The organism is Flavobacterium lacus (genome assembly GCF_003268815.1).
GTDB lineage: Bacteria > Bacteroidota > Bacteroidia > Flavobacteriales > Flavobacteriaceae > Flavobacterium > Flavobacterium lacus.
The window spans coordinates 57,672-173,014 of sequence record NZ_QLSV01000005.1 but is presented as its reverse complement, the minus strand read 5'-3'; the positions used below and the strand labels follow the sequence as shown (position 1 = coordinate 173,014).

General features: G+C 34.1%; 112 protein-coding genes (1 of these 112 only partly in view). 47 read left to right on the top strand and 65 right to left on the bottom strand.

The window, feature by feature from the left end:
• Window positions 1–32: 32 nt before the first annotated feature.
• Both B0I10_RS06765 and B0I10_RS06760 read right to left on the bottom strand, forming a co-directional pair.
• A complete protein-coding gene (locus tag B0I10_RS06765) occupies window positions 33–830 on the bottom strand; it encodes an anti-sigma factor (RefSeq protein WP_112085747.1) in 798 nt (265 codons plus the stop codon).
• Window positions 827–1,360 (bottom strand): RNA polymerase sigma factor, encoded by a 534-nt coding sequence (locus B0I10_RS06760; protein ID WP_112085832.1) that lies wholly within the window; start codon window positions 1,358–1,360, stop codon window positions 827–829. The genes B0I10_RS06765 and B0I10_RS06760 overlap by 4 nt, the downstream gene beginning before the upstream one ends.
• Before the next feature lie 56 nt (window positions 1,361–1,416).
• On the opposite strand from B0I10_RS06760, the gene B0I10_RS06755 reads away from it, so the two are divergent.
• Window positions 1,417–2,082 (top strand): TrmH family RNA methyltransferase, encoded by a 666-nt coding sequence (locus tag B0I10_RS06755; RefSeq protein ID WP_112085746.1) that lies wholly within the window; start codon window positions 1,417–1,419, stop codon window positions 2,080–2,082.
• Between the two features lie 273 nt (window positions 2,083–2,355).
• On the opposite strand, the gene B0I10_RS06750 is transcribed toward B0I10_RS06755, so the two are convergent.
• From B0I10_RS06750 to B0I10_RS06740, 3 genes are all read right to left on the bottom strand, one after another.
• Window positions 2,356–3,120 carry a carboxypeptidase-like regulatory domain-containing protein gene (locus B0I10_RS06750; protein ID WP_112085745.1) on the bottom strand — a complete coding sequence of 255 codons (765 nt, stop codon included), beginning with the start codon at window positions 3,118–3,120 and terminating at the stop codon, window positions 2,356–2,358.
• 86 nt (window positions 3,121–3,206) lie between these two features.
• Window positions 3,207–5,078 (bottom strand): DEAD/DEAH box helicase, encoded by a 1,872-nt coding sequence (locus tag B0I10_RS06745; protein ID WP_112085744.1) that lies wholly within the window; start codon window positions 5,076–5,078, stop codon window positions 3,207–3,209.
• Window positions 5,079–5,240: 162 nt separating this feature from the next.
• Window positions 5,241–5,819 (bottom strand): non-canonical purine NTP diphosphatase, encoded by a 579-nt coding sequence (locus B0I10_RS06740; RefSeq protein ID WP_112085743.1) that lies wholly within the window; start codon window positions 5,817–5,819, stop codon window positions 5,241–5,243.
• Between the two features lie 88 nt (window positions 5,820–5,907).
• On the opposite strand from B0I10_RS06740, the gene B0I10_RS06735 reads away from it, so the two are divergent.
• The 3 genes from B0I10_RS06735 to B0I10_RS06725 all read left to right on the top strand — a co-directional run bounded on the left by B0I10_RS06735 (window position 5,908) and on the right by B0I10_RS06725 (window position 9,663).
• Window positions 5,908–6,441, top strand: coding sequence for a GNAT family N-acetyltransferase (locus tag B0I10_RS06735; RefSeq protein ID WP_112085742.1), 534 nt, complete (start codon window positions 5,908–5,910; stop codon window positions 6,439–6,441).
• Between the two features lie 9 nt (window positions 6,442–6,450).
• Entirely contained in the window at window positions 6,451–7,083 is a 633-nt protein-coding gene (trhA, locus tag B0I10_RS06730; protein ID WP_112085741.1) for a PAQR family membrane homeostasis protein TrhA, read from the top strand.
• A 198-nt stretch (window positions 7,084–7,281) separates the two neighbouring features.
• A complete protein-coding gene (locus B0I10_RS06725) occupies window positions 7,282–9,663 on the top strand; it encodes a hybrid sensor histidine kinase/response regulator (RefSeq protein WP_112085740.1) in 2,382 nt (793 codons plus the stop codon).
• Window positions 9,664–9,851: 188 nt separating this feature from the next.
• Here the strand turns inward: B0I10_RS06725 and B0I10_RS06720 are convergent, their stop codons facing one another.
• Window positions 9,852–10,607, bottom strand: a complete 756-nt coding sequence (locus tag B0I10_RS06720; RefSeq protein WP_112085739.1) for an NYN domain-containing protein — start codon at window positions 10,605–10,607, stop codon at window positions 9,852–9,854.
• A 165-nt stretch (window positions 10,608–10,772) separates the two neighbouring features.
• On the opposite strand from B0I10_RS06720, the gene B0I10_RS06715 reads away from it, so the two are divergent.
• Window positions 10,773–12,032 (top strand): aminotransferase class I/II-fold pyridoxal phosphate-dependent enzyme, encoded by a 1,260-nt coding sequence (locus tag B0I10_RS06715; protein ID WP_112085738.1) that lies wholly within the window; start codon window positions 10,773–10,775, stop codon window positions 12,030–12,032.
• Between the two features lie 56 nt (window positions 12,033–12,088).
• Here the strand turns inward: B0I10_RS06715 and B0I10_RS06710 are convergent, their stop codons facing one another.
• Window positions 12,089–13,207, bottom strand: a complete 1,119-nt coding sequence (locus B0I10_RS06710; RefSeq protein ID WP_112085737.1) for a GNAT family N-acetyltransferase — start codon at window positions 13,205–13,207, stop codon at window positions 12,089–12,091.
• A 1-nt stretch (window position 13,208) separates the two neighbouring features.
• Window positions 13,209–14,162: a transporter gene (locus B0I10_RS06705; protein ID WP_112085736.1), complete on the bottom strand. Its 954-nt coding sequence runs from the start codon at window positions 14,160–14,162 to the stop codon at window positions 13,209–13,211.
• Between the two features lie 120 nt (window positions 14,163–14,282).
• Between B0I10_RS06705 and B0I10_RS06700 the strand changes: the two genes are divergently transcribed.
• The 6 genes from B0I10_RS06700 to B0I10_RS06680 are packed head-to-tail and all read left to right on the top strand — an operon-like array spanning window position 14,283 to window position 20,509.
• Window positions 14,283–14,543 carry a DUF4834 domain-containing protein gene (locus B0I10_RS06700; RefSeq protein WP_112085735.1) on the top strand — a complete coding sequence of 87 codons (261 nt, stop codon included), beginning with the start codon at window positions 14,283–14,285 and terminating at the stop codon, window positions 14,541–14,543.
• Between the two features lie 46 nt (window positions 14,544–14,589).
• Window positions 14,590–17,028, top strand: coding sequence for a YfhO family protein (locus B0I10_RS06695; protein ID WP_112085734.1), 2,439 nt, complete (start codon window positions 14,590–14,592; stop codon window positions 17,026–17,028).
• 40 nt (window positions 17,029–17,068) lie between these two features.
• Entirely contained in the window at window positions 17,069–17,233 is a 165-nt protein-coding gene (locus tag B0I10_RS15645; protein WP_181456907.1) for a hypothetical protein, read from the top strand.
• Complete coding sequence (locus B0I10_RS06690) at window positions 17,230–17,688, top strand: nucleotidyltransferase (protein WP_112085733.1); 459 nt, start codon at window positions 17,230–17,232, stop codon at window positions 17,686–17,688. Before B0I10_RS15645 ends, B0I10_RS06690 begins: the two co-directional genes overlap by 4 nt.
• Before the next feature lie 35 nt (window positions 17,689–17,723).
• Complete coding sequence (locus B0I10_RS06685; RefSeq protein WP_112085732.1) at window positions 17,724–19,022, top strand: glycosyltransferase family 4 protein; 1,299 nt, start codon at window positions 17,724–17,726, stop codon at window positions 19,020–19,022.
• A 23-nt stretch (window positions 19,023–19,045) separates the two neighbouring features.
• Window positions 19,046–20,509: an oligosaccharide flippase family protein gene (locus B0I10_RS06680; RefSeq protein ID WP_112085731.1), complete on the top strand. Its 1,464-nt coding sequence runs from the start codon at window positions 19,046–19,048 to the stop codon at window positions 20,507–20,509.
• A gap of 158 nt (window positions 20,510–20,667) precedes the next feature.
• Here B0I10_RS06680 and B0I10_RS06675 read toward each other — a convergent pair whose 3' ends face one another.
• The 4 genes from B0I10_RS06675 to uvrA all read right to left on the bottom strand — a co-directional run bounded on the left by B0I10_RS06675 (window position 20,668) and on the right by uvrA (window position 27,438).
• On the bottom strand, window positions 20,668–21,183 hold the full coding sequence (locus B0I10_RS06675) for a hypothetical protein (RefSeq protein ID WP_112085730.1): 516 nt from the start codon (window positions 21,181–21,183) through the stop codon (window positions 20,668–20,670).
• Between the two features lie 351 nt (window positions 21,184–21,534).
• Window positions 21,535–23,331, bottom strand: coding sequence for an SLC13 family permease (locus tag B0I10_RS06670; RefSeq protein ID WP_112085729.1), 1,797 nt, complete (start codon window positions 23,329–23,331; stop codon window positions 21,535–21,537).
• Window positions 23,332–23,731: 400 nt separating this feature from the next.
• Complete coding sequence (locus B0I10_RS06660; RefSeq protein ID WP_112085727.1) at window positions 23,732–24,349, bottom strand: hypothetical protein; 618 nt, start codon at window positions 24,347–24,349, stop codon at window positions 23,732–23,734.
• 296 nt (window positions 24,350–24,645) lie between these two features.
• The gene (gene uvrA / locus B0I10_RS06655) at window positions 24,646–27,438 is read right to left on the bottom strand and encodes an excinuclease ABC subunit UvrA (protein WP_112085726.1); all 2,793 of its coding nucleotides are present in this window, start codon (window positions 27,436–27,438) and stop codon (window positions 24,646–24,648) included.
• A gap of 349 nt (window positions 27,439–27,787) precedes the next feature.
• On the opposite strand from uvrA, the gene B0I10_RS06650 reads away from it, so the two are divergent.
• Window positions 27,788–28,375 (top strand): RNA polymerase sigma factor, encoded by a 588-nt coding sequence (locus B0I10_RS06650; RefSeq protein ID WP_112085725.1) that lies wholly within the window; start codon window positions 27,788–27,790, stop codon window positions 28,373–28,375.
• Window positions 28,376–28,585: 210 nt separating this feature from the next.
• Here the strand turns inward: B0I10_RS06650 and B0I10_RS06645 are convergent, their stop codons facing one another.
• Window positions 28,586–29,248 (bottom strand): endonuclease III domain-containing protein, encoded by a 663-nt coding sequence (locus B0I10_RS06645; protein ID WP_112085724.1) that lies wholly within the window; start codon window positions 29,246–29,248, stop codon window positions 28,586–28,588.
• Window positions 29,249–29,482: 234 nt separating this feature from the next.
• Here B0I10_RS06645 and bcp point away from each other — a divergent pair, with 234 nt between their 5' ends.
• Window positions 29,483–29,935 (top strand): thioredoxin-dependent thiol peroxidase, encoded by a 453-nt coding sequence (bcp, locus tag B0I10_RS06640; protein ID WP_112085723.1) that lies wholly within the window; start codon window positions 29,483–29,485, stop codon window positions 29,933–29,935.
• An 86-nt stretch (window positions 29,936–30,021) separates the two neighbouring features.
• Here bcp and B0I10_RS06635 read toward each other — a convergent pair whose 3' ends face one another.
• Window positions 30,022–31,485, bottom strand: coding sequence for a TonB-dependent receptor (locus B0I10_RS06635; RefSeq protein ID WP_181456912.1), 1,464 nt, complete (start codon window positions 31,483–31,485; stop codon window positions 30,022–30,024).
• 94 nt (window positions 31,486–31,579) lie between these two features.
• On the opposite strand from B0I10_RS06635, the gene B0I10_RS06630 reads away from it, so the two are divergent.
• Genes B0I10_RS06630 through B0I10_RS06620 form a run of 3 tightly spaced genes read left to right on the top strand, consistent with a single transcriptional unit; the run spans window position 31,580 to window position 33,359 of the window.
• Window positions 31,580–32,344 carry an MBL fold metallo-hydrolase gene (locus tag B0I10_RS06630; RefSeq protein WP_112085721.1) on the top strand — a complete coding sequence of 255 codons (765 nt, stop codon included), beginning with the start codon at window positions 31,580–31,582 and terminating at the stop codon, window positions 32,342–32,344.
• 4 nt (window positions 32,345–32,348) lie between these two features.
• On the top strand, window positions 32,349–32,834 hold the full coding sequence (locus tag B0I10_RS06625) for a hypothetical protein (RefSeq protein ID WP_112085720.1): 486 nt from the start codon (window positions 32,349–32,351) through the stop codon (window positions 32,832–32,834).
• 33 nt (window positions 32,835–32,867) lie between these two features.
• Window positions 32,868–33,359, top strand: coding sequence for a hypothetical protein (locus B0I10_RS06620; protein WP_112085719.1), 492 nt, complete (start codon window positions 32,868–32,870; stop codon window positions 33,357–33,359).
• Between the two features lies 1 nt (window position 33,360).
• Here B0I10_RS06620 and B0I10_RS06615 read toward each other — a convergent pair whose 3' ends face one another.
• From B0I10_RS06615 to B0I10_RS06585, 7 genes are all read right to left on the bottom strand, one after another.
• Window positions 33,361–34,005 (bottom strand): alpha/beta hydrolase, encoded by a 645-nt coding sequence (locus tag B0I10_RS06615; protein WP_112085718.1) that lies wholly within the window; start codon window positions 34,003–34,005, stop codon window positions 33,361–33,363.
• A gap of 2 nt (window positions 34,006–34,007) precedes the next feature.
• Window positions 34,008–34,319: a DUF4870 domain-containing protein gene (locus B0I10_RS06610; protein WP_112085717.1), complete on the bottom strand. Its 312-nt coding sequence runs from the start codon at window positions 34,317–34,319 to the stop codon at window positions 34,008–34,010.
• A complete protein-coding gene (locus B0I10_RS06605; RefSeq protein WP_112085831.1) occupies window positions 34,319–35,572 on the bottom strand; it encodes a dihydroorotase in 1,254 nt (417 codons plus the stop codon). Before B0I10_RS06605 ends, B0I10_RS06610 begins: the two co-directional genes overlap by 1 nt.
• Entirely contained in the window at window positions 35,569–37,506 is a 1,938-nt protein-coding gene (locus B0I10_RS06600; protein WP_112085716.1) for a vWA domain-containing protein, read from the bottom strand. The genes B0I10_RS06605 and B0I10_RS06600 overlap by 4 nt, the downstream gene beginning before the upstream one ends.
• Before the next feature lie 93 nt (window positions 37,507–37,599).
• Window positions 37,600–38,943, bottom strand: coding sequence for a DEAD/DEAH box helicase (locus B0I10_RS06595; RefSeq protein WP_112085715.1), 1,344 nt, complete (start codon window positions 38,941–38,943; stop codon window positions 37,600–37,602).
• A gap of 54 nt (window positions 38,944–38,997) precedes the next feature.
• The gene (locus B0I10_RS06590; protein WP_112085714.1) at window positions 38,998–39,762 is read right to left on the bottom strand and encodes a TIGR02757 family protein; all 765 of its coding nucleotides are present in this window, start codon (window positions 39,760–39,762) and stop codon (window positions 38,998–39,000) included.
• Window positions 39,762–40,469, bottom strand: coding sequence for an ABC transporter ATP-binding protein (locus B0I10_RS06585; protein ID WP_112085713.1), 708 nt, complete (start codon window positions 40,467–40,469; stop codon window positions 39,762–39,764). Before B0I10_RS06585 ends, B0I10_RS06590 begins: the two co-directional genes overlap by 1 nt.
• 144 nt (window positions 40,470–40,613) lie before the next feature.
• On the opposite strand from B0I10_RS06585, the gene msrA reads away from it, so the two are divergent.
• From msrA to B0I10_RS06570, 3 genes are all read left to right on the top strand, one after another.
• The gene (gene msrA, locus B0I10_RS06580) at window positions 40,614–41,261 is read left to right on the top strand and encodes a peptide-methionine (S)-S-oxide reductase MsrA (protein WP_220086192.1); all 648 of its coding nucleotides are present in this window, start codon (window positions 40,614–40,616) and stop codon (window positions 41,259–41,261) included.
• A gap of 65 nt (window positions 41,262–41,326) precedes the next feature.
• Complete coding sequence (gene folE / locus B0I10_RS06575) at window positions 41,327–41,998, top strand: GTP cyclohydrolase I FolE (protein WP_112085712.1); 672 nt, start codon at window positions 41,327–41,329, stop codon at window positions 41,996–41,998.
• 50 nt (window positions 41,999–42,048) lie between these two features.
• Complete coding sequence (locus B0I10_RS06570) at window positions 42,049–42,339, top strand: hypothetical protein (RefSeq protein ID WP_112085711.1); 291 nt, start codon at window positions 42,049–42,051, stop codon at window positions 42,337–42,339.
• A 59-nt stretch (window positions 42,340–42,398) separates the two neighbouring features.
• Here B0I10_RS06570 and B0I10_RS06565 read toward each other — a convergent pair whose 3' ends face one another.
• The 6 genes from B0I10_RS06565 to B0I10_RS06540 all read right to left on the bottom strand — a co-directional run bounded on the left by B0I10_RS06565 (window position 42,399) and on the right by B0I10_RS06540 (window position 46,974).
• Window positions 42,399–42,722 carry a DUF6787 family protein gene (locus tag B0I10_RS06565; RefSeq protein WP_112085710.1) on the bottom strand — a complete coding sequence of 108 codons (324 nt, stop codon included), beginning with the start codon at window positions 42,720–42,722 and terminating at the stop codon, window positions 42,399–42,401.
• A gap of 28 nt (window positions 42,723–42,750) precedes the next feature.
• Window positions 42,751–42,942: a GldL-related protein gene (locus B0I10_RS15900; protein WP_112085709.1), complete on the bottom strand. Its 192-nt coding sequence runs from the start codon at window positions 42,940–42,942 to the stop codon at window positions 42,751–42,753.
• A gap of 9 nt (window positions 42,943–42,951) precedes the next feature.
• On the bottom strand, window positions 42,952–43,386 hold the full coding sequence (locus B0I10_RS06555) for a DUF6146 family protein (protein WP_112085708.1): 435 nt from the start codon (window positions 43,384–43,386) through the stop codon (window positions 42,952–42,954).
• A gap of 269 nt (window positions 43,387–43,655) precedes the next feature.
• The gene (locus B0I10_RS06550) at window positions 43,656–44,615 is read right to left on the bottom strand and encodes a D-2-hydroxyacid dehydrogenase (RefSeq protein ID WP_112085707.1); all 960 of its coding nucleotides are present in this window, start codon (window positions 44,613–44,615) and stop codon (window positions 43,656–43,658) included.
• A 75-nt stretch (window positions 44,616–44,690) separates the two neighbouring features.
• Window positions 44,691–45,761 (bottom strand): 3-phosphoserine/phosphohydroxythreonine transaminase, encoded by a 1,071-nt coding sequence (gene serC / locus B0I10_RS06545; RefSeq protein ID WP_112085706.1) that lies wholly within the window; start codon window positions 45,759–45,761, stop codon window positions 44,691–44,693.
• Between the two features lie 154 nt (window positions 45,762–45,915).
• A complete protein-coding gene (locus tag B0I10_RS06540; RefSeq protein WP_112085705.1) occupies window positions 45,916–46,974 on the bottom strand; it encodes an acyl-CoA reductase in 1,059 nt (352 codons plus the stop codon).
• Window positions 46,975–47,141: 167 nt separating this feature from the next.
• Here B0I10_RS06540 and B0I10_RS06535 point away from each other — a divergent pair, with 167 nt between their 5' ends.
• Window positions 47,142–47,492: a 4Fe-4S dicluster domain-containing protein gene (locus B0I10_RS06535; RefSeq protein WP_112085704.1), complete on the top strand. Its 351-nt coding sequence runs from the start codon at window positions 47,142–47,144 to the stop codon at window positions 47,490–47,492.
• A gap of 41 nt (window positions 47,493–47,533) precedes the next feature.
• Window positions 47,534–48,007: a hypothetical protein gene (locus tag B0I10_RS06530; protein WP_146740319.1), complete on the top strand. Its 474-nt coding sequence runs from the start codon at window positions 47,534–47,536 to the stop codon at window positions 48,005–48,007.
• A 62-nt stretch (window positions 48,008–48,069) separates the two neighbouring features.
• On the opposite strand, the gene B0I10_RS06525 is transcribed toward B0I10_RS06530, so the two are convergent.
• Window positions 48,070–48,606 carry a hypothetical protein gene (locus B0I10_RS06525; RefSeq protein ID WP_112085702.1) on the bottom strand — a complete coding sequence of 179 codons (537 nt, stop codon included), beginning with the start codon at window positions 48,604–48,606 and terminating at the stop codon, window positions 48,070–48,072.
• Window positions 48,607–48,799: 193 nt separating this feature from the next.
• On the opposite strand from B0I10_RS06525, the gene ychF reads away from it, so the two are divergent.
• The 7 genes from ychF (at window position 48,800) to B0I10_RS06490 (ending at window position 59,787) form a co-directional block, all read left to right on the top strand.
• On the top strand, window positions 48,800–49,894 hold the full coding sequence (ychF, locus tag B0I10_RS06520) for a redox-regulated ATPase YchF (RefSeq protein WP_112085701.1): 1,095 nt from the start codon (window positions 48,800–48,802) through the stop codon (window positions 49,892–49,894).
• 534 nt (window positions 49,895–50,428) lie between these two features.
• Complete coding sequence (locus tag B0I10_RS06515) at window positions 50,429–51,397, top strand: transglutaminase domain-containing protein (protein ID WP_112085700.1); 969 nt, start codon at window positions 50,429–50,431, stop codon at window positions 51,395–51,397.
• Window positions 51,398–51,400: 3 nt separating this feature from the next.
• Window positions 51,401–52,084 (top strand): TIGR02117 family protein, encoded by a 684-nt coding sequence (locus B0I10_RS06510; RefSeq protein WP_112085699.1) that lies wholly within the window; start codon window positions 51,401–51,403, stop codon window positions 52,082–52,084.
• A 129-nt stretch (window positions 52,085–52,213) separates the two neighbouring features.
• Window positions 52,214–54,070 carry a DNA topoisomerase IV subunit B gene (locus B0I10_RS06505; protein WP_112085698.1) on the top strand — a complete coding sequence of 619 codons (1,857 nt, stop codon included), beginning with the start codon at window positions 52,214–52,216 and terminating at the stop codon, window positions 54,068–54,070.
• Window positions 54,071–54,151: 81 nt separating this feature from the next.
• Window positions 54,152–55,252 carry a PDDEXK nuclease domain-containing protein gene (locus tag B0I10_RS06500; RefSeq protein WP_112085697.1) on the top strand — a complete coding sequence of 367 codons (1,101 nt, stop codon included), beginning with the start codon at window positions 54,152–54,154 and terminating at the stop codon, window positions 55,250–55,252.
• A gap of 50 nt (window positions 55,253–55,302) precedes the next feature.
• Window positions 55,303–58,002: a DNA gyrase/topoisomerase IV subunit A gene (locus B0I10_RS06495; protein ID WP_112085696.1), complete on the top strand. Its 2,700-nt coding sequence runs from the start codon at window positions 55,303–55,305 to the stop codon at window positions 58,000–58,002.
• 114 nt (window positions 58,003–58,116) lie between these two features.
• Window positions 58,117–59,787 (top strand): formate--tetrahydrofolate ligase, encoded by a 1,671-nt coding sequence (locus B0I10_RS06490; RefSeq protein ID WP_112085695.1) that lies wholly within the window; start codon window positions 58,117–58,119, stop codon window positions 59,785–59,787.
• 42 nt (window positions 59,788–59,829) lie between these two features.
• On the opposite strand, the gene B0I10_RS06485 is transcribed toward B0I10_RS06490, so the two are convergent.
• The 10 genes from B0I10_RS06485 to B0I10_RS06440 form a co-directional block, all read right to left on the bottom strand.
• A complete protein-coding gene (locus tag B0I10_RS06485) occupies window positions 59,830–60,399 on the bottom strand; it encodes a hypothetical protein (protein ID WP_112085694.1) in 570 nt (189 codons plus the stop codon).
• Entirely contained in the window at window positions 60,396–60,881 is a 486-nt protein-coding gene (locus tag B0I10_RS06480; protein WP_112085693.1) for an RNA polymerase sigma factor, read from the bottom strand. The genes B0I10_RS06485 and B0I10_RS06480 overlap by 4 nt, the downstream gene beginning before the upstream one ends.
• A gap of 1 nt (window position 60,882) precedes the next feature.
• The gene (locus B0I10_RS06475) at window positions 60,883–61,719 is read right to left on the bottom strand and encodes an alpha/beta fold hydrolase (protein WP_112085692.1); all 837 of its coding nucleotides are present in this window, start codon (window positions 61,717–61,719) and stop codon (window positions 60,883–60,885) included.
• Window positions 61,720–61,791: 72 nt separating this feature from the next.
• Window positions 61,792–62,571, bottom strand: coding sequence for a TerC family protein (locus B0I10_RS06470; protein ID WP_112085691.1), 780 nt, complete (start codon window positions 62,569–62,571; stop codon window positions 61,792–61,794).
• 37 nt (window positions 62,572–62,608) lie between these two features.
• Window positions 62,609–62,974 (bottom strand): DNA topoisomerase IV, encoded by a 366-nt coding sequence (locus B0I10_RS06465; RefSeq protein WP_112085829.1) that lies wholly within the window; start codon window positions 62,972–62,974, stop codon window positions 62,609–62,611.
• 1 nt (window position 62,975) lies between these two features.
• On the bottom strand, window positions 62,976–63,206 hold the full coding sequence (locus B0I10_RS06460) for a DUF6095 family protein (protein WP_112085690.1): 231 nt from the start codon (window positions 63,204–63,206) through the stop codon (window positions 62,976–62,978).
• Window position 63,207: 1 nt separating this feature from the next.
• The gene (locus tag B0I10_RS06455; protein ID WP_112085689.1) at window positions 63,208–63,672 is read right to left on the bottom strand and encodes a hypothetical protein; all 465 of its coding nucleotides are present in this window, start codon (window positions 63,670–63,672) and stop codon (window positions 63,208–63,210) included.
• A 27-nt stretch (window positions 63,673–63,699) separates the two neighbouring features.
• The gene (murQ, locus tag B0I10_RS06450) at window positions 63,700–64,512 is read right to left on the bottom strand and encodes an N-acetylmuramic acid 6-phosphate etherase (RefSeq protein ID WP_112085688.1); all 813 of its coding nucleotides are present in this window, start codon (window positions 64,510–64,512) and stop codon (window positions 63,700–63,702) included.
• 171 nt (window positions 64,513–64,683) lie between these two features.
• Window positions 64,684–65,415, bottom strand: coding sequence for a ZIP family metal transporter (locus B0I10_RS06445; protein WP_112085687.1), 732 nt, complete (start codon window positions 65,413–65,415; stop codon window positions 64,684–64,686).
• Window positions 65,415–66,179, bottom strand: a complete 765-nt coding sequence (locus B0I10_RS06440; RefSeq protein WP_112085686.1) for an SAM-dependent methyltransferase — start codon at window positions 66,177–66,179, stop codon at window positions 65,415–65,417. Before B0I10_RS06440 ends, B0I10_RS06445 begins: the two co-directional genes overlap by 1 nt.
• Window positions 66,180–66,250: 71 nt before the next feature.
• Here B0I10_RS06440 and B0I10_RS06435 point away from each other — a divergent pair, with 71 nt between their 5' ends.
• On the top strand, window positions 66,251–67,420 hold the full coding sequence (locus B0I10_RS06435; RefSeq protein WP_112085685.1) for a THUMP domain-containing class I SAM-dependent RNA methyltransferase: 1,170 nt from the start codon (window positions 66,251–66,253) through the stop codon (window positions 67,418–67,420).
• A gap of 3 nt (window positions 67,421–67,423) precedes the next feature.
• The gene (locus B0I10_RS06430; protein ID WP_112085684.1) at window positions 67,424–67,777 is read left to right on the top strand and encodes a hypothetical protein; all 354 of its coding nucleotides are present in this window, start codon (window positions 67,424–67,426) and stop codon (window positions 67,775–67,777) included.
• A 59-nt stretch (window positions 67,778–67,836) separates the two neighbouring features.
• Here the strand turns inward: B0I10_RS06430 and B0I10_RS06425 are convergent, their stop codons facing one another.
• The 3 genes from B0I10_RS06425 to gcvT form a co-directional block, all read right to left on the bottom strand.
• Window positions 67,837–69,621: an ABC transporter ATP-binding protein gene (locus tag B0I10_RS06425; RefSeq protein WP_112085683.1), complete on the bottom strand. Its 1,785-nt coding sequence runs from the start codon at window positions 69,619–69,621 to the stop codon at window positions 67,837–67,839.
• A 122-nt stretch (window positions 69,622–69,743) separates the two neighbouring features.
• Complete coding sequence (locus tag B0I10_RS06420; protein WP_112085682.1) at window positions 69,744–70,454, bottom strand: YebC/PmpR family DNA-binding transcriptional regulator; 711 nt, start codon at window positions 70,452–70,454, stop codon at window positions 69,744–69,746.
• An 87-nt stretch (window positions 70,455–70,541) separates the two neighbouring features.
• Complete coding sequence (gcvT, locus tag B0I10_RS06415) at window positions 70,542–71,624, bottom strand: glycine cleavage system aminomethyltransferase GcvT (RefSeq protein WP_112085681.1); 1,083 nt, start codon at window positions 71,622–71,624, stop codon at window positions 70,542–70,544.
• Window positions 71,625–71,840: 216 nt separating this feature from the next.
• On the opposite strand from gcvT, the gene B0I10_RS06410 reads away from it, so the two are divergent.
• The 6 genes from B0I10_RS06410 to B0I10_RS06385 all read left to right on the top strand — a co-directional run bounded on the left by B0I10_RS06410 (window position 71,841) and on the right by B0I10_RS06385 (window position 77,250).
• Window positions 71,841–72,980, top strand: a complete 1,140-nt coding sequence (locus tag B0I10_RS06410; RefSeq protein WP_112085680.1) for an alpha/beta hydrolase — start codon at window positions 71,841–71,843, stop codon at window positions 72,978–72,980.
• A gap of 7 nt (window positions 72,981–72,987) precedes the next feature.
• Window positions 72,988–74,400, top strand: a complete 1,413-nt coding sequence (locus B0I10_RS06405) for a leucyl aminopeptidase family protein (RefSeq protein ID WP_112085679.1) — start codon at window positions 72,988–72,990, stop codon at window positions 74,398–74,400.
• 3 nt (window positions 74,401–74,403) lie between these two features.
• Window positions 74,404–75,621 carry an ATP-grasp domain-containing protein gene (locus B0I10_RS06400; RefSeq protein ID WP_112085678.1) on the top strand — a complete coding sequence of 406 codons (1,218 nt, stop codon included), beginning with the start codon at window positions 74,404–74,406 and terminating at the stop codon, window positions 75,619–75,621.
• Window positions 75,622–75,825: 204 nt separating this feature from the next.
• The gene (locus B0I10_RS06395) at window positions 75,826–76,209 is read left to right on the top strand and encodes a hypothetical protein (RefSeq protein WP_112085677.1); all 384 of its coding nucleotides are present in this window, start codon (window positions 75,826–75,828) and stop codon (window positions 76,207–76,209) included.
• Complete coding sequence (locus B0I10_RS06390) at window positions 76,206–76,748, top strand: hypothetical protein (protein WP_112085676.1); 543 nt, start codon at window positions 76,206–76,208, stop codon at window positions 76,746–76,748. The genes B0I10_RS06395 and B0I10_RS06390 overlap by 4 nt, the downstream gene beginning before the upstream one ends.
• Window positions 76,749–76,842: 94 nt before the next feature.
• A complete protein-coding gene (locus B0I10_RS06385) occupies window positions 76,843–77,250 on the top strand; it encodes a hypothetical protein (RefSeq protein WP_112085675.1) in 408 nt (135 codons plus the stop codon).
• A 1-nt stretch (window position 77,251) separates the two neighbouring features.
• Here the strand turns inward: B0I10_RS06385 and B0I10_RS06380 are convergent, their stop codons facing one another.
• The 5 genes from B0I10_RS06380 to B0I10_RS06360 form a co-directional block, all read right to left on the bottom strand.
• The gene (locus B0I10_RS06380) at window positions 77,252–78,442 is read right to left on the bottom strand and encodes a hypothetical protein (protein WP_112085674.1); all 1,191 of its coding nucleotides are present in this window, start codon (window positions 78,440–78,442) and stop codon (window positions 77,252–77,254) included.
• A 73-nt stretch (window positions 78,443–78,515) separates the two neighbouring features.
• Window positions 78,516–79,343: a type 1 glutamine amidotransferase gene (locus B0I10_RS06375; protein WP_112085673.1), complete on the bottom strand. Its 828-nt coding sequence runs from the start codon at window positions 79,341–79,343 to the stop codon at window positions 78,516–78,518.
• A 180-nt stretch (window positions 79,344–79,523) separates the two neighbouring features.
• Window positions 79,524–80,639, bottom strand: a complete 1,116-nt coding sequence (locus tag B0I10_RS06370) for a carboxylate-amine ligase (protein WP_112085672.1) — start codon at window positions 80,637–80,639, stop codon at window positions 79,524–79,526.
• 30 nt (window positions 80,640–80,669) lie between these two features.
• The gene (locus tag B0I10_RS06365; protein WP_112085671.1) at window positions 80,670–81,626 is read right to left on the bottom strand and encodes an ATP-grasp domain-containing protein; all 957 of its coding nucleotides are present in this window, start codon (window positions 81,624–81,626) and stop codon (window positions 80,670–80,672) included.
• A 19-nt stretch (window positions 81,627–81,645) separates the two neighbouring features.
• Window positions 81,646–82,359 (bottom strand): alpha/beta hydrolase-fold protein, encoded by a 714-nt coding sequence (locus B0I10_RS06360; RefSeq protein ID WP_112085670.1) that lies wholly within the window; start codon window positions 82,357–82,359, stop codon window positions 81,646–81,648.
• A gap of 305 nt (window positions 82,360–82,664) precedes the next feature.
• Between B0I10_RS06360 and B0I10_RS06355 the strand changes: the two genes are divergently transcribed.
• Window positions 82,665–83,435 (top strand): META domain-containing protein, encoded by a 771-nt coding sequence (locus tag B0I10_RS06355; RefSeq protein WP_112085669.1) that lies wholly within the window; start codon window positions 82,665–82,667, stop codon window positions 83,433–83,435.
• Here B0I10_RS06355 and B0I10_RS06350 read toward each other — a convergent pair.
• On the bottom strand, window positions 83,432–83,836 hold the full coding sequence (locus B0I10_RS06350) for a glyoxalase (RefSeq protein WP_112085668.1): 405 nt from the start codon (window positions 83,834–83,836) through the stop codon (window positions 83,432–83,434). The two genes, B0I10_RS06355 and B0I10_RS06350, sit on opposite strands and share 4 nt — an antisense overlap.
• A 79-nt stretch (window positions 83,837–83,915) precedes the next feature.
• Window positions 83,916–85,217, bottom strand: a complete 1,302-nt coding sequence (locus B0I10_RS06345) for an OmpA family protein (RefSeq protein ID WP_112085667.1) — start codon at window positions 85,215–85,217, stop codon at window positions 83,916–83,918.
• Window positions 85,218–85,485: 268 nt separating this feature from the next.
• Between B0I10_RS06345 and B0I10_RS06340 the strand changes: the two genes are divergently transcribed.
• Window positions 85,486–85,875, top strand: coding sequence for an acyl-CoA thioesterase (locus tag B0I10_RS06340; protein WP_112085666.1), 390 nt, complete (start codon window positions 85,486–85,488; stop codon window positions 85,873–85,875).
• Window positions 85,876–85,879: 4 nt separating this feature from the next.
• Here B0I10_RS06340 and B0I10_RS06335 read toward each other — a convergent pair whose 3' ends face one another.
• Genes B0I10_RS06335 through nhaA form a run of 3 tightly spaced genes read right to left on the bottom strand, consistent with a single transcriptional unit; the run spans window position 85,880 to window position 88,132 of the window.
• Window positions 85,880–86,155, bottom strand: a complete 276-nt coding sequence (locus B0I10_RS06335) for a DUF3817 domain-containing protein (RefSeq protein ID WP_112085828.1) — start codon at window positions 86,153–86,155, stop codon at window positions 85,880–85,882.
• A gap of 1 nt (window position 86,156) precedes the next feature.
• Window positions 86,157–86,768 carry a YqaA family protein gene (locus tag B0I10_RS06330; RefSeq protein WP_112085665.1) on the bottom strand — a complete coding sequence of 204 codons (612 nt, stop codon included), beginning with the start codon at window positions 86,766–86,768 and terminating at the stop codon, window positions 86,157–86,159.
• Between the two features lie 2 nt (window positions 86,769–86,770).
• Window positions 86,771–88,132 (bottom strand): Na+/H+ antiporter NhaA, encoded by a 1,362-nt coding sequence (gene nhaA, locus B0I10_RS06325; RefSeq protein ID WP_112085664.1) that lies wholly within the window; start codon window positions 88,130–88,132, stop codon window positions 86,771–86,773.
• 209 nt (window positions 88,133–88,341) lie between these two features.
• Here nhaA and B0I10_RS06320 point away from each other — a divergent pair, with 209 nt between their 5' ends.
• The 6 genes from B0I10_RS06320 (at window position 88,342) to B0I10_RS06295 (ending at window position 100,195) form a co-directional block, all read left to right on the top strand.
• Window positions 88,342–89,880, top strand: a complete 1,539-nt coding sequence (locus tag B0I10_RS06320) for a DEAD/DEAH box helicase (protein ID WP_112085663.1) — start codon at window positions 88,342–88,344, stop codon at window positions 89,878–89,880.
• Window positions 89,881–90,263: 383 nt separating this feature from the next.
• The gene (pelF, locus tag B0I10_RS06315; protein ID WP_112085662.1) at window positions 90,264–91,814 is read left to right on the top strand and encodes a GT4 family glycosyltransferase PelF; all 1,551 of its coding nucleotides are present in this window, start codon (window positions 90,264–90,266) and stop codon (window positions 91,812–91,814) included.
• 72 nt (window positions 91,815–91,886) lie between these two features.
• Window positions 91,887–93,500, top strand: a complete 1,614-nt coding sequence (locus B0I10_RS06310) for a hypothetical protein (RefSeq protein WP_112085661.1) — start codon at window positions 91,887–91,889, stop codon at window positions 93,498–93,500.
• Window positions 93,487–94,296: an endo alpha-1,4 polygalactosaminidase gene (locus B0I10_RS06305; RefSeq protein ID WP_112085660.1), complete on the top strand. Its 810-nt coding sequence runs from the start codon at window positions 93,487–93,489 to the stop codon at window positions 94,294–94,296. The genes B0I10_RS06310 and B0I10_RS06305 overlap by 14 nt, the downstream gene beginning before the upstream one ends.
• A gap of 221 nt (window positions 94,297–94,517) precedes the next feature.
• The gene (locus B0I10_RS06300; RefSeq protein WP_112085659.1) at window positions 94,518–96,269 is read left to right on the top strand and encodes a hypothetical protein; all 1,752 of its coding nucleotides are present in this window, start codon (window positions 94,518–94,520) and stop codon (window positions 96,267–96,269) included.
• Window positions 96,270–96,364: 95 nt separating this feature from the next.
• Window positions 96,365–100,195: a DUF2194 domain-containing protein gene (locus B0I10_RS06295; RefSeq protein WP_181456906.1), complete on the top strand. Its 3,831-nt coding sequence runs from the start codon at window positions 96,365–96,367 to the stop codon at window positions 100,193–100,195.
• 58 nt (window positions 100,196–100,253) lie between these two features.
• Here the strand turns inward: B0I10_RS06295 and B0I10_RS06290 are convergent, their stop codons facing one another.
• Window positions 100,254–101,900 carry a DUF4832 domain-containing protein gene (locus B0I10_RS06290; RefSeq protein WP_112085657.1) on the bottom strand — a complete coding sequence of 549 codons (1,647 nt, stop codon included), beginning with the start codon at window positions 101,898–101,900 and terminating at the stop codon, window positions 100,254–100,256.
• Between the two features lie 551 nt (window positions 101,901–102,451).
• Window positions 102,452–103,054, bottom strand: a complete 603-nt coding sequence (locus tag B0I10_RS06285) for a Pr6Pr family membrane protein (RefSeq protein WP_112085656.1) — start codon at window positions 103,052–103,054, stop codon at window positions 102,452–102,454.
• 94 nt (window positions 103,055–103,148) lie between these two features.
• Here B0I10_RS06285 and B0I10_RS06280 point away from each other — a divergent pair, with 94 nt between their 5' ends.
• Both B0I10_RS06280 and B0I10_RS06275 read left to right on the top strand, forming a co-directional pair.
• Window positions 103,149–105,068 carry a DUF294 nucleotidyltransferase-like domain-containing protein gene (locus B0I10_RS06280; RefSeq protein WP_112085655.1) on the top strand — a complete coding sequence of 640 codons (1,920 nt, stop codon included), beginning with the start codon at window positions 103,149–103,151 and terminating at the stop codon, window positions 105,066–105,068.
• Between the two features lie 27 nt (window positions 105,069–105,095).
• On the top strand, window positions 105,096–105,689 hold the full coding sequence (locus tag B0I10_RS06275) for a 3'-5' exonuclease (RefSeq protein WP_245942956.1): 594 nt from the start codon (window positions 105,096–105,098) through the stop codon (window positions 105,687–105,689).
• On the opposite strand, the gene B0I10_RS06270 is transcribed toward B0I10_RS06275, so the two are convergent.
• From B0I10_RS06270 to B0I10_RS06225, 10 genes are read right to left on the bottom strand one after another with little or no spacing between them, the layout of a single operon-like run.
• Window positions 105,682–106,155, bottom strand: a complete 474-nt coding sequence (locus tag B0I10_RS06270) for a 4'-phosphopantetheinyl transferase family protein (protein ID WP_112085653.1) — start codon at window positions 106,153–106,155, stop codon at window positions 105,682–105,684. The two genes, B0I10_RS06275 and B0I10_RS06270, sit on opposite strands and share 8 nt — an antisense overlap.
• The gene (locus B0I10_RS06265) at window positions 106,152–106,406 is read right to left on the bottom strand and encodes an acyl carrier protein (protein ID WP_112085827.1); all 255 of its coding nucleotides are present in this window, start codon (window positions 106,404–106,406) and stop codon (window positions 106,152–106,154) included. The genes B0I10_RS06270 and B0I10_RS06265 overlap by 4 nt, the downstream gene beginning before the upstream one ends.
• A gap of 28 nt (window positions 106,407–106,434) precedes the next feature.
• A complete protein-coding gene (locus B0I10_RS06260) occupies window positions 106,435–107,706 on the bottom strand; it encodes a beta-ketoacyl-[acyl-carrier-protein] synthase family protein (protein WP_112085652.1) in 1,272 nt (423 codons plus the stop codon).
• A 1-nt stretch (window position 107,707) separates the two neighbouring features.
• On the bottom strand, window positions 107,708–108,136 hold the full coding sequence (locus tag B0I10_RS06255) for a 3-hydroxyacyl-ACP dehydratase FabZ family protein (RefSeq protein WP_112085651.1): 429 nt from the start codon (window positions 108,134–108,136) through the stop codon (window positions 107,708–107,710).
• A gap of 12 nt (window positions 108,137–108,148) precedes the next feature.
• The gene (locus tag B0I10_RS06250) at window positions 108,149–108,928 is read right to left on the bottom strand and encodes an SDR family oxidoreductase (RefSeq protein ID WP_112085650.1); all 780 of its coding nucleotides are present in this window, start codon (window positions 108,926–108,928) and stop codon (window positions 108,149–108,151) included.
• Window positions 108,922–109,974, bottom strand: a complete 1,053-nt coding sequence (locus tag B0I10_RS06245; RefSeq protein WP_112085649.1) for a type III polyketide synthase — start codon at window positions 109,972–109,974, stop codon at window positions 108,922–108,924. The genes B0I10_RS06250 and B0I10_RS06245 overlap by 7 nt, the downstream gene beginning before the upstream one ends.
• A gap of 9 nt (window positions 109,975–109,983) precedes the next feature.
• Window positions 109,984–110,691 carry a methyltransferase domain-containing protein gene (locus tag B0I10_RS06240; RefSeq protein WP_112085826.1) on the bottom strand — a complete coding sequence of 236 codons (708 nt, stop codon included), beginning with the start codon at window positions 110,689–110,691 and terminating at the stop codon, window positions 109,984–109,986.
• The gene (locus B0I10_RS06235; RefSeq protein ID WP_112085648.1) at window positions 110,691–111,812 is read right to left on the bottom strand and encodes an NAD(P)/FAD-dependent oxidoreductase; all 1,122 of its coding nucleotides are present in this window, start codon (window positions 111,810–111,812) and stop codon (window positions 110,691–110,693) included. Before B0I10_RS06235 ends, B0I10_RS06240 begins: the two co-directional genes overlap by 1 nt.
• A gap of 53 nt (window positions 111,813–111,865) precedes the next feature.
• Window positions 111,866–112,405 carry a hypothetical protein gene (locus tag B0I10_RS06230; protein ID WP_112085647.1) on the bottom strand — a complete coding sequence of 180 codons (540 nt, stop codon included), beginning with the start codon at window positions 112,403–112,405 and terminating at the stop codon, window positions 111,866–111,868.
• 1 nt (window position 112,406) lies between these two features.
• Window positions 112,407–113,315: a hypothetical protein gene (locus B0I10_RS06225; protein ID WP_112085646.1), complete on the bottom strand. Its 909-nt coding sequence runs from the start codon at window positions 113,313–113,315 to the stop codon at window positions 112,407–112,409.
• Window positions 113,316–113,473: 158 nt separating this feature from the next.
• On the opposite strand from B0I10_RS06225, the gene B0I10_RS06220 reads away from it, so the two are divergent.
• Window positions 113,474–114,385, top strand: coding sequence for an SIMPL domain-containing protein (locus B0I10_RS06220; protein WP_112085645.1), 912 nt, complete (start codon window positions 113,474–113,476; stop codon window positions 114,383–114,385).
• A gap of 17 nt (window positions 114,386–114,402) precedes the next feature.
• On the opposite strand, the gene B0I10_RS06215 is transcribed toward B0I10_RS06220, so the two are convergent.
• Complete coding sequence (locus B0I10_RS06215; RefSeq protein WP_146740318.1) at window positions 114,403–114,657, bottom strand: hypothetical protein; 255 nt, start codon at window positions 114,655–114,657, stop codon at window positions 114,403–114,405.
• A gap of 71 nt (window positions 114,658–114,728) precedes the next feature.
• A protein-coding gene (gene acs, locus B0I10_RS06210; RefSeq protein ID WP_112085643.1) for an acetate--CoA ligase crosses the window boundary here: on the bottom strand, window positions 114,729–115,343 show its 3' portion. It continues 1,293 nt past the right edge of the window; 615 of the gene's 1,908 nt are visible here — the last part of the coding sequence; the start codon falls outside the window, past its right edge — the gene reads right to left on this strand; it ends in the stop codon at window positions 114,729–114,731.

The following is a 115,343-nucleotide window of genomic DNA, read 5'->3' as shown; positions in this document are numbered from 1 at the left end:
ACCCTCTCAATGTGAAAGGGTTTGAATTATATTTATACCTTTCCTAAGGTGTACAACTGTTCTAAAGTTGGGCTCACACTGCCACCGGCGGGTTCAAGCGTAATTCCGAAAGCTTCGGCCTCTACGACATTATCCACTGGAAATAATCGTTTGTTATCTCCTTTAAAGTCATCCAAAAGACCAATGCTTAACGGAGTTAAAGGGTTTAATTTTAAAGCCCAAACTTGGTAAACATATCCTTCCGGTGGCTCGGGTAATCCAGCTCCATCTACATAAACTGTTTGAGTTTCCTGATTCCAATATACTTTTGCATACGATGTCGGTGAAACTTCCTGGCCGGCTAAAGGAACAATAGTATTTTTTGGATCTCTAACTAAGGCCAGCGCTTCTTCGTTTGCTTTGTTTTTCAATTCCAAATCAACAACGGCTTCTTGTAATTTGCCTTTTTCTTTTTCGATGTTGGAAATAGCTTCTTTTTTACCTTCAACTTGTTGGTATAAATAAACGCCTCCAACAAGGAAAACAATTGCTGCCGCCCATCCAAGGTACTGACTGATGCCGGATTTTGGTTTTGCTTCCGATTTTAATTCCACCACTTTGGTCGTGTCACCAAAAATTTGTTGTTTGATGGCTTCATAATTTTTACCGGATAAACGAGGTGCAACACTTCCTGACAGATAAACCATTGCATTTTCTATCTCAATGATTTCCGTTTTAATTTCCGCATGTTGTTTGGACATTTTTACGACTTCTTCAATTTCGGAGTCGTTTAATTTACCGTAAACATACAATTCCAGAATCCCTGATTCTATGTATTCTTGTGTACTCATGATACTTGTAATAAGTTTCTTAATTCGCTAATACAGTTTCTGTTTTGTGTTTTAACGGTTCCTAACGGAATTTCGAGCTCGTCTGATGCTTCTTGTTGGGTGTAGCCTTTAAAGAATAATAAGTCGATGATCTTAATGCATTTTGGTTTTAATTTTTTGACAAATTCTTGAATTCCGATGGAGTCAATTTTATTGTTCAATCTTGTGTTATCGTCAAGTAGATGTACGAAATTATCTGCTGATAGGTTTTTTTGACTGTTATTAAATCCTTTTGAGCGAAGCTTATCGATAGAGCTGTTTCTAGCAATATTGACAATCCAGGTGTAAAATCTACCTTTGTCCTCACTGTACGTGTCGATATTTTTCCATATTTTTACGAACACATCTTGCAGCACATCTTCGGCTTCTTCGCGATCTTTAATTAGGTTGCTGATAACCCCGAAAAGACTTTTGGAATACATGTCATATAAAAGGGTGAATGCCCTATCATCTTTTTTGTAAATTAGGGGCAATATATCTTCTTGAGTCATACCTTTTTTTTTGATGTAGCCAAGATAACAACTTAAGAGCAAAAAACCAATTTTGTATGAATGAAAAGTTAAAGACAATTGAATACCTTACTTATTTGGAAGGTTTTTTGACCGAAAATAGAAAAACAAAGTTTTTAGATATACTTCAATTTAGAACCAATCATTTTACCGTTGCCATTGAAGATGTTTTTCAAATGCATAATACGAGTGCTGTGATGCGAAGTTGTGATGTTTTTGGAATTCAAGAATTGCATGTGGTTGAACAAAAGTTTGGGAAAAGCATTGATGCTGAAATAGCCATGGGAGCACAAAAATGGGTGAATGTGCATCAGTACCAAACCAATCAACATTGTATTGATAAGTTGAAAAAAAGTGGGTATCAAATTGTGGCCACATCGCCTCACAATAATTCGTGTTTGTTAGACGATTTTGATTTTACTAAAAAAACCGCCTTGTTTTTTGGTACAGAACGTGATGGTTTATCAGAAGAGGTATTGACTCAAGCCGACAGTTTTTTAAAAATTCCGATGGTGGGATTTTCTGAAAGTTTGAATATCTCTGTAGCTGCAGCCATTATTTTGCAAAATCTAACGAATCGACTTCGGAATTCGCAGTTGGATTGGAAATTGAGTGAGGAAGAGATTTTTTTTAAACGAATTGATTGGGCGAGAAAGTCGATTAAAGATATTGATAGGATAGAGGAACGGTTTTTGGAGGGGTGAAAGTAGCGAGTTGCGGGTTGCGGGTTTTCTGTGGATTCTGTGCTTTATGTGAGAAAATTTTTTTAGCCGGTTTTTGTTTCCAAGTAGGCGATTTGTTTCCTTTTTAGCCCCGATTGCAGTGGAAATCCTCGCCTTTTTTGGCGAGATTGCAACGGAAAGCGGGAAAATGGATGGCTGGAAAAGCCCGAACCATTCGCTTCTTCCGGTTATCAGTTATCAGTTATCAGTAAGCGGTTATCGGTTGACAGACAACGGACAACAGCTAACAGAAAACTATTTTCTTTTCAGGATTTTGTATTCTTCGTAACAATCATTAATTGCATCCAAAACCTGCAAATCGTTCGCGGTTTTAATAAATGATTCAGAATAATTACAGCGTTCTAAAATTTCAGGTATTTCTTTTTTGTCGATACCAAGCATGATGGCGATGGTTTCGCGGTCGAACTTTGATTCTAATAGGTTTCGCACCGTGTCATCTTTCTTCATTTCTTTTAGCTTGCGGAGTTCACGCGGCTTGTTTCCGAAGAAATTATAAAGCATATCGGTTGGGTTGAAGATAGAGCCAAGTACTCGATTAAAAGCACTAGGGGAATATTGACCCGCTTCATAACCATAGTTTAATCCGGAAATGCCGTAGCGTTGATTTCTGTTTACCGGAATAAGTTTTGCATCCACTTGCAAGTAACCGGTTAAATTATAGGGTGTTAAAACTACTTCTTCTAAAGCAATTGCTTTTTCAGTAAGTTTTATTTGTGTGTTTTTTGATTTTATCCAGTCGTTTGTAACACGAACACGAATGGATTGAAATCCGATTAACGAAATATGTAGTGTATCGTTGACTTGCACGCTGATTTCAAAAACGCCTTCGTTGTTTGAGATGCTACCGCGAACAGAATTCATGTTGATGATATTCACGTTTGATAGCGGTTTAGAATCACTATCGTTAAGTACAGTTCCGGTTACTTTTTCGGTCCGTTCTTTTTCTTGAGCAGAAAGTTGAAAAGCGATAAACAATAAAAAAACTACAAAATATTTCATATCATGATTTAACGGTTTAAAAGTACTAAATCACAAGAATATATTTTGTAGTTTCTGTATAATTATAAGAAAATTAACAAATGATGTTAGCTTCTTCTTGGTCTTCTGGTTTTTGCAGCTTCAAAAGAACGGCTTGCAGGTCTTTCTCCTTCGGTTCTTCTTGGTCTGTCTGAGGATCCACTTTCAGTTCTTGGTCTAAAACCGCCTTCTCGTCTGTCTGATCTTGGAGCTCCTTCACCTTCTTTTCTTGGCCCAAAACCACCGCTGCGTTGTCCAGAGCTTCTTTCGCCTCTAAACCCACCACCTCCGCCAGAGCTTCTTCCGTTGTGATCACGTCTTCCGCCACCATCATTTTTAGAAATTTCCACGTTGATTCTGCGTCCTTCGATTTCCATCCCGTTCAAAATTCCCATTACTTTATCCGTATGTTCTTCGTCGGTATTAAAGAAAGAGAAACCTTCTTTAACATCTACTTTATAGACGTCTTCACGACCTAATTCTAATGTGTCACGCAAGAAATCTTTCAATTGCATCCAATCAAAATTATCTCTTGATCCGATGTTTACAAAGTAACGTGTTGCTCCGCTTGTGTTTTCTCTTGGTGCTCTATCGTCACGTCTTTCTGAACCGGAAGCTTGTGCAGATAAATCTCTGTTCTTTTTGTAGTAATTAATGAAACGGTTAAATTCAACAGAAACCATTTTTTTAATTAATTCTTCCTTGCTTAAACCTTCTAAAACCTCGTTGATTGCCGGAAGATAGTTGTCAATTTCGTGATCTACTTCGGTATCTTTAATTTTGGTTGCTAAGTGTAATAATTGGATTTCGCAGATTTCGATTCCGGAAGGAATTGTTTTTTCTTCAAATTTTTGTTTGATGATTCGTTCGATAGACGAAATTTTACGCAACTCACTTTTCGTTACAATTACGATGGAAGTTCCTAATTTTCCGGCACGACCCGTACGGCCTGAACGGTGATTATAGGTTTCAATTTCGTCAGGTAATTGATAATTTACCACGTGTGTGATATTATCTACGTCAATTCCTCGAGCGGCAACATCTGTCGCAACCAACATTTGAATTTGACGACCACGGAACGATTTCATTACACCATCACGTTGAGCTTGTGACAAATCGCCGTGCAAAGCAGCAGCGTTATATCCGTCTTCAATTAATTTTTCGGCAACGGCTTGTGTATCTCTTTTGGTTCTACAAAACACAACCGAAAAGATATCCGGATTGGCATCGGCTAAACGTTTTAACGCTTCATAACGGTCACGAGCATTCACTAAATAAAATTCGTGTGAAACGGTGGCAGAACCGGAGTTTTTGGCACCAACGGTAATTTCTACCGGATCATGCATGAATTTTTTTGCAATACGAGAAACTTCTGCGGGCATTGTGGCCGAGAATAACCACGTATTTTTTTCGTCTGGTGTTGTTGATAAAATGCTCACGATATCTTCGTAGAATCCCATGTTCAACATTTCATCTGCTTCGTCAAGAATACAATAATTAATTTGAGTAATGTTTACCAAACCTCTATTAATCATGTCTTGCATTCTACCTGGAGTTGCAACAATAATTTGAGCTCCTCTTTTTACTTCACGTGCTTGTTCCGAGATGCTTGCACCTCCATAAACAGCCACAACGTTGATTCCTTTTTCGTACTTAGAGTACAATTTAATTTCATTTGTAATCTGCAAACAAAGTTCGCGAGTTGGAGATAAAATTAAAGCCTGCGTATTTCTATTGTTCGCATCAATTTTTTGGATTAGCGGGAAACCAAATGCTGCCGTTTTCCCTGTCCCTGTTTGAGCCAACGCAACTAAATCTGTCTCTTGTTCCAATAAGAGGGGAATCGCTTTTTCCTGTACTTCGGTCGGATTTTCAAATCCTAGATCGATAATCGCACGTTGTAGCGACTCACTCAATCCTAATTGTTCAAATTTATTCATATAGTATTTTAAATTGGGTGCAAAGGTAGGGTTTTAAAATCATAAAAACTAATGGTGTTAGTGATTGATTTTTAATTAGTTGGGAGTTTTGTAAAAGGTTATAGGTAATCGGTAATGGGTAATAGGTGGGAAGATTGATAAAAACTGTGATTATATTGTTCTTTATTGCTTTAAAAACGCAACCAATTTTTCAACCGCTAAACCACGGTGACTAATTTTGGATTTTTTATCAATTGGCATTTCAGCAAAGGTTTTGTTAAATCCGTTTGGTATAAAAATCGGGTCGTAGCCAAATCCTTCTGAGCCTCTTTTTTCGCGTATGATTTCACCTTTGATTATTCCTTCAAACAAGTGCTGATTTCCATTCAAATTTAAGCAAATTACTGTTTTGAATTGAGCGTTTCTATTTTCTTCGTCAACTAAATTGTGGAGTAATTTAGTCATATTATCATCCGCATTTCTTTGGTCGCCGGCATAACGAGCAGAATAAACACCGGGTTCGCCGTTTAATGCTTCCACTTCTAAACCTGTATCATCAGCAAAGCACGAATAACCATACTTTTCGGTTACATAATTGGCTTTTTGAATGGCATTTCCTTCGATGGTGGCTGAAGTTTCCGGGATATCTTCCAAACAACCAATATCCTCTAAACTTAAAATCGTAATTTCTTTAGGAAGTAATAACTGGATTTCTTTGATTTTATTTGGATTGTTTGAAGCGAAGACGAGCGAAAATTTCATGTTATTACAACTTAATATGATTTGTAAAAATAGTTCATTTTTTGAAGTTTATTTATAATTTTATACTCTTAAATTTTTTTTCATTTTGATGACAACTAATCGATTTTTACTCAGACAGTTTACAAACAACGATTTAGAAAACGTTTACCAAGGGCTTTCTGATCCGGAAGTGATAAAGTATTACGGAATTAGTTTTGCATCGTTGGAAGAAACTAAAGAACAGATAATTTGGTTTTCGCAATTGGAAAAAGATGAAACCGGTATTTGGTGGGCAATTGAATCGATTGAAAATCAAGAATTCTGTGGAGCAATTGGTTTTAATAATTTGAATAAGCAACACAAACGAGCCGAAATTGGTTTTTGGCTACTTCCTGAAAGTTGGAAAAAGGGAATTATTTCTGAAGTTTTACCTACAGTTTGTGCTTATGCTTTTGAAAGTCTAGGCTTGCATCGCATAGAAGCTCAGGTGGAAACTGAAAATACTGCTTGTCAAAACGTAATGAAAAGGAATAAATTTTTATATGAAGGCACTTTAAAAGACTATGAATTTAAAGATGGAAAGTATGTTAGTTTAGATTTATTTGCTGTCATTAATCCGAAGGATGTAGAAAATTTTCTTTAATTTTGTAGTATGTCAAAACGAGTACAAACCCAAAAAGAAGAAATTATAAATGCTATCACACATGGTTTTGGAATTCTTTTTTGCCTAATTGCGATGCCGTTTTTATTAGTTGATTCATTCAATGAAAACCAGCTGTCAACTTTTATTTCTGTTCTTGCTTTTGGAGTTGGAATGTTGTTGGTTTACACATTTTCTACTTTATTTCATGCCGTGAAAAATCCAAAAGTGAAAGACATTTTACAAATTGGTGATCATATTAGTATTTATTTTTTAATTGCTGGAACATATACTCCGTTGATGGTTCGCTATTTGCCTTCAAGAACAGCGACTCTATTTTTGGGTGTGATGTGGTCGATTGTTGCGGTTGGCATAATTTTTAAAATTTTCTTTACCAAAAAATTCAGATTTATATCGGTTTTACTTTATTTAGCGTTGGGTTGGATGATTGTTTTTGTGATAGAACCACTCATTCATACTATGCCTTTTTCCGTTTTTATGTGGATTTTAATCGGTGGATTGAGTTACACAATTGGGGTTTATTTTTACATGAAAGACCATAAATTTTATTACCACACGATTTGGCATTTTTTCGTGCTTTTTGGGACTATTGCTCACTTTGTATCGATTTATTTGAGTGTTTAGGCGTTGTAGCTTTTTAATAATGCAGTAAAGTAGTTTACTTTAACAATCGTTAAAACCATTTGCTAAAAAGAAATTATGTTTATTCTTGTGTGGATTTCTATTCCGGTATCATGAGTTTTTGGGATTTTTTTTACTATAATAAATCCAAATACCTACAAAAACCGTAACTAGAAAACCAATAAAAATTAATACCACAAAATGAAACATAATTACGAAGCCCCATCGTTGAAAGTTTTTTTTGCTTTTTCTTTACTTTTTTTACTCAACACTTTTCAACTTCACTCGCAATTTATCATTAATGAAAATTATTTTGAAGATGAAATTTCATTACATCCGTATGCTAAAATTGCCAATTTAGAGCAAAATCAACGAACAATTCACGAAATTATTCTTGATAAAAAATTAGTTTTTAGTGATTTACCAAATGAAAACACCGACTTAGGTTTTACAAAATCACATTATTGGATTAAATTTCAAATTTTTAATACTACTGATAAAGAACTAACTTATTTTCTTGAAACCTGTCGCCCGATAGTTGATTTCGCAGAATTTTATACCATCGATTCCGCCGGAAAAATTTCAAAACAAATCAGTGGCGACGGTATTGCTTTCAATGAACGAAGTTTTAAAAACCGAAAAATCATTTTCAAAGTCGTTTTAGAACCTCATCAAAAGTATAATTACTATTTGCATTTAAAAAGTGATGGCGAAGTTATCAACGCAGGAATAATTTTACGAACAATGGATAATTTGATGCAAACGGTATCCTTTGAACAAGTTATTTTCGGAATTTTTTACGGAATTTTACTCATCACCGCCATCATTTACTTGTTCTTTTTCTTTGCAATGAAAGAGCGAAGTTTCCTCTATTACAGTTTATATGTGGTTTTTATCGGAATGCTTCAGTTTTCTATCGATGGTTATTTTTATCAATTATTCACCCCCAATTCGGGTTGGCTATCACTTAATGCGGTAATTCTTTCAGCTTGCATCGCTAATTTTTTTCTGGGCAGATATGCTCAGGTTTTTCTACAAATCAGGAAATACAGTCAATTTATTAATTTGGCATTTTATGTCGTTTTCATCTTAGACTTTATTCTTTTTACATCGTTATTCATTCACCCAAATGCATTAGAAATTTCGTATCCAATTGCCAATGTTTTGGGCTTGTTTTTACTTGTTTTGATTGTTTCTTCCATTATCGTGATTTACCACAAAACAGGCGAAATAGACAAGTTTTTTGTTGTTGGTATTTTCTTTTTAATAGCTGGTTTTGTGGTGTTTATTCTAAAGAATTTCAGCATTTTACCCGTTACTTTTATGACAGAAAACGGTTCAAAATTGGGCACCGGAATGGAAGTAATTTTTCTTTCCCTCTCCATGGCAAACTTAATCAGAAAATTAAGAGATGAACGTGAAGAGTTGCAAGAAGTTGCTCTTCAAAAATCGGAAGAAATGAATGAAATGAAATCCTATTTTCTCTCTAACATTAGTCACGAACTTCGTACTCCGCTTAATGCTATTCTAAATTTATCTAAAGAAATTTCAAAAGATTCTAAAGACGAAATTATTCAAAGAAACAGTAGACTCATCAAAGATTCGTCCTACAGTTTGCTGAGCTCTGTCAACGATATTTTAGACTTTTCAAAAATAGAAAAAGGCGAATTAAAACTAGATTTCGAAGAATTTAGTCCAAAACCATTGCTAGAACATTTGGCAAAAAACATGGCTTATCGTGCCAAAAATCAAGGTCTCGGGTTCAACCTTGAAATTTCACCCGATCTACCGGAAATGATTTTAGGTGATAAAATGCGTTTGACCCAGATGATCAACAATGTTTTAAGTAACGGTCTAAAATTTACAACACACGGATTTGTTTCTTTTAAAGTAGAATGTAAGCAAAAGAAAGCGGATACGGTTGACTTTATTTTCACTATAGCTGACACAGGAGTAGGTATCCCGAAGGAAAAAATGAATTCTATTTTCGAATCATTTACGCAAGAAAGCATCAATAATAAACGAAAATTTGGCGGTTTAGGGTTAGGACTTTACATCGTAAAAACCTTAGCCGATTTGCACAACGGAAAAGTAGATTTACAAAGTATTTTAGACCAAGGAACAGTTTGTAAAATCACCTTAGAATACCAAACTATTGCCGTTGAAAAGCAAGAAATTCAGGTTGTAGCAGTACTTAATCATGATTTAAAAGGCAAAACTATTTTGGTTGTCGAAGATAATGCCATGAATCAAATGGTGATTAAAATGATTACTAAAAAATGGCTTAACACCACCGTCGTTTTTGCCAATAATGGTCAGGAAGGTGTTGATGCTTTGCGAGAAAGGCATTTCGACTTGATTCTCATGGATTTACAAATGCCGGTCATGGATGGTTACGAAGCCACCATTGCCATCAGAAATGGCGTTGCCGGAGATGATAAAAAGAACATTCCAATCATTGCCTTAACTGCTGATGTAATGGAAACAACAAAAGATCGAGTAATGGAAATTGGCATGAACAAATACATGTCTAAACCCGTCGATAAAGAGTTGTTATTTAAAAATATTTCGGAGTTGGTTTAATTTTTTTAGAAGCCATTCCGGTCTTCCACTGCAAGTTTTTTGCTTAAAACAAAAGTTTTGCACGGTTTTGCAATAGCTCCCAAGGTCGCTTTACTAAACCGGTAAAACTAAATTGTTTCAAACAAAAAAGCTTTCCGTTTCAACCCGGGCTAGGAAATCCCATTTCAAAACAAAATCTTTTCAACACTCTATTTCAATCGAACATAAACATGTTTAATTCCTTTTTTATCCGATTCGCGTTCATGAATTTCTAACAAATGCGTTAGCGATTTCATTAATGGAGTTAATTTAGTAAAACCAAAATTCCTAGGGTCAAATTCAGGTTTTTTCTTTACAATCAAATTGCCAACATCGCCCAAAAATGCCCATCCATCATCGTCTGCAATATCTTCGATACTCGATTCAATGATATCAATGGTATCAACATCAATTTTAGTATATATTTTTTCTTCTTTCTTTTTGTCAGTAGAAGTTGCCGTTGTTTTTTTCTTTTTAGCACCTTCCAACACCTCAATAAAAATAAATCGATCACAGGCACTAATAAAAGGTTTTGGCGTTTTTTGTTCGCCAATACCAATCACTTTCATGCCGGATTCTCGCAAACGAATGGCTAAACGCGTAAAATCACTATCACTAGAAACAATACAAAAACCATCCAATTTGCCGGAATACAACAAATCCATGGCATCAATAATCAACGCCGAATCTGACGAATTTTTTCCCGTCGTATACCCGTATTGCTGAATAGGCGTAATGGCATTTTCCAATAAAACGCCTTTCCATCCATTGGCATTTGGTCGAGTCCAATCGGCATAAATTCGCTTGGTTGTGGGGGTGCCGTATTTTGCAATTTCTTCCATCATACCTTTAATATTACTAAACGGAACATTATCAGCATCAATCAAAACAGCTAATTTTAAATCTTGGTCATCGTGCTTACTCATATCATATCGATTTACGAATCAAATATACTGATATTAACACATTCTCATGACACTTTTTTAAAATTAAACGTAACATCAAATCAAATCAAAATCATTCTAAAAAAATATTATGAAAGTAGATTTGAAATCCTTATTTTTGCCACGTTTTTTAACACATAAAAAATCATGGTAAAAGATTTATTCGAAAGAATTCAAAACAATAAAGGTCCGTTAGGAAAATGGGCTTCTCAAGCAGAGGGTTATTTTGTTTTTCCTAAATTAGAAGGAGAATTAGGGCCTCACATGCAATTTCAAGGAAAAGACATTTTAAATTGGAGTTTGAATGATTATTTAGGATTAGCCAATCATCCAGAAGTGCGTCAGGCAGATATTGATGCAGCTATGCAATATGGTGCCGCTTACCCTATGGGAGCTCGCATGATGAGTGGTCATACCAACGCTCATGAACAATTGGAAAATGAATTAGCCGCTTTTGTAATGAAAGAATCGGCTTATTTATTGAACTTCGGTTACCAAGGAATCATGTCTACTATTGATGCATTGGTTACCAAAAACGACATCATTGTTTATGATGTAGATGCTCATGCTTGCATCATTGATGGTGTCCGTTTGCATATGGGTAAACGTTTTACCTATCGTCACAACGATTTGGAAAGTATGGAGAAAAACCTGCAACGTGCCACTAAAATGGCTGAAGAAACTGGAGGAGGGATACTTTTCATTACTGAAGGTGTTTTTGGAATGCGTGGTCAACAAGGAAAATTAAAAGAAATTGTAGCAATGAAAGAAAAATACAATTTCCGTTTATTAGTGGATGATGCTCACGGTTTTGGAACGTTAGGAAAAACAGGAGCAGGAGCAGGTGAGGAGCAAGGTTGTCAAGACGGAATTGATGTATATTTTTCAACTTTTGCCAAATCGATGGCCAGTATCGGAGCATTTATTGCCGCAGACAAAGATATTATTGATTATTTAAAATACAATTTACGTTCACAAATGTTTGCCAAAGCCTTACCAATGATTCAGACGGTTGGGGCTTTAAAGCGACTTGAATTGTTAAGAAATCACCCGGAATTAAAAGATAAATTGTGGGAAAATGTAAACGCATTGCAAGCAGGTTTACGAGCTAGAAACTTTAACATAGGTGATACAAATACCTGTGTAACACCGGTGTATTTAGAAGGAAGTGTTCCGGAAGCGATGGTTATGGTGAATGATTTAAGGGAGAATTACGGTATATTTCTTTCCATTGTAATTTATCCGGTTATCCCAAAAGGAATTATTTTATTGCGAATGATTCCAACGTCATCGCATACATTGGAAGATATTAATCGAACATTAACTGCCTTTGAAGCGATACGAGAGAAATTAGTGAACGGAACTTACAAAAAAATTGCAGATGCCACTACGGTAGATGTTTCTTAATATTTTAGAATTAGCTATAAAAAACAAACCACTCTTGTAACGGAGTGGTTTTGCTTTTATAAATCAATTCGATATGTTCTTCGTTTTCGATCAACTACCGAGTTGAAGTTTTTCCATAAATTATGGATCGCGTTATTTTCTTCTAATTCGGGCGTTCGAATGCACTTTTCAATTCCTTTTTCCTTAAAAACACGATAATATTCTCTAAAAATCAAAGCAGTTACCCCTTTATTTTGGTATTCCGGTTCTACGCCAATAAGGTAAAATAAAACATCTTTACTTGATTTTTTAGCTTTCAGGATATGATAAAATCCGAATGGAAACAAACGGCCATTCGCTTTTTGAAGTGCTTGGGCAAAATTAGGCATGACAATACTAAAGGCAATTAATTTTTCGTGTTTATCAACTATAAATAAGATATATTCCGGATTAATAAAAGAGATGTACTTCTTTTTAAAGTATTCCTTTTGCCGCTCGGATACCGCTACAAATGAGGCTAGTTTGGCATAACTCGTATTAAACAAATCAAACATTTTATCTACATACGGCATAATGTCTTTAGTATTTGTAAAAGTGAGCGTCTTCAGTTCATATCTTTTTTGAATTAAATCACTTGCTTTCATAAACGTATTTGGGTCAACATTTGAAAAAGAAAAAGTACTTTCAAAATATTCTTTTTCTTTTACAAATCCCAACTCTTCCAAATGATTTTTGTAGTAGGGAAAATTGTACCACGTAATCATGGTTCCCAACGAATCAAATCCTTCTGTAAGAACGCCAACTTTGTCTAAATTTGAAAATCCAATTGGCCCTTCAACATAATCTAAGTTGTTTTTTCTGCCTAACTCATATACTTTCTCCAACAAAACTTTGGTTACTTCAATATCGTCAATCACATCCCACCAACCAAAACGAACTTTTCTTTTTTGTTGGTTATTGACTTCTTCCCAATTGATAATGGCTGCTATTCGTCCAACAATTTGATTGTCTTTGTAGGCCAAATAAAAATGAGCTTCTGCATTATCAAAAGCGGGGTTTTTACTTTTGTCAAACGTTTCCAATTCATCCGAAATCAATGGAGGAACCCAGTATGAGTGATTTTTGTATAAAGAAAAAGGAAATTTAACGTAATCAGTAAGTAGTTTTCTGGAATTTGCTTCAATAATTTGTATCATATTATTCTCCTCCTTCTACTTCGTCAACACGTTTTTTCTTATCTTTTTTCTTCTTGTCCACACGCTTTCCTTTATCTTCTTCACGTTCCATTTTTACAGGTTGGTGTTTTTTATCAAAACGCCATGAAACGCCAACTCCTCCGTATAAAATATCGGGTGTGTCCTTAAAGTTTTTACTAATCGATGCATCTACTTGCAAATTATCTTGAATCAAATAAGCAGAACCAATTCTAAAAATACTGTCTGAATAATAATCTCCTTTAATCCCTTGATTTTCAATAAATCCTGACCACTTCTCGTTAAAACCACGTGTCAAGGTTAAGATATAACCTAATGATTTGTAATCGGTTGTAAATTTATCATAAAAAATATTGGTGACCATAACCCAATGCGTTCCAAAATGATTTTGAGCTATAATCATCACTTTAGGACTCATGCTTGGTTCATTTGCAAAAGCATAATCTTCGTTAGCAAAACCTAAATTCATGCCAGCATAAACACCGACAGCAGGGATAAATTGTTTCCATTTAAAACGATGATTTGCTTTCCAACTCAAAAGATTTGGCTTGTCTTCCCCTTTTTTAAACGGGTCATAAATCAAATATTTTGCACCAAAAGTGGTGCTACGGAAGCCACTTCTGGACGTTTCAACTAAAGGGGAATAGTATTTGTCGTATTGGTATTTAAAATTTCCAATTATTTCCAATTGTTCAAAAAGAAAGCCATAGCGTAAATCCAAATCTACACCAAATCCATTTGAATTATAACGAGAAAGATTGTGGTCTTCCCGAATACCATAAAGTCCACTTTCCATTTGAAAAACATTTTTTCCCACTGAAAAAGCCGCCATTGAGAGTCCGGGACGATTGGAATTAATCATATCCGTATGCTGAGCAAATAAACTTGAAAAGTTTAATGCAAATGCAAAAAGAAGTAAACGTTGAATTTTTTTCATGGTAGTAATGAGGTTGAATTACTGATTAGATACCAAAAATAAGACTTTTTATTATTTATTTAAGATTGTTAGTTTAATTTTGATTAACGTATTTCTTATTTTTACAAAAAATATTACTTTATGCAAACTGCATCTGTACCAGGATTTATTAGAACAATTTTAATTATTGTTGGAATTTACTATGCTTTTAAGATTTTAGCACGACTCTTAATGCCTTTCTTGTTAAGAAAAATGGTTCAAAAAGCCGAACAAAGTTTTAAACAACAAATGAATAATCCAAATCCAAATTCAAATCAAAATCAAAATACAGCTGCTTCTTTTGAAAAACCAAAACCAAAAAAACAAGTAGGCGAGTACATTGATTACGAAGAAGTGGAATAGTTTGTTTACTTTCGTTTAAATTTATATTGATTTTTAAAAACACAGAATGAAGTATTTTCAGAAATTTCTTCCGCATCTTTTAGCCTTTTTTGGTTTTGTGATTCTTTCATTGGTTTATTTTTATCCGGTTTTACAAGGTAAGCAAATTTCGCAATCTGATATTGTGCAGTATACCGGTATGGCCAAAGAGCAAAATGATTTTAGACAAGAAACAGGTGATGAGCCTTTTTGGACAAATGCAGCTTTTGGTGGAATGCCAACCTATCAACTAGGAGCAAAATACCCACATAATTATGTAAAGTCAGTCGATGGTTTTTTGCGTTTTCTTCCGCGTCCGGCGGATTATTTGTTTTTATATTTTCTTGGCTTCTACATTCTTTTATGTGTGTTAAAAGTCGATCCGCTGAAAGCCGTTTTTGGAGCATTGGCTTTTGGATTTTCTACTTATCTCATTATCATTTTAGGTGTTGGTCACAATGCAAAAGCCCATGCGATTGCCTATATGCCGATGGTAATTGCAGGTGTTTTGTTGGTTTTTCAAAAACGATTTATAGTAGGTGGTTTACTCACGATGGTGGCTGCAGCTCTCGAAATTCAAGCCAATCACTTTCAGATGACGTATTATTTGTTGTTATTGTTGATTGTAATTTCCGTTTATTACATTTATAAATTAGTCAAAGCAAAAGAGTTTAAAAACATCGGAATTGCTTTTGGCGTTTTTGCGATTGCCGGACTACTAGCCTTAGGTGCAAATGCTACCAATTTATTGGCTACAGCGGAATATACCGAATTTAGTACCCGAGGTAAAAATGAATTAACCATTGGTGTAGAAGGCGAAAAATTAGAAAATAAATCGGGGATGACCTACGAATACATCACCGAATATAGTTACGGAATTGCAGAAAGTTTTAACCTAATTGCTCCTCGTTTATTTGGAGGTGGAAATGCTGAAAAATTAGGAGAAAATAGTGCTTTATATGATATGTTTTTAGGATTAGGTGCTCCTGAAAGCGATGCCTTAGAATATGCTTCTACTGCACCAACCTATTGGGGAGATCAACCTATTGTTGCTGCTCCGGCCTATATTGGAGCAATAGTATTCTTTCTTTTTGTGTTGGCATTGTTTACTGAAAAACGAAAATTGAAATATGCTTTTTTAATCGGAGCCATTTTTTCATTACTACTTTCTTGGGGTAAAAATTTCCCAATGCTAACCGATTTTTTTATTGATTATTTTCCGCTGTATAATAAATTTAGAGCGGTTTCTTCCATACAAGTCATCTTAGAGTTATGTATTCCGGTTTTAGCTGTTTTGGGATTGTATTCATTTTTTAAAGTAGAAAAAGAGGAGCAATGGAAAGCACTTTGGAAATCATCTGCAATTGCGGTCGGAATTTTAGCGTTGCTTTTTGTTTTGAAAGGAATGTTTAGTTTTTCTGCGGAAAGCGATAGTTATTTTAGGCAAGCATATGGTGAAATCGGCGAACCATTTATCAAAGCGTTAAAAGAAGACAGACGGGCCATGTACACCTCCGATTTACTTCGTTCAATGGGATTGATAGTTGCAGTTTTTGCTCTTTTTTGGTTGTTTATAAAAGAAAAATTGTCACAAACTCTTGCGGTAATTTTAATTGGTTCGTTGATGGTTTTAGATTTATATGTGATTGATAAAAATTATGTAAACGCCGATGATTTTGTCAATGCACGACAAGTTAATCAACCGTTTCAACCGACTCAAGCCGATTTGCAAATTTTGGAAGATAAAGATCCAAATTTCCGTGTTTTTGAACCAAGTCAAGGAATGGCAGGTGGAAGAACATCGTATTTCCATAAAGCAATTGGTGGTTATAGTGCCGTGAAACCGCAACGTATTCAACAATTATACGATTATCAAATTGCAAATAATAATATTCAGGTGTTGAATATGTTGAATGTGAAATACGTCATTCAAACGACTGAAGAAGGTAAGTCGATTCCCTTGCAAAATCCAAATGCAAATGGAAATGCGTGGTTTGTGAGTAATATAAAAGTAGTTCAAAATGCGGATGAAGAAATCAGAGCTTTAGATAGTTTAGATACTAAAAATGATGTGGTTGTCGACAAAGAATTCATGAAATCGGTAAGTTCAAAATCGTTTGTAAAAGATAGTTTAGCAACCATCACTTTAGAGGAATACAAACCGAATTATCTCAAATATACTTCTCAAAATACAAACAAAGGTTTGGCTGTTTTCTCTGAAATTTATTATCCAAAAGGATGGAAAATTACTATTGACGAAAAAGTAGCAAATCAAATTAGAGCCAATTATGTGTTGAGAGCATTAGAAATTCCGGCAGGAAAACATACGATTGAATTCAAATTTGAACCAGATGTGGTGAAGAATGGAAGTTCGATAGCATTGTTTAGTTCTATTGGAATGTTGTTGCTTTTAATTGTTGGAATTTATTTTGAAACTAAAAATCATTCTAAAAAAGACAAAATATAGCTTACTATTTATTTGTATATTTGATAGAATTAAGTGAAAGATGAACAAAGCAATTTTACATCACGGAAATCCAAAAGAATTGGAAGCAAAACGAATAGCTGAAATAAAATCACTTTCTTATGCAGAACGATTAGAACGTTTAATGGCGATAATTGAGGTTTCGTATGCGTTAAAAAATGCACCTAAAATTTATCGTAAAAAATGATTGATCAAATATTTATTATTTGGAAGTATTTAAAAGAAAATGATGTTCGATACATTACTATTGGTGGTTTTGCTGTAAATATTTACGGATATAACCGAAATACCGGAGATTTAGATATTCTCATAGATGATACAACTGAAAATAGAAAAAAACTAAGAAAAGCATTTAGAGAAATTGGTATTGGAGATTTTGAATCCATTGAAACAATGCAGTTTATTCCCGGTTGGACAGATTTTACCTTAGATTTTGGTTTGCGATTAGATGTAATGACTTCAATAAAAGGTTTGGAAGACAAATCATTTCAAGAACTTTATGACGATGCAACAATTGTTTTACTCGGTGGTGTCGAAGTAAAATTTATTGATTATGACAATCTTATCATAGCCAAAAAAGCATCCAATAGACCTAAAGACCAATTGGATATTGATGAGCTAAATAAATTAAATGAAGAATAGAATTTATTTAAATTGATAAAATTAAAATCCCAATCTTGCAACCAACAACAAAAAAAATCCTCATCATAACCTACTATTGGCCGCCAGCCGGTGGTCCCGGTGTGCAACGTTGGTTAAAATTCGTGAAATATTTACCTGATTTTGGCTTCGAACCGCATGTTTATATTCCCGAAAACCCAACGTATCCAATTGTTGATGAGAAATTGTTAGAACAAGTCTCAAATAAGGCAATCATCATCAAAAATAAAATCATAGAACCCTACCGTTGGGCTTCTTTTTTTTCCAAAAAAAACACCAAAAAAATCAGTTCTGGAATCATTCCAAGCAAGAAGAAACAAGCGTTGATTGAAAAAGTAATGCTTTGGATTCGGGGCAATTTTTTTATTCCCGATGCTCGGATTTTGTGGGTAAAACCATCGGTTGTTTTTTTGAAGGAGTATATCGAAAAACATCAAATTGAAACAATCATTACAACCGGACCGCCACACAGTTTGCACTTGATTGGCCTACAATTAAAAAAGCAAACAAACATCAAATGGATTGCCGATTTTCGTGATCCGTGGACAACCATTGGCTATCACAAAGAATTGATGCTCAACGAGAAATCAGAGAAAAAACATAAAGAATTGGAGAAATCAGTGCTCAATTCAGCTGATATAATTATTGTAACCAGTCCGACTACAAAAAATGAGTTTGCAAAACTGACTTCAAAACCAATTGAAGTAATTACAAATGGTTATGATGTAGAAAAAGTTGCTAAAACTGAATTGGACGAGAAATTCACCATCGCTCACATCGGCTCGTTTTTATCCGACAGAAATCCGAGGATTTTGTGGAAAGCTTTAAAAGAATTAGTCAAAGAAAACAATGAATTTGCTGCTGATTTTCAATTAAAACTGATTGGCAAAGTGAGTCAAGATGTTTTGGAATCGATTGATGAATTCAAGCTGACTAAATTTGTCAATAATTTAGGATATCTTTCTCACAATGAAGCGGTTTTGCATCAACGAACTTCGCAGGTTTTATTGTTAATCGAAATAGATTCTGAAGAAACCCGTTGCATCATTCCCGGAAAATTGTTTGAATATATGGTTTCCGATCGACCAATTATTGCGATCGGTCCAAAAGCATCCGATTTTGAAACGATCTTAAAAGAAACCAATACTGGTCAGTTTTTTACGTATGATGAGAAATCAAAAGTAAAAGAAATAATTTTAACTTATTACCAATTGTATAAACTAAATAATTTGAAGGTTTATCCGATTGGCTTACAATATTACAGTAGAAAGAGTCTAACAGAAAAATTAGTTAAAAGTTGTCTGACTAATTACTAATCACTTATTACTAATTACTTACAATGGGTATCGTCGTTAATCAATCCATCAAAAACACCATCATCACCTTTATTGGTTTTACTATTGGTGCGGCGAATGCATTGTTTATGTACACTCATTTTTTGGGAGAAGATTATTATGGATTAACCGCTTTTTTGCTTTCATCAGCCAATATAATGATGCCCTTGATGGCGTTTGGAATTCAAAATACGTTAGTAAAATTCTATGCTGAACATCAGTCGGAAGAAGAAAAATCAAGATTTCTGAATTTAGTTTTGGTTTTGCCTTTTGTCATAATTATTCCAATTTTCTTGATTTTGTTTCTGTTTTATGGAGAAACGGCGACGTTGCTTTCACAAAAAAATTCAATTATTCACGATTACGTTTGGATGATTCCGGTGATCGGATTGTTTATGGGTTATTTCGAGATTTTTTATGCGTGGGTGAAAGTCCATTTGAAATCGGTTTTTGGCAATTTTGTGAAAGAAGTTTTACTTCGTGTATTCATCAGCATTTTTCTGTTTGCGGTTTATTTTGATTGGATAACCAACATTCAATTTGTGTACAGCTTAGTCTTTATTTATTTTACAATGATATTTCTAATGGCATTGGTTGCATTCAATGTAAGAAAACCACAATTTCATTTAAAGTTTCCAAAGGAAAAAAGGGAAGTCATTGTTTATTCGTCTTTTATCATTTTTTCTTCCAGTATTGCAGTGCTTTTGTTGGATATTGATAAGTTTATGATCGGGCAATACATTCCAATTAATGAAGCAGCTTATTATTCGGTGGCGATTTTTATTGCGTTGACGATTTCTGTTCCGATGCGGGCGATGCACCAAATTACGCATCCGATTACGACCGATTTAATGGCGAGAAAGAAACACGATGAGTTGAACGATTTATATAAAAAAACGGCCATCACACTTCAAGTGATTGGCGGATTTATTATGTTGGGAATTCTAACCAACATTCATCAAGTGTATGCGTTATTGCCCGAAAAATACAGTGGTGGAGTAGCGGTGGTGTTTTTGATTTCCTTTTCTAAATTTTTTGATTTGATGTTGGGAAATAATAATTCCATCATTTTTAATTCAAAATATTATAGAACCGTATTGCTTTTAGGATTGTGTTTGGTAGTATTAACCGTAAGTTTAAATATGTATTTTATTCCGAATTTTGGGATTGAAGGAGCAGCCATTGCTACTTTAATTTCCATTGGATTATACAGTTTAGCCAAATTTTTATTTGTAGTTTTTAAAATGGATTTGTTTCCGTTTACCAAAAAAACAATTGTTTCATTAGGAATCATCGCCCTAACTTTTGTAGTCTTTTATTTTTGGAATTTTTCTTTTCATCCAATTTTGAATATCGTTTTGAAATCGGTTTTAATCAGCCTATTTTATTGGTTGTTGAATTATAAATTGAAGATTTCGGAGGATATTAATGGGGTGATAAAAGGGGTTTTTGGGAAGGTTTGGAAGTAGAGAGAAATAGATTTATGTTATTTTAACGTATCGCAGCTTGTGATAGTGGCGTTCTTCACTCACTTGAGTTTTCAAATATACTTAAAATTTCATTCAGCGAATACATTTCTGAAACGTCCAAAACCAGCCATAATCACAAATTGTTGTTAGCAGCAGGTTTAGTTAATCATATCGCAATATTCTTGTTTTATTTCCCATCTTTCATTAACTTTTTCATATAGAGCTAAACTAGAAGTTCCGCAAATATTACCACAAACATACTGATAAAAAAGTATGCAATATTTTCCATTTCGGAAAAAAATAGGATGTGAGATTATTAGAATATTTTGATTCAATTCTTTAACTAATACATCACGATCACTTTTCTCAAACAATGTATCTTTCACGATTTTTAAATTCAAAGTAGAACTATGTGTCCACGGAATTTCACAATCTTTTTTTAGCTTTTGATTTATTGTACTTATCTCATTTTTTTTAAGAAAACCGGCATTTTTCGAAACATAGCATTCTGAAAGCCATGAGCTTTTTGTACTTTCTTTTACCCAAATATTTAATGAATCTTTTTTTAATATTTGCTTTAAGAATAACGCAGTTTCTTTCTCAGAGTTTATTTCGGTTTTTGTTTGAGAAAAAGATATTTGAGAAGTTAAAAGTATAATTATAAATATTCTCATTTCTTTGATAGATAATGTTTTGTGAAACTTGCTAATAACTTATTTATATGTCTGACAAAATCTGACTTATTTATACAAAAACGAGTGTATATATCTAATAATCATCGGATTTATTTTCTCAAAAATAATAAATAAATCGAACAAATCATCAAAACAACTTTATTCACTAATTTTGTTTTAAAGCACAATCCCATAGAGCCCCGATTGCAGCGAAAAGCCTTTTGTGAAGAAAACCTATTTTTTCTTGGTTTGGCAGAGCGACCAACGGAAGCTCCTGCCGGACCTTAGAAAAAAAGGTTTTTGAGCAAAAGCTTGTAGCGGAAAGCGGGATTAGCTTCTAAAAAAAAATCATTACTTAAACGGGAAAAACAACGGTATCACAAATACAGCCACTATCCAAATGATGATGTTTAGGGGCAAACCGACTTTAATGTAATCTTTAAAAGTGTAATTTCCAGGCGAATAGACCATCGTGTTGGTAGGGTTGCAAATGGGCGTCATAAACGTATAGGCACATGCAAACATAATCGCGATAAGAAACGGTTGATAGTTCACATCCATACTAACAGCAAACTGAATCGCGATCGGAGCCATTAAAGCCGCCGTCGCTTTACCCGAAAGAATGTTGGTAGCAATAAGTGTCACTAGATAAACAAAAGCTAATGAAATATACAAATCGAAATCACCAAGATTAGTTGCCAAAAAGTCGGCGATGATTTTGGAAGTTCCCGTTTTTTCAAGGGCTGTTCCCATGCTTAACACGCCGGCAATCATAAAAATTACTTTCCAATCGATCGTGTCGTAGGCTTCTTGTGGTTTTAAGACATTGAGCAACACCAACGACAAACAACCTACCATTCCAGCTACAACAATGGAGGTAATACCCATTGCAGCAGCGGTAATCACGCCCACTAGAACGAGAACGCTGATAATGGCTTTGCGTTTGTCCAATTGTTGACTGGCCATTTCTTGTAACGGAAACAACATTTTGTGCTTAATCATTTCGTTAAACGACTCTTCTGAGGAGTTGACCACGAGTACATTTCCTTCGCTTAGTTTGAAGTTGCCTAAATTACTGAATTTGTTGCTTTTTAAGTTTCTCACTGCCAAAATATTGGCACTGTAAGTTTCTCTAAACTTGATGTCATTGAGCGTTTGCCCCGCCAATCGTGAACCAAAGGGAATGATTGCTTCGTATAACTGGTTGCCCTTTTTATTTTCTGCCAGGTTATCGCTAAACAGCGGTTTGTCGTCTTCTAAAGTATAATTTTTATCGTCTTTGATTTCGTTTAATTCGGTGAGGTGAATAACGATTTTGAGGTGGTCATTGGCTTTTAATCTCCATCGATCTTCAAGGTTATTTTTTCGGTTATTTAAGTTGTTAACCTCTATAATTTCGACATTGTATTTTTGTCTGAGCATGCTTTCTGCGATTGTTTTACCGATGTCAACACTACCTTCGTTGATGATGATTTCGGTGATAAATTGGTTGGATTCTTGTTGCATATCGTCCACCAAACTATTTCGTTTGGGTAATAAAAAAGGAGCGACAAATAACAAATACACAAAGCCTACTGTAGAAATTAATAAAGCCGGTATTGCAAAACTAAACATTTGAAATCCGGGTAAACCGTTATCTTCGGCATAACCACTTACGACTAGATTGGCACTGGTTCCGATGATGGTTGTGGCCCCACCCATCGCTGCGGCAAACGAAATAGGCAACAGTAATTTTGAAGCACTAATTGAACTTTTACTACTCACTTGAAGCACAATCGGAATCATAATGGCAACCACTGCCGAGTCGTTGATAAAGGCCGAAAATACAGCCGTTATCACACAAAAAACCACAAGTGTTAACGCATAGTTTTTCTTTCCGATTTTGACAAGAATGTCTCGAAAACCTTTGAGTAAACCAGAATTTAAGACGGCATAACTCATCACCATCATGCAAGCAATCGTAATGGGAGCACTGTTGGTGAAGCCCGACAAACCTTCTCTATAATCCAGCACTCCCGTAACGATGAACAAGGTCATAATGATGATGGATGACGTATCAATCGTAAAATATTCTTTTACAAAAAGAAAGATACCAATCAGAATTATGATGAGTGTGATGTATATGGAAATGTATTCGGATGAAAACATAGGGTTGGTTTTTCTTATATTTTCAAATATAGGAAATTATTGTGATTTTTTTTGGGGGGATCAGAAAATGGAGAAGAAGTGTTCGGTGTTAGTTGTTCTTTTTTAGATGGAATTCTCTTTCTAGCACTCAACCCGCATGAGGGATTGAAGAGGAAAGCCCACAGAGAAGCCCGAGCTTGCGTAGCCGGGACGAGGACTTGGAACGAAAAGCCCGAACCTTGTGATCATGCCTGATTTTTTGTTTCAGGTTTGCTTCGCCGGTCGCCCTTTGGGCTCGTGTCAAGTTTCAGGTTTTGACAAAAAAGAGAAAGCCCTGCTACTTGGGGATTTTCGCAGGACTTTCTTCAACCAAACTTAACCAAACTTTTTAATCTAACTAACCAAACTCAAATTTATTTACTTATTTTTTGTCTTCAATCAACGCTCTTGTTCCATCTGCTTTGTAGTAGTAGTAACTGTTGTCGTTGTAGGCATACCCGTTGTTATAGTTCTCTGAACTTCCGTAGTAGGTGTTATGGGCGTAACCATGATTTCCTCTTGTAAAATTCACCTCACCAATGGTGCGGATTATCATTCCTCTTCTGTTGTATACAATTTGCATGCCACCAATTTGTGAGAGTGCAAAACGGTTGTACCTCATATAGACAGTTCCGATGCGGCTTACGCGGTTTCTGTTGTCGTAGTTAATGAAGGTGTTGCCCACACGGCGGACTCTTCCAAAACTATCGTGCTCAATCCGAACTCCGTAATTCACGGCTACTGCGGTGTTTCCTCGGGTACCTCCTCTGCGGTAGAAGAAGCTACCTTGACTGTCTTGCGGACGAGTGTTGAAATCGAAATCACCGTTTAAGAATACAAAGAACTCGATACCTCGCTCCATGAATACAATTGGTTCTGCGTCCATGTAATTTGAGTAAGCAACATTTCTTTCAAAATCAGAAAAAGTGGTTTTTTCTGCTGCTAAAGCCAAACTTCCAACCAGTAAGTTTGCGGCTACTAAGAGGGTAATTTTTTTCATGACACATTCGATTTAAACTTTTTAATCTGAACTCGTTTCAGATTCTTGTTTAGTTATTTTCAATTGCCGTGCCAGAAATCCTTTTTGTGTTGTGAATGAGTTGTTAATGATTTTTAAGTAGTTGATTTTCAGGATAATGGGAGATGGAAGATGGGAGAAATTGAGAACACAGATTTTAAAAATTTGAGAAATTAGAAAAGTCAAACCGACAACGGATAACCGACAACAGAAAACTGATAACAAATAACAGACAACAGACATCGGAAAACAGATAACGGACAACAGACAACCGAAAACTACTTCAACTTCTCCTTCAAATATTTCCCCGTAATCGATTTTTTGTCTTTTGCCACTTCTTCCGGAGTGCCAAACGCCATTAATTGTCCGCCGTTTTCGCCACCTTCAGGACCAATGTCGATGATGTAATCGGCACATTTAATTAAGTCCAAATTATGCTCAATCACGATAATAGAATGACCTTTTTCGATTAAAGCTTCAAACGAAGCAAGTAATTTTTTGATGTCGTGAAAGTGTAAACCGGTGGTAGGTTCATCAAACACAAACAGAGCTTTGTCCTTGGTGGTTCCTTTCACTAAAAACGAGGCGAGTTTAATCCGTTGAGCTTCTCCGCCTGAAAGAGTAGAAGAGGATTGCCCTAATTGCACATAACCTAATCCAACATCTTGCAATGGTTTCAATTTCTGAATAATTTTGGCTTGCTTGTGTTCATCAAAAAAAGCAACCGCATCATCAATGGTCATTGTTAGAATGTTATCGATATTTTTTCCTTCAAATTGTACTTCGAGGATTTCTTTTTTGAAACGTTTTCCACCACAGGTTTCACATTCCAAATGAACATCGGCCATAAATTGCATTTCGATGGTTACTTCGCCATCGCCTTTGCAGGTTTCACAACGACCGCCATCCACATTAAACGAAAAATGTTTCGGTAAATAACGTCGAATTTTAGATAGTTTTTGTTTCGTAAACAAATCCCGAATATCATCGTACGCTTTGATGTACGTCACCGGATTAGAACGAGAGCTTCGCCCAATCGGGTTTTGATCTATATATTCAATGTGTTTAATGTGCGAAAAATTGCCTCGTAATTCGGTGAATTGTCCGGCTTTATTGCTTACACCTTCTAATTTTTTTTGTAAAGCTGGAAATAATATTTTTTTGACTAACGTACTTTTTCCACTTCCGGAAACACCTGTGATTACCGTTAAACAATCCAATGGAAAATTAACATCAATATTTTTTAAATTGTTTTCACGAGCTCCGATAATTTCGATGTGATTCTTGAATTTCCGTCGTTTTTTTGGAACTTCAATTTCTAATTCGCCGTTTAAGTATTTTGCGGTAAGTGAATCGGCTTTTAGAATTTCACTAAAATCTCCTTCGGCAACCAAATGACCTCCGTGTGTTCCGGCTTCGGGACCTATGTCGATGATGCGGTCGGCGGCTTTCATAATATCTTCGTCGTGTTCAACAACAATGACTGTATTTCCTAGGTTTCGGAGGTTTTTTAATACTTCAATTAAACGTTCAGTATCTTTAGGATGCAATCCGATACTGGGTTCATCTAAAATGTACATCGAACCTACCAAACTACTTCCTAACGAAGTTGCTAAATTGATGCGTTGCGACTCACCACCGGAAAGAGAAGCGGAATTTCGGTTTAACGTCAAATAATTCAAACCCACTTCATCTAAAAATTTCAAACGATTATTAATTTCAATCAGCAATCGTTTGGCTACTTTTTGATCGTATTCTGAAAGTTCTAATCTTTGGAAAAAGACAATTAAATTTTTTATTGGTAAATCAACCAACTCCGAAACGGTTTTGTTGCCGACCGTAATATAATTGGTTTCTGTTCGTAACCGTTTTCCTTTACAAGTCGGACATTTTGTTTTTCCTCGGTAACGCGAAAGCATTACGCGGTTTTGAATTTTATAATTTTTCTCTTCTAATTCTTTAAAGAAATCGTGCAATCCGGTAAAGTATTTATTTCCATTCCAAATCAACTGTTTTTGATCATCAGTCAACTGAAAATACGGTTTGTGAATCGGAAAATCAAATTTGTAGGCATTGTTCACTAATTGATCGCGGTACCATCCCATACTTTCACCTCGCCAAGGGAAAATACCATTTTCATAAACGGATAAAGCCGTATTTGGAATAACCAATTCTTCATCAATTCCAATCACATTTCCGTAACCTTCACAAGTTGGACAAGCTCCGTAGGGATTATTAAAACTGAACAAATGCACGTTTGGTTCTAAAAAAGTAATACCGTCTAATTGAAAATTGGTACTGAATTCAAATCGTTTTTGCGTAGCTACTTCTTGCACATAACATTCGCCTTTTCCTTCATAAAAAGCGGTTTGAACGGCATCTGCTAAACGATTTAAGAACTCCTCATCGTCTTTCACTACAATTCGGTCTATGATTAAGAGAATATCTTTATTGTCCAATGCATGTTGTTCTAATTCATCCAAACGAATCATTTCATTTTCAACCAAAATCCGAATAAAACCTTGTTGAAGTAACACTTTCAATTTGTCTTCCAATGCTCTTCCTTCTTCCAAATGAATAGGAGCGAGGAGGAGCCATTTGCTTTCGGGTTGAAACGAGGTAATAATTTTGACTACATCGGAAACACTTTGTTTTTTAACTTCCTGACCCGAAACAGGCGAAAAAGTCTTTCCAATACGAGCAAAAAGCAATTTCAGATAATCATATATTTCTGTTGATGTTCCAACGGTTGAACGTGCATTCGTGGTGTTCACTTTTTGTTCGATGGCAATGGCAGGAGCGATACCTTTAATGTATTCCACTTTTGGCTTGTCTAATCTTCCTAAGAATTGACGAGCATAAGAGGACAAACTTTCCACATAACGTCGCTGACCTTCTGCATACAACGTATCAAATGCCAAACTTGATTTTCCGGAACCTGAAAGTCCGGTAATGACCACTAATTTATTTCGGGGAATCGCCACATCAATGTTTTTAAGATTGTGCAGTTGTGCTCCTTTAATTAGGATATTTTTCTTGGGTTCGAGTAGAGCAAATTCTTCTGGTGTCATAGCAAAGTGGAAAGAATCGCAAAGATAGTGATTTGAATGTTCAATTAAAAGGTTGGGAATTTCTATTTTTACGGACTTGAGAATTGACTTTAAGGGGATGTTACACCTGACAGGTTAGGAAACCTGTCTGAGATGAAGAATCACTTTTTCATGCAAATTCTAACTATTTTCTACGGTTTTCCACATTTATTGCATTTTGAATGTTAAAATTTCGGTTAATATTTGTTTGTTCAACTAAAATTGTGTTACATTTGGCTAATAATTAATTTTTATTTAACAATTGCTTATAGGAAAAAAATACTTTTTTAGAAAAATTTAGTTCAAAACACGAAATTAAAAAGGTATTACTATGGCTACTGTTAATCAACTCCCAGACGCTTTATTGGTTAAGAATTACATTGCTGGTGACGAACAATCGTTGGCTATTCTTATAGAACGACATCAATCTAAAATTTATGGATTTATCTATTCTAAAATTGCAGATCGTGATGTCACGGATGATGTCTTTCAAGATACTTTCATTAAAGTAATTAAAACATTAAAATCAAACTCCTACAACGAAGAAGGTAAGTTTTTACCTTGGGTAATGCGAATTGCACATAATTTAGTTGTTGATCATTTCCGTAGAAATAAGAAAATGCCAATGCAACGCGAAACAGAAGAATACTCTATCTTTTCGTACATTAGTGACAATTCCATGAATGTAGAAGGCCGAATGATAACCGATCAAGTAGAAAGTGATTTGCAACGCCTATTGGAAGAATTGCCGGCCGATCAAAAAGAAGTTTTGGTGATGCGAATGTATCAAGACATGAGTTTCAAGGAAATTGCTGAATCAACGGGCGTTAGTATCAATACCGCTTTAGGGAGAATGCGATATGCTCTAATGAACCTTAGAAAAGTAATCGAAAAAAATCAAATAATTTTAACCAATTAAACAATATTTGGAAAAGTCTTTCGTTGTAGATTAAAACAAACATATTTTATCTATGGCAAAACTTTACACTAGTAAAAAATTAGCGACTCCAAAGATGTTACCTAAAAAAGAAACTATACGTTTTTTGCTCAACTACTCCAAGGCACTGAGCATTGTTAAAGTAGGTAACATGTCTTTCGAAACTATTGCTAATTAAAAGGAACATCCCGATTAAAGTCGGGATGTTTTTTTTTCGTATTCCTTCAAAACCGATTTTCTTCCAATCGTCCTTGTAATCAAATCGTTCTCTAAACTCCAACCTCTGGCAGGCGAATATTCTCGACCGTACCATATAATCTGCAAGTGCAAATCGTTCCACAACGCTCTCGGAAAAATGGCTTTTGCATCACGTTCGGTTTGCACTACGTTTTTAGCCTCCGATAAATTCCACCGATACATCAATCGGTGAATATGTGTATCCACCGGAAAAGCCGGAACACCAAACGCCTGACTCATCACCACACTCGCCGTTTTATGTCCAACCGCAGGAAGTTCTTCCAATGCTTCGAAACTTTGTGGTACTTCACCATTGTGCTTTTCAATCAAAATTTCAGACAAACCATGAATTCCCTTCGATTTCATTGGCGATAATCCACAAGGACGAATAATTTCCTTAATTTCTTCCACACTCATTTTCACCATATCATACGGATTATCCGCTTTGGCAAACAAAAGCGGCGTAATTTGATTCACCCGAACATCCGTACATTGAGCTGAAAGCAATACTGCAATCAGCAACGTATACGGATCTTTGTGGTCCAACGGCACCGGAATCGAAGGATATAAGTCATTTAACGTATTTATAACAAATGTTGCACGTTCTTTCTTGGTCATTTTTGTAAATTTATATTTGTAAATTTATGACAATAATTAGAATGTGCCTAATCCAGCTTTTCGTTCCAAGTTTTATTTCACAAAGCTGTTTTTGTTAAGTCCAAAAAGAGCTTCCGCTAGTCGCTTTTTCAGCCTTACAACAACTAGCTTTCTTCAATAAAAGCTTTCCACTGCAATCTGGGGCAGGGCAGCAGTAGTTAGAAAGTAGAATTATATAAAATAAAAAAACAAACTATGACCACACTAGAAAAAGGTGACAAAGCACCCAATTTTTCAGCCAAAGACCAAGACGGAAACTTTCACACTTTATCCGATTACAAAGGAAAAAAATTAGTAGTTTTCTTTTACCCAAAAGCTAACACACCCGGTTGCACAGCAGAAGCTTGCGATTTGCGAGATAATTTTGCTCGTTTCGAGGCCAGCAATTATGCACTTTTAGGTGTAAGTGCAGACAATGCAAAAGCTCAATCAAATTTCAAAAACAAATACGAATTTCCGTTTCCACTTTTAGCCGACGAAGATAAAGCTGTCATTCAAGCCTTTGGCGTTTGGGGACCTAAAAAATTCATGGGCAAAGAATATGACGGAATTCATCGCACCACATTTGTAATCAACGAAAACGGAATTATTGATGAGGTTATCACTTCCGTAAAAACCAAAGCTCACGCAGAACAAATTTTAGGATAAAAACAGTTAAGTAATTTTAGCGACAAATTCCACTAATTTACACAAATCAATTCGTGAAATTAGTGGAATTTGGGGCTTTTTATCTCTTAATTCGTTGGTTCTTCAATTCTTGGTTTAGAATCGTAGCCAAATAATTTATCTTTTTTAATTATTTCGGCAACACCTTTTGGCAGCATTTCTTCCCAACCTTCGGTTCCTTTAGCAATCATTTTCAATACATGACGAGAATAGATTTCTAAATTGTTTTGATTGGCAATTTCAATATCGACCACTTTTCCATTGAATTTGAAGAATTTATATAATTCTTTCATTCTTGGATGAACTTTTAAGTTTTCAGAATTGGTAATTTCACCATTTTCTTCTTTCATAGGATATAAGAAAACTTTCAAATCGCGGTAGAATAATTTACCAAACGCTTCCAAAATTCCACCACTCAAATGACGGTAATATTTTTCATCAAAAATATCAACTAAATTGTTGACACCCATGGCCAAGCCCATTCTCGCTTTGGTATAATTAGAGAAATATTCTACCACACGGTAATATTCCTGGAAGTTTGAAATCATTACATATTGACCTAGCGAGCAAAGCAATTCAGCACGATCCATAAAATCACGTTCATCAATTTCACCTTCTGAGCGTAAATTGGACAGTGTAATTTCAAAAATTACCAACGTGTTATCGGCTTCCACTTTGTTTTCACATAAAAACATTTCCAATGATTTTTCATACATGTCCATGTTCACTCGAGTTACCGGGCGAAAACTTCCGCGAAGAGCTAAAATGTTTTTCTTATATAAAATCGAAGCGGGCAAAATATTATTTCCATCAGGGCCAAACATCACGGCATCGGTCATTCCATTTTTAACCAATTGTAAACTCATCAAACGATTATCTACATTGGCAAATCGGGGGCCCGAAAAGTTAATCGTATCAATTTCTAATTGGTCTTTGTCTAAATGGTCATATAAATAACGCAGTAATTTTTTAGGATCATTGTATTTGTAAAAAGCTCCGTAAATTAAGTTCACACCCAAAATACCCAGTGTTTCTTGTTGCAAACGGGCATCATTTTCTTTAAATCGGATATGAAGAATAATTTCATTATAATCTTCATCCGGTTCAATTTGATACTTTACACCAACCCAACCGTGACCTTTAAATTGTTTTGCAAAATCGATGGTTGCAACCGTATTAGCATAACTAAAAAACATTTTGTTAGGGTGTTTCACACGATCTAATCGCTTTTCAATTAAATCTACTTCGTGAGTTAGCATTTTTTTCAAGCGACTTTCGGTTACATAGCGACCGTCTTTTTCAATTCCGTAAATGGCATCACTAAAATCCTTATCATAGGCAGACATTGCTTTTGCAATCGTTCCGGATGAGCCTCCCGATCTAAAAAAATGACGAACAGTTTCCTGACCGGCACCAATTTCTGCAAAAGTTCCGTAAATGTTTTCGTTGAGGTTGATTCGCAGTGCTTTATCTTTTATCGAGGGAATTTGTTCAATCGCTCGATCACCTTTAAGTTTTATTTCCATCGCAATTCTTTCCATAATCAGTAATAGTTCAATGCAAAGTTAACAAATATCATGCCTATTCAAAAGATAAATAGTGCTATTTTTGTGAAAATTTAACGTCTTGAAGGTTTATTTTTTAGGTACGGGTACGTCGCAAGGAATTCCGGTAATTGGTAGTCATCACTCTGTATGTAAAAGCAAGGATGACAGAGACAAACGTTTGCGTGTTTCAGTTTGGATTTATGATGAAAACCATTCATTTGTGATTGATTGCGGACCCGATTTTAGACAACAGATGTTAACTTCAGGGTGTACGAAGTTAGATGCTATTCTTTTTACGCATGAACACGCCGATCATACGGCAGGATTAGATGATATTCGTCCGTTTTTCTTCAAGCAAGGTGATATTCCAATTTATGCTCATCAAAGAGTAATTCAAAATTTGAAAAAGCGATTTGATTATATTTTTGAAATTGAAAATAAATATCCGGGAGCTCCCTCGGTTACTGTTAATGAAGTGATTCATAATCGTAGTTTTTCAATTGGTAAAAAAACAATCATTCCTATTCAGGTGATGCACGGCAACCTTCAGGTTTTTGGATATCGAATTGATAATTTTGCTTATTTAACGGATGTAAAAACCATTCCTAATAGTGAACTTGAAAAACTCAAGAATTTAGATATATTGGTTGTCAATGCGTTACGTGAAGAACCTCACAGCACACATTTTAATTTGGAAGAAGCATTAAATTTCATAGCTTTGGTCAATCCGAAACAAAGCTATTTAACACACATTAGTCATTTACTCGGATTTCACGAAGAAGTACAACAAAAATTACCAAAAAACGTTTATTTAGCCTACGATAACTTAGAAATTTCAATTTGATACAATGAAAAAATCATTATTTACTTATTTGTTCATAGTCAGCGTTTTAATGACAGTCTTTACATTTATGTATTACAGTAAAAAAGTAAAATTTGAAGCAGAACGTTTCGAAAATTTGAAAATAAAAATGAGTGATACCATTCAATCCTTAAACAATCAAATTTTTGACGCCAATTATTTTACGCTTAGAAATAATGATAATGCTCAGAATTATTTAGAAGATTACGCTGTCGAGAAATTAATTCCAAAAATAGAAGCTAATTTAATGGAATTAAATGATAGCCCGGAAGGAAATCCGTTGGTTGATTTTGGAAAAATTGACGATAGAAAATTCATCATTAATAAAATTGAAGTATTAAATCACCGTTGGATTATTGCTGATTTTAGTAACGGAGATCTCTGGGGTGAAGTATTGTTGCAGTATTTTATAGAAGAAGATGAATCATTGGATTTTAAAATTATTCAATCAACATTATATCCAAAACAGTAAACTTTTGTATCTTTAAGTCCTTAATTTTTTGGTATGAAAAATAGTTTGCTTTTAATTGTATTAGTTATGAGTTTGGTTTCCTGTAAAAAATTTGATCAGGATGTAGAACCCGAATTGATTAAAAAGCAAGCTTTGTTAGATACAATTGCCAGTGCTGACAAAGATGAAAACGGTTGTTTAGACGGAGCAGGCTATTTTTGGTCAACATTGAACAAAGAATGTATTAAAATCTACGAATCAGCCATTACACTTTATCCGCAGGATAATCAAAATAATGAGGATGAAACCAAAAATGCGTACATTGTTTTTGGTGTAGATGGAGGAAATGAAGCCGAAATATTTCTACCTAATCAAGTAAAATCTATTATCTTAATTCGTCCCGAAGAAGGTCAACCATGGAAATTTGATGATTGGCAACTCATTCCTTGGAAAGGTTTTATACTCAAAAAAGGTGAAGAAATTTTATTTGCCGGCGATGGAGGTGTTGGACCAAAAATCACCGGAAGCGATAAAAACGAGGATTAATTTACTTATTTTCTTCCAACCAATTCCTAAAATCATAAAAATTTTGTGGAGCAACACCATGACCAACAGGATATTCTTTATACACACATTTAATTCCTAATTTTTCTAGAATCGGATTGGTTTTTATGGCCCAATCAACAGGAATTACTTGATCGACTGTTCCGTGTGAAGCGAATATTTTTAAGTTTGAAAAGTTCTTTTGTTCAAAATTCTCTTTCGCCATTTCAGTGTTCAAATAACCACTCATTGCCACAATTTTCGATATTTTTTCTGGGTAGGATAGGGCAATGGCATAACTCAAAATAGCTCCTTGACTAAATCCAATTAAAGTGATTTTGTCCTTATCAATCGGATATTTTGCAACTAATTCATCTATAAAATCAACAATCAAATCTCTCGATTCTTTGGCTTGATTCAAATCGGAAAACTTATTTTCGTCTGCATCAAAATTAATGGCATACCAGGCATAACTTCCATACATTAAATCATGCGGAGCTTGCACTGAAATGACATAATATTCCTCCGGAAGTTCTGCAGCAAATGAAAATAAATCTTCTTTATTACTACCATATCCATGCAACAAAAGCAATAACGGATTATTTTCTTGAATTGTTTTAGGTTCTCGAATCAAATACTGTAACGACATAACTATAGGCTTTTAAAAAAACGTTGATAGAAATTTCCAACTAACGGTACGCTTTTTTCTTCTCCATTCAAGGCACCCAAGAATCCATAAATCCACAAGATAAAAAAGAAAATATAAAAAGCGGAGGAAATCATCCAACTGTCAAAATAGCCTATAGGATAGCCTAAGGCAAAAAAAGTTAAGAATATTCCCATCGCTTGTCTAATATGAAAACTGGCAAACGAACTTTTATTTTCATGATTCATAAAAATTGCGATGACCGATCCAATAATCGTTAGATAAGCTACAATTGCAGCATTTTTATTTTGTTCCATTATGCTAAAACTAATTTTCTGTTATTATAAATTCCGTACACTTTGCCAGTCATTTTTTCACCTAAAAAGGCGGAGTTTTTTGATTTTGAAAGAATATTTTCTTTCCCAAAAACCCATTCTGAATTTGGATTAAAAAATGTTAAATCGGCTGTTGCACCTTCTTCAATGACATTGTTTTCGATTCCAAATACCGATTTTCCTCCGGTTAGTTTAGAAATAACAGTTTCAATCGGAAGCACGTTTAACAAAGCACCAAAAGCACTTTCTAAACCAATTGTTCCGTTTTTGGCTATATCAAATTCCATCTTTTTATGTTCAATATCAATCGGATTATGATCGGTTGTAATAAGGTCAATTGTTCCATTTTCAACTGCTTTCACAAGTGCTTTTCGTGTTTTTTCATCACGAAGAGGAGGTGTAACTTTCAAACGCGTATCAAAACCCTCCAATTTTTCGTCATTTAAAACCAAATGATGAACGGCAATGCTACACGTAACTTGTAAACCTTTTGTTTTTGCTTTTTTAATCAATTCAACTGATTTTGAAGTCGATACCGTTGGAATATGTAATTTTCCACCCGTATATTCTAGCAAAAATAAGTTTCTAGCGATGGCTAATTCTTCAGCCAAAGCCGGAATTCCTTTTAAACCTAATCGAGTAGAAACAACTCCTTCATTCACCACTCCATTTCCTTTTATTTTTTCATCTTGCGAAAAAGCAATCACTAATCCGTCAAAATCTTGAACATATTGCAGTGCAATTTTTAGTAGGTTAGCGTTTGAACAATTCTTAGTATAATCACCAAAAGCAATTGCTCCGGCATTTTTCATATCGAATAATTCGGCTAAATCATTTCCTTCCGAACCTTTGGTTAATGCTCCAATAGGAAATAGATTCACGGCATTTTCGCTGGCTTTTTCTTTCACAAATCGAATCTGCGATTGATTATCAATCACAGGAAAAGAATTCGGTTGCAAAGCAATCGCTGTAAAACCGCTTTTGGCTGCCACAGACAATCCGTTAGCAATGGTTTCACGATCTTCAAAACCGGGTTCGCCAAAAGAAACGGAAGTATCAAACCAACCTGGCGAAAGATGAAGATTTTCTAAATCAATTTCTTTATATTTATGTTCAGGTGGAAGGTCTTTACCAATTTTTTCAATGGTATTTCCCGAAATTTTCAAATCTTTTTTTTGATTATGATGCGAGCTTTTCGAATCAATAATAGTTGCATTTCGGATGATTAAATTCATTTCACAAATTTTTGAATGAGTATTTCCAGCACTACAAATAATAAAGTAAGTATCACAAACCATTTCCATAAAACATTGTTTGTTCGGTTGGTTTGTAACGCATCAAAAACGGTTTCAATTGAATTTCCATTTTCGTAAGATTCCAATAAATTTGAATTATCCAATCCTAAATCACTTTCGGTTCTTGAATAATTGAAACTTATATTTTTTATCGTTGTATTGTCTTTTTGAGCATTGTAATTTCCTGCTTTAGACGGACTTTCGGCAAAGGTAAGTTTTACTTTGTTGTTTAAAATCTGTTGTTGCGGAATAAATTTTTCACTCTTTTTATCTGAAGAAATAACCGAAATAATTTCATCTTTTGCCAAAAGTTGATCAATTGTAATTGGTGAAGAATTGCCAACCGTTAACGCATTGATTCCTGTTTTAGCACTTTGAAAAGCCATGTTGTAAAAAGTGGGAACAATCAAAGGTGAGTTTTTAAAGTTGGAATTAACTTTATTTATGGGAGCTGAAAAAACATAAAACGAACCCAGCGAATTGGAAACCACTGTTAAAAATGGATTTTGATCTTCATATGTCAAAATAGACGGATAAGCGCTTTTTAAGGAAAAACTCTTTTTTGTATTTGGATACTGAAAATTGGCCGCTTTTTTTTCAAAAACACCACTGTACAGCGGATGAGCGAAAGAAATGGTAGTAATTTGTTTTTCTGTTTTAATCAAATCATTTACAGAAAAAGAACCAAAATTTTGGAGTAAACTGTTGATATTTGCTACATTATTTTCTTCGGAAGGAATAAAAATGATATTTCCACCTTTTTCATAAAACGCTTTTAAAGTTGTTTGAAGAGCTTGCGGAATTTCTTTTATTTCATTGATAATGATTGCATCTTGTTTATCTAACAGATTATAATCCAGTGATTTTAATTCATATTGTAAAAAAACAAATTCATTTTCGGTGTAAATTTTAGTCAGAAATTGATTTTTGTCCGCCTCGCCAATAGCCAAAACGGATGCTTTTTCGGGTTTGGAAATACTGAAATAGTAATAATTGTCATAGCTCAAACCTGGTTCATCAATGAAAACATAACCGTTGAAATCAGCTTTTGGAATGGTGAAAAAAAGTTCTTTTTCTGCTTGATTCAATTTTACTTGCGTTTTTGCAATCAGTTGTTTTTGATTATAAATTGCAACCGGAATTTCTTGTTCCGACTTTCCGTATGATTTTAATTTTACACCAATTTCATAAAAATTATCCAACGTTTGTTGAAGATAAACACTATCAACTGACACGTTGTTTTTTTGTTCCGCTTTTGGTAGAATAAAGATCGGATTAATCGTTTCATCAATTGTTTTTAACTGATTCGACTGGAGGTTTATCGCATCAGTAATCACAACTACATCCTTATTAAAAGGCGTTTTTCTGGATTTAATTTTCGTTAAACTTTGATCCAATTGAAAAGAAGTGGCACTGTATTCCAAATTCATCAATTCTTTTTGAATCGATTTAATGTCGGTATTCCAGTATACATCATCATTGGTGAGGAGCGAAAAAGTAGTATTTTCAGGTGTTTTTTCCAACAATTCCTGAACAGCTCTTTTTAGTAATTCGCCCTGTTTTCCTTTGGCTTGCATGCTGAACGAATTGTCAACTACAAGGTATAATTCATTCGTAACGCCCTTACTGTCTTTGGCTTTAAAAAAAGGTTGAGCAAAAGCAATAATCATTGCCGTTAAAAGCAATAATCGGGTGGCTAACAATAACCATTTTTTAAGTTGGGAGCTTTTTCTGGTTTGTATGGAAAGTTCTTTCAGGAATTTTACATTGGTGAAATATTCCTTTTTAAATCGTCTGAGTTGAAATAAATGGACTAAAATTGGCAACACCAATAAAAAGAGGAAATACAGAATTTCAGGATGTTTAAACTGCATTAATTGAAAGTTTGTCAAAGATAGCTTTTATATTTTAATAGCACAAATTGAAAGTGTTAATCAAAAACTAAAGAATTTAGGGTTAAAAGCAGCTTATTTTTTCTTCCTTTTCTCATCTCTTTTTCGTTCAACGCCTCGGTTTCTCGATTCTGTTTTTCTCGGAGTTCTTTTTCCGGGACCACCAAGATTTACTTTTTTATTTTTATCTTTTTTATCGTGAAATGCTTCGCCACCTTCTTTCTTTGGACGTTTCAAAAGCACTTTCATTTTTCTTTTTTCTTTTTCAAAGTCAAGCACTTTTTCTTCAATTTCGATTTTTGGTAAGGGAAGAAATTCGATTTCTTTTTCCATCAAAATTTCGGCTTCAATTTGAATTTCTTCTTCTCTTGGACTCACAAAACTAACAGCGACACCGGTTTTATCTGCACGACCGGTTCGACCAATTCGGTGGACATATTGTTCAGGAACTTCAGGAAATTCCATGTTGAAAACGTGCGTGATGTCAGAAATATCTAAACCACGAGCCATTACATCTGTTGTAACAATTCCTCTGATTTCTCCGGCTTGAAAGGAAGCCATTGTATTCAAACGATAATTTTGTGATTTATTGGAGTGAATCAAACCAAACTGATCGGGAAAATCCTCTTCCAACGCTACAGAAACTAAATCGGCTGTTTTTTTATTATTGATAAAAATCAGCAAACGCGACATACTTTCATCGGAATGCAAAAGTTCTTTCAGTAAATTTAATTTGGTTAGAAAATTCGGCACTTTATATCCAATTTGCGTAATTTGTTCTAACGGAGTTCCTGATGGAGCTAATGAAACTTCCGCAGGAAAGTCAAAATATTCATCTAACATGTCATCCACTTCATCGGTCATTGTGGCCGAAAAAAGGATGTTTTGTCTTTTCGATTTTAACATCGTAAGAATGGATGTCACTTGAAAGCGAAAACCTAAATTCAACATTTCATCAAATTCATCAATCACTAATTTCTGAATTTCATCAAAACGAATGACGTTATCCAACGCCAAATCCATCACTCGCCCTGGTGTTCCCACCAAAATATCAACACCTTGATAAACGGCTGTTTTTTGCGTGTTGATGTTTACTCCTCCATAGACACCTAAGGTTCGAACCGACATATATTGAGTCAGTTTTACGACTTCTTCGGCCACTTGAACTACTAATTCACGGGTTGGAACTAAAATTAAAACGCGGGGAGTGTGTGTATTTTGAAATTTCCAATGTTTTAAAATAGGTAATAAGTAGGCAAACGTTTTTCCGGTTCCGGTTTGAGCAATTCCCATCATGTCGCGGCCGGATAAAATAACCGGCATCGATTTAATTTGAATAGGAGTGGGGGTTGTAAAACCTAATTCATCAATTGCTTTTTGCAATGATTTAGGTAAATCGAAATCCAGAAAAGTAGACATAAAAAAGATAATTTTTGCAAAGGTACGTAATTTTAAATCAATGCCTAAAATAGCCTAAAATCCTTCAAAAACGCCTAATCCGAAGAGAGCAAAGTCGTATTTTACGGGATCATTTTTATCTAGTTGTTGTAAGTTGGAATCCAATTCAAAAAGTGCTTTTGCGTCGTTTTGCTTTCGCGTAAGCAAACCTAATTTCCGGGCTACATTTCCGGAATGCACATCGAGCGGACACGAAAGTTGAGCTGGTGAAATGGATTTCCAAATGCCTAAATCAACACCTGTATTATCATTTCTAACCATCCAACGCAAAAACATGTTGATGCGTTTGGCTGCCGAATTATTCATTGGATCCGAAACGTGTTTTTGCGTTCGATAGTTGTGTTCAATTTCAAAAAATACGGATTTGAAATTGGAAATATTTTGTTGTAAAGTGTTGGTTTGTATGTTTTTATTGAAAACTGATTCCAGACCATTATGATTTTGATATATGTTTTTTAAAGCTTTTATAAAGGAAATACAATCCGTTCCGTTGAAGGTGCGGTGAACAAAATCATTTAGTTTTTCTAAATCATTTTCGTCGTGATTCATCACAAAATCGTACGGTGAATTTCCTAATTTAGCCATTAATTTTTGACTATTATTGATAATCATTTTGCGATTTCCCCACGAAATGGTAGCAGCCAAAAATCCGGCAATTTCAATATCTTCTTTTAAAGTATATAAATGTGGAATCTGAATTGGATCACTTTCAATAAATTTTGGATGGTTGTATAGTTCAACTTTTTCGTCTAAAAATTCTTGTAATTCTAATTGATTCATTAGACTATTGCGTTTGGTTGCAAGGATAAATCGATCCAACCCGAATTTTGATCAAATAAACCATCTTTCATGATTAATTTTCGGTCAGCCATATTCGCTAAAGTTTCATTGTGTGTGACAATTACAAAGGTTTGTCCAAATTCATCTCTTAATTTGAAAAATAATTCGTGTAAATTTTCGGCAGAAGTGGTATCTAAATTTCCTGAAGGTTCATCTGCAAAAATTACGGCCGGCTTGTTAATCAAAGCCCTAGCCACTGCTACACGTTGTTGTTCACCTCCGGAAAGTTCACTTGGTTTATGATCCATTCTATGTGATAAACCTAAGTAGTTTAGGAGTTTTTTTGCCTCTTCTTCAGCTTCATTTTTTGTTTTTCCAGCAATAAAAGCCGGAATACAAACATTTTCTAACGCAGTAAATTCGGGTAATAATTGATGAAACTGAAAAATGAATCCTAATTTTTGATTTCTAAATTTCGATAATTGCTTGTCATTCATGTCCAAAACCGATTCACCATCAATAAACAATGAAGTTCCCTCTTGTTTTGACGGTTTTTCTAAAGTTCCTAAAATCTGTAAAAGAGTGGTTTTTCCTGCTCCGGAAGCTCCAACAATAGAAACAACTTCTCCTTTATTGATAGCTAAATCAACACCTTTTAAAACATGTAATTGGTCAAAGTATTTATGAATTCCTCTTGCTTGTATCATTTGAAACTATTTTTACAAAGTAACAAAGATTTTAAAGATTTTGAAACTGTATCAGTTCTATTTATCGTTGTATAAATAATAAAATTTAGTTAAAGATGTTATTTTGTTTAATATTATCGTACATTTGTTAAACAAAAAAATAGAATGAAAAAATTAATTTTAATAGTAGTAGCCTTTTCAACTTTCTCTTGTCAATCACAAGAAAAAAAAAGTGCTTTTCTAGAAAATAAACAACCAGTTAAAATGAATGCAGAGAACGGATTGGAACAAGCCACCTTAGCCGGCGGTTGCTTTTGGTGTACAGAAGCAGTTTTTTTAGAAATTGAAGGCGTAAAAAAAGTAGTTTCAGGCTACATTGGCGGAACGACGAAAAATCCAACTTATAAAGAGATAGGGACAGGAATGACCGGTCATGCAGAAGCAATTCAAATTACATTTGACCCGAAAGTAGTTTCGTTTGGTGAATTGTTAGAAATTTATTTTGCCACTCATGATCCAACCACTTTGAATCGTCAAGGAAATGATGTAGGAACGCAATACCGTAGCGAAGTTTTTTATTACAACGACGAGCAAAAGCAATTGACTCAAGATTATATTGCTTTAATGACAAACGAAAAAACATTTAAAAACCCGATTGTTACAAGAGTTTCGGCGGCTTCGGTTTTTTATGAAGCAGAAGATTATCATCAAAACTATTATAATTTAAACAGAACGCAATCGTATTGTAGTTATGTAATTACCCCCAAGATAGAAAAGTTGAAAAAGAATTTTAAAAATAAATTAAAAAATTAATTACCTAAAAGGTAAAATCACGGAACAGCTAAAAAAAGCATTGAAGTAATTTTAAAAAAGAAGCTATGAACAATCAAATTGAAAAAGAATTATTTGAACTTTTGGGTGATGAACATCAGATGACGTCTGCTGAAACGCCATTACGACCTGACGCATTTGACAAGTCAGATAAAGATAAAATGGCCACTATCGAAAAACATTTTCACATTATTATGGAAGAGATGGGGTTAGATATGACCGATGATAGCTTACGTGGAACACCACATCGGGTAGCGAAAATGTTTATTCAAGAAATTTTTAGTGGGTTAAATCCTGCGAATAAACCGAAAATTTCTGTTTTTGAAAATAGTTACCATTATGATAAGATGTTGGTAGAAGCTAATATCAGTTTTAATTCTACTTGTGAACATCATTTTTTACCAATTATCGGAAAAGCTCATATTGCTTATGTTTCCAATGGAAAAGTGATTGGTTTATCAAAATTAAATCGAATTGTTGATTATTACGCTCGCAGACCACAAGTGCAAGAGCGAATGATTATGCAAATTTTTAATGAATTGAAAACCGTTTTAAATACTGAAGATGTAATTGTTGTAGTTGAAGCAGAACATTTATGTGTTTCAAGTCGCGGAATAAAAGACAGCTCCAGTTATACCTCAACTATTCAATACGGGGGAATTTTTAAAGAGAAAGAGAATCGAAACGACTTTTTTAATTTATTAAAGAAAGAAAAATAATTTTGGCATTACTTTTGTCGTTATAATTGTAACTAATTAATTTTAAATTAATGACAAAAGAAGTTGCTGTTCAAACTGTTAAAGATACTAAATCGCGTGATTTGGTGTTAAGTTTGTTATTTGATTTTATAGGAATGCTTTCCTATTTAATTCCTTTTTTAGGAGAAATATCGGATGTAATTTGGGCTCCAATAGCCGGGTTAATTATGCTGAAAATGTATAAAGGAACTGTTGGAACAGTAAGTGGAATTTTAGTATTCATAGAAGAATTAATGCCAGGACTTGATTTTATTCCAACTTTTACGATTACTTGGATTTACAAATACATAATTAAAAAATAATAATTTTTGAACTAATTCAGATAAACCGCTTCAAATTTTGAGCGGTTTTTTTGTATAAATTATTCCGCTACTTTCTTTTCAAACCAATTGGCGATAAACCCTAATTTCATGCTGCGAAGCATTTTCTTTTCAAAAGCCCAGAAAAATTCAAACTGTCCGAAAAGGAGTCCGAATAAAACGAGTAAAACCTGGTAAATTGGAAAAATGGCAATTAATCGAATGGGTAAATAAAACCAGCCTAAATTTTCACTCGTAAGACCAATGTAATTTGTAAAAGGTTTTGATAAATAGGCCGAAACCGAACCGGTGATAGCAAAAACAATAAAAATGACTACAAGTTGCAAGTCAGAAGTAACACCCCAGCGGGCTTTTAATTTTTTCATAGATTCTAAGAAGTTTTCAAAAAGTATTTTAAATCTTTTCTTTTTTAGGCTGTTTAATAATTTTTATAATCAACAAAATTAAAGCTAAAGATTTAAATAGCATTCCTAATAACAAGAATAAATTTCCATTTGAAAAATGTGTTATTTTGAATACTGCTCCTAGAATGACAAAAAATATTCCTAAAATAAAACAAATAATAATAGAGCGAAATCTTTGCATCATAAAAATTTAGATTCTGGCCGTAAATCCGCCGAGTTGCTGTTTGTATGTTTGTTGAAAATAGACCAAATAATTAAAAAGCATGTAATTTACTTCATAACCATAGTCAATCCCTGGTCTATAATCAATTTGCATTTGATACAAATTAGCATCATATCGCATAGGCTGTAAAACACGATTGTTGTATTCTGTTACCCAAAACTGATTTCGAGTTTCAAAATAACTTTGCGAATAATGATTGCGAGGCATGGCTCTGCTTGCTAACCAAAAATTAAAACCAGGTTCAATAATGATAATTTCGTATTCCAAATCTTTATTAGCAATTCTTACGGTATCGGAAACAGTAGTTGCTATTTCATTTTGGGAAAAGGTAGAAGACGACTTATTACCTGAGCAGGCATAAATTAAATAACATAGTAAGAATAAAAACACACTGTTTTTCATACCATAAAAATACAAAAAAGGAATGATTATGAAACTTTCTTGGCCTTATTTAACAAAAAACCACTCCGGAAGAAGTGGTTAAAAAATCTAAATTTTAAGATCTATTTTTTTGAAAAATTTACCACGTAATACCTTTTTGCTTTGAAAAATAAAACCTTCTTTTTCTTTAGAAGGATTGATTATTGCTGTAAAACAGTTAACTGATTTATGGCTTCTGAAATTACTTATTCAAAAACATGGATCTTTTAATCAACCCCATAAAACTACTATTATTTTTCTGTTTTCAACAAGCTAATAATTTGTTCTGCCAATTCAGTTCCAATACGGTCTTGAGCTTCTTCAGTTGCCGCACCAATATGAGGCGTAAGCGAAATGTTTGGATGCATTAATATTTTAATTTCCGGAGTAGGTTCGTTCTCAAAAACATCTAAACCGGCAAAAAGCACTTTTCCTTCATCTAACGCTTCAATTAAAGCGACTTCATCAATTACACCGCCGCGAGCGGCGTTTACAATTCCAACACCATTTTTCATGGTATTAAATTCCTCGCGGCCAATCACATAACCATCTTGAGCTGGTACATGCAAGGTAACAAAATCAGAATGTTTTAATAAATCCTCCATTGGTTCGGTAACGATGTCAACATTGATGAACTGACCGTTATAAAAATCTACACGAATTACCGCTTCTCCCACATATTTATCGGAGGCAATTACTTTCATTCCTAAACCTAAGGCCATTTTGGCAACGGCTTGACCAATTCGACCAAAACCGATGATTCCAAGTGTTTTCCCTCTTAGTTCAATTCCGTTTGCATAAGCCTTTTTCAGTCCGTCAAAGTTCGTGTCTCCTTCCAGTGGCATATTTCTGTTGGCATCATGTAAAAATCGCACACCTGAAAACAAATGAGCAAAAACCAATTCGGCTACTGATTCTGAAGAAGATGCCGGAGTATTAATCACATGAATTCCTTTTTCACGAGCATAGGTAACATCAATATTATCCATCCCCACACCACCGCGACCGATGATTTTTAAACTCGGGCAATTATCGATGATATCTCGGCGAACTTTTGTAGCACTTCGTACCAAAATTACACTAACTTGATTTGCATTAATAAAATTGGCCACTTGTTCTTGGGCAACTTTGGTTGTAATTACTTCAAATCCTCCTTTTTCTAGGGATTTGATTCCGCTAGGAGAAATTCCGTCGTTGGCTAGTACTTTCATTTTTTTAGGTTCTGAGTTGCTGAGATTCTGAGTAACTCAGATTCTGACAACTTGTTAATATTTTTTTTCTATTCTCTAAATTTTACTTTCTAATTCCTTCATCACATCAACCAAAACTTGCACACTTTCTAAAGGAAGAGCATTATACATCGAAGCTCTGTAACCACCAACCGAACGATGACCCGGTAATCCTGAAATTCCGGCTTCTTTCCAAAGTTTATCAAAAATAGGAGCGTGGGTTTCATCATTTAATAAAAAAGTAGCGTTCATGTTGCTTCTAAATTCAGCAACGGCTGCTCCTTTAAATAATGGATTGCGGTCGATTTCGGTGTATAATAAATTCGCTTTCGCTTCATTTACTTTTTCAATAGCAGCAATTCCACCTAAATTTTTCAACCATTGTAAGGTTAAAAGTGAAGCATACACCGGAAAAACAGCTGGCGTATTATACATACTTTCTTTTTCAATATGTTGAACATAATCCAACATATTTGGAATGTTTCGCCCTGACTTCCCTAATATTTCTTCTTTTACAACCACTAAAGTTGTCCCGGCTGGACCCATATTTTTTTGAGCTCCGGCATAAATTAAATCAAATTTTGAAAAGTCTAAGGTTCTTGAAAAAATATCTGAACTCATATCACAAACCATAGGAATTTCAAGGCTTGGAAATTCTTTCATTTGAGTTCCAAAAATCGTATTGTTTGATGTACAATGGAAATAATCGGCATCGGATGGAACAACATATCCTTTTGGAATATGGTTATAATTTTCAGCTTTTGAAGAAGCAACCACAACCGTTTCTCCAAAATGTTTAGCTTCTTTGATAGCAGAATTCGCCCATGTTCCGGTGTCTAAATAAGCTGCTTTTCCTTCTACTTTCATTAAGTTGTAGGGAATCATAAGAAATTCTAAACTAGCTCCGCCGTGCAAAAATAATGCTTGATAACCTTTTCCTTCTAAACCTAAAAGTTCTAAAGCTAAAGCTCGTGCTTCATCCATTACCGCAACAAAATCTTTGCTACGGTGTGAAATTTCTAATATCGATAAACCTGAATTATTAAAATTTAAAATGGCTTGAGCCGATTTTTCAAATACTTCTTGTGGCAAAATGCAGGGACCGGCACTATAATTATGTTTTTTCATTTTATTCTGAATTTATTTCAGAATCTTTTATTTCTGAAATATTGATGTTATTTTTAGAACAGCAAATTTCTGAAATTCACAGCGAAAAGACCGATTTTAGAAAGCGGTTTTTATTATAGGTTATTAACAAAAACGTTGTAGTTAAAAACAATTTCTAAACCGAAATTAAAAATTCTAACGTATCAACATTATCCGCATAATTCCAAAGTTGTGGCTTTTGTGTTTGTCCGAATGCGATGCTATTTTCCGTTAAACCATTGGAAACAAAACATTGAATTTGATCTTCATCTTTTTTCAAACGATTTATCAAATCAGGTAAAGAATCATAATTTTCATAAAAAACAGAGGAAATAGGAGAAGAGTAGCTTGAATCTTCTTTTAAAGTTAAAAATCCGTTGTCCAATAATTTGAAATTACTCATTAAAAAAACGGCTTTATTGTAGTCATAATTATTTGAATATTTCTCATAATGAATCACATCTTGGTATTCAAAAATGGCTTTGAAAAAAGCATCAAAATTATATCCTTTTGGCACAAATAATTTGGAAACATTTCGGCAACCCAATCCAAAATAGCGAAAAATATCTTCGCCTAAACTGACTAAATCTTCGTGCGATTCATTTCCGTTTAAAATAGCCACAGAATTTCTGTTTTTACGAATGATGGAAGGTTTGTTTTTGAAATAATACTCAAAATAACGAGCAGTGTTGTTGCTACCGGTTGCAATTACGGCATCAAAATTTTCTAATTTTCCATCTGTAAATGTAATTCTGTTGGCTAATTCAGGTTCAGCAACAATCAAATACTTCGCTAAAAATTTTATTAAATGTTGGTCGTTTGAAGATGTTTTAACTAAAACAGTGTGACCTGAAATCAATACTGATAAAAAGTCATGAAAACCTACTAGTGGAATATTTCCAGCTAAAATTAATCCAACTGTTTTTGGCGTTATTTTTGAAAAATCATAGTTAGAAAGCCATTGATTTAAATTGCTTTTAGTTAAAGCTTCTGCCCATGAATTGACAGCAAAACACACTTGTTCTTTTGTAAACCATCCATTGTGTGATTGGGAAAGTTCTAACAATGCTTCAAACGAATCAAAGAAAGTGTCATTGTTTTGAATTTCAGGATTTCGAAGGTTGTTATCCAAAGAAAATTGACGTAAAAAATCGCCCAAAGCAACAAAAGTATTTATTTTGGTATTTTCTAACATTTGATTACTTGTTTATGTATGGAATTGATTGTAATTTTGCACAAAAATAAGAAATAGAAAGTTGGCAACAGCCAATAGTTGAAAAGATTGGAGTAGATTTTGAATTAACCACTTTTTGACGATGAACTTTTAAACGCTTAAACACTTAAACTTTTAAACATACTAAAATGGCAATCATAATAACAGACGAATGTATTAACTGCGGAGCTTGTGAGCCGGAATGTCCAAATACAGCAATTTATGAAGGTGCAGACGATTGGCGATATAAAGATGGAACTAAACTCAAAGGTAAAGTTATTTTACCGGATGGGACCGAAGTTGATTCAGAGGCAGCTCAAACGCCAATATCGGATGATATCTATTATATCGTTCCCGGAAAATGTACCGAATGTAAAGGTTTTCACGAAGAACCACAATGTGCGGCCGTTTGTCCGGTTGACTGCTGTGTGCCCGACGATAATCATGTGGAAAGTGAAGAAACACTTTTGAATAGGCAAGCATTTTTACATAACGAATAAAACACATTTTAACCTCAAGAATTCTTGAGGTTTTTTTTACTATGCTCAGAATATTTTTACTTACGATGTCTGTAGTATTGATTTTGTTCTTTTCATACAAATCAATCATTTATCTTTCACACAAAAAGGTGGAAGCGACGGTAATTTCTGTAAAAAAAGAAATCCTTGCAAACTATAAAAAGGGACAAAATGGGACGCATTATCCCACAAGTTTCAAATCTGTAATGATTCCAACAGTAGAATATTATCACAAAAATCAAAAATTTGAAATAACTAATCATTCTTGGGCATTTTCTAACGGCTTTTATGTCAATGATAAAGTTAAAATTCTTCTAAACGAAAATAACACTCAAGTATATTTGGCAACGGTAACACATTTTTGGTTCACTTCCAACGAAATGATTGTCGTGTTTGTGTTTATTTTTACATTACCATATATCTTTTCGATTCTTCAAGTAAATAAACGAACAAAACGAAAGCCACATCCTTTATTTAAAAATGAAAGATTTAAATAATAAACTCAAATAAAAAATCCTGAGCCGAAACTCAGGATTCTAATAGGAACTTAGGGTTAAATTTACTTTTTTAAAACTGTATAAGTCTCAAAAGTAACCGTATCTGTTTTTGGATCATACGATTCTAATACTAAGTTTCCATTGGTATCAAAATAGGCAATTGCCGTTTTATTTTTTCCTGCAAATATGAAACTGTTGGTAGTCGTTTTTCTGATTTTTCCAATGTTTTTATTGTTTTCCGAAAGTAACGAATAACCTTGAGCATCAAGTTCTACTTTATATTTTTGCCCGTTTAACGTATAGTAATTTGTACGATCCACATCTACAATTCTAATGCTTCCGTCCGGATTAATAATTTCTGTAGATTGTTCAACAATTGTTGGAGAAGTTTTTACATCTCGATTAACCGTTGCATCTTTTTGACCATCTAATTCAATCATTTGAACTTCTCTAGTGTTCTCATTTTTAACCGTTTTCGTTTCTTTTTCGCCATCATTTACGGTTATTACGGTTTTTTTTGTTTCATCAACCACATTCTTATTCTGTGCGTGGCTCAATGAAAATGTAAAAACAAATACTATTAATGCTGCTAATTTCATGGTTAAACTATTTAATTGGTTAGTTATGTAAAGATACAAGCTCAGATATCGCAAGTCATTATACATTTTTACTTAAGGTTTACATAATTCACACTCGTCCGATTGATAAGTTTTAATCTTTCAATATTATAAACTATATTTGCACCCGTTTAAAAAACCTTTTACCCATTACCAATAACCCATTACCTAAAAGATGAAAGCAGGAATTGTAGGATTACCAAATGTTGGAAAATCAACCCTTTTTAATTGTTTATCAAATGCAAAAGCACAGAGTGCCAACTTTCCATTCTGTACCATCGAACCTAATATTGGAGTGGTAAACGTTCCCGATCCGCGAATTGCCCGTTTGGAAGAATTGGTAAAACCCGAACGCGTTCAAATGGCAACTGTTGATATTGTTGACATTGCCGGATTGGTAAAAGGAGCTAGCAAAGGCGAAGGTTTGGGAAATCAGTTTTTAGGAAACATCAGAGAATGTAACGCCATTATTCACGTGTTACGTTGTTTTGATAACGATAACATCGTTCACGTTGACGGAAACGTAAACCCAATTCGTGATAAAGAAACAATCGATATCGAATTACAACTAAAAGATTTAGAAACGGTTGAAAAGCGTTTAGAAAAAACCAATCGTGCCGCCAAAACAGGAAATAAAGAAGCTCAAGTTGAAAAAGCGTTATTAGACCGAATTCGCGGAGCGTTATTACAAGCAAAATCCGCTCGAACAGTTATTCCTCAAAATCAAGATGAAATTGATTTGTTGGAAGATTTTCAATTAATTACAACGAAGCCGGTTTTATATGTGTGTAATGTGGACGAAGCATCAGCCGTAAACGGAAACAAATACGTTGACCAAGTTCGCGAATTAGTAAAAGATGAACAAGCCGAAGTAATCGTACTTTCAGTAGGAGCAGAGGCCGATATCACCGAATTAGAAAGCTACGAAGAACGTCAGGTTTTCCTTGAAGATATGGGATTAACCGAGCCGGGTTCTGCCGTGTTAATTCGTGCCGCATATAAATTATTAAAACTTCAAACCTATTTCACCGCCGGAGTAAAAGAAGTGCGTGCATGGACCATCAACATTGGCGATACCGCTCCAAAAGCAGCCGGAGTGATTCACACCGATTTTGAAAAAGGATTCATCCGTGCCGAAGTAATTGCCTTCGAAGATTACTCCACTTTCGGTTCAGAAGCCAAAGTAAAAGAAGCCGGAAAACTAAGAGTTGAAGGAAAAGAATACATAGTAAAAGATGGCGATGTGATGCATTTCCGTTTTAATGTGTAAAGAAAATAGAGAATAGAGAAAAGAAAATAGACAAAACTGTTGAAGAAATTCAGCAGTTTTTTTATTTCCCAAAAACTGAAAACTGCGACTGAACACTAAAAACTGACCACTGCCAACTATCAAGCTGCCATTTCCCGCTTTCCACTCCAAGATTTTTTGTCTTGTTGGCATTTTCTATGCCAAAAAAGGAGCTTCACAAGGTCGCTCTTTTTCGGCAAGAAAATGTCCAACAAGCCTGCAAAATGCTTTCCGTTTCAACCTGCCTGCCGGTAGGCAGGTCGGGGGCAGACTCTGTGCAATCAAAGTTTTTCATAAAACATCAACCAGCAACAATCTCAGTAAGTTAATGGTTTTCTCAGTAAAAAAACTCTCGCAAAGTCGCAGAGTCGCAAAGGTTTTACTTGGCGTCTTTGCAACTTTGCGATAAAATGAAAAATAAAATTAATGACATTGACTCTTAACATTTAACAAGAACCTAACTTTTTGCGGTACATTAATTGATAATTTAGTAATCAAATTCAGTATAACTGTCCTATGATTATCAAAAACATAACTATTCTATTCCTAATTATTTTTAGCTCAATTACTGCACAAGAAATTCATCCAGTCGATAAAAAAGTACTCGACTATCCAAAATCCTTTTCATCCATCGATAAGTTGGCCGACAAAATCCAATCCGATTTCACCACCGACTACGATAAAGCCAGAGCTGTTTATGTTTGGATTGCCAATTCGGTAACCTATGACATGAAACTGGCACAATATCCAACCACCGATGTCATCAAATATGAATCAAAAGAACAATTTGATCAAAAAGTGGAAGAATTAAAACAAAAAAGAATCAATCAAGCTTTCCGAAGCCGAAAAGGAGTTTGTCAACATTTCACCGAATTATACCACGAAATTGCCGAAAGAGTTGGTTTAAAAATGCAATCCATTTCAGGATTTGGTCGTGTTTCTCCAAATCAAATCGGAGTTTCCTCCAAACCGTTAAATCATACGTGGAATGCCGTTTTTGCGGATAATCGTTGGATTTTACTCGATGCCACTTGGGGTTCAGGTTTTGCCGAATCCAGCTCATCTAAATTCAGCAAAAGATATAGTGATTTCTACTTTGACACACCTGAGCAACTCTTTTTTATGAAACATTTTCCCGAAGATGGAAAGTGGCTCGACAAAACATTAAACCGTGATTGGTTTGAAAATCTTCCGTTACATTATTTCCCTTTTCCCGAAAAAGGGATCGAATTGTTGGACAACAAAGGCGTTCTTCAAGCAGTGGATGGACAAAAACTGACTTTTAAATTAAAAAACTTAACGCAAACAGAGAACATACTTTTTGAAGGAAAGCCAAATCAGATTATACCATTTAAGCATACAATTTTAGAAGATAACGTAGTTGAATTTGAAATTATCTACAAAAAGCAATACGGAAGATTTATTACTATATATTTGGAGAATATAACCTTTGTCACTTTTAAAGTCCTACCTACTAAAAAATAGTTGATGAAAATTGTTAAATTAACTTTCAAATTACTGCTGAAATTTGTTTTATCAATCATCTTATTGTTGCTGATTTACGGAATTGCAGCAGTTGTTTTTTCCGTTATTCCGGTTAACAAAAATCAATCGGAGCAAACAAAAGAATACACCATATACATCAAATCAAACGGCGTGCACGCTGATTTGGTTTTTCCTGTCAAAACCGATTTAAAAGATTGGTCTGAGAAAATAAAATTTGAAAACATTCAATCCAAAGATTCAACTCATCAATTTCTAGCTTTCGGTTGGGGTGACAAAGGTTTTTATCTCGACACACCGGAATGGTCTGATTTAAAATTTAGCACAGCTTTCAACGCAGCCTTTAACCTCGGAACTTCGGCTATGCATACCACTTTTTACAAACAAATTCAGGAAAACAAAAATTGTGTAAAAATTGAAATTTCGAAAGAACAATATCAAAAATTAATTACTTTCATCGAAGCTAGTTTTCAATATGATACCAATGGAAATCCCATTTTTATCGAAGCCACAACCTATGGGAAAAATGACAGTTTTTATGAAGCACATCGAACCTACAACTTGTTTTATACTTGTAATACGTGGGCAAACCAAGCCCTAAAAAAAGCCGGTATGAAAGCCGCTTTTTGGACTCCGGCAGACAAAGGAATTTTTTATCATTATCGATAAAAACAAGTATCAGATAACAAACAACAGACAACAGTGACCCTGTCAATATGTTTCTTAATAACTTTAAACCATAATCCTTTCAAAATTTTGCTTTATCCGCTATATTAGCACAAAATCCATAATTCCGCTATGTCAGAGCAAAATCAATACACCGAAGACAATATTCGTTCCCTCGATTGGAAAGAACACATCCGAATGCGACCCGGTATGTATATCGGAAAACTGGGCGATGGTTCATCACCCGATGATGGTATCTATATATTGTTGAAAGAAACCTTAGATAACTGTATCGATGAATACGTGATGGGTGCCGGAAAAACCATTGAAGTGACTATCAAAGATAAACTCGTAACGGTTCGTGATTACGGTCGTGGAATTCCGCTAGGGAAAGTAGTAGATGTAGTTTCCAAAATGAATACCGGAGGTAAATACGATTCTAAAGCCTTCAAAAAATCAGTTGGTTTAAATGGAGTTGGAACAAAAGCCGTTAATGCATTGTCCAATTATTTTCGTGTAGAATCGGTTCGAGATAACCAACAAAAAGCAGCTGAATTCTCTGCCGGAAATTTAACCTTGGAGGAAGACATTCAAGAATCAACCAAACGTCGCGGAACCAAAGTAGCGTTTATTGCCGATGAAACGATTTTCAAGAATTACAAATACCGTAACGAGTATATTATCAAAATGCTCAAAAATTATTGTTATCTCAATACGGGATTAACAATTTATTACAATGGTGAAAAGTATTATTCTGAGAATGGTTTAAAAGATTTGTTGGAAGAAAATATTGCAGAGGAAGATATGATTTATCCAATTATTCATCTTTTAGGAGAAGACATTGAATTGGCCATCACACACAGCAAATCGCAATATTCCGAAGAATACCATTCGTTTGTAAACGGACAAAATACAACACAAGGTGGAACACATTTGACTGCTTTTCGTGAATCAATCGTGAAAACGATTCGTGAGTTTTATAAAAAAGATTTTGATCCTTCAGACATCAGAAAATCAATTGTTTCGGCTATTGCAGTGAAAGTAGAAGAACCGGTTTTTGAAAGTCAGACTAAAACCAAATTAGGTTCAACTGATATTGGTCCGAAAGGACCTACGGTTCGTACATTCATTAACGATTTCATATCCAAAAAACTTGATAATTTTTTACATAAAAATCCGGAAGTAGCCGATTTACTTTTGCGTAAAATCCTTCAAGCCGAAAGAGAACGTAAAGAACTTTCAGGAATACGAAAATTAGCAAAAGACCGAGCTAAAAAAGCGAGCTTGCATAATAAAAAATTACGTGATTGTCGTGTGCATTTAACCGATGCGAAAAATCCTAGAACGTTAGAAAGTACGCTTTTCATCACGGAAGGAGATTCGGCTTCGGGTTCAATTACTAAAAGTCGTGATGTAAACACGCAAGCCGTGTTTAGTTTACGAGGAAAGCCATTGAATTCGTATGGAATGAGTAAGAAAATTGTTTACGAAAACGAAGAATTCAACTTACTACAAGCGGCTTTAAATATTGAAGAATCAATGGAAGATTTGCGCTACAACAACATCGTCATTGCTACCGATGCCGATGTGGATGGTATGCACATTCGTTTGTTATTGATTACATTTTTCTTGCAGTTTTTTCCTGAATTAATTAAAGACGGCCATTTGTATATTTTGCAAACCCCGTTATTCCGAGTTCGAAATAAAAAAGAAACGATTTATTGTTATAGCGAGCAAGAACGAGTAGATGCCATTGAAAAATTAAAACCAAAACCGGAAATCACCCGATTCAAAGGATTAGGGGAAATTTCTCCCGATGAATTCAAGAATTTTATTGGCGAAAGCATTCGATTAGATCCGGTGATGTTGGATAAAGCCACTTCCATCGAAACCTTGTTGGAATTTTATATGGGTAAAAATACCCCGGACCGACAAGAATTTATTATTAATAACTTGAAGGTGGAGCTGGATACGATTGAGAAGAATTAAAGTTTAAAGGTTTAAGAGTTTAAAGGTTTAAGAGTTTAAAAGTTTAAGAGGTTAGGAGTTTAAGAGTTTAAGAGTTTAAAATTGTTAGGAGAAATTCAAAATAAAGTATTGTTTCATCAGGTTGTTGCATTAGTAAAAAATGCTCAACAACAAGTTATTCGTGCAATTAACTCAACAATGGTTTATACCTATTTTGAAATAGGAAGAATGATTGTTGAAGAAGAACAAAATGGAAAAGAAAGAGCAGCGTACGGCAAACAAGTTTTAAAAGAACTTTCAAAGGAATTGACTAAGGAGTTTGGGAAAGGGTTTTCTGTTGAAAATCTTGACAGAATGAGAATGTTTTATAGAACTTATTCAATTTCGTCATCACTGACGAGAGTATTAGAAATAGTAAATTCGTCGTCACTGATGACGAATTCTGATAATGAGAAAAACCAGTCAGTGACTGGGGAATTTGAAACACAAAAATCGCAGACACTGTTTTCGTTTTTTAAATTAACTTGGACACATTATGTTTTTTTAATGAGAATTGATGATGAAAATGAACGAAGTTTTTATGAAATTGAATCAATAAAAAACAATTGGAGTGTTCGCGAACTCAAACGACAATACGATTCCGCTCTATACACAAGATTAGCTTTGAGTAGAGATAAAGAAGGTGTTTTAAAATTGTCTCAAGAAGGTCAACTAATTGAAAAACCAAAAGACATCATTAAAGATCCATACATTTTAGAATTTCTTGGTTTACCCGAATTGCATCAGTATTCTGAATCAGAATTAGAACAAGAAATCATCAATAAATTAGAACATTTTCTGTTGGAATTAGGACAAGGATTTGCATTCGTGTCTCGTCAACAAAGAATTTCGTTTGATGATAAGCATTTCAGAATAGATTTGGTTTTTTATAACCGAGTGTTGCGAAGTTTTGTATTAATTGATTTAAAAATTGGCGAACTCAAGCATCAAGATTTAGGTCAGATGCAAATGTATGTGAATTATTATGACAGAGAAATGCGATTAAAAGGTGAAAATAAAACCATCGGAATTGTATTGTGTCAAAACAAAAGCAACTTGTTGGTAAAATATACTTTACCAGAAGGAAACGAACAAATTTTTGCCAGTAAATACAAAACCATTTTACCAAGCAAAGAAGATTTTAAACGATTGATTGAAGGTTAATAAGATACTGAAATTCTGAAATAAATTCAGAGCAAGTAAATTCAGCATAAATGAACGAAGACGAAGAAAAAATCATCCCAGACGATGAAAACGAAGAACTCAACGAGTCAACCCAAGAAAAAGGTTTTGACGACGTGAAAGTTTTTAGTAACAAACATTTTTACGAAAACGACGAAAACCCCGAAGATACCATCACTAAAGTGACGGGAATGTACAAGGATTGGTTTCTCGATTATGCTTCCTATGTAATTTTGGAGCGTGCGGTTCCGGCTATTGAAGATGGTTTTAAACCGGTTCAACGCCGAATTATGCATTCGATGAAAGAACTCGATGATGGTCGTTACAACAAAGTGGCGAATATCGTTGGTCACACGATGCAGTATCACCCGCACGGAGATGCGAGTATTGGTGATGCAATGGTGCAAATTGGTCAGAAAGATTTACTGATTGATATGCAAGGAAACTGGGGAAATATCTTAACCGGAGACAGTGCGGCAGCTTCCCGTTACATCGAAGCCCGAATTTCAAAATTGGGTCACGATATTTTATATTCTCCAAAAATTACCGAATGGGGAATGTCCTATGATGGTCGTCGTGCGGAACCTGTCAATCTTCCGGTAAAATTTCCGCTGCTGTTGGCTCAGGGTGCCGAAGGAATTGCCGTTGGTTTATCCACGAAAGTGCTACCACACAATTTCATTGAATTGATTGATTGTTCGGTTAAAATATTAAAAAACAAACCTTTTACTTTATTTCCCGACTTTCCAACCGCCGGAATTGCCGATGTTTCCAATTATAATGATGGATTGCGTGGTGGTCGTGTACGTGTGCGTGCCAAGATTTCGCAATTGGACAAGCAAACGTTGGTGATTACACAAATTCCGTTTTCTACCAATACTGGAACGTTGATTGACAGTATTCTGAAAGCCAACGAAAAAGGTAAAATTAAGGTCAAAAAAATTGAAGATAATACCGCTGCCGAAGTTGAAATTCTAATTCATCTTCCGCCTGGCGTTTCTCCGGATAAAACCATTGATGCGTTATATGCATTCACGGCTTGCGAAACTTCGGTTGCTCCGTTAGGTTGTGTGATTGAAAATCATAAACCGTTGTTTATCGGCGTTTCGGATATGTTGAAAATTTCGACCCATCGAACGATGGATTTGCTGAAACGGGAATTGGAAATTCAGTTGGATGAACTTGAAAACAAATGGCATTTTTCTACCTTAGAAAAAATATTCATTCGCGAAGAAATGTACATTGATTTCAAATTGTATTCGGATAGGGAGGCTTTATATGTTTACATGTATGATCGATTTAAGCCATTCTTAAAATCATTTGTTAGAGAAATTAATGATGATGATTTGCAGAAGTTGACGCAAATTCCGATGATTCGTATCACACGTTTCGATTCGGATAAAGCCGATGACGCCATTGCGAAGTTGGAAGCGGAAATGGAACAAGTGAAACATCATTTGAATAATATCATTGATTTTGCGATTGATTTCTTTTTGAAATTAAAAGACAAATACGGAAAAGGCAAAGAACGTCAAACCGAATTGCGAAGTTTTGATACCATTGAAGCCACCAAAGTGGTGTTGCGAAATACCAAATTATATGTCAATAAAGAAGAAGGTTTCCTTGGAACCGGACTCAAAAAAGACGAGTATGTGGCCGATTGTTCCGATATTGATGATGTGATTGTTTTTCTCCGTGACGGAAAAATGATGGTGACGAAAGTAGATGATAAAAAATTCATCGGAAAAGACATTATTCACATCGCCATTTTTGATAAAAACGATAAGCGAACCATTTATAATATGATTTATCGCGATGGAAAAAATGGTTCTACTTTCATCAAACGATTTAATGTTGCGGGTGTGACTAGAGATAAATTTTACGATTTGACTCAGGAAAAACCGGGATCTCAGACCTTATATTTTTCAGCCAATCCAAATGGAGAAGCAGAGGTAATTACTATTTTATTACGTCAGGTTGGAAGCATTAAAAAATTGAAATGGGATTTAGATTTTGCCGATATCGCTATTAAAGGTCGAGCTTCTCGCGGAAATACTGTCACAAAATATCCGATTAAAAAAATAGAATTAAAGGAAAAAGGAATATCCACCTTACGACCAAGAAAAATTTGGTTTGACGATACTGTGCAACGTCTGAATGTAGATGGAAGAGGTGAGTTGTTGGGTGAATTCCGTCCGAATGACCGAATTTTGGTGGTGAATCAATCCGGGAAATTAAAAACCATTATCCCTGAGCTCACAACGCATTTTGATGAAGACATGATTGTTTTGGAAAAATGGCATCCGAAAAAGCCGATTTCTGCCATCTATTACGATGGTGAAAAAGACCGCTACTATGTGAAACGTTTCTTGGTTGAGAATGAAAATAAAGAAGAAATCTTCATTTCGGAACACGAAAAATCGCAGTTAGAAATTGTTTCCACTGATTGGCGTCCGGTTGCTGAGGTCGTTTATGCCAAAGTGAAAGGTGTTCAAAAAGAAAATCAAACAGTTGATTTTGAGCAGTTTATTGCTATAAAAGGAATTAAAGCCCTCGGCAATCAATTAACTACAGATAAAATTAAACAAGTAAGTTTGTTAGAATCGCTTCCTTATGAAGAACCGGAAGAACAAGCTCCAGAGGAGATGGAAGTTTCCGGTGAAGATAATGTCTCTGATGATATTCATACGGAATTAGATGATGACGGACAGATAACACTAAGTTTAGATTAAATATGAAACCTGTAAGAATATAAAACTTACAGGTTTTTTTAAAACATGATTTTTATCCTATTTTGAGCCATAACTTATTTATAAATTCGTTTAAATTTAACACGATAAACTACAATGGATAATTTTCCTTCTGACATTGCAATTGCTCAAAATACAAAAATGCTTCACATCAAAGAAATTGCAGAAAAAATAAATATACCTGAGGAATCATTAGAATATTACGGTAAATACAAAGCTAAACTGCCTTTAGAATTACAATCAAGTAATCCAACAGGGAAATTAATTTTAGTTACAGCTATGTCTCCTACAAAATATGGTGAAGGGAAAACTACCATGGCAATTGGATTAACAGACGGCTTGAATTGTACTGAAAAAAACGCGATTGCAGTTTTACGCGAACCGTCATTAGGTCCGGTTTTTGGTTTAAAAGGAGGAGCTGCAGGTGGAGGATACGCACAAGTACTTCCGATGGAAGACATAAACTTGCATTTTACCGGAGATTTTTCTGCAATTGAAAAAGCAAATAACCTATTGTCAGCCTTGATTGATAATAACCTACAAAATAAGAAATATTCTTTAGAACTTGATCCAAAAACCATTGCTTGGAAACGTGTGATGGATATGAATGATCGTTCGCTACGAAAAATCATTATTGGGATTGGTGAAAAAAACGGAACCCTTCGTGAAGATGGTTTTAATATTACTCCGGCATCAGAAGTAATGGCCATACTTTGCTTATCAAAAGATTTTGAAGATTTAAAATTTCGTTTAGGAAATATCTTGATCGGAAAAAACAAAGATGGAAAACCAGTGTTTGCTAAAGATTTAAAAGCAGTTGGAGCGATGGCTGTCTTATTAAAAGATGCGATTAAACCGAATCTCGTTCAAACCATTGAAAAAAATCCGGCCATTTTACATGGAGGGCCGTTTGCCAGTATCGCTCAAGGAACGAATTCTGCAATAGCTACAAAAATAGGTTTGTCATTAGGAGATTATGTAGTCACAGAAGCAGGTTTTGGAGCCGATTTAGGTGCTGAAAAATTTTTTCACATCAAGTGTCAACAAACGGGGTTAAAACCGGATGCTGTTGTTTTAGTGGCAACATTAAGAGCCATAAAACACCATGGTGGATTGACGGCAGCTGAATTTAAAACAGAAAACGTTGCGGCAATCGAAAAAGGTTTCGCTAATCTAGAAAAACATATTGAAAATATTCAAAAATTTGGAATCAATCCAATCGTGTGTATTAATGCTTTTCCTGACGATTCACAAAATGAATACAATAAACTAATCGCATTATGTGCTTTAAAAGGAGTAACTGCTGTTGTTAGTACTGCTTTTGCCCACGGTGGAAAAGGTTCAATTGATTTGGCTCAAGTAGTTGTAGATGAAATAAATAATGAAAACAGCAATTATAAACCGCTTTATCAACCTTCAGATAGTATCGAAAACAAAATAAATACCATCGCAAAAGAAATTTATGGTGCCAGTTCTGTAGAATATTCTTCAACAGCCAAAATGCAATTAAAAGAGATTATAGAATTTGGATTTAATAATTTCGCAATATGTATGGCAAAAACACCGGCAAGCTTTTCGGAAAATGAAAAATTGATTGGAAGGCCATCAGATTTTAAAATAACTGTCCGAGAATTTGAAATTGCCAGCGGAGCACAATTCATCATTCCACTTTTAGGTGATGTGATGCGAATGCCCGGATTGCCATCAGTACCAAATGCAGAACAAATAGACATTGATAATAATGGTGTTATTTCCGGCTTGTCTTAAGTAAATCTGCTTTCTTCTATCATTCTTCAATAATCTTGTTTATTATTTTACCTCGTTTAAAATTTCAATTAGTTTCAATTCTTTTCTAATTTGTTTGATTAAAAAATAGCCAAAGACAAAGAAAAAACCATAACCACTTACCAAACAATAAATATAAAATCCGTTACTGAAAATCGCTTTAAAAGTCGGTAAAAGCATTGTAAAACCTATAAAATAACTGATGTAAATGATTGGTGTTAGAATTAGATGAATCTTTTTTCGCCATTCATAAAATGTTTTTACTTTTTGAGTATAGTCTATTAATGATAAATCCGGTTTTATGCTCTTTAATTTTGTAGAACTGTTGATTTCCAATATAATTCTAAAAATCAACATACCAATCATTACACTCAAACCAATGGTGAGCGAATTAAATTGATGCGAATTCGTCCAAAAAAAGTAAAACAATAAAATCAAAACGGTCACAGAAATAATTCCGATTGTCCAATAATGATTTTGTTTTAAGGTTTTGGTATGTTCCTTCGCTTTAGCAATTAATGCTGAAGCAGTGGTGTTTGGTTTGGCCTCCGGTTGCGAATTCCAGATTTCTTGTATGTTATTAAATTCTGTCATTTTTGTACACATTGGGTTAAACTTTTTTTAATGCGATGAATTCGAACACGAAGTGTTTCTTCGGTCAAACCCACCACTTGAGCAATTTCGTTGTATTCCATTCCTTCTAAAACCATCAGAATAATCATTTTTCCCATTTCATCCAATTTTTGAATACAAGCATACATTTTGCTTAATTTTTCTTCGATTTCAGGCGAATAATTTTCGGTTATAAGGTTTGGAAATTGTTCAGAACGGATTTCTTTTTTAGTTGATTTCTTTCGTAAATACACCAAACAAGTGTTTACAGCGATTCTGAAAATCCACGTACTAATACTAGATTCATTTCTAAAAGAATCTAAATTCTCCCAAACTTTAATAAAAACTTCTTGGGAAGCATCGGCGGCGAAATCAACATCACCATTGAAATAGCCTTTGCACAATCGCAAAACCTTGGGATAATGTGTGTTGAATAGTTCGTTAAATTTGGCTTGCTTTTCCAAGTTAGTTCAAATTTTCGATTAGATTCTTCATAAACCATTCCGGTTGATCATACATTACAAAATGAGCGGCATTTTCGGCGTAATTTATTTTTACAGCCGGTAATTTTTCAAATTGTGCTTGATAGGTTTTTTCAACCGTAGCTCTATCCGGAAAAGTAGCAGCTAAGATAATCACCGGAATTTTTATTTTTGAAATTTCTTCTCTTAAATCTAAATTCAGCATATCCATATAGCCATTCACATACGTTTTTCGATCGGCTTTGTTTATCATTTCAAGAATCACTTTTTGCTTTTCTTGATTTTTACACATAAACTGAACTTGTTGAGCATTCATTCCTTTAAAAGTTGCATCATCCATTTGCAACATCATTTTGCTTTGTGGATTGTCATAGGGGATTTTTTCACCATTGTAATTTGGAATCATCAATGCAGCGGAGCAGGGAAGTGCATCAACGGCAATCACTTTTTTAAATAAATCGGGTTCAGAAGATGCCAACCAATAACTCAATGTTCCACCCAAACTATGTCCAATTAAAGTAGGTTTACTGATTTTGTTTGATTTGGTGTAAACAATAATTTCTTCTTTGATAGTTGAAAACCAAGGCATTTCAATTGGAGCAACATCACCAAAACCGGCAAATGTAAAAATGTGGCATTCGTGGGTTTTGGAAAGTTCGAAAACAGTGTCGTTCCAAAGTTCGCCCGTACATCCAAAACCTGGAAATAAAAAAACAGCATCTCCTTTTCCTTTGACAGTTACGTCAAATGATTTTTGAGCATACATTGAAGTTACTAATGAACTTACAAGTGATAAAATAAAAAATGTAACAGTTTTCATAAGTTGTGATTTTTAAAAGTTTTTCTTTTGATTCATCACGATGAAAATTGTTACATCTTTTTATTCTTTTTTTTAAGTAGAGATATTTTTCTTTCTCATTTTCATATTAATAAATTCAACACCTAACGAAAAGGCAATGGCAAAATAAAGATAACCTTTAGGTACCGCACCAACTTCTTGGTCAAATACTTTTGCATGAGCCAAGTGAGCACTTTCTGTGATTAACATAAATCCGATGAGAATCAGAAAAGCTAACCCTAGGACTTGAATGGATGGGTGATTGTTTACAAAATTACCAACCGGAACGGCAAAAAACATCATAATAGAAACAGCAACAACAACAGCAATTATCATAATTGTTAAGGCACCCGGAACGCCATTGGTCATTCCAACTGCAGTTAAAATACTATCGACAGAAAAAACCAAATCGATTAAAAGAATTTGAAAAATAACATTACCAAATGATTTTACAGCGGCTTTTTTCAAGCTAAGTGCCTCTTCACCGGAATGTTCAACTTTTTCACGAATTTCTTTAGTGCTTTTGTAAATTAAAAACAAACCACCGAGAAAAAGTATAATACTCTGACCGGTGACATCTACATCAAACCACGACCAATCAATATGAAAAAAGGGTTCTTTCATTGCAATTAGAACTGTAATTCCAAATAAAAGTGCGATTCGCATGAACATAGCTAAAAATAATCCAACTCGGATGGCTTTTTTACGTTGCTCTTCCGGAAGTTTTCCTGCTACAATTGAAATAAAAATAATATTGTCTATTCCTAGAATTACCTCTAAGAATGTCAATGTCAATAAGGCAATCCAGGTATCTGGATTTAAAAATATTTCCATAAAATTAAAACTAAAATTGAATATAAAAAAGTGCTTGTTATCGTTTGGTAACCACTCCTTTTTGTTTGGCACCTTCGCCTACAAAAGAATATTCAAATGTATAATTTTTTTCGGTTGTGGTTAGAATTTTCATGTGAATTGCTTTTTTTTCCTTCATGCCTTTCGGATGAAGCTTTTGCAAGACAAATTCGCAATCATTTAACCATCGAACGGAGGAGGTATCTGTTTTACCGCGAAAGGTTTCTATTTGTAACGTATCATTTCGTTCAAAAAGAGAAATTTCTATTTTGCCATCAATTTCTTGTTCAAACTCAAATTTTCCGGTTTTAAAATCGGTGCAATTGCGTTCTTGTTGGTAGCAGGAAATAAATAGTAAAGATAAGATTGGAAGTATTTTTTTCATATTAATTTTGATTATCATCAAATAAACTTTTCATCATAATTTTTATGCCTTTAAACATAAATGAGGCAGCAGTGATACAGACAAAAATGCCAACACCCAAAACAATGTAATGCACCCAAGTATGTTTGTTCATAAAAGCATTATGAATGAGAATTGGTCCCAAAAACATCAATGGAATGGAACCGACGGCATATTTTATTCCTTTAAAAAGGAGTTCTTTTGAATCAGACATATTAGAAAGTGATTTGGAAGCCTATTCCGTTCTGGTTGGTAATGAACGAAAAATCTTGTATTTCAATAGCTTTAGTATAAACTAAACGTTTATTATGTTCGTGAACCGTTTTTTTAATTTTATTGGAAAAACCCACTTTAACCGGAATTGAAAGTAGCAGCGAACCAACTCCTATATACGTTAGTGCAGTAGGATATTTAACATCAGCTGTAGCACCAATAGCTATATCAGCTACAACTAGAGTGGCACCTCCAATCAACATAACATTTCCAATGGTTTTCTTTTCTCTTCCTTCATTGTATAAATTCAAAAGTGAAGGATTAGTAGAAATAATATTTCGTACCTCGTCCGGGCTTAGTTTAATGCCATTTGAGTCTGAAATTTTTCCGTTCCCTTTATAAACCAGCTGTTGAGAAAAGGTAAGAGTAGATAAAAATAGAAACGTCAGACAAAAAAGATTTTTCATTTGTTAAAAGTTTAATTGATTTAATAACTATTTTGTGAAGTTTTCCACCGCTTTTCGAACACTGCCATATTGCTCCAACAAAACGCCAGCCTTTTCATAATTCACCGGAATTTCACTCATAATCATTCGAATGCCACGATCTACTAATTTATTGTTACTCAATTGCATATCCACCATTTTGTTGCCTTTCACTTTCCCGAGTTGAATCATCGTAGCGGTTGAAATCATATTCAAAACCAACTTTTGTGCAGTTCCTGCTTTCATACGTGAACTTCCGGTTACAAATTCGGGTCCAACCACAACTTCAATAGGAAATTGCGAAACTTTTGAAAGCGGACTCCCTTCGTTGCAAGTAATACAACCTGTTGGAATGTTATTTTGATTGCATTTTTCCAAACCGCCAATCACATACGGCGTAGTTCCGGAAGCAGCAATGCCAATCACAAAATCATTTTGATTGATGTTGAATGCTGATAAATCTTTCCAAGCTTGTTCAGTATCATCTTCGGCAAATTCTACCGCCTTTCGGATGGCTTTGTCTCCACCGGCAATGATTCCCACAACCAAATCAAATGAAACTCCAAAAGTGGGCGGACATTCCGAAGCATCTACAACACCCAGTCTTCCTGATGTTCCGGCTCCGATATAAAAAAGTCTCCCGCCATTTTTCAATTGACTAACCACTTTTTGAACGGTTTTTTCAATTTGTAGCAACGCTTTTTCAACTGCTAATGGAACGGTTTTATCTTCATTATTAATGTTTTGTAATAATTCGGAAACTGACATCTTTTCCAGATGTTCGTAGTTGGAGGATTGTTCGGTAGTTTTGGTAAAAGACATACTTTTAATTTTCACTCAAAGATAAGTGAATTTTGAATGTTCCCAAAGTTGAAAATAGTAAAAAAAAGTTGCTGAGTTGCTGAGTTACTGAGAAGCTGAGTATATTTTGATTACAATGACGAAATATAACTTCACCCCAAATCAGAAAACCGACAACCGACAACTGAAATATTAATGCGAATGCCCCATTTCCATCACATAAGCCAACAAAAACCCCAATACAATCATCGAAATTTTTGCTAAATTGAATTTGTGACCTTCGTTACTTTCAAAAATAATGGTAGAAGAAATGTGAAATAAAATACCAACTACAATGGCTGAAATTTCTTTGGAATAATGTTGAGCAAAATGCAAATGTTCCGCTAATAAAGTTCCGATTGGCGTCATCAAAGCAAACGAAAACATAAAGGCAAAAACCATCCATTTATTCATTTTCGCATTTACAAAAAACAGTGTCAAAATAATGGCGATAGGGAAGTGGTGTACTGCAATTCCATAAGCCAAGTTGGTGTTTTCGTGAATTGGAAATCCTTCTAGTAAGGCGTGAATACACAAACTAATAAACAATAACCACGGAATGTGATGCACTTCATTATTTTCATCCGTATGCACGTGAACGTGACCGTGTTCAGCACCTTTGGAGAAAAATTCTAAGATAATTTGGAACAAGATTCCAATCATAATAAATACGCCTACGGGAATGCTCGAATGCACATGTTCGCCTTCATGAACATGATGAGAATCTTCAAATAATTCAGGAAGTAAATGCAAAACCGTTAGTGAAAGCAAAAAAGCTCCACTAAAAGCCAGTAATAATTTGATGTTTTTTTTCTTTTGAGGTTTTAAAAATAAAGCAATCAAAAAACCTAAAATAACAGCCGAAAAAGTGATAATGTACTGCATTATTTGAAAATCATAATTAAACGTTCAGATTGTGCTTTGTAGAATTTTCGAAGTTTATAGTCACCAAAAACATCCAATAAATAAATTCCGGCTTCCTCCATCATTTTCTCAAAATCGGCTAATCGGAGGGCTTGCACTTTTTCAGTAAAATGAAACTCTTTTCCTTTATCCGAAAACGAAATTTCTTTGTAAATATGATTGTCTTTTTCATATCGTTTAATATGAAAATCGATACCATCCACGGTTTTTGTTTCTTCCGGAATTAAATTTTCTATCACATGATCAACATTCATAAAATCAATCACGGCAAAACCGTATTCGGTTAAGCTGTCGCGAATGGCCTTTAGCGTCGTTAAATTATCCGCATCATCTTCAAAATAACCAAAACTAGTGAATAAATTGAAAATGGCATCAAACTTTTCTTCAAACGAAATCCGCATATCGTGTACCTCAAAATGCAATTTATCATTGGCTGATTTCGATGCTTCATTAATACTGTTTTCAGACAAATCAGCTCCGGTTACCTCATAACCCAATTGATTTAAATAGATGGAATGACGACCCTTTCCACAAGCTAAATCTAAAATATTGGCTTCTTCAGGTAAATTCAAATATTCGGTTAAATTATCCATAAACACTTGAGCTTCTTCATAATCTCGATCTTTATAAAGAATATGATAATAAGGTGTGTCAAACCAGGAAGCGTACCAATTATCGGTAATTGGTGATGGTTGATGGGTGATAGGTGGTTTAGATTCTGACATTAATTGGTTTGATGCTTTAAGAACGTGCAAATTTAGTGTATTTTTGCCAAGTTTTACAGATTTAAACAGACATGGAAAAGAATTTTAAGATGGTAGCCAAAACCTTTTTTGGTTTTGAAGAGATTTTAGCTAAAGAAGTACAGCAATTAGGCGGACAAGATGTGCAAACCGGAACGCGAGTTGTTACTTTTTCCGGCGATAAAGGTTTTATGTACAAAGCTAATTTATCGTTGCGAACAGCTCTGAAAATTTTGAAACCTATTAAATGGTTTAAAGTATTTAATGACAAGAGTTTATATGATGGAATTGCAAGTATCGATTGGAGTCAATTCATGAATGAAAAACAAACTTTTGTGGTGGATGTAACGCTGTATTCTGAAGCGTTTAACAACTCTCAGTTTGTAGCTTTAAAGACTAAAGATGCCATTGTGGATCAATTTCGCGAAAAAACCGGCGTTCGTCCGAGTATTGATAAAGATTTTCCGGATTTGCGAATTCACATTCACTTAGACCGTGATCAATGTACAGTTTCATTGGATACCTCCGGTGAATCGTTGCACCAAAGAGGTTATCGTTCAGCTACGAATATCGCTCCGATAAATGAAGTTTTAGCAGCAGGAATGTTGATTCTTTCGGGTTGGGATGGAACTTCTCATTTTCTCGATCCAATGTGCGGAAGCGGAACCATTTTAGCCGAAGCAGCTATGATTGCGTGCAATATTCCGGCCAATATCAACCGAAAAGAATTCGCTTTTGAAAAATGGAATGATTGGGACAATGATTTATTTGACCAAATTATTGATAGTTTGATGAAAAAAACGCGTGAATTTCATTATACGATTAAAGGTTTTGATAAAGCTCCAAGTGCTGTTAGAAAAGCACAAGACAATATTCAAAATGCCAATTTGGATGATTATGTTACGATTGAACAGAAAGACTTTTTTGAAACGGAAAAACAAACCGAAGGACCACTTCATATGGTTTTTAATCCACCGTACGGTGAACGTTTGGATATCGATATGGAACGTTTTTACAGAGAAATTGGCGATACTTTTAAACAAGGTTACCCAAATACACAAGCTTGGTTTATCACGGCTAATCTAGAAGCTCTGAAATTCGTGGGATTAAAACCTTCCCGAAAAATCAAATTATTCAACGGAAAATTAGAAGCAAGGTTGTTGAAATATGATATTTACGAAGGTAGTAAACGAACGAAATTTCAGAGTAGAGAAGAGGAGTAGTTTATGAGTACAAAAATTTATCAATTAAGAAAGAAACCGCTGTTAGAATTTACATTGAATGAAAATGATTTTCGTTTAATTGACAATGATAATCCCTCAAACAATAGCTTGTTGACATTTAATTCGATTATTTCTGTTGAAATAGTAAGAGGCAAAACCAACTGGTTTATTTCAATTTTTAGTCTGATTATTGATTTAATTTTTGATTTTAGTAGTTTCAGTAATTACAAAGAAAAAGATAAATTAATCATTCAGACAAAGAATTCTACGATTGAAATACTACTTTTTAAAGTTGATAGAAGAGAAGCTGAAATGCTAGTTGATAGGTTCAAAACATCAATTAACAAATCAAAATAAACCTGAAAATTACCTGAGGATTTAAATAAAGAACGAGTTCTTTTTATTGAAAAGATGATTTAGTACTCCGAAAACTGAAGGCTACTCAGATTTTTATAAATACCACTTTCAATTTCTAAAAGTTCTTTGTGCGTGCCTTGCTCAGCAATCACTCCATTATTAAGCACAAAAATTGTATCCGCACTTCTAATGGTCGCTAACCGATGAGCAATAATGATACTCGTTCTACCTTTCATTAAGGTTTCTAACGCTTCCTGAACCAGTTTTTCACTTTCACTATCTAAAGACGAGGTTGCTTCATCTAAAATTAAGATACTCGGATTTTTTAGTAATGCCCGAGCAATAGCAATTCGTTGCCGTTGACCACCCGATAATTTAATTCCTCGTTCGCCCACTAAGGTTTCAAATTGTTCGGGAAAACCGGTAATGAAATCTAACGCATTGGCTTGTTGAGCTGCTATTTTTATTTCTTCAAAGGTAGCATCTGGTTTTCCATAGGCAATATTTTCTTTGATGCTTCCACCAAAAAGGATGACATCTTGCGGAACAATACTCATATTTCCTCGCAGTTGCTCCAAATCGTAGGAGTAGATGTCTTTATCATCAATTAAAATTTCTCCAGAGTTTAAATCATAAAAACGAAGCAGTAAGGCCGAAATTGTAGACTTACCAGCACCACTAGGTCCAACCAGTGCAATTTTTTGACCAAATTTTGCAGTAAATGAAACATCTTTTAAAACCTTAATTTCTTTACGAGAGGGATAACTAAAACTCACATTTTTAAAAGTTACATTTCCTTTAATTTTTTCAGAAACAATAGGTTGCTTGCCATTGATGTTTTCCGGTTGTTCGTCCAATAATTCAAAAACCCTCTCGGTTGCACCAACAGCCTTTTGAATTTGAGCATACAACTCGGCAATTCCACCAAAAGAGGCTCCTACAAAAGTGGAATATAATACGAATGTAATTAATTGTCCAACAGACATTTCTCCATTAATACTTAAAGTAACACCAAACCACACAACAGCGACAATAGCACCAAACAAACAAAAAATAATGAAGGAAGCAAAATAGCCACGATACTGACCACCTTTGATTGCAATTGATACAATTTCATTTATTTTACCTCGATAACGAGCAATTTCATACCATTCGTTCGCAAAAGCTTTGACATTGCTAATGCCTTGTAATGTTTCTTCAACAATCACCTGACTTTCGGCGACTTGGTCTTGAACTTTCTTAGAGTATTTGCGGATGAAACGACCGAATATGACTGCAGCGGCAGCTACCAAAGGGACAACAGCCAACATCATCAAGGTCAATTTAATACTTTCACTCGCTAATAGGATGACACCACCAATAATCAGAATAAACTGTCTTAAAAATTCGGCTATAGTAGTTGTTAATGTATCTTGAATTTGATTAATATCCGAACTGATGCGACTGTTTAATTCACCCACTCGTTTTTGGGAGAAAAAGTTCATCGGAAGTTTTATTAAATTGGAATACAAGGCAAAACGTAAATTGGCTAACGTGTTTTCGGTAAAATTCACAAATAAATATACCCTGAAAAATGAAAAAAAGGATTGTAAAAATAGTATTCCAATGAGACCTAAGGCAACGTTATTAGCTGCATTTATATCTTTGTCTTTAACACAATCGACAAGCATTCCCATTAATTTAGGGAAGGCTAGGGCAGTACCGCCGGTTAATAAAAGAAAAATTAAACCGATAAAAAATTTCCATCGATGGGTATCGGCATACTTAAATAGTAGCAATGCTTTGCTTAGTGATGAGGCAGTTATTTTTGCTTTGGGTAAATCGTTTTCTTTAAATCGAGCCATTATTTTTATGCAAAGTAAATAATTTTAAAGTAATTAGGTGAATGAACATTATATAAATTCCAGCCAATTAAAAACTAAAAAACTCTCCTGATAGAGAGTTTTAAAATGTATTTTAATCTGTATTATTCCTGCATCGTGTGATACACATTCATCACATCGTCATCTTCTTCAATTTTTTCTAAAAGTTTTTCTACGTCAGCCATTTGTTCAGCAGTCACTTCTTTGGTGATTTGTGGAATTCTTTCAAATCCCGATGATAAGATTTCTATATTTCTATTTTCCAATTCTTTTTGGATGGCTCCAAAGCTTTCAAAAGGTGCATACATTAGAATTCCGTCTTCATCTGCAAAAATTTCTTCTACACCAAAATCAATCATTTCTAATTCTAAATCGTCTACATTTTGCCCTTCAGCAGGAATTCTGAAGTTACATGTATGATCAAACATAAATTCAACAGAACCTTGTGTGCCCATCGTTCCGTTACATTTGTTGAAATAACTGCGGATGTTGGCTACCGTTCTATTGTTATTGTCTGTGGCTGTTTCAATCAAAATAGCAATTCCATGCGGTGCATACCCTTCGAACAAAACTTCTTTAAAGTTGGCTGTGTCTTTGTCTGACGCTTTTTTAATTGCTCGTTCCACATTGTCTTTCGGCATGTTGGCAGCCTTAGCATTCTGAATAACCGCACGTAAACGAGAGTTGGTTTCCGCATTCGGACCACCTTCTTTCACAGCCATTACAATGTCTTTTCCTATTCTGGTGAACGTTTTAGCCATCGCTGACCAACGTTTCATTTTTCGTGCTTTTCTAAATTCAAATGCTCTTCCCATTGCTTTTTATTTCAATATTCTGTTTTTCGTTGATCAGTTTAAAATTGTGATACAAAAATAATACTTAAACCGTTATTTCAAAATCTTTTACTTTTTATAAAACGGCATTTTCACTACCTTGGCTTTTACTTTATTATTTCTGATTTGAATGTAGATTTCAGAATCAGGGCTTGAAAATGCTGTTTTCACATAACCCATTCCGATTCCTTTTCCAACGGTTGGAGCCATGGTTCCTGAAGTTACGATTCCGATATTATTTCCGTCAGCATCCACAATTTCGTAGTCGTGACGTGGAATTCCTCGTTCCAACAATTCGAAACCAACTAATTTTTTGGTTACACCTTCTTCTTTTTGCTTTTTCAAATTTTCAGAATTGGTAAATTCTTTTGTGAATTTGGTAATCCATCCCAAACCGGCTTCTAATGGTGAAGTGGTGTCATTGATGTCGTTTCCATACAAACAAAAGCCCATTTCTAAACGTAACGTATCTCTGGCTGCCAATCCGATTGGCTTGATTCCGAACGATGCACCGGCTTCAAATACTTTGTTCCAAATTTGTTCTACTTCCGAATTTTTACAATAAATTTCAAATCCGCCTGAACCCGTGTACCCAGTTGCAGAAATGATTACATTTTCAATTCCGGCAAAATCAGCGACTTCAAAATGGTAATATTTAATTTCAGATAAATCGATAGATGTCAACGATTGCATTGCTTCCACCGCTTTTGGACCTTGAATGGCCAGTAAAGAATAATCTTCTGAAATGTTATTCATTTCTACACCTAAATCATTGTGCGAGGAAATCCAATCCCAATCTTTGTCAATATTAGATGCATTGACAACCAATAAATATTGCTCTTCTTTTATTTTATAAACAATTAAATCATCCACAATACCACCTTGATTATTAGGTAAGCAAGAGTATTGAGCTTTACCGATAGTTAAAGTAGAAGCATCGTTGGAAGTTACTTTTTGAATCAAAGCCAAAGCATTCGGACCGGTAAGTAAAAACTCACCCATGTGCGACACGTCAAAAACACCTACGCCATTACGCACGGTTTCGTGTTCAACGGTTACTCCTTCATATTGAACCGGCATGTTATAGCCGGCAAATGGTACTAATTTAGCTCCTAGACTTTCGTGAATGTGCGTTAATGCTGTATTTTTCATTAGTTTGTTGTGTAAAAATTGAAGTGGCTAATTTATTAAAAATAATACGATTTTTGAATGAAATTAATACTCAAATTTATTTAATTGTTACTATTTAATTCGATTACTCATTATTCTTGCATTTTTCAAAATTCTGTTAAAAAATATTTTTAATCACAACTCAAAAACCTATATTTACTTTTTATAAATAGTTACGATTACGATTAAAAAGATTGCATGAAGCCAGCAGAAAATATACTACCACAACGGCCTGAAAAAGAAATTATTGAACCCCAACTTAATTTGCTTTTAACCACCGATGAAGATGACGATCGGCCAGTTTATATATCCGGAAATTTTAACAATTGGATTACGCAAGACAAACATTTTTTAATGGAAAAGGTCGGAAAAGGCCTTTATCACTATAAATTTCCATTTGATTTTAAGTATCCCGACGAACTTTTGTACAAATTTACTCGCGGCGATTGGAGCGAAGTTGAAATTGATAAATATGGAAATCGGACAGAAAATCGTTCTTGTAAACAACATAGCGGCGTTAAAAAGGAACACGTAGCAAAATGGCGACACAATTGGTTGCCTTTTAAAACCAATTTTTTGCCCAAAGTGCATTTAGTTTCAGAAGAATTTGAAATTCCGCAATTGAATAAAAAACGAAAAGTTTGGGCCCTATTGCCACATGATTATGAAACATCAACCGTACATTATCCGGTGATGTATTTGCAAGATGCTCAGAATTTATTCAACGAAAAAGCTCAGTATGGTAATTGGGAAATTGATAAAAAATTAGCCGTAATGGCAGAATACAATATTGGAAACATTATCGTTGTTGCTGTGGAACATGCAGATAATGAGCGTATAATAGAATATAATGTGGGCAATACGGTTTTAGGATCTGGTCAAGGAAAAAAGTACATTCGTTTTTTAACCGATACGTTAAAACCATTTATTGATGATAATTTCAGAACAAAACCCGAGCGGGAATACACCGGAATTGGCGGTAGTTCAATGGGTGGATTAGTTAGTATTTTTAGTGGAATTATGTATCCGGAAGTCTTTGGAAAACTGATGATTTTTTCACCATCGCTGTGGGTGGTTCCCAAAATTAAATTGTCTTTCTTAGATATGGATGAGCCACAAGATACACGAATTTATTTGTATGCCGGTGGCGATGAAAGTGCTACTATGCTTGACCATGTCAAGAATTTTAAAAAACGCTTGCTCAAAAAAGATGCGTTGAACGATAAAATGAAAATCCGATTAAGCATCAACCAACTAGGAAAACACAACGAAGTCTATTGGAGTGATGAATTTCCAAAAGCGATAGAATGGCTATATTTTAGCACTAAAGAAGAATAATAAAACTATGAAAATAAATTATTTACAAAAAGTTACTTCAACAGAAAATTTAGTTCTTGTTCCCGTTTTAGAAACGGATGAAACGGTTCAGTTTTTATCAATAGCCGTTTCAAACGCTGTTTTTTCAGGAAAAAAAGATACCACTTATATCGTGGAAAAGGTAGGTGTAATTTACCTTTTTATTGGCTTGGGAAAAACCCCTGATTTTAGTAGTCTAAAAAAGATTTTTAGAAGAGTCAGCCATCAAAAGGATGCTTTTTTTAAAAGCGAAACATCATTGTTTATCCCCGATTTTTTTAACGATGATTGGACATCAGCAGTCATCAATGGTCTGGTTTTGGGTACGTATCGATTAGGCCACTATAAAAAAGAAAATGTAGTTCATCCATTATTGAATGCAGATTGTGTACTGAATGTTATATCAACCCAGACTAAAGAAAACGCCGTAGAGCGTGGTTTAAAAATTGCCAACGCTCAAGTAGAAACTTTTAATTTAGTTGATTTACCGCCAAATAAAATTACCCCGAAACATTTAGCGAATTGGGCGATTGATACTGGAAATAAATTTGGGTTTGCAGTTGAAGTTTTCGGTCAGCAAAAAGCCAAAGAAATAGGATTAGATGCCTTTGTTTCCGTAGGAAAAGGAAGTGCCAATGAATCCCAATTCATCATCATGGATTATCAACCCAAAAATGCTAAAAAGCACATCGGTTTGGTTGGAAAAGGCATCACGTTCGACACCGGCGGACTCAATATAAAAACGGCCGGAATGGTTCATATGAAATGTGATATGGCGGGTGCTGCAGCGGTTTTGGGAGCGATGCAATTGATTGCCGATTTACAACTTCCTTACCGAGTGACGGCGATTGTTCCGGCTTGTGAAAATTCGGTGGATGCCAATTCATTTTTGCCGAGTGATGTAATTGGAAGCTACAGCGGCCATTCCATCGAAATTATTGATACGGATGCTGAAGGAAGATTGATTTTAGCCGACGGTTTATCCTATTTAATCAAAAATTTCAATCCGGAAACGGTTATTGATTTAGCTACGTTAACCGGAAGCAGCGTGGCGACTTTTGGAAATGAATGTGGAGCTTTGTTTACAAATAATGAATCTTTGTCAAAACAATTACAACAAGCTGGCGATGGAATAGGAGAGCGTTTGTGGCCATTACCGTTGTGGGATGCCTACAAATCGGATATTGAAAGTGAAATTGCCGATGTAAAAAATTATTCAGGTAAACTGGTGGCCGGAGCAATTTCTGCTGCCAAATTTTTAGAATTCTTTACCGAGAATCATAGTTCTTGGGCACATCTAGATATTGCCGGTGTCACTTTCGTGGATGATGAATTTGCCAAAACCAAACACGCTACGGCTTTTGGCGTGCATTTAATTACTAATTTTATTGAAAACCAATAATTTATGGAAAAAAATACCAAAACCTTCATCTGTATTTCCAATTATTTTAAAGGAAATGATTTTTTAATTAATTTGAAGAAATTAGGAAACAAAGTTTTTCTGATTACTTCCGAAAAACTGCGTGACAAACCTTGGGCTTTTGATTCGATTGATGAGATTTTTTATATGCCCGGTCAAGATGTAGATTGGGATTTGGATATGCTTTTGCATGGTGTCGCCGGATTAATGCGGACAGAAAAAGTGGATGCTATTGTGGCTTTAGACGATTTTGATGTAGAAAAAGCAACCTTTTTGCGTGAAAATTTGCGTGTAGACGGAATGGGGCAAACCACCGGTAGGTATTTTCGTGACAAATTGGCCATGCGTGTCAAAGCTCAGGCCGAAGGAGTCCCGGTTCCGGCTTTTAGTGCGTTGTTTAATGATGAATACATCAATCATTTTGCAGATACAGTTTCGCCTCCTTGGGTGTTAAAACCACGTTCAGAAGCTTCTGCATCCGGAATTATGAAAGTGCATACGAAAGAGGAATTATGGGAGAAAATCCATGAATTGGGTGATAATCGTATTAAATATTTAGTGGAACAATTCAAGCCTGGAGCGGTTTATCATTGTGACGGATTGAATTTTAACAGTAAAGTTTTGTTCAGTTTAACTTCGCAATATTTGGCAACACCGATGGAGATTTCGCAAGGTGGCGGTATTTTTAGAAGTGCCAATATTCCGTATAATTCTGCCGATGACAAAGCCATTAAAAAAGTGAATGAACAAGTGATGAAAGCCTTTGGTATGAAGCACGGAGCTACGCACACCGAGTTTATCAAATGCAATGAAGACGGAAAAATTTACTTTTTAGAAACTTCTTCGCGAGTGGGTGGAGCTCACTTAGCCGAAATGGTGGAAGCTGCATCCGGCATTAATTTATGGGGAGAATGGGCAAAAATTGAAGACGCGTTGGTAAGAGGAAAAGAATATAAGGTTCCTTCGCAAAAGAAACAATTTGCAGGAATTGTGTTGACGTTATCTAAATTTGAACAGCCTGATTTAAGTGGATTTAATGATAGCGAAGTATGTTTCCGTGTGCCGTTGGAATACCACGCGGGATTGATTGTCAAGTGTGATAAACACGAACGAGTTCGAGAATTATTGGATGATTATGCAGAGCGATTGGTGAAGGATTTTGCAACTGTGGCTCAACAACAAGCGGTTAAAAAGTTGCATTAAATATTTTTTAGCCACGAATTACACTAATTTCACGAATTATTTGGATTGCTTTTTTTAAAAATTAGTGGAAATTCGTGTGATTCGTGGCAAAAGATAAAACTTCTACAAAAATAGATTTTGACTTTGAAATTTATATTCATTACACCTGACAGGTTTCAAAAACCTGTCAGGTGTAATTAACTAATAGAAAACAATTTTTTAGTAATGAAACTAATTTGCCTTATTTTTTTATTCTTGCTATTTGGATGTAAAAACGAAAAAGTTTTCAATGAAGCTGATTATGATAAAAAGCAGGGTTTAGTTACAGAAACTAAAATAGTATATAAAGCGTTCAGGATTAAAGAATACCATATTCACTATAAAGTACTTATGGATTCAACATTAACATTGTCCAAAAAATATTTTGAAGGAGATTTTATAACAAATGAAAATCAACCGATTGTAGTTTATATCAATAAAAAAGATTCCAACGATTATTTCATTGCTCATAAAGGAATAATTGATAATGATTTGTTATTTAATTATTTAAAAAAGGAAAAAGTTCCATATTACATAAAAAACACAAAAAGAATAAATCTCAAACATTGAAAACCTACCACTCCAAAAACTTCCATAAACACACTTTTTGCCTTTGGAAAGAAGTTTCTCAAACAGATTTTGAGTTGCAAAAATCGCATTTCAAAAGTAAGTCAGGAAGTGAATATTTTTTTACTGAGGATGGTGTTTACCGCAGCTCCAATCATTGGGGAAGAGCTGCTAATTGTCGTTGGCGATTGCTACCATTAACCGACTATAAAAACCAACACACCAAAATAGGTTTTGCTCGCTGGACTGATTTTTTCCCCAATGACGAAACCGCCAACTTGTTCTTTATTCAAGTGGATTTTGAACAGAAAACCATTGATTTTTTTCATAAAGATATGCCGTTTTATGATGGAAAAGCAGCGTTACGAAATGCTTCTGAAACTGCCAAAACGATTAAAACTATCAAACAAATTTTAAATGAAGAAGATTGGGCGAAGTATTTGGAGTATGAGGATTTGGGTATTTTAAGAAAAGAAATTGTGACGAGAATGATTTATGATGGGATGAGTTTTGGAGAGGTGAGGAGGAATTATAATAAATAATTAATATATTTGAAAAGCTTCAATAATTATAATCAAGTTATGAATAAGAATTTATTATTTTTTGAAAAAATGAAATTTAATACAACTATTTAAAATGTTTTCAAGAGCCGGACTAGATGCTATTATGTTGATGATTCTAAAGTTAAATGAAATTATTGAATCATTATTTAGAAAGAAACGTAAATCAGTCTCAATTGAATTAATCGAGTTAGATCATCTATTAAAAAAGAATTATGGTTTTTCTATTATTGCTGTTTCAGAGAATACAATAGTTGATTTAGAAAAGAAACTTGAGTTAGTTGATTTGTATGTGCTAGACAAAATAATTTTTAGTTTTTACAACGTAATCTATTCTGAAAAGGATGATTTAATTATACAAAAATTAAAATCCAACATAAATCTTAAGGAAAGGATTATGGAATTAATATTATTTACAGAAAGTAAATCAAATCATTTTTCGCTTGAAAGAAATAATATAAAAAACTCACTACAACATAATTAATTTATCTCTCAAACATCCCAACCGTTCCACCAACCCAATCTTTATCTTTATTGAATTTCACACCAATCATTTCGCCACGGCTGAGTCGGACTAAATTGGTGACTAAAGTAGGCGAGGGAGCATCTTTTTTCCAAACGGCTAATAAACGAACTTCGGCTTTTACTTTGCCATCCGGTGATTGAATGATGGGAAGATAGTTTACTTTTTTCTGGAGAATGTATAAGTCTTTTTCTGTGACGGCTTCGATGTCTTCTTTTTTGACGTGGAAGATTACGCCGCTTCCGGAGAAGGAAAACAAAGGTTTAAGCACATAGTTTTCTAAATCGGTCGGAATTTCTTTTAAATCGCTTAATAAGGTGGTTTCGATGAAGTATTTTCCTTTTAAATAAGGCAAAATAAATTTACTGATTCGGAAAAACCAATTTGGATGGCCGGCCCATTCTACTTCTAAATCGGCAGAAAAATCAAAGTTGAGTTGCAAATCGGTTCGTAAATCCAATTCGTCAAAAATGACACGGTTGTAGATTCGTTTTACTTCAATTTCAACACCTTTATTATTGGTATAAAATAGTTTTTTTCCTTTTTGAATTAATTCCGTCACACAAACTACCGGAATTCCGATGTCGCGTTTGCAATAGTAGAAATCAATTTTAGTATTTTGCTTTTCAGGTTCAATTTCCAGGAGAATTACATTTTCTTTCGGGTAATTGTTGCAAATCACTTCTTCGATTATTTTCAAATACGATTCGTTATCCAAACCATTTAAATAAGGAGTCAATTCATTCAGAAAAGGGTAGAGGTCAGCAAATTTTTGAGACAAGTGATTCTGAAAATTAAACAACGAAGGAAATCCTTGTACTTCAATAAGCTTCGGAATAACTTTTCCATCTTCTTCACAAATACCAAAATCGATGGCTAAAAAAGTGGTGTGATTGTCTTCGTTTGGAACTTTTCTGTTTAATTCTAATGCTTTGTTTGTTAATTCTTTAAAGTTGTCTTGTTGAATAAAAGCTATCACTTCATTACAGCCTTCTAACAATTGATTTTTAAGTTCATCGGAAATGAAAAAAGGCGTTTCACCAATTCTGAAAGTAGGTCTATAATTAAAATCAGTTGTTATCGAATCGATTAATTGATCGTATTTTTCGGTGGTAAATTGTTCGTTGAATTGTTTTCTGTACGCTGTATTCATATCAAAAATATTTTTAAAAAAGGCACAAAAGAAAATACTAGTGTGCCTTTATTGAAATTTAAAATTATAAAACTTAGTTAGAGAGTATTTTTTTATGTTTTAACAAATCGTTGATGGCGATGCGAAGAAAGTTTGGAATAATTGTTTCATTGGTCAAGTAAATTTTATCTTCTTCCACTAAATATTCCAACATTTTCAAGAATTTAACCCGACCTTTCATCGCAATAATTTTTTCGCGAAAAGCTCTGTTTTTCATGTGAGCTAAAAAACTGATGGGATCAGCTTCGGGATGAAATTGTAATCCGACGATTTCATTAGAAAATCGAATACCCATAATAGCTCGTTCGTATTGAACATGGTCTCTAATTTTTTCTAAGGCGATAATTTCGGCACCCATTTTCTTGAAAAGTTTTAAATGGGGTTGTACTACTTGGTAATCGCGACTATCAATAGAATAGAATGGATTGTTTAAGCCTTCAAACAACGGATCGGTCAAACCATGATTCACTTTGTGCGTTGTCATCACCCCAAAAGAAGTATCTTTTCGTTTATTAATTTCGGCTAAACCAAAGTGTTTGCAAGCCATCTGAAAGGAATGACAAATGAACAACACATGTTTTTTCATTTCGTTTTCCTTATTCCATTTCCAAATCGAATCGATTAAATTATAATAGTTTACATCCCATACACCATCACCTTCCAAAGGATTGCCCGGACCACCGGTTGAAATATAAATATCAAATCTACTGAGCTCCGGAAGTTCATTTTTTCCCCGCACATCAAAGATTTGAAATGAAATCATTTGATTGAATCGGTTAATGATATCGATGATACATCGCATACCTTGGTTAGGTTCGCCGTCATACATATCTAAAACCGCTATTTTGATTTGTGTGTTCATTTGGTAACTATTTTATGATGCAAAGATAACTTATTTAAAAAGAATAGGTTATTTGCAACTTTTTGGTTTGTAACAAACATATTAACACATTTTCTTGCTTTGCAAGAGATTGCTTTGCCAGTTCGCTTTCGCTCGTGTCGTCTTTCGACTTCGCCAGCTTTCAGAATGACAAAAGTGTTGTTAAATTCCTTTCGTAAACTCGCTGGTGATGAAATCCACTACTTTGGTTAAATCCTGTGTTTGTTCAAAAACGGCTAATTGTTTAGCGGCTCCGGTTCCTTCGCGAAGGATGGTATGCACGTAATTAATTTCGTCACGGCTTCCTAATTCATCCACTACATCATCAATAAATTCAAGTAGTTCGAGAATTAAATCTTTGGTAGGCACTTCTTTTTGCAAACCAAAATCAATCATATTTCCTTGCACACCATAACGAGCGGCTCGGAATTTATTTTCTTTAATCAACGCCAATCGGTACACATTAAAACTGGTGTTGGACATGTTTAGTTTATACAACTTTGCAACAATAGCTTGGATAATGGCGACAATACAAATCGTTTCATCCACCGTTAAACTCATATCACAAATACGGAATTCAATTGTGTTGTAAAATGGATGCAAACGTAAATCCCACCAAATTTTTTTCGGATTATCGATACAATTCGTTTTGACTAATGTTTCTAAGAAGTTATCATAGGACTGAACCGAATCAAAATATTCCGGTAAACCGGTACGGGGAAATTTATCAAAAACCTTGGTTCTAAACGATTTGTATCCTGTATTTCTTCCTTCCCAGAAAGGTGAATTGGTGGAAAGCGAAAAAATATGCGGTAAAAAATAACACGCTTGGTTGATTAATTGTAAGCCAACCTCACGGCTTTCGATACCCACGTGGCAATGCATTCCGAATATCAAATTGGAACGAGCAGCATCTTGTAATTCGTTCACAATCATGTGGTAACGAGGATCATCAGTGATGGGTTGATCTTGCCATTTAGAAAATGGATGCGTTCCGGCAGCCCCCACAACCAAACCTTGATTGGCAGCTAATTCAACTATTTTTTTGCGTAAGAAAGTAATTTCCTCGCGGGCTTCTTTTACATTTTTACAAATGTTTGTACCAACTTCTACAACGGATTGGTGCATTTCGGCTTTTACTTGCTCTTGAAGAATGATTTTGGCACCATCAACAATTTTTGACATGTGCGAACGCAAGTCTCTTGTTACGGGATCAATAATCAAGTATTCTTCCTCTACACCGAGTGTGAAAACGGGTAATTCTTTCTTTATAATCATTCGGTTATTCAATTAGTTAATTGAAAATTATTAAAATCGTTTGGCGTCGTTTACAGAACCTTTCATAAAAGTTCCCCAAGTTAGGTTCATTTGACCTTCTTTGTGTTTTTTAGCGTATTCAATGGCCATCTTTGCGGCTTCTTCGACCACCCATTCAAAATTCTCTTTTCCTACGGAAGTCAATTCAGCATCCGGAGCTGGATTTCCAAAATCGATGGCATACGGAATCCCATCTCGCACGGCAAATTCAACCGTATTAAAATCATACCCTAATCCTTTGCAAAGTCGAAGCGTATAATCTTTTACAGTAGCCAATAATTTTTTGTCTGCCGGTGGTCCATCCACCACATAACGCAAATGATGCGGATTACGAGGTTCATAAGGCATAATTTTAACCGCTTTTCCCCCTAAACAATAGACACGAAAATATTGATCAAACACAATTTCTTCTTGCAAGAGCATAACTAATTGTCCGGTTTCACGATGAACTTCCCAGAATTCATCACGGTTTTCTAGTCGGTACACATTTTTCCATCCGCCACCGGCATAGGGTTTCATATAGGCAGGAAACTTTACATAATCAAAAATAGCTTCCCAATTCATTGGATAGGCTAAATTTCTGAATGATTTGCTCGTTGTATCGGTTGGGTGTTCGGCAGAAGGCAAAATTACGGTATTTGGCAACGGAACACCTAAGACATCTGCTAGACAGTTATTGAAAAACTTATCATCGGCACTCCACCAAAATGGATTATTGATAACGGCAGTACCGGTTAACGCGGCATTTTTTAAATAAGCTCTATAAAATGGTACGTCTTGCGAAATTCGGTCAATAATTACCGCATATCCTGAGGCTTTGTTTTGCACGACCTGGTCGATAGAAACGGCTTCGGCTACAATTCCTTTTTCGTTTTTAGAATTTACACGGTCTATAAATGCTTGTGGGAAGGTATCTTCCATTCCAAATAAAATTCCAATCTTTTTCATAGTAAGTACGTTATGTTGTTTAAAAAAATTTAATTCTTGATAAATAGTGCGGAAACATTTCTTTCCACACCGGCCAATCGTGTTCACGATCTTGACGAACATCTAACCAATGCGACACATCGCGATGGGCAAGGACACGGCTGAGTTTTAAATTAGCATCAAAACAAATATCCCAATTAGAAGTTCCTAAAACAATGTCCATGTTCCACAACTCGCGATCGTTTAGTCCGTGTAAATAGTCTTCCGGACTGTTATAAAAGACATTGTCATCATGATGACCATCCATAAAATTTTTGATATTAAATGCTCCGCCCATTGAAAAAATGTGACTAACATAGCCGGGATGACGAAAGGCAAAATTGGCAGCATGGTAACCACCAAAACTGCAACCAGCCACGGCCACTTTTCCCGCATAGGTATTATTTTTTACTTTTTCCACAATTTCATGGCAAATCATTTTATCATACCAAACATGGTTTTGAATACGATGAGTAGGATGAATTTTTTTATTGTAGAAGCTGTCTTTGTCAATACTTTCCGGACAAAAAATTTGAATTAATCCTTGTTCGATGTACCATTTAGCGGAAGCAATGAGGCCTTGGTCTCTATTTTCGTGATAACTTCCCATAGAAGTTGGAAACAATATAACAGGATATCCGGCATGACCAAAAACCAACATTTGAATTTCTCTGCCCAAGTTAGGGGAGTGCCATTTGAAATATTCTTCTCTCATATCATTCGTTTTAACAATAATAATGAAAAAATATTAGAAGTAAAGACAAAAAAATCTGTTTTGATTATTTTTATGATATAGTCTTTAACAATTTAAAAAGGGTGTAAAAAGCTCAAAAAAAGACTTGATTTTGAGGGTTCGATTTAAGTATTTGCAAAAAAAATGTCAACTTTATGTATAGGATTATGGTGTATTGTATTTAAAAGCATACAGAATCAGTTGGTATGGGGTTAGATTTCAATCAAAAAAATTAAAATTCTTAGTTAAAAAGCGTAAATTTATAGTTAAAATTAAAGTCATTTGTAATGAAAAATATACTATTTATAACTGTAATTATTTTTTTTGCGGGATGTTCCACCACCACAACTATTGAAAATAAAAGTCTTATTCCTGAAGCCCCTTTGTTGAAATCAAAAGCAGAAGGTTATTTTAAAGCCATAGGCACAGAACCGTTTTGGAGTTTAGAAATTTCTGAAGAAAAGATTCGTTTTCAAGGAATAGAAGCTGAAAATGAATATATATCACCACACAAAGAACCTATTGGCTCCTCGGATACAAATGTGAAATTATATCGAGTAAAAACAGAAGGTGGTGAAATGGAAGTTTCGATTAATAGGCAAAATTGTTCTGATGGGATGTCTGACTTAAAACATGATTATCAGGTTGATATTAGTTTGAAAAGAGATAATCAAAAAGAAGCGATAAATTATTCCGGATGTGGAAATTATATGGCTGATTATCGATTATTTGATGTATGGCTTTTGGAAGAATTAGAAGGTAAAAAAGTTACGCTAGCTAATTTTTCAAATGAAATTCCAATGTTAGAAATTAATTCTTCTGCAAAGAAATTTTCCGGATATGCTGGTTGTAATCGTATTTCCGGAACAATTTTTCAGGAAAGAGAATTATTACGATTTTCAAGTATTGTTTCCACCAGAATGTCATGTAGTGAGACAAATATGGAAAATATATTTCTAAAAGCTTTGCAAAGCTCAACAGGGTATAAAATCAAAAATAATCGTTTGCATTTAATAAATGCAGACGGTGTAATTGTTGTTTTCAAAAAAATTGATTAAGAGGCTTGCTGTGTATCAAAAAGCAGAATATTACTTTTTAATCGTTCAATCAACATGTTCATCATTCTTTTATTAAGCTTTGATGAATTTTTGATGTAGTCTTGGTATTCATTAATAGTGAATAATCCAATCACCATTCCTTTTAAAGAGTTTCTAAATTTGATGTCTTTTTGGATGGAATTGTCAATAAACTGTAATTTCTTTTCATTGGAATACGAATAAAAATCGTTCTTATGTTTTGAAATATAATTTTTAAAAACATCAACAAACAAATCATTTTGAAGTTTGAGTATAGGGCGGAGGGTTACGTTCTGAAACTTCTCTTCGCTTGAAGATTGTTCGGTTACTACACCCAGAGCTTCACCTCTGTTTTCGATAATATAACGATCTCTTGTAGTCATGTTTTTTATTGGAAAGTTATAAAAAAACCTCTGTCGTAAAACAGAGGTTGATTTATAGTTATTAAGAATCGATTGTTAATTATTTCACTTTGAAAGTTACTCTTCTTACCAATTTTCTTGCTCCAGCAGAATCTTTATCCACCGATGTGTCTTCACCTTTCGAAATTACATTTAATCTTTCTGCAGTAATTCCTGCTTTCATTAAGATGTTTTTTACGTTGGTAGCTCTATCATTGGCCAACTTATTGTTGTATGGTGTATTTCCAATTTCATCAGCAAACCCAATAATATCAACAGAAGCGGAAGGATTGTTCAACAAATAAGTTCTGATAAAATCAATACCTTCTGTAGATACATTAGTTGGTTGTCTTTTGTTAAAGTCGAAATACGTAGCAACATAACCATCATTAATGAATTTCTTCATCATTTCAGATGTTTTTTCGTCTGCGTTGTACGTTTGATTCGTTACATAGGTATTATTTAAGTACTTTTCTAACTCATCCGGAACACCATTTTGGTTGATGTCAACCATTCTACCTTTTGTATCAACAGCTACACCTGCAATAGAGTTTGGTTCAGCATCCAAATAATCCGGCACACCGTCTTGATCACTATCGCTCATGTCATTTTCAATTTGACCTACGCGTTTTTCAAGAGCATTAATCTCCTCTTGTTGTTTGGTTGTGATGGTTGCAAAATCGCCATGAATTTTGTGTGACCCAAATGAATAAGAAAGACCTAACGAAGTTGTATACATACTTCCGGCTAGGTTGTTATTTCCATCTGAGTAAGAACCATCCCAATTAAAGTGTTGTCTAACATTTGATATTAACGTAAAATCAGCTGTTAAAGCTAAATTTTTAGTAACTCTAAATTCTGGTGTAAAACCAACCATGATTCCACCGTTCCACTCGTTACGACCCTCATTGATTCCCATTTGAGGAGTCATTTGAGCAACTTGAACACCACCATGAAACAACATGCCAAATCGACCTAAACTTTCTTGAATATCAAACAAGCGAGCGGCATTAATAACACCTTGAAGTCCAATTCTAATTTGACGCATTTCAAATTCTAAGCTTTCATCACTTAAATTTTGTAAGTTGTCAAAAGCACCATCTAATTTTAAACCAAATTTTGGGCTAAACATATAGCGTACTCCTAAATTAAAGTGATTGAAAGTAAAACTTCCTAATACTTTGTCAGGATTACTTGCATAGTATCCCGGAGAGTAAGGTTTGATACCTTTACTTTGACCAGCTCCTAGTTCAATAGACCATTTATTGTATTCGTCAACTTTTGAAACTTCTGTAGAATCTTGCGCAAAAGTAATTGCACATGTAAAGATTGAAAGGGAAAAAATAAGTAGGTTTTTCTTCATTTTGGTTTTAATTTTATTGAAAATTCAATTTTTTCATCGGTTGCAAAGATAGACTAAAAGTTGATAAAGTCAACTTTTTTGTTAAAAAATGTAAAAAATAATATCTTAATATCAAAGAAGTTAGCTATAAAAGCTATTCTATTTTAAGGTGTAGCAAGGTCTAAATGAAATAATTAAATTACGAAAACCTTTTCGCTAAATGTAAATTAAAATTGAGATTGATGTTTCAATTAATCTTAAATTTGTAATTAATTATTGTTCATATTTTATGAGATTTCACACTAGAAAATGGGTAAAACCCGAAGATTTGAATCCAAATGGAACCTTATTTGGCGGTAGGCTATTAGCTTGGATTGATGAAGAAGTAGCTTTATATTCAATCATTCAGCTGGAAAACGCTAAAGTTGTTACTAAACACATGTCTGAAATAAACTTTAAAAGTTCAGCAAAGCCTGGTGATATTGTAGAAATCGGTATCGATGTAGTAAAATTTGGAAATACATCAATAACACTGTCGTGTGAAGTGCGAAATATAATGACACGAGAGACTATTATTTCTGTTGACACGATAACGATGGTCAACCTGAGTGAAGACGGAAAACCACTAGCACATGGCAAAACACAAATTGAATATATTAAAGATCGACTTGAAAGATAGTGAATTATCTGACCAAGTATTTTCGTTCTACATAAAATGTACCAAATGGAATAATGGAAGCAATACTAATTATTGTAAATAATTTGTAACTCCAATTTAAAGAAAATTTTAGTAATATGGCCAGCACTATGTATGCTATAAATAATATGCCATGTGCCATTCCGATGGTTTTTACATAAATTTCTTGGTCAAAAATGTACTTCATTGGCATAGCAAAAAACAAAAGTGCCAAAAGCGAGATACCTTCTAAAAGGGCTATTTTTTTAAAGAATTCTAGCATATTATAACATTTGATAAATTGCAAATCCATAAACAACAAAACGCATCAATCTTAAAAGTGCAAACAACAAGAAATTCTTAAAATTAAATTTTATCATCCCTGCCGCCATGGCAGCCATTGCAAAAGGAAGTGGCAAAAGAGCACCAACGGCAATTAACAAACCTCCCCATTTTCGCATGTTGGCAATGTGTTTACTCATTTTATTAAACATAAAATTATTAACTGCAGGAATTATTAACATTGCTTTACCCAATAAATAGGATACAACACCACCTAAATAGGACAAAATTGCTAAAAGAGCTAGGTAAAGAATAGGGTAGTCGGTATTTTTTGTCCAAGCAATCCAAATGTCCGGTGGAAGTAAACCCAGAATTGATTCTGAAGCAAAAAATACAGAGAAGATTGTTAAATCACTATAGCGTTGTGTCAACAATGTTAGAGCATCGTTGATATTTATTACATAATAATGCACATAGAATAATGCCCCAACAATTAGAGCAGTAGGCAGAAAAGCACTTTTTAATCCATCACGAATAAATTTGTAAAAACCGGTATAGGTATAATACATGTGAAGTTGCTTCCATCTGTTTTTTTTAATTTTCTCGCGTTGCATGGTTAATGTATATTTGCTTCTGTGATTTTTACTGCAGATTTTTTTGTGCTGAAATACAAAAAGAAAAATCCTAATAAACCGCCAATTAATGACGCTATTAAAATTCCCATTTTTGCTTGTTGAATTAACATTTGGTTTTTAAATGCCAAATTGGCTATAAACAATGACATAGTAAATCCAATGGAGGCTAAAAAACCAACACCAATTAAATGTTTGATAGTCATTCCTTCAGGAAGTGGAGCGATGTTTAACTTAATTAATAGAGATGAAACCCCTACAATACCAATAAATTTACCAACTAATAAACCAAAAATCACACCTAATGCTACAAAACTCATTCCTGAACTTGTAGAATCGGAGGTAATCGTGACTCCAGCATTTGCTAAGGCAAAAATAGGCATAACTACGTAGGTAACAAAAGGGTGCATTCCGTGTTCTAAACGTTGTAGCGGAGTCATTGCTTGTTTAGATAATGTTCGCATGTCTTCTAAAATATGCAGTTGTTCCGGTGTAACAGTTGGAACTCCATTTGGATCCGCATGCTTGAACTTATTTAAATAATCTTTCATTTTTGCTATAAATCCAATTTCATCTACTTTAACGTTTGCCGGTATAGTAAATGCAGCGAGAACTCCCGCAATTGTAGCATGTACTCCAGACATCAAAAACGCCAGCCAAACTCCAGCAACACCCAAGATACCATAGTAAAATGTATTTCGAACTCCTAATAAATTTGAGGCGATAAGCAAAAGCATAAAAACTGAACCTACGATCAAACTTGAGAATGAAATGTCAGATGTGTAAAAAAACGCAATTACAAGAACTGCTCCTAAATCATCAGCTATGGCTAACACCGTTAAAAAGACTTTCAACGAGACCGGAACTCTTTTGCCTAATAAAAATAAAACACCCAAAGCAAAAGCAATATCAGTTGCCATGGGAATTCCCCAGCCACTGTGAGCTTCACCGGTTGGATTAAATAATAGGTAAATGACGGCAGGAAAAAACATACCACCAAAGCCAGCGACTATTGGTAATATAGCTTTCCTGGGATTAGATAATTCACCACCAATAATTTCACGTTTCAATTCCAAACCCACTACAAAGAAAAAAACAGCCATCAATCCGTCATTTATCCAATGGTGTAGTGTTTTGTCTAACATAAAATTACTATCAATACCAAAACTTATTTTATGTTCCCAAATGTTGTGATAAGCATCTTTCCATGGAGAATTTGCTAATATTAAAGCAATAACGGCGGACAGAAATAAAACTATTCCTCCTGTAGTTGATTTTCCAATAAAACGATTTACCGGATCAATAACCCATCTATCAATAGGAGTGATTTTTATTTTATACTTCATATTCTTTCTAAAGGCTTTCTGAAAAGGAGTGTAAAATTAAGAATATTCATTGAATTGGAATCTCCTGACAATTATTATTACTTAATTTTGTGTAAAATTTAACCTTTAGACTTTAATTTATTAAGTTTTTTAAAATTAATCTGCCTTAAATGGAATAGTGGGACTTTATCTGCTTATTTTTGCAAAAATTGATTATTTAAATTTTAGAAATGTCAAAAAAAGATATACTACTTGAAATTGAGGAGAAAAAAAAGCTTTATAGCTATCAATTAGGTGATATAGATTTGATTTTTGATAAAATTGAAACTGCTCCTCACAACTATCATTTGCTTTATCAATTGCCCACAGGAGGAGGAAAAACCGTTATATTTTCTGAAATAACCAGACGCTATCTTGAAAAATATGATAAAAAAGTTGTGGTTTTAACGCATCGAATTGAATTGTGCAAACAAACCTCTAAAATGCTGAAAGGCTTTGATGTCAAAAATAAAATCATCAACAGTATTGTTAAAGAATTACCCGATCAAAGTGAATACTCGTGTTTTGTAGCGATGGTTGAAACACTCAAGAATCGTTTGAATGATGAAAAATTACTTATTGATAATGTTGGGTTATTAATTATCGATGAAGCTCATTTTAATTCCTTTCGAAAACTATTTCACGCATTTAAAAATACGTTTTTTCTTGGTGTGACGGCCACGCCCTTAAGTTCAAATATTAAGCTTCCGATGAATGAAAATTATCAGGAACTTATTGTTGGAAATAGTATTGGTTCATTAATTGACAAGGGTTACCTAGCCAAAGCAACAACCTATAGTTATGACGTTGGTTTAACTTCACTAAAGATCGGTATAAATGGTGATTATACGGTAAAATCATCAGACGAACTCTATACCAATATGGCGATGCAGGAGAAATTGATTCATGCCTACACCGCTCATTGTCTTGGTAAAAAAACGCTAATTTTTAATAATGGAATTATCACTTCATTGGGTGTTTTAGATGTTTTTAAAGAAGCAGGATTCAAGAACATCAAACATTTGGATAATACGAATTCAAACGAGGAACGAAAAGATATTTTAAAATGGTTTAAAGAAACACCCAATGCAATTTTAACCTCCGTTGGAATTCTAACGACAGGTTTTGATGAACCTACCGTTGAATCAATTATTCTTAATCGTGCTACAAAATCGCTCACATTGTATTTTCAGATGATCGGTCGAGGTTCGCGAAAACTGCCCAATAAAGATGATTTTACAATCATCGATTTGGGAAACAATGCTGCCCGATTTGGACTATGGACTGATAAACTGGATTGGCAGCATATTTTTAAATACCCGGAACAATACATTCACAATCTAAAAGGTGATGCAGAAATTGAATTAAATTTCTTTTATAATATGCCGGCTGAGCTCAGAGCTAAATTTAGCAAAACGGCGGATATTGACTTTGATGTAGAGTCAGAATATCGAATTGCTTTGGCTAATAATTTACGTCCAAAAGTAGTGGTTGAAAAATCAATTAACCACCATGCTTCCATGTGTGTTGATAATACAGAAACGTTGGTTGAAGCTAAGCTTTTAGCCAAAGAATTAGCCGATGATATTGAAAGTAGAGTAAGACATTTTGCCAATTGTTTGAGCCACTCTACAAAAAACTATAAAGAATGGTTAATTGAAGATTACAAAACACGACTTTCAGTTGCAATTGGTCGAAAATTTAGAGAAAAACTCTTTTCTGAAGAATAATTCTTACTTTTTTACTTGTTAAATTCTTTCTTAATTTTATTTAGAAGTAAATTTATTTTGCCGTTAATCGGCAATATAAGTTACTCATCTAGAGCACTATGCATTTCGTCGACAAAATCAGTGTTTTCAACAGATTTCAACGTATTTATTTTGTGCTATTTAGATTTAATTCTACCTTTGAATAGTATTTTAACCACGTAAAGTCTATTAATTATTTGTTAATATACTTTACAAAAAGTTAAAAAACTTTTTTGAAGTCGTCTCCAAAAGCCGGCATTCCAAAAAATACCACAGAACCACCCTAAGATTGTTAAAGTGCACCAAATTGTCTGGTTCTGCAAAGGCAGATTCATTGACGAGAGGAATCTTATTATCTAAATGTTATGAACAAAAAGCACGATGTAATGTTGATTTTAGAAGGGACTTATCCTTTCAACGGCGGTGGCGTTTCTACTTGGGCACACATGCTTTGTAATGAAGTGAAAAATTCAAATTTTACGCTTTATTCTATTAACGCTGAATTTGAGTCCAAATCTAAATACAAATTAAGCGAAAACGTTAAAAGCCTTATTCAAGTTCCATTATGGTCACCAATGGAACCACAAGAGATGATTGATTATGGCAAAAAATACTATAAAATTATTTCTCAAAAAGAGAAAAACGATATAGATAAAATCAATCAGGTTTTTATTCCTATTTTTCAAGATTTACTCAGACATATTTTCTCCGATAATAGAGATGTTCGGGCTTTTGACGGAACCATCCAAAAAATGTGGCGTTATTTTCAAAAGCACGATTACAAAAAAACGATGAAAAGCGAGCCTGTTTGGCGGACATTTTGTTACATGGTTTCTGATTTGAATTCAGAGCAAGAAAATGAAAAAGTATTTTTGTATGATTTAACTTCAGGTATGCGATGGATTTACCGTTTTCTGATTCCATTATCTGTTGATGTGCCAAGAGTTGACGTTTCTCATCTAACATTGTCAGGTTTCCCAGTCATTCCTGCTTTGGTTTTAAAATATAAATATGGAACGCCAATGATTGTAACCGAGCATGGTGTTTTTATTCGTGAGCGTTTGTTGGCAATCAATTCATCAGAATATTCGTTTTTCCTCAAAAAGATGTTAATTAAATTTTCTGAATGTGTTACTGAATTGGTTTATTACAAAGCGGACAGAATCTTGTCTGTTAATAAATTCAATATTAAGTGGGAAAAATTATATGGAGCCGACCCTGAAAAAATTGAAATTATATATAACGGAATAGATCACAACCTATTTAAACCAGCACCAAAACCGGAACATTTAAAAGATATTCCAACAGTGGTGGCTGCTGCTCGTATTTTTGATTTGAAAGATATAGTTACGATGATAAAATCGTGCGAAGTAGCCAAACGCCAAATTCCGAATATTCAATATCTGGTTTATGGAGACAACAATGCTGTTCCTGAATATACTGCAGAATGTGAACGTTTGATCGAAGAATTAGATTTGAGAGATAACTTCAAATTAGCTGGTTATCATGAAAATCCAAGTGAATTGTTTTGTGAAGGAGATATATCAATACTAACCTCTATATCTGAAGGTTTTCCTTATACAGTATTAGAATCAATGAGTTGTGGAATTCCTGTTATTGCAACGGATGTTGGAGGAGTGACAGAAGCTTTAGATAACTCTTGCGGTTACATTTGTAAACCAAAAGATGCCGAAGATATCGGAAATAGGGTAGTGGAGCTTCTTAAAAACCAAGCATTAAGAGAGCAAATGGGCATTAATGCCAGAAAAAAAGTAATAGACAATTTTACCATTGGAAAATTTATCAACGCGTATGAAGAAGTCTATGAAAGAGTCATTACTCGTGAAGTTAAAGAAGTACAAATGCCAATACTAATTGAATCTTTCAATGAAATAGAAACAGTAAAAGCCTCCTAAAAACCCACCCAAATTTACGCCAAAACCCAAACCTAACCAAAAAATAGAATGTATGTGTTCTACTAATGCAAAATGGAAAAGCATAGTGAAAATATAAAAGTATTAATCAATAATGTAAAAGATAAAATAGGCAAACCGGTTAGCAGCAGAGTTGTAGCCGCTACTATAGAATCTTTTGGTATTAGAGATATTGATACAGAAACTGATTATGGTGTTTCAGACATTCAAGATTTAGCAAATTATGTTTACAGACAACTAACAACGTCTTTGGAACATAAAGAAAGTTTGAATGTCAAACAACGCGAATACTTGGAGACTAATCCTGAGACAATTCAGCTTTCTGACTACATGGTCGTAAAAGCAAAAATCTTTGCACAGTATTATCCTTTGGGTATTTTTCATCTTCTTCCGGTTTTCCTTCAAATTGCAGCTATCGTTGTTTTTGGTTATTCGTTGTGGACACATGTAAATTTTAATCACTTGCAATCCACAGCAGTTGTATTGGGTGTAATTATTGGGATTGTTTCCACTGGCGGTTTTGTTCAAGTTATTGGTAGACAAGCGTCATTTTATTGGAACTACCTTGACTATTCGATGACTAAAAAAACAATTGATTACCTCTTAAAATTAGGAATCAAAACACTGTTTATAGTTTTTGCAGTAATACTTTTTGTTAATTCCTTCATTCATATTTACCCCTACAAAGTATTTTTTATCATATTTGCTTATGCTTTTTTAATTGGTCTTTTGCTTTTAGTTTTAGCACCATTACACACAATCAGACAACGATGGATGATAACTATTGCTGTTATTTTAGGGACAATGGTAACCGTGCTGTTAAACAAATATTCGTCGCTTTCGATTTATTACACGCATTGGTTTGGAATTAGTGTTGCTATCATTTCTGCCAAAACGTATTTGTATTTTTTCTTTAGAAATTTATTAAAAAAACATCCGCCAAAAGCTGAATTAAATATCAAAACATCCGTGTTTATTTATCAAAATCACCGGTATTTTTTATACGGAATTTGCATTTACCTTTTTATATTTATCGATAGAATCTTGGCATGGTCCACTACGGCAGAAGGTCAACTTCCATTTATGGTATATTTTGAAAAAGATTATGAACTTGGCATGGATATGGCAATTTTGGTTTTTTTATTGCTTTCCGGTGTGTTAGAATTTAGTATTGCTTCATTCACTCGCTTTTTAGATATCACCCAAAAGTTAGTTCAATTTGAAAATTCTAAACTTTTTAATAAAGAATTACATAAAATATATTGGCAAAATATACTTATTCTACTCATAACAGCAGCGGTTATTTTTGTAATTATCTACCAATTGATGTTCGCTTCTTGGGGATACAAAGGACAGTTTCATGAGGAACTAGAAGATTTAAGTGTAAAAGTCACTATTTTTGGAGGTATAGGTTACTTCTTTTTAGCTTGGGGAATGCTCAATACATTATATTTGTTTACTTTAGGTCAAACAGAACAACCACTTAAAGGTATTATTTATGCAATGGTTATTAACCTTACCATTGGTTTTATTCTCAGTCGGTTTGTGAGTTTTGAATACAGCGTAGTGGGCATGTTGGCGGGAGCACTATTTTTTATGTTCTACACATTAAAACACATTTTTCGTTTTTTTAAAAAATTAGATTATCATTATTATGCGTCGTTTTAATTTGTTTTTATGGCTTTTGCCGTCGCTACTTTCTGCACCTGTTTTCAGTAATTCTGTAAACAAGAGCACTGTATTGGTGTGCTATGGCAAATTAGACCCCGTTAAAATTAAAGGCTATAATTACGTCATATTAGAAGAAAAAAACTTTAAGAAAGAAGAAATATCCTTACTTAAAAAGAATAATAAGAATGTTTTAGCCTACATTAGTTTAGGTGAAGTAAATAGTAATGCAATCCATTATAATTTACTAAAAAACAGAACATTAGGAAAAAACAATAATTGGAATAGTTATTATTTAAACTTAAAAGACAAATCAACACCCGTTGTTTTAATGTCATTAATAAAAAAAGTGTTAGACAAAGGATTTGATGGATTATTTCTAGACAATATAGATAATTTTTCCTCTTTCGGACCTCAATTTTCACAACGAAATGATTTGATTGAATTAATCAAGAGAATAAAAAAAACATATCCTAATCATACTTTGGTTCAAAATTCAGGCTTAGAATTAATTCCTGATACCAAGAACTTTATAGATTCCATCTTGTTTGAATCGGTAGCAACAGATTTCAGCTTCATCGATAACTTGTACAAACTTCGCGAAAACAGTGATTTTTTGGAACGATTAAAGAATATTAAAAAATTAAGCACTACCTATAAAATACCTGTTTTACTTATAGAGTATGCAGACAACAAGCTGCTTTATGATCAGATCATTAAACGATTATCTTCAACCAACTTCGAGTATTTTATCGGTAAAATAGATTTACAAGCTATTCCCGATTTCTCAAAATAAACATGATACTTTCCAGCTCCATATTAATAGGATTCATTCGGCTCGTTTTCTTGCTTATGTTTTTATACTACTGCAACAACAAGTTGGTTAAGCGTGAATACAGTCATAACTTATTGCAATTTATTGTTAATGAGTGGTTTAAATACGGTAGCTTATCGTTAGTCATCATTTTTGTACTGATTCAATGTAGTGTTTACAGCTTAATTAATTATGTTTTAATCATGTTATTTATCATAGTAGTTGATGTGATTGGAATTAAAAATTTTAAAAACCCCGTACGCTTTTTCAAAGAAATATCAAAGATTCGTTTTTTTGAATTTTTAAAAGATAATGAAAACAAAAAACCACTACGAGATCTCGTTCAATTAGAAAAACCTAAAAAGTTAATAGACGATAGAGTCTTTATTTTTTATGCAACATTAGTTTTAATTGTGTCAGCTTTTGTTGGTAGGTATTTCTTTTACAGTTACGACACCTACCTACTTTCTGATTTATGGATAGCCAATTTGAATGAAGTACTGCTTTTTGATGAAGACATTTGGTTCAATGGCACCGTTTCTGTAGAAGGTGAACTCGCAATTAGCAATTTATATTCTAAACTAGTTGACGTGAGTCCCGAGGTTGGTTTGCAAAGTTTAGCAATATTAGAAGATATATTATTGAGTCTTATTGTGTTTTGGACAATACGTAAAATCACGCCGTCCCGAATTTTAGCTCCGATGATTGCTTTTCTTACCTATGTTTTTTTGTATACCTTTTCACCAATTGAAATTCATTATTTACTCCAAAACGAACCGGTTTTAATGGCGTTAACCTTTGCTATTCCTTGTATGGTTTATATTTTGAAACCAGATGTAATTAATTTTAAAAAGACCAATTTCTTTAGCAGTTTAGTAATCTGTTTTTTTTCCATTGGATTAATCGATTTGTTTACCTTATTAATTTTAATTCCTCCATTTTTTGTAATTGCATTAGTGTTTGTAAATAAAAACTTTCTTTCTTATAAGTGGATTGCTCTTGCTGCTTATCTAACAGGCACAGCTTCTGTTTTGGTAACCTACTACTTCATCTGTGAATTTTATCAAAATGATTTTTTAATATTCTTGCAATCAAGTTTGATTTCGGTCACTTCATTTACCTATATGCCAAATTTGATTATTCCGTTTGATGAATTACTGAAGTACTATCAATATGGTTCATTATTCAGTATTGTCATTTTACCTTTTTTAATTTGGTTTAAAAAAGAACAATGGAGACCATCGCTAGTTTTTATGCTTTATTTTAATCTTTTAGTTACACTAAGTTTTCTAAAAGTGGAGTGGATTGATTCCGATTTGTTGCGGTTAGCACTTTCAGTTTTTATTCCAATTTGTTTCGGAATTACAACTGCTGTTTTGTTACGAATACTATTTCCGCTCTATAAAAAAGTGATTCGCTTCAAAATGCCAATTGCTGTGGCCGTTTCATTGTTAGCCTTTGGCGGAATAATTTACTCCCAAATAAAGCCATTAAGCGATATAAAGACCTCAGACAAAACACCTCGAATGGTTTTAGATGCTTATGATAAAATCCTACATGAATTTTTCCCTCATAGTTATGCTGTTGTAAATGACAATATTGCTCAAACGATGAGTATTAATAAACATTTCTTTATTAACTACGAAGATTTTTTATTCAGTTACTTAGAAAGTGATTCAATTTATCATCACAATAGAAAGAAACCCAAATTCTTTGTTGAAAATCCTCAATATGTAATTCCCAAAAGCGTTTTAGTTTTTGTATATCATGACAATACGGAAACCGAAAATCATTTTGCTGATCAAAATCAATTAGAACCCCTTTTAAAAGAACACATCAACACACTTGAAAAAAGAGGAAGAACAGTCTCTTTGTATTATGAAAGCCCTTACGTTAACGTGTACGAAATTGTAAACGAACCCAAATCAAGTAAGATTGATGACCTAATCTATTAAGTATGAAAAACCGTGCTATCCTAAATAGAATATTGATACACTGCCTGCTGGCAATTGTGTTGATTTTTTCAAGCTGTGCCGACTTTGATGCAATAATGAATCCAGATAATATTGATTTATTTTCTAAGGATCAAGCCGGAAAAAACGGTGTATTAAAACACTACTCAGACACCGACTTGAATCTTCCTCCTTTGGTTGAATACATTGTAGATTTTGAAAACCCGATGAGCGTGAAATACAGTAATCACCTCAAAAAGGTCTCCAATTATACTAAAATTCCATTTAAGAACATCAACATTAAGGCTTGGAATGCAAATTTAGAAATTGCTCCTTCAACCCGTGTTTTGTGTGTATTAGAAACAAAAAAGCTAACGGATGAATCGGTGGCTAAAATTTTAAAATTCGTTTCAGATGGTGGAACACTTTATCTACCATTTGCCTGCGATGATAAACGTTTTGGTTTTATGATTGGAATGAAAATAAATTCAGATTATTTAACCGATGTAACTTCGTTTGGAATTAATTTCAAAGAAAACTTTTTACCAACTTTAGCAGGAACTTCTTCCCGAGAATCAATCATTCATTTTGGAATGAGCGGTGAAAATTTTGATATGTCAAAAATAAAAGTTCATGCCACGGCGATTAATAACGCATCATTTCCCACCATTTTGGAAAATAAAATTGGAAAGGGGAGGGTCATCAATTTGAATTCTACCTTTGAATTTGAAAAAATGGATAGAGGATTACTGTTTTCAGGAGTTATGATAGGTTTAGAAGGCATTCCGTACCCAATCGCAAACACTAGCACTATTTTTTTGGACGACTTTCCTTCACCTTTGTATGATACAAAAATGGAACCTATTAAATCAGAAATGAATCTTTCTATCTCTGATTTCGTTAGAAAAGTTTGGTGGCCAGACATGAAGGATTTAGCTAAAAAATACCAAATGAGCTACACCGCAATTCCGGCTTTTGATTATAATGTAAAAACAGAACCCCCATTTCTTTTTAGTCAATGGGATGCTAAAAAAGTTTCCAATGATGGTAAAGTAGAACCCGTTAGTAGTTGGCTAATGAGGGATTGTATTAAAACCGGACATGAGTTAGGATTTCATGGTTATAATCACGTTTCTCTTATTAAACGAGATTGGAAAAAACCGGAATTCATTGTGACAGCATTAGAAGGTGTTCAAAAAAAATGGAAAGTAAGTAACTTCGGTGATTTACCTATTTCGTATGTTCCACCATCCAATTATATTGATCAAATGGGGTTAAAAAGGCTCAAAGAAGGTCTACCTTCCATTAGTTTTATGTGCAGTTTGTATTTGGGAGAAACGTATGATGGAGGAAATCGTGAATTTGATTTTGATCCCTATCACCACGGGATGTTTGATTATCCCAGAATTTCCAGCGGTTTTGAAATTGATAATAATTCAAAATACAACATTCAATCGCTGTACTTGTATACCGGAATTTGGAATCATTTTGTTCATCCTGATGATGTGTATCAAATTCCGAGTCCATTTAATAAAAGTGCCGGTGATTTTGAATTGCGAAATGCAAAAGGATTAGGCTGGAAAAAAACAAATGGAAAACCGGGAGGTTTATTCAACCAATTTGATAAATACCTAAAAGAGTTTACAATGGCTTTTCCTCAATCTCGTTTTTTAAATGCAGGCGAAGGTGGTTTTATTGCATTGGATTGGAGAGCCTCAAAATTTAACCACAAAACGTATGATGGGAAATACATTGTAGAAGAATTAAACCCGGAAAATTCGCTCTCAAACAGCCAATATTGGTTTTTATACGGTTCTGATGAAAATTCCGAAAACATTGAACTTCAGTTAAAATCAATTGCGGTAATCTATTCTAAAACAAAGTACTTAAATGGTTATTTGTACTCTGTTTACACCAATGAACCTATCATTAACATCAAAGATTACCGCGAATATAAAGACAAAGAATTAGACTTTATCTACAGTAAAGTTAAAAATGATTATTATGCGTATGCCTCTAAAGTAAGAGAATTTGAAAAAGGTGAAGAAAATAATCAAAATTATGAAGAGCAAATTCGGTTAGAAAAAGCGGCATTAAAACAACGAATGCTCTCAGAATCAATAATTGATTACCCAACTTGGAATCAATATGCTGAATATATGTCTTGGGATAATAAAGGAGACGAGGTATGGAAAATGCTTGAGCAACACTGTGCTAAATATCCCACTATTGAAAATGTAATGTATTCGGTGGAGTTAGAAAAGCTGATTGGCTATCCAAATGATTTAGTAATGGAAAAATGGATAAACGCTCAATTGTTGGTGAACCCAAGGGACAAGGATTTATTAAACAATTATGTAGCCAATTTTAACACACCCGAAAATAAAGAAAAAATAAAACAAGCGTTAATTGCACTTTTAAGTGTTGATACCGGCAAACAAAGTTTTTTTAATTATTTGCAACATTTATTATGGTATGAACCACAAGCAGCTTTAGTAGAATTAGAAAAAATTGACCCGTCCGAGGAGTATCGTGAATTGGCAACTAATATTACTTGGCTTTATGCTAATGAAAAAAATTATCAAAAAGCCTATGATTGGTCGTTTTATAGTAATGAAATTGATATTGCCAACAAAATGGAATGGCTTTTTCAGTTGAAACAATATGAAAGTCTTGTTAATGAATATAAAAATTATATTGAAAATAATCTACACGATTATAAAACAAAAGCGTTGATGGCAAATTACTACCATGATATGGGTAAGTTTAAAGAAGCATGGATTCTTGCCAGTGAACTTCCTGAATCAAAAGAAAAAGAATCACTCAGAAAATCATTAAATGCTGATGTTGTTTATCAAGATGAGTTTTTACAACAAGATTTATTAGCCAATTATCAAGCATTGTTTTTTGACAATGTTAGATTGGCTGTTACCAAAACCAACCGATTAAAATATGGTAATTTCATAGAATCTGAAAATGAAATTCAAACCAATCGTGACCGAATGGCTTTGTTAACAACAAGACATTCCTATAATTTTTATGATACAAAAAAGAACCTTCATCGATTTGCTGCGACGTACTCTGAATTTTTCCCATTAATTCGTTCTACTGTTGATACAATTATAATTTTTCCACGCCCCGCAAATAGAAATGAAAATGAACAATTGATAATTTCGGATGATAATATATTTACCAGAGTTTATGGGGTAGAATACCAATATAAAAACCCTTTTTCATACGAAAAATATCAATATTGGTCTAGAATAAGGTTTGAAATGGATAATTTTGAAAACACCTATTTTCAGTTTGGAGCAGGTGTAAACAAAACATTCAAGAAAAACTTCAGCTCGGCACAAGTAAATGTATTTCCGGTTCAAACCGCTCCCGGACATGCTAAAGAAATTTACCATGTTCAATCGGTTCTGTACCAAAGTGTTTACTTTATGAAGAAAATTAACGCTACATTGGGAATTGAATCGAATTATTACACAAAAAGTAAGGATAACACCGATTTTGTAACCGATAATAATATTGATATCTCTGCAACGCTTCGGGTTGGATGGGATGATGGAGAACCTAAAAAATCAAAATTTATACCGTTTTTAGAATATTCCATTCAAACTGGTTCAGCCGATTTAAGTGATGGCTATCCGTATTGGATGCTAGACGGCCGCTTATTCGGTGGAGGAGGACTAAGTTTTAACTATGGTTTGGAGGCAAATGATTTTAAAGCAAAGCTAGAAGCTGCTTACTTTTTTGATGACTATGCAGAGGTTTTTCAACGATTTTCAGGAACGGTTTCCTATCGATTATTTAATTATACTGCTTTAGTCGCTGGTTTTGAAGTGTTTAATCAAGAAAAATTCTATTCTAATTCCATACAATTTGGTTTAAAACATAGTTTTAAAGAAAAGAATCGGACTAGATAAAAAAATGATGAAGTACATTTTCTGTACTTCATCATTTATAAAAAACATGAATTTTATTTTAGTGTTTTACAATAAATCGTCGGGAATCATTGATTTCCCCATTATTAAACTGAATGATATAAACTCCATTGGATAGAACTTGCGTATCAAAACTTACTTTATTTCCGTTATGAGTTGCATTTAATTTTATTTGTTGACCTAACGAATTGTAGATTTGAAAATTATATTCAGAAGCAGCATCCATTTCTACAGTTAATTCGCTATCAGCTGGTACAGGATGTAACACTACTTTTAAACGATTATTGTCAGCAATACCAAGAGTTTGAGTGATTTCTATTTTATGGTCCAGGCGGTTGTAGCCCGTTGAAGATTCCCACATATTAGTATTTGCAAATCGAATGGCATACTCCGGTCTGTTTGCTAACGAAGCATAGGCATCTGGTAAATGCAAAAACAGATCATAATCACCCGGAATAATTCCTTCAGGCAAAGTCAGATTTTCTGAAATAGTAACTTCACCTTGCCAACTTCTTGGGTCAGAATCCAACATAATTGGGAAAACTTCATTAGTTGCTGTGTTTTTTAAAACAATATAGGCATATCGCTCATTAAAAGGGGCAGCATATCCTACGTTATTTATATTTAACGTAACAGATAATTGATTATTCAATGCAATACTTTGAGGCAAAACAGCACTGGTTAGTTGAAAACGATACCCAAGATTTTTTTGAATTTCTTGGTAACAATCGCCTGTTTGCCAACCGTTAATGACACTTGGATGATAATCTAAATTAAGGTAGGACCAATGGAATTTAGCCATTTCAAATTGAGCGGTTTCACAATTTGTTCTCGACTCAAATACGGCACATGTTTCTCCTCCCATAGGAACAAATTGCGTTTCTTGATCCAAATAAGGATATTCTGTATTTACATTTGAATAGGTCCCTACATCAGTATTACTGGATAAAAAGCAATCATTATGATGACCAATTCTGGCCAAACTTGAATTTGAAAATGCTTGACTTGGTGGGAGAGGAGTAGGTGTATTATACATTTGTTGTTTCATTTTCGGATAACGAATTTGAACTGCTCTTGTGTTTGGTAAAGCACTTAAAATGGCATCCGTGATATTTTTTCTGTGAGCATAATTGGCCGATGTTAAACTGGTTTGATTATAACCCCAACCACCAAATTCTGCTTGATCAGTATAATACCATTCACCCCAAGCTCCAATAAATCCGGCTTGCATCACTGCTATAACGTCTGCATTAGCAATCAATAACGGTCTGATTTGATTAATATGTTCCAGCATTCTGGCTTTTGTTGCATCTAAAACAACACCATCGCCATAATCGTCTGAATAGGCAAAACGAATCACACTTTTTAATCCGGCATTTCGAATGCGATTAAAATCCGTTTGCATATTATCTAAATAAGATTGTGGAATGGGAGTATTGACATAATCATTTAAATAAAAATACCGAAAAACCAATGTAATGTTTTGATTTACACGAAAGTTTGTCAATGAAGATTGATTCAAAAGATTATAACCATTCGTAGAGGAAGACTGTGTGTCACTGTACTTATAAAATCCACGTTCAGGATTCGGAAAGTTCGCACTCGAAGCAGTATAGGTTACTGTCGTTGTCTGTGCACCGCCGTAAATAAACAGAAGGGCACCAAAAAAGGTAAAAACTTTTCTCATAGTAGTAGGTTAGTTTTGTGCTAAATTTGGGTTAGCGGATTAAACGTTTTAGTTTTATTAGTATAATACAATGTTGTGGCTCATTGTATTATGAGTTCAAATATAGATGAAATGTGCTTTTTTACCGATGAAATACGTTAATAAAAAACCTTAAAAATCGATAAAATGCATGTTTTGTGAAATTATATAAGATTAAGATGATAAATAATTAAAATTTTATGTAAGTTTTGAATCACTTTTTTCAAAATTTGTGAGAATTATGAAGCTCTAGTTATCAACGATTTAAGAAAATGATTACGTTGAAGATTTGATTTTTTCTTGTTTTGAAAATTTGAATAATTTTTTAGTCATTTTTTGTACTTTTATTACTGCAAGCACTAACTATTTTCGTCCTAAAATTTGAACACTTTTTTGAGGTAGATGTCAGGTTTAAAAATGAGTTATTTAGTATTCAATTTTGTTTTAATAATAGACAGGTAGTAATAAAAATTAATAGTATATTTTAAACTATAATTTATATTATGTAAAATAGAGTATTTTGTAAAAGGACCTCAAATCCTTCTATTACTGATAAATACAACTAGTAATGACACAAGAAGAAATGCCAACGCTATTCCCATACTGTTTATTACTACACGCGTACAACCTATTGCATTTATATCCAAAAACGGATATGGATAGTGATTTGAATAATTTCCAATCAATAAAACTGTAATTAAATAGAGTATCGGAAAAATTAAAATTTTAAAAATGAATTTATACGAGATAGAAATTTTGTTTTTAGCCATAAACCAATACAGTACAAATAGTATCGGATTTACAACATGTAACAATTCATCAACAATTCGCTGCAAACCGGTTGGATCCCAAATAAAACGTAAAATAATATTATAGATTATGGCTACAATACTAATGTAAACCGCAATGGCTGTGTGTACTTTATACGATTTAAAAAAGGAAGAAGAATTAAATAAGTTTGATGTAAAACACATCAACACTAAAATATTTGACAATATCGTAAAAAAAGTAAAAAATCGAACAATAGTATCAAAGACACCATCTTCTCTATTTTGAATCATGATTATGAATTGAGTAATCAATGAAAACCATCCTAACAGGAATCCTAAAATCAAAATAAATTTTTTATTTTGCATACTATTCTATTTTTGATAAAGTTAATAAATCTGTTTGTAAATTTGAATCTACGCTTAGAATTTATGTAACTTTATAACTGTAATTAATGATGGTATGAAAAACTCAATTGCTGAACGAATAGCTGATTTCCTGAAAAATTTTCCTCCTTTTTTTAGTCTTACCTACGCTGAATTGGTCGGAATTTCAAAAGAAATTCAAGTCGTTCATGTTGAAAAAAATCATATTTTATTCAAAATTGGTGATAAAACGCATCCTTTTTTTTATGTGGTTAAGGAAGGTGCTATCGGACTTTCCGTTACATCCGACGCAGAAGAAGCTTTAATTGATAAATGTGATGAAGGCGATATTCTGGGTCTTCGTCCATTTTTTGCCAAAGATAATTATTTAATGACCGCCAAAGCCCGCGAAGAAAGTCTTTTATACGCCATTCCAATTGATGTTTTTAAACCATATGTGAGCCAAAATGCGGATGTTTTAAACTTTTTGCTAGAAAGTTTTGCGTCCAATACGCGAAATCCTTATGATAAAGAAAACAAAGGAAAATTGATTTCTGAAAACGTAATCTATACCGATCAAAATTCTGAAATTCAATATTTTCAACCCATTTCCTATACCAAAAATCCAATTACTGCTTCCAGAAAAGACAGTGTGAAATTAGTGGCTAAAACCATGACAAATAGTAAGATAGGCAGTGTAATTATTCAAGACAATAATCTTCCGGTTGGAATTGTAACCGACAAAGATTTGCGTTCAAAAATTGCCACAGGCCTCTTTCCTATTGATATTATGGTAGATCAAATCATGTCCTCTCCCGTTATTACGGTAGCAGAAAACATCTCAATCGCCGAAACCCAAATGATGATGCTCAAACATAACGTCGGCCATCTATGTGTTACGGTTGACGGAACGAATAAATCCAAAATTATGGGTATCATTTCTGAACATGATGTTGTGTTAGCACAAGCCAATAATCCCGGTGTTTTGCTTAAACAAACCAAACGGGCAACTCGCTCTAAAGAGTTAAAAGCCGTTCGGGAGAAACTGAATGATTTGATTCAGAATTCGATAGATAAAAATATTCCTATTCAACATATTTCAAGTATCGTTGGTGAGATAAATATCGCCATTACAAAAAGGGCTGTAGAATTAGCTATTGAAAAAATGGAGCAGCAACCCCCTACTCGATTTGCTTGGATGAATATTGGTAGTCAAGGTCGAAAAGAACAATTGTTGATGACTGACCAAGATAATGCATTAGTTTTTGAAGATGTGGACGAAGAACGCTACGACGAGGTGAAAAAATACTTCCTTGAACTAGCCGAGAAAGTTACCAAAACGCTCAACAAAGTGGGTTATGAATTTTGTCCGGCAGAAATGATGGCCAGCAATCCAATGTGGTGCAAATCGGTTACAGATTGGAATAAACAATATAATTCGTGGATTAACAAACCCGGCGAAAAAGGAATTTTAATGTGTTCCATTTTCTTTGATTATGATTTTATTGTAGGCGATGAAAAATTAGTTGATATGATTACAGAAAACATCTTTGCCAACATACATAATAACCAATTATTTTTCGCGTATTTAGGCACGGATGCATTGAAAAACCCACCTCCATTAGGCTTTTTTCGTCAGTTTTTGGTGGAAGACGATGGTGAACACAAAGATACCTTCGATATAAAAAGTAGGGCAATTATGCCATTGGTAGATGCCGCTCGTTTGTTGGTTTTAAGCCAAGACATAAAAGGGATTAATAATACATACCTACGTTATAAAAAATTAGCCGAATTAGAACCTCAAAACGTTGACTTATTTGAAAGTTGTGCAGACGCTTTTTCAACGCTTTCGCTCTTTAGAACCGAAGAGGGTTTATTAAACAGTAATAGCGGTAGGTATTTGAATTTAAATGAGTTATCGAAATCAGATAAAGTAAAGCTTAAAAACGCTTTTCAACCTATTCGCGATATTCAAGATGCTATTAAAAATCGTTTTCAACTCACTTATTTTACTTAAGTTATGGTATTTGATTGGTTAAAAAAAGTGAGCAAAGATTATCCGAAATTTTGGGAGAATTACCTCGAAACTTTCGAAAACAAACCCAATGTCTCCGACCAAAAACGATATGTGGTTTTTGATTGTGAAACGACCGGATTAGATCATCGCAAAGATGTGATTTTATCTATTGGTGCAGTGGCTGTTATAGATAGTTCAGTATTGGTGAATGATTCATTGGAACTTTTTTTAAAACAAGAACTTTATAAACCGGAAGTTGCATTTATTCATGGAATTTTAAAAGAAGGAAAAGAAGAAAAAATTGTAGAAGCAGAAGCCATCATTCGGTTTTTAGAATTCATCAAAAATGCTACCTTAGTCGGTCATAACGTGAATTTTGATATTGAAATGATTAACCAAGCGCTCAAACGATTAAACGTTGGAAAACTCAAAAATGACAGCATGGATACGGATGCTATGTATCAAAAATTTAAAGGTTTACAGGAAGATCAACATTCTAGCTTAGACGAACTTTGTAAAATCCTAAAAGTAGAAAAAAGTGACCGTCACACGGCTTCCGGCGATGCTTTTATTACGGCTTTGGTTTTTTTGAAGTTGAAGAAAAGGTTAGCTATTAAATAGTTCTTATCACTTTTTCATACCTTCCGTGGTAACTTTTTGAAATACAAACTTTCTTCCCATTCTCAAGGATGTAAGGAATCTCATTTTTTTTAAATAGCTGAACTGATGATGAAATTTCAATAATTTGATTATGCAAATGATTTTGAGATGCAATTGTATGAATACATTCGCCTATTATTGATGTTTTTGCGTAAAAAACGTCGTCTTCAAAACAAACAATTCCGTTTTCAAAGTCGCAATTTTCAATTTTTAAAGGATAAAAGCCTCTAAGCCCATTTTGCTGCCGAATGATTTTGTACACTGCTTCCTTCCTACTCCATAAAGTCCAAACCATAATTGTTTGATTTTCAGAAGAAAAAATAAAATTTTGTTCGTTTGAAGTAAAAATTTTATCCAAATAGCCTTTGCGCCGCCAATTACTCTCTTTTTGAGCTAATGCTAAATCAATGACATCATTTCCAATCATTTTTCGGCTAATTTGGTTTCGATGATGGCTAAAGTCGATTTCACATCGAGCATTTTCTCCATCGATGCATTGTCTATCACAATGTCAAAAACCTCTTCAATATCCAAAATAACATCAACTAAATTGGCTGAGTTTATCTTTAAATCGTTAATGAAATCAGTAGTTTCAGACAGATTGTCAAAAGCTTCTTGATTTTTAATATAAGGTTTCACAACTGTTTTTAGTTGATCAATAATTTCTAATTTGTTCATTGTAATTTTTTTTACTAAGATAAGCATCCTATTTGAACTTTTTGAAAACAACACAGGCATTTACATCGCCAAATCCAAAACTGGCTTTGATCACAATATTTAATTCCTTGTGAATTAACTTTTTTGGGATTTTTGAAGAATCAATTGTTGCACTAATTTCAGGATGAAGATCTTCGCAATTGATATTTGGTGCAATAAATCCGTGCTTAAGTTGCAAAACAGCCGCCACACTTTCTACACTTCCGGAAGCAGAAAGACAATGTCCAACCAATGATTTTAATGAATTGATATAAGGAAATTTTTCATTGCTTAAACCTAAAGCTGCACTCCAGTTAATTATCTCTAAACTATCTTTTGATGTAGCTGTCAAATGACCATTAATCAAATCAATTTCATTTGATTGTAGTCCGGTAAATTTCAAACTGTCTTGAATGCATTTTTGCACTGCAACCGAATTAGGAGCTGTCATTGTTCCTTCGCCTCTTTGTCCGCCTGAGTTGCTATTTCCGCCTAACACTTCTGCATAAATGGTCGCTTTTCTGGCTAAAGCCGACTCTAATTCTTCTAGAATCATGGCTCCAGCCCCGCTTCCCGGCACAAATCCCGATGCTGATGCACTCATTGGCCGTGACCCTTTTTCCGGCGAATGATTGTGTTTAAAGGTACAGACTTTCATCGCATCAAACCCTGCCCAAATATACGGACCGCTATCGCTGGTGCTACCCACCAACATTCGTTTAGCTTGACCGGAAATAATTCGGTCGTAACCCATCAAAATACTTTCTGTTCCCGTAATGCAAGCCGATGAATTGGTTGAGACTTGATTGCCTAGACCTAATTTACCTCCTAAATACGCACTCACGCCACTGTTCATCGTTTGTGCCACAACCGTACTGCCTAATCGTCGGGTTTGAAAATCATCGATTTTATAAATGCTTTCTCTGAATTTTTCAATTCCTGAAGTGCCTGAACCAAAGATGGTTCCGCTATCCCAATCTGGATTTTCATTGATTTCAAAAGGCAAACCGGCATCTTTCCAAGCTTCCATTCCGGCAATAACGCCATATAAAATTCCGGTTGAATTGAAGTTTCTGAGTTCTAACTCAGTAAAATACTGTTGCTTGATTGCTTCGGTAATAGTTGGTTTTCCGGCAATTTGACAGGAAAATTGTAGTCGTTCTAATTCTGCATCGTGAGTAATACCGGAAATTCCATTTTTAATTGCGTTTGTAAAATTGTCAATACCAACCCCATTGGGTGCAACAATTCCTAATCCGGTGATGACGACGCGTTTTTTCATTTTATTTTATAATTATTCCGGATAGTGTTCCATTACAAACTTCTTCATTTTGACTATTCAACATTCGAACCTTACATTTTAATTTTCCAAAACGGAAATAGACTTTTTCCGAAATTACAGTGACTTTTTCGTTTGGATAAACCGGTTTTAAAAATTCTACTTCGGATGATGAAAAGGCAATTTTGGAAAAATTTTCATCGAATGTCAGGTAAATTCCCAAACAAACCAAGCCAATTTGAGCCATCGTTTCGATTAAAATTACACCCGGCGTAATTGGATTATCTTTAAAATGACCTGTATAAAATTCTAACTTTTCATCAAATGTAAAGGTTCCTGTTACTCCATCTTCATCAATTTGAAGCAATTCATCCACAAAAAGAAACGGTTTTTGATAAGGAAGTTTACTTAAAATTAAATCGGTTTCTTTCATTGCAATTTGGTTTTAAAGGCTTTCACCACCATCAACTTTAATAATAGTTCCGTTAATCCATTTGGCTTCATCTTTACAAAGTAAATAAACCACATTGGCCACATCTTCTGGTGTTGTTAAGCGTTTAAATGGATTTCGTTTGATAGCAATTTCTTTAATTTTTTCACTATTCGGAATCAATTGAAGCGATTTGGTATCAGTCACACCCGCCTGAATACAATTACTTTTGATGCCAAATGACGCAAATTCAGCGGCAATTTGTCTTGAAATCGCCTCTAATGTTGCTTTGGCAGCACTCACGGCACCATAATTTGGGATGGGTTTTAAACTTCCTTCACTGGTAAACGAAATAATCCTTGCATCCTGATGAAACAACGCAGCGTCAAAAATCGATTTTGTCCAATCGTGTAGCGAAATTGCCATGGCATGAATGGTTAATATAAAATCGTCGTTTGTTAAGGAATTTTCAGCTGTCATACTTTTTAAACTTCCTTTGGCGATGCTGTGAATCAGGCATTTTACTTTATCAGAACCTATTTCTGATTTAATCTGACTGATGATTTCTTGACGTTTTTCAGGTTGCAAAGCATCCAAATTGAAACTTAAGAAGGAAACACCTTTTGACTTGATTTCCTCAAATTCTTGTTCAATTTCAGGTAATTCAATTCGAGTATTTCTGTGAATGATGCAAATATTCATTCCGTTCTCGGCTAACTTTTTAGCAGAAGCCAATCCTAAACCGGAACTTCCGCCAAGGATGATTGCCCAAGTATTTTCAAATTCGTTTACCATTCTACTAAAATTCGTTGTGCAGTGAATCCGGGACCGAAGCTTAACATCAGTCCTTTTTCGCCTTGCGAGGGATTTTTATTCATGATGTCTTCTAAAACATACAATACAGTAGCACTAGACATATTACCATATAAACGTAAAACTTCTTTGGTTTCATTGATGTTTTTTCCTAAATCTAGAAACAAATCTTCGACTAAATGTACGATTTTTTTCCCCCCCGGATGAAAAATTAAATGGTCGATGTCAGCAATAGATATATCGTTTTTTTCTAAGAACGGATGAATTATAGCTGGAAAATGCTCGCCAATGGTTTCCGGAACTTCAATGTCTAAAACCATCTTCAATCCGTTGTTTGTCAATTCAAAACCCATCATGTTTTCTTTATCATAAAAATGATACATCGCCTCATCAACAATGGTCGGACCAATTTCATCTTCATGAGAAGACAACAAAACACAAGCCGCTCCATCGCCAAAAATAGCAGCACTGACAATGTTTGCCATCGAAAAATCATCCAACTGAAAGGTTGCGGTTGGGCTTTCAACAGCAATGACGGCTGCTTTTTTATTTGGATTTTCTTTGAGAAAATTTTTAGCGTAAATCATCCCGGAAACCCCGCCAACGCAACCCATTTCCGTTACCGGAAGTCGGACAATATCTTGTTTTAAATGTAATCGGTTAATCAAATAAGCATCAAGAGACGGAATCATAATTCCGGTGCAACTCACGGTGATGATATAATCAAGTTCTTCGGGTTTCCAATTGGCTTGATGTAAAGCTTTTTTTAAAACTTGTTCGCCCAAGACAATCATTTCACGGGAATAAATAGCATTTCGCTCTTCAAAAGAAGCAAGTGAAAAAACCTCTTCGGGATGCATAATAGAATACCGTTTGTCCACATTGGCTCCTTCAAAAATTTTTTTGACTTTTCGGATAAAACGATCATCTTGACCGGCTAACCAAACATCCAAAAACGGAATAATATCAGCTGTTTCGCGAGAATATTGAGGCAGTTGCTTGGCAACAGTTTTTATTTTAACGGGCATAATTTTTTGTTATTTCCAAATAATCCATTGGTAGCGAAACGCCCATTTCCATTGAATCGTTTGTTTTAAAGCATTAATTTTTTTTGAAAATTCGGTTAATTCCTCTTTTTTAAATCCACGTAAAATAGAAATTAATCCGTCATTTCTTGACATAGTATTCAATCTAAAAACGAAGCAAACCAATTGAAATAATCGATAAGCAATTTTAGAACGGTGTAAATCGTTGATGACGATTCCTAGACGACTTTGATTTGTAAATAAATTTATCAAATAATCTATTTGTTTATTTTTAAAATGATGTAATGTCAACGTGCACAGTATAATATCATATTTTAATTCACTAAAAGATTCACCAAAAATATCTTCACACTGATAGCTGATTGTGGGGTAATTTACGGATAACTTTTTGGCATAATCAATAGTAAACGAATTGGCATCGACACCAATGAGTTCAAAATTCAATTTATTTTGATTAGCAAAATTGGCTAGTGTTCGCAACATATCGCCGTTTCCACAACCAACATCTACGATAACAAATTTATCTGTAGTATTGTTTTGAAGCAATTTTTGAACGCCTTGTAAAGTTAGCGTATTTCCGCCAAGCAGTTGATTGATTGCCGCAATTTTATCTAATGCTTCAAGCAGTTCGGAACCTTGAAGTTCAAAATCATCCATGATTTCCTCGGCTTCAGTGCGAAATTTAGTTTGAATCAGCATTATTGAATTGGCTTTCCGTGTGTTTTTTGAATGATGTAAGGTAGTAATTTTGGGAAGATAATTAGCCATTTCATCAGCAGATTACTCAAAAAAGGATTGAGTAACAGTTTTGAGAGTTGTTTACCTATTTTAATTCTAGAATTAAAATTGAAATTCCATTCATTAATGTAATTCACCTCCAACTCTTTTCGATTTATTTTTCCATTTAGAAAATCAATTGTGCAACCGCTGGCAATTTTTGCACTGTGAATGGCCATCGCCATTCCGTTTCCGCAAAGTGGATGGATTAATCCGGCTGTATCGCCCAGCATCAGAATATGATTTTCCACTTGCTCTTTCGTTTCAAAAGAAATCTGACTGATGGTTAATGGTTTGTCAAAAAGCAGTTCTGAATTTTCAAAAATAGCTTTCAGTTTTGGATTTTTGTTTAAAACGTTGAGTTGAAAATCTAAAATTGATTTGTGTTTTTTAAAAGATTCATAGTTAGATAGATAACAAATATTGATAAGGCCATCTTCCACTTTTGAAACACCGCAATAACCACCTTCAAAATTGTGCAATGCGACTAAATCATTTGGAAAATCGCCCTTGTAATGTGCTTTTACGCCTAACCAAGGAGATTTTTTTTGAATGAAATTCCGCTGCAGTTTGACATCTAAATTGGAACGTTTTCCAAAAGCTCCTAAAACGACTTTGGCTTGGAAAGTTTCGTTATTTTCGGTTTGGATGGTAAATGAATCCTCCGAAAATTCAATTTCATTTACTTGTTGATGAATAATTAGACAACCAAATTCTTTTGCTTTTTCATAAAGATAATGATCTAATTGATAACGACTTATTCCAAATCCGCCCAAAGGTAAATGAGCTGAAATTGATTTTCCGGATGAAATAGAGATCGTTGTTTTATCAATTGAAGTTGGATTTAGCTCAGAAATTTTTAAACCCAATAGATTGAAATAAGGCAAAACTTCGTTCGAAATAAATTCGCCACAGACTTTGTGTTTTGGATAAGTATTTTTTTCAAATAGAACAACTAATTTTCCTGCTTTGCACAAATGAATCGCTGCCGTTAATCCGGCGAGTCCACCACCGATGATAGCTATTTGGGGAATTGGGTTCATTTGGCTAATTTAGTCAAATTTAAAGTCTGTTTAAACAAGAATTTTCTAAATTATCATTCCATCTCTCCCAAATAAACACTCCAAACCTCTCTTTGATTTTCGCCAAACGTTTTTAAATTCTCAGAAAAATAAACCCTTTGTTTGATTTCGATGATAGTGATTTGCTTACTTCGTTCTATCTCTAAATAATAATGATTGATCCAATAATCATTGAAAAATTGGACTTTTTCATTGGCTTTTCGGATTTTAAATCGACTATTTTTTTCTTTTTCTAAAAGAGTTAAAAATTTATTTAGAGTAATTTTTTCTTTTTCGGAAGAAAGAAAGTTAATTACAGAGACAGCATTTTCCTTAAAAAGTGAATGAACAGCCGTTTTAATTTCTTTTTTTAATTCGTTTGAAATGGATGGATTTGTGAGCAATTGAGCATATTCATAAAAATCATTCACTTTAGAAAATGAACTTTCCTGATAAGCTTGCAATGTTTCCAAAGAAAAACTTGCTTTCATACTTTTCTTTGAAAAACCGGCATCTTGTGCGAATCCAAAAATGGGAAAAAACAAAAATCCGATAAATAAAAATGTTGTTTTCATATTATTCCTGTTTGATTCGAATGAATTGAATTTTGCCTTCTGAATTATTTTTAATTTCTAAAATCTGCATTTTCTTGATGGTTGATGTTGGAATGACTAATTTTTCTGAAAACTCTTTTTTATTATAGTATTCGGCTCCCAAATTGTTGGGCAACATCACGATAACTTCTAAATCATCTGCCAAAATCTTTTGTAATTGCTCTTTTCGGGTTTGCCAATCTTTGATGTCGGATTGCATAAACGCTTTGAGCATCAAGGCATAATCGTCAGGTTGCATCAAAAGAATTTGATTTTCTGTGTTTGATTTAGCCACTTCAACTTCCCTTTTTTTGTAAAACGGACTTTCTACACTGATTTTAGTTTCCGGTGAAACGGAGTCGATTGTCGCTTTTCCGTCTTCTACTTTTACAGGAACTTTTTTGTTATCATCAATTTGATAAACTTTCACATCTTCATCAGCAATTTTTTCTTGCGTAAATTCATCTTGAATTTCAATGGTTTTCGAATCCGTCTTCATTTTTTTTGTCCAATAGAAAATGAAAAGAATGAGCATCAACCCTATTCCGATTATCCAAAAATAATTTTGCTTCTTTTTATTATTTTGAAGTGGTAAATCTTCTTTCCTATTTATAAAAACAAACTCATCCCAACCTGAAAAACCACAAAACTGACACAAAATATCCAACATATCTTTTCGTGGTAATTTTTCATTGGTTTCCGGTTTTAAATGCGTGTAAATCCACTTTTCGCTGATGCGTTGTTTTTGCTCTTCATCAATTAAATCAATTAAATTTTGAATGTCTTGCGAACTGAATTGTTTCCAATTGCCTTGAAAATAAGGATAATGCTTTTGATAGTTCAATAGCACTTCGTTTTTCAATAATTGAAATAATTGTGGTTCGTTCATCATAAAATTGAATTCGAAAATAAAAATACGCTTTTAATTCGGTACTGTAAAACTACTGTAAATGTATAGAAAACCAATTACAATCAGTTGAAAGTGGTTTTGCTAATCTAATTTAAGAATGGCAAACTACTATTGCATCATAAACTTTTAAATCAAAAAAAATGAAAACAATTTTCGTAGTACTTGGTGTTTTTTCTTTATCAATTAGCAATGCGCAACACGGTGCAAATGAACTGTATCGAAGTGGTGAAAAATACAATTCTACTGTTTATCAACTGAATAATACTGAAAATCAGCGTGTTACGCAAACAAAAAACGAAGCGGTTTACCGGATTAAGATTTTGAATAATGTAAAAACGGATGCCTACATCGTCACCTTTGGTTTAATTCAAGAAGCAAAATCGGTGAAGGAATGCAATGCAAAAATTAATCAACGAATTCAGGGTTTTAAATCAGCTGCCAAAAATTTGGGCATCAAAGAAGATGAAATGTATGTAGATTTTATTACTCAAAATAAAATTTACGATTACGTTTCAGAAACGCAAGGTTCGCAAGTAAAATTGAATCAGGTGGATGCCGGTTTTGAAATAAAAAAGAATGTCATACTTCGGTTTTCCAATCGAGTTTCTTTTGATGATTTAGTTGAAAAAGCATCTGATTTTGAAATTCATAACATTATTAAAGTTGATTATGTCAACCTGAACGCCGATAAAATCTACGAACAAATGTTTGAAGAGGCTCATAAATTACTTCAAATTAGAAAAAATCAAATGAGTAAACATATTGAGGAAGGTTCCGAAGATGAACCAACGATTCAAATAAGCTTTGTAGCCTTATCGCCTACTTCGCAATACAAAAATTTTCAAGCATTTGAAACATCGGAGCTTAGTTATTCAAACAATTCACGTTACAGCGATAAACACGTGATTAGACAAGAAGAGCGAAAAAGTAAAACATTCTATTATGATGGTTTGAATCCCCAAGGTTATGATAAAATCATAAATGCAAACACACCCGTGGTTGGAATGCAATATGTGATGGAAATTACAATGACGTATAGGAAAAAGCAGTAGTCAAAAAAAACTTTCCTTTAATTGGGAGAGTTTTCTCTTTTTTGTAATTCCTCTTTAATCGATTTTAATTGCTTGGAAAACACAATAACAAGAGGCAAAAATGCCACTGGTAGAATTGTAAAAACCGGACTTTTCATTTTTAGCATAAAAAATATGCCGCTAATTAGCATAATCGCCATTGCTATTAAGATTAATATAGACGATGTTTTAAGCGTTTTCTGTTTTGCTTTGAGTTCGTTAACAGTGAGTTGGGTTAAATCTTGTTCTTTCATAACTTTGCTAGTAGTAAAAACCGCTTGAACGTTGAAGTCAAGCGGTTTAAAATTTAACAAATATAATTAATTTACAATTTCCCTTCCTTAATTTCCTCCACAATTTCCGGATTTAATAACGTACTAATATCACCAAAATTAGAATAATCTCCTTCCGCAATTTTTCTCAAAATACGACGCATGATTTTTCCGCTTCTGGTTTTTGGTAATCCGGAAACAAACTGAATTTTATCTAATTTAGCAATTGGTCCAATTTGATCAGAAATTTGTTGATTGATTTCTTTACGTAAATTGTCTTTATCCCGTGTTTCGCCGCTTTCTTTTAGTATCACAAAACCATATAAAGCATTTCCTTTCACATCGTGAGGGAAACCAACAATGGCACTTTCGGCAACCGCCGGATGCTCGTTGATGGAGTCTTCAATTGGTGCAGTACCTAAATTATGTCCGGAAACAATAATAACATCATCTACTCTACCGGTAATTCGGTAATAACCGACTTCGTCACGCAAAGCACCATCTCCGGTGAAATATTTTCCCGGAAAAGCAGAAAAGTAGGTTTCTTTATAACGCTCATGATCACCCCAAATCGATCTGGCCATGGCCGGCCAAGGAAATTTGATACACAAACTTCCGGTGACTTGATTACCTTCAATTTCATTTCGCAATTCATCCATCAAAACGGG

Excerpts from the sequence above, each read along its gene's own strand:
- B0I10_RS06330 (WP_112085665.1), bottom strand. The coding sequence starts at position 86,768 with ATGCAACGCGAGAAAATTAAAAAAAACAGATGGAAGCAACTTCACATG.
- B0I10_RS06760 (WP_112085832.1), bottom strand. The coding sequence starts at position 1,360 with ATGACTCAAGAAGATATATTGCCCCTAATTTACAAAAAAGATGATAGG.
- B0I10_RS06370 (WP_112085672.1), bottom strand. The coding sequence starts at position 80,639 with ATGATTATAAAGAAAGAATTACCCGTTTTCACACTCGGTGTAGAGGAA.
- B0I10_RS06705 (WP_112085736.1), bottom strand. The coding sequence starts at position 14,162 with ATGAAAAAAATTCAACGTTTACTTCTTTTTGCATTTGCATTAAACTTT.
- B0I10_RS06295 (WP_181456906.1), top strand. The coding sequence starts at position 96,365 with ATGAATCCAGATAATATTGATTTATTTTCTAAGGATCAAGCCGGAAAA.
- B0I10_RS06605 (WP_112085831.1), bottom strand. The coding sequence starts at position 35,572 with ATGAATTTAATCATCCGAAATGCAACTATTATTGATTCGAAAAGCTCG.
- B0I10_RS06240 (WP_112085826.1), bottom strand. The coding sequence starts at position 110,691 with ATGCTGATTCAAACTAAATTTCGCACTGAAGCCGAGGAAATCATGGAT.
- B0I10_RS06215 (WP_146740318.1), bottom strand. The coding sequence starts at position 114,657 with ATGAAAGAACAAGATTTAACCCAACTCACTGTTAACGAACTCAAAGCA.
- B0I10_RS06510 (WP_112085699.1), top strand. The coding sequence starts at position 51,401 with ATGAAAATTGTTAAATTAACTTTCAAATTACTGCTGAAATTTGTTTTA.
- B0I10_RS06385 (WP_112085675.1), top strand. The coding sequence starts at position 76,843 with ATGTTTTCAAGAGCCGGACTAGATGCTATTATGTTGATGATTCTAAAG.
- B0I10_RS06695 (WP_112085734.1), top strand. The coding sequence starts at position 14,590 with ATGAAGTATTTTCAGAAATTTCTTCCGCATCTTTTAGCCTTTTTTGGT.
- B0I10_RS06340 (WP_112085666.1), top strand. The coding sequence starts at position 85,486 with ATGAGATTTCACACTAGAAAATGGGTAAAACCCGAAGATTTGAATCCA.
- B0I10_RS06565 (WP_112085710.1), bottom strand. The coding sequence starts at position 42,722 with ATGAAAAAATTAAAAGCCCGCTGGGGTGTTACTTCTGACTTGCAACTT.
- B0I10_RS06255 (WP_112085651.1), bottom strand. The coding sequence starts at position 108,136 with ATGAAAGAAACCGATTTAATTTTAAGTAAACTTCCTTATCAAAAACCG.
- B0I10_RS06755 (WP_112085746.1), top strand. The coding sequence starts at position 1,417 with ATGAATGAAAAGTTAAAGACAATTGAATACCTTACTTATTTGGAAGGT.
- B0I10_RS06535 (WP_112085704.1), top strand. The coding sequence starts at position 47,142 with ATGGCAATCATAATAACAGACGAATGTATTAACTGCGGAGCTTGTGAG.
- B0I10_RS06300 (WP_112085659.1), top strand. The coding sequence starts at position 94,518 with ATGTTATTTATCATAGTAGTTGATGTGATTGGAATTAAAAATTTTAAA.
- B0I10_RS06710 (WP_112085737.1), bottom strand. The coding sequence starts at position 13,207 with ATGATACAAATTATTGAAGCAAATTCCAGAAAACTACTTACTGATTAC.
- murQ (WP_112085688.1), bottom strand. The coding sequence starts at position 64,512 with ATGTCTTTTACCAAAACTACCGAACAATCCTCCAACTACGAACATCTG.
- B0I10_RS06750 (WP_112085745.1), bottom strand. The coding sequence starts at position 3,120 with ATGAAATATTTTGTAGTTTTTTTATTGTTTATCGCTTTTCAACTTTCT.
- B0I10_RS06270 (WP_112085653.1), bottom strand. The coding sequence starts at position 106,155 with ATGATTGGAAATGATGTCATTGATTTAGCATTAGCTCAAAAAGAGAGT.
- B0I10_RS06590 (WP_112085714.1), bottom strand. The coding sequence starts at position 39,762 with ATGAATCAATTAGAATTACAAGAATTTTTAGACGAAAAAGTTGAACTA.
- B0I10_RS06725 (WP_112085740.1), top strand. The coding sequence starts at position 7,282 with ATGAAACATAATTACGAAGCCCCATCGTTGAAAGTTTTTTTTGCTTTT.
- B0I10_RS06570 (WP_112085711.1), top strand. The coding sequence starts at position 42,049 with ATGACAAAAGAAGTTGCTGTTCAAACTGTTAAAGATACTAAATCGCGT.
- B0I10_RS06220 (WP_112085645.1), top strand. The coding sequence starts at position 113,474 with ATGAAAACAATTTTCGTAGTACTTGGTGTTTTTTCTTTATCAATTAGC.
- B0I10_RS06675 (WP_112085730.1), bottom strand. The coding sequence starts at position 21,183 with ATGAGAATATTTATAATTATACTTTTAACTTCTCAAATATCTTTTTCT.
- B0I10_RS06740 (WP_112085743.1), bottom strand. The coding sequence starts at position 5,819 with ATGAAATTTTCGCTCGTCTTCGCTTCAAACAATCCAAATAAAATCAAA.
- B0I10_RS06405 (WP_112085679.1), top strand. The coding sequence starts at position 72,988 with ATGAAAATAAATTATTTACAAAAAGTTACTTCAACAGAAAATTTAGTT.
- B0I10_RS06435 (WP_112085685.1), top strand. The coding sequence starts at position 66,251 with ATGGAAAAGAATTTTAAGATGGTAGCCAAAACCTTTTTTGGTTTTGAA.
- B0I10_RS06660 (WP_112085727.1), bottom strand. The coding sequence starts at position 24,349 with ATGAAAAAAATTACCCTCTTAGTAGCCGCAAACTTACTGGTTGGAAGT.
- B0I10_RS06475 (WP_112085692.1), bottom strand. The coding sequence starts at position 61,719 with ATGAAAACTGTTACATTTTTTATTTTATCACTTGTAAGTTCATTAGTA.
- B0I10_RS06375 (WP_112085673.1), bottom strand. The coding sequence starts at position 79,343 with ATGAACACACAAATCAAAATAGCGGTTTTAGATATGTATGACGGCGAA.
- B0I10_RS06225 (WP_112085646.1), bottom strand. The coding sequence starts at position 113,315 with ATGATGAACGAACCACAATTATTTCAATTATTGAAAAACGAAGTGCTA.
- B0I10_RS15900 (WP_112085709.1), bottom strand. The coding sequence starts at position 42,942 with ATGCAAAGATTTCGCTCTATTATTATTTGTTTTATTTTAGGAATATTT.
- B0I10_RS06615 (WP_112085718.1), bottom strand. The coding sequence starts at position 34,005 with ATGTCGTTACAGTATTTGATTCGAGAACCTAAAACAATTCAAGAAAAT.
- B0I10_RS15645 (WP_181456907.1), top strand. The coding sequence starts at position 17,069 with ATGAACAAAGCAATTTTACATCACGGAAATCCAAAAGAATTGGAAGCA.
- B0I10_RS06525 (WP_112085702.1), bottom strand. The coding sequence starts at position 48,606 with ATGAAATTAGCAGCATTAATAGTATTTGTTTTTACATTTTCATTGAGC.
- B0I10_RS06245 (WP_112085649.1), bottom strand. The coding sequence starts at position 109,974 with ATGCCCGTTAAAATAAAAACTGTTGCCAAGCAACTGCCTCAATATTCT.
- B0I10_RS06395 (WP_112085677.1), top strand. The coding sequence starts at position 75,826 with ATGAAACTAATTTGCCTTATTTTTTTATTCTTGCTATTTGGATGTAAA.
- B0I10_RS06690 (WP_112085733.1), top strand. The coding sequence starts at position 17,230 with ATGATTGATCAAATATTTATTATTTGGAAGTATTTAAAAGAAAATGAT.
- B0I10_RS06430 (WP_112085684.1), top strand. The coding sequence starts at position 67,424 with ATGAGTACAAAAATTTATCAATTAAGAAAGAAACCGCTGTTAGAATTT.
- B0I10_RS06445 (WP_112085687.1), bottom strand. The coding sequence starts at position 65,415 with ATGCAGTACATTATCACTTTTTCGGCTGTTATTTTAGGTTTTTTGATT.
- B0I10_RS06350 (WP_112085668.1), bottom strand. The coding sequence starts at position 83,836 with ATGACTACAAGAGATCGTTATATTATCGAAAACAGAGGTGAAGCTCTG.
- B0I10_RS06490 (WP_112085695.1), top strand. The coding sequence starts at position 58,117 with ATGGATAATTTTCCTTCTGACATTGCAATTGCTCAAAATACAAAAATG.
- B0I10_RS06495 (WP_112085696.1), top strand. The coding sequence starts at position 55,303 with ATGAACGAAGACGAAGAAAAAATCATCCCAGACGATGAAAACGAAGAA.
- B0I10_RS06465 (WP_112085829.1), bottom strand. The coding sequence starts at position 62,974 with ATGAAAAAAATACTTCCAATCTTATCTTTACTATTTATTTCCTGCTAC.
- B0I10_RS06595 (WP_112085715.1), bottom strand. The coding sequence starts at position 38,943 with ATGTCTACTTTTCTGGATTTCGATTTACCTAAATCATTGCAAAAAGCA.
- uvrA (WP_112085726.1), bottom strand. The coding sequence starts at position 27,438 with ATGACACCAGAAGAATTTGCTCTACTCGAACCCAAGAAAAATATCCTA.
- B0I10_RS06230 (WP_112085647.1), bottom strand. The coding sequence starts at position 112,405 with ATGAAAACAACATTTTTATTTATCGGATTTTTGTTTTTTCCCATTTTT.
- B0I10_RS06380 (WP_112085674.1), bottom strand. The coding sequence starts at position 78,442 with ATGAATACAGCGTACAGAAAACAATTCAACGAACAATTTACCACCGAA.
- B0I10_RS06365 (WP_112085671.1), bottom strand. The coding sequence starts at position 81,626 with ATGAAAAAGATTGGAATTTTATTTGGAATGGAAGATACCTTCCCACAA.
- B0I10_RS06485 (WP_112085694.1), bottom strand. The coding sequence starts at position 60,399 with ATGACAGAATTTAATAACATACAAGAAATCTGGAATTCGCAACCGGAG.
- B0I10_RS06680 (WP_112085731.1), top strand. The coding sequence starts at position 19,046 with ATGGGTATCGTCGTTAATCAATCCATCAAAAACACCATCATCACCTTT.
- B0I10_RS06320 (WP_112085663.1), top strand. The coding sequence starts at position 88,342 with ATGTCAAAAAAAGATATACTACTTGAAATTGAGGAGAAAAAAAAGCTT.
- serC (WP_112085706.1), bottom strand. The coding sequence starts at position 45,761 with ATGAAAAAACATAATTATAGTGCCGGTCCCTGCATTTTGCCACAAGAA.
- B0I10_RS06285 (WP_112085656.1), bottom strand. The coding sequence starts at position 103,054 with ATGCAAAATAAAAAATTTATTTTGATTTTAGGATTCCTGTTAGGATGG.
- B0I10_RS06470 (WP_112085691.1), bottom strand. The coding sequence starts at position 62,571 with ATGGAAATATTTTTAAATCCAGATACCTGGATTGCCTTATTGACATTG.
- B0I10_RS06505 (WP_112085698.1), top strand. The coding sequence starts at position 52,214 with ATGTCAGAGCAAAATCAATACACCGAAGACAATATTCGTTCCCTCGAT.
- B0I10_RS06440 (WP_112085686.1), bottom strand. The coding sequence starts at position 66,179 with ATGTCAGAATCTAAACCACCTATCACCCATCAACCATCACCAATTACC.
- B0I10_RS06620 (WP_112085719.1), top strand. The coding sequence starts at position 32,868 with ATGAAAAATAGTTTGCTTTTAATTGTATTAGTTATGAGTTTGGTTTCC.
- B0I10_RS06735 (WP_112085742.1), top strand. The coding sequence starts at position 5,908 with ATGACAACTAATCGATTTTTACTCAGACAGTTTACAAACAACGATTTA.
- B0I10_RS06260 (WP_112085652.1), bottom strand. The coding sequence starts at position 107,706 with ATGAAAAAACGCGTCGTCATCACCGGATTAGGAATTGTTGCACCCAAT.
- ychF (WP_112085701.1), top strand. The coding sequence starts at position 48,800 with ATGAAAGCAGGAATTGTAGGATTACCAAATGTTGGAAAATCAACCCTT.
- B0I10_RS06625 (WP_112085720.1), top strand. The coding sequence starts at position 32,349 with ATGAAAAAATCATTATTTACTTATTTGTTCATAGTCAGCGTTTTAATG.
- B0I10_RS06265 (WP_112085827.1), bottom strand. The coding sequence starts at position 106,406 with ATGAACAAATTAGAAATTATTGATCAACTAAAAACAGTTGTGAAACCT.
- B0I10_RS06360 (WP_112085670.1), bottom strand. The coding sequence starts at position 82,359 with ATGAGAGAAGAATATTTCAAATGGCACTCCCCTAACTTGGGCAGAGAA.
- B0I10_RS06310 (WP_112085661.1), top strand. The coding sequence starts at position 91,887 with ATGGAAAAGCATAGTGAAAATATAAAAGTATTAATCAATAATGTAAAA.
- B0I10_RS06515 (WP_112085700.1), top strand. The coding sequence starts at position 50,429 with ATGATTATCAAAAACATAACTATTCTATTCCTAATTATTTTTAGCTCA.
- B0I10_RS06420 (WP_112085682.1), bottom strand. The coding sequence starts at position 70,454 with ATGGGAAGAGCATTTGAATTTAGAAAAGCACGAAAAATGAAACGTTGG.
- B0I10_RS06585 (WP_112085713.1), bottom strand. The coding sequence starts at position 40,469 with ATGATACAAGCAAGAGGAATTCATAAATACTTTGACCAATTACATGTT.
- msrA (WP_220086192.1), top strand. The coding sequence starts at position 40,614 with ATGAAAAAATTAATTTTAATAGTAGTAGCCTTTTCAACTTTCTCTTGT.
- B0I10_RS06600 (WP_112085716.1), bottom strand. The coding sequence starts at position 37,506 with ATGCAGTTTAAACATCCTGAAATTCTGTATTTCCTCTTTTTATTGGTG.
- B0I10_RS06290 (WP_112085657.1), bottom strand. The coding sequence starts at position 101,900 with ATGAGAAAAGTTTTTACCTTTTTTGGTGCCCTTCTGTTTATTTACGGC.
- pelF (WP_112085662.1), top strand. The coding sequence starts at position 90,264 with ATGAACAAAAAGCACGATGTAATGTTGATTTTAGAAGGGACTTATCCT.
- B0I10_RS06250 (WP_112085650.1), bottom strand. The coding sequence starts at position 108,928 with ATGGTAAACGAATTTGAAAATACTTGGGCAATCATCCTTGGCGGAAGT.
- B0I10_RS06345 (WP_112085667.1), bottom strand. The coding sequence starts at position 85,217 with ATGAAGAAAAACCTACTTATTTTTTCCCTTTCAATCTTTACATGTGCA.
- B0I10_RS06455 (WP_112085689.1), bottom strand. The coding sequence starts at position 63,672 with ATGAAAAATCTTTTTTGTCTGACGTTTCTATTTTTATCTACTCTTACC.
- bcp (WP_112085723.1), top strand. The coding sequence starts at position 29,483 with ATGACCACACTAGAAAAAGGTGACAAAGCACCCAATTTTTCAGCCAAA.
- B0I10_RS06305 (WP_112085660.1), top strand. The coding sequence starts at position 93,487 with ATGCGTCGTTTTAATTTGTTTTTATGGCTTTTGCCGTCGCTACTTTCT.
- B0I10_RS06555 (WP_112085708.1), bottom strand. The coding sequence starts at position 43,386 with ATGAAAAACAGTGTGTTTTTATTCTTACTATGTTATTTAATTTATGCC.
- B0I10_RS06460 (WP_112085690.1), bottom strand. The coding sequence starts at position 63,206 with ATGTCTGATTCAAAAGAACTCCTTTTTAAAGGAATAAAATATGCCGTC.
- nhaA (WP_112085664.1), bottom strand. The coding sequence starts at position 88,132 with ATGAAGTATAAAATAAAAATCACTCCTATTGATAGATGGGTTATTGAT.
- B0I10_RS06410 (WP_112085680.1), top strand. The coding sequence starts at position 71,841 with ATGAAGCCAGCAGAAAATATACTACCACAACGGCCTGAAAAAGAAATT.
- B0I10_RS06550 (WP_112085707.1), bottom strand. The coding sequence starts at position 44,615 with ATGAAAGTACTAGCCAACGACGGAATTTCTCCTAGCGGAATCAAATCC.
- B0I10_RS06280 (WP_112085655.1), top strand. The coding sequence starts at position 103,149 with ATGAAAAACTCAATTGCTGAACGAATAGCTGATTTCCTGAAAAATTTT.
- gcvT (WP_112085681.1), bottom strand. The coding sequence starts at position 71,624 with ATGAAAAATACAGCATTAACGCACATTCACGAAAGTCTAGGAGCTAAA.
- B0I10_RS06540 (WP_112085705.1), bottom strand. The coding sequence starts at position 46,974 with ATGTTAGAAAATACCAAAATAAATACTTTTGTTGCTTTGGGCGATTTT.
- B0I10_RS06335 (WP_112085828.1), bottom strand. The coding sequence starts at position 86,155 with ATGCTAGAATTCTTTAAAAAAATAGCCCTTTTAGAAGGTATCTCGCTT.
- B0I10_RS06645 (WP_112085724.1), bottom strand. The coding sequence starts at position 29,248 with ATGACCAAGAAAGAACGTGCAACATTTGTTATAAATACGTTAAATGAC.
- B0I10_RS06530 (WP_146740319.1), top strand. The coding sequence starts at position 47,534 with ATGCTCAGAATATTTTTACTTACGATGTCTGTAGTATTGATTTTGTTC.
- B0I10_RS06610 (WP_112085717.1), bottom strand. The coding sequence starts at position 34,319 with ATGGAACAAAATAAAAATGCTGCAATTGTAGCTTATCTAACGATTATT.
- B0I10_RS06715 (WP_112085738.1), top strand. The coding sequence starts at position 10,773 with ATGGTAAAAGATTTATTCGAAAGAATTCAAAACAATAAAGGTCCGTTA.
- B0I10_RS06670 (WP_112085729.1), bottom strand. The coding sequence starts at position 23,331 with ATGTTTTCATCCGAATACATTTCCATATACATCACACTCATCATAATT.
- B0I10_RS06400 (WP_112085678.1), top strand. The coding sequence starts at position 74,404 with ATGGAAAAAAATACCAAAACCTTCATCTGTATTTCCAATTATTTTAAA.
- folE (WP_112085712.1), top strand. The coding sequence starts at position 41,327 with ATGAACAATCAAATTGAAAAAGAATTATTTGAACTTTTGGGTGATGAA.
- B0I10_RS06745 (WP_112085744.1), bottom strand. The coding sequence starts at position 5,078 with ATGAATAAATTTGAACAATTAGGATTGAGTGAGTCGCTACAACGTGCG.
- B0I10_RS06650 (WP_112085725.1), top strand. The coding sequence starts at position 27,788 with ATGGCTACTGTTAATCAACTCCCAGACGCTTTATTGGTTAAGAATTAC.
- B0I10_RS06765 (WP_112085747.1), bottom strand. The coding sequence starts at position 830 with ATGAGTACACAAGAATACATAGAATCAGGGATTCTGGAATTGTATGTT.
- B0I10_RS06235 (WP_112085648.1), bottom strand. The coding sequence starts at position 111,812 with ATGAACCCAATTCCCCAAATAGCTATCATCGGTGGTGGACTCGCCGGA.
- B0I10_RS06700 (WP_112085735.1), top strand. The coding sequence starts at position 14,283 with ATGCAAACTGCATCTGTACCAGGATTTATTAGAACAATTTTAATTATT.
- B0I10_RS06425 (WP_112085683.1), bottom strand. The coding sequence starts at position 69,621 with ATGGCTCGATTTAAAGAAAACGATTTACCCAAAGCAAAAATAACTGCC.
- B0I10_RS06355 (WP_112085669.1), top strand. The coding sequence starts at position 82,665 with ATGAAAAATATACTATTTATAACTGTAATTATTTTTTTTGCGGGATGT.
- B0I10_RS06720 (WP_112085739.1), bottom strand. The coding sequence starts at position 10,607 with ATGAGTAAGCACGATGACCAAGATTTAAAATTAGCTGTTTTGATTGAT.
- trhA (WP_112085741.1), top strand. The coding sequence starts at position 6,451 with ATGTCAAAACGAGTACAAACCCAAAAAGAAGAAATTATAAATGCTATC.